Below are 113,246 nucleotides of genomic sequence, written 5' to 3' on the forward strand. Positions count from 1 at the left end.
ACTGCACCTGCATGCCTTCGCTGGTCTGCCGGGCGATTTCCGAAGACTGGTCGGCAGTGCCACGGGCTTCGGTGATGCTTTGCTTGATCTGTGCGATGGTCGGTTGCAGCTTGTCGAGAAAGCGGTTGAACCAGTTCACCAGCTCGCCCAGCTCATCCTTTTTGCTGTAGTTCAGGCGCTGGGTCAGATCGCCTTCGCCGCTGGCGATGTTCTTCAGCATTTCGGCGACGCTGTTGATCGGGCGCGTAACGCCGGAAGCGGTGAGCCAGATCAGCAGCAGGCCGACCAAACCGGCCAACACGGCGACCAGGAGTGCGGTAATCACGCCGGTTTCCTGGGCGTCGTCGAGCACCGCTTGCAGTTTCACCGAGTCGGCCAGCAGCACGTGTTTCGGCAGGTCAATGACCACGCCCCAGGCGCGCGAATTGCCTATCGGGTCAACCGGATACACCGCGCGGATGAGGTCACCCTGTTCGAGGATCTTCGGCGTGCCGGCAGTCAGCAGTTGCAGCACGTCCTTACTGTCGACGCCCGGCGTGTCGCCGATCTTCTTGCCGACCTTGCTCGCATCGGCGCTGTCCGCCGCGAGCACGCCGCTGCCGGAAACGATGAGCATGTGCCCGGCGTTGTTGAACAGGTTGCGCTGCGACTCGACGGCGGCGGCTTGCAGAGCGTCGAGGGCAATGTCGATACCGACCACGCCGAGGGCTTTGCCGTCGACCATCAACGGTACGGAAATGGTCGTCATGAGCATTTCCTTGGTCCCGACGGTGTCGGCATACGGGTCGAGCAGGCAGGTGCGCTTGTTGTCGCGGGGACAGGTGTACCAGCTGTTATAGGGCGTGCCGCTGACGCTGAGGGTGGTCTTGGTCAGGTCTTCTTCGACCATGATCGTGTTCAGCGCAGCACCGCCGGCGCGGCTCCAGTAGGTGGCGAAGCGCCCGGCTTCGTTGGACTGGCGCGCGGCGTCATCGACGAATTCGCTGTCCTTGCCATCCAGACCGTTGGGTTCGAAAGCCAGCCAGATGCCCAGCACCTTGTCGTTGCGCTCGAACGCGGTTTTCAGGCTCTGGTTCAACTCTTCCCGCAGGGCACCAGCGTCGAGTGAACGCTTGGCAGCCATGACGCGCAGGTCCTTGATCTGGTCGGCCAGCGCAGTGATCACCAGCAGGCTTTCGCCGAAGGTTTTCTGCACGCGCACCGCTTGTTCGGCGGCTTTGGCCTGCAGCAGATTCTGCACGCTGGCGGTGAGCAACTGGTTGCTGGAAGTACTGACCAGTTCGTCGTTCTGATTGGTCTGGTACATGTTCATGCCGACGATCAGCGCAACCACACCGAGCAGGCACAGGCCGCTGAGCAGGACGATTTTCAGGCGAATGGAGAGTGAGTCGAACATCGGGCGTCTCGTAAATGGAAAAGGAAAAGTGACTGTCGGGTAAATGAACTACCCGGTTCGCCAAATCCATTCAGCGCCATGTCTGCTCATCGGCGAGCAACGAAATGGCATGAGGCGGCTGCCGACGAACGGTCAGCGCTAAACGTTTGCGCAGGAGATTGTGCCGAAAACAAGAATAATTACAGGGATGTTTCAGTGTGCAGCGGGGAGGTTTTCCGGGCGCGACCAGATCCACAGATTGCCCAGCGCCATGCCGGCGATCGCCAGATAGATCGGCCAGCCATGGTCGAGCAGCACCAGCATCAGCGTTGCGCACAGCAGCATGCTCAGCGTCGCGCTGACCTTGGCCTTGCGCGCGATGATCTTGCCGTTGCGCCAGTTGCTCAGGATCGGCCCGAACAGGCGATGGTTTTCCAGCCAGGCACTCAAGCGCGGCGAACTGCGCGTCGCCGCCCACGCAGCGAGCAGGATGAACTCGGTGGTCGGCAGACCCGGCACGACAATCGCGACCAGCCCGATGCCGAGGCTGACATAGGCGAGCAGGCCGAACAGCAGGCGGACGAGTTTTGAGGGGGAAGGTGCGGGCATGGGCTCAGCGGTGGCTTCTGAAGCGGAACGGAGATCTTACAGACTTACGCAGCACCCTGTAGGAGTGAGCCTGCTCGCGATAGCGGTGCATCAGTCGACATTGATGTTGAATGAAAGGACGCCATCGCGAGCAGGCTCACTCCTACAAGGAAGTTGTGGTGTGTCAGGCAGGTTCGGCTTGTGGGGCGTAAGCCTGCTCCAGCAGCACGGTAAAGCGATTGAATGCATCGAGCGCGCCTTGCTCGGCTTCGGCTTCTTCTTCAGCCGTAAATTGCAGTGCATCGAGGGTGCGCACAAAGCTCTTCCAGCCTTCGGCACGGCCGCCTTCTGGCTCGCCGAGATGACGCGCGCCAAAGCTTTCGCTCAGCTCCAGCGCCACCGCGCGTTTGATCAGAAACGCTGCACCGAGCTTGGAGCCTTCAGAGACAAACAGCCAGCCCAGCGCGCGCGCCTTGCTCGGTTTGTTCACAGCACCGGCCACCGGTGCCGGGATTTCGGTGTCGAGGTCAGCCAGGTCTGCCCTGGCAGCTTCGGCGCGGCAACGGGCCGGCAGGTCAGGAATGATCGCGGTCAGTTCGGCATCGTTGTACAGCGCGACCAGTTCCGACTGGAACAGGTACTGCGCGACGACAAAACGGGCGAAGCTGGCGCGCGTCTCGAACGGTGCATGGGCTTTCACCAACGCATCGAGCTTGCTGTGCGGCTCATGGGTGATCTGGTTCAGGCGTTGTGAACGCAGGGCTTTTTCCGAGGCAGTCATGGGGTGTCCTTGATAAATGAGGCGCTTGATAACAAGACGTACGGGCGGGCGCCGAAGCGTAAAAAAACCTCACTGCGCGGCGATAAAACGCGCAGTGAGGTCGGCCGGATCAGATGTCCCAGATCAGGTTGATCGCGAAGTTGCGGCCCGGCTGGGTCAGGCGATCAAGGTTGGCCGGTTGCGTTACCGAGGCTTCGCCGACGCTGTCGTAACCACGCACGTCATCCCACAGCCAGTATTTTTTGTCGGTCAGGTTGTAGAGGCCGCCGCTGACGGTGACGTCGTCGCTGACCTTGTAATAGCCGGCCAGATCGAGAATGCCGAAGCCCGGCGTCTTGAACTGACTGCTGACGCCGTCCGGCGACTTGAAGTTGCTGTCGTCGACGCGGTCCTTTTTCTTCACTACGGTCCAGCTCAGCAGGCCACCGTAATGGTCCTGGTCGTAACCGAGGCCGAACACGCCGGTCAGCGGGTTGACGCTGTTGATCGGCTCGCCGGTATCGTTGTTGCGACCGTAGGCGTAGGCGATCGAGCCCTGGGTGTACAGGCCTTGGGGCGCACCGAACGCATCCAAATTCAAGCGGCCTTTGACTTCCGCACCCTTGATGGTGGCGCGCTTGATGTTGTTGCTCTGGAAGGTCAGTTGATCGTCGCCCGGCTTGACCGCGTCTTCGTTGATGAAATCGCGGTACTTGTTATAGAACACCGCCACGTCGAACGAGCCGTGCTCGAAATTGCCGCGCAGGCCGGTTTCGAAGCTTTTGCTTTTCTCCGGTTCGAGATCGGAATTCGGTGCGACGGTGTACCCGGTGGTGTTGTTCTCGAAGCGCCCGTACAGCGACTTGGCGGTCGGGGTGCGGAAGCCTTCAGCGTACTGGCCGTACCAGGTGTAGTTTTCCGTCAGGGCATAGGTCAGGCCGAATTTCGGCGAGACTTTGTGCCAGGTCTTGTTCTTGTCGCTGACGGTGCCTTGGCCGTCGGCGGCCACGGTGTTGAGGAATTCCTGAGTGATGTGCGGCTTGAGCTGGGTGTAGTCGTAGCGCAGGCCCGGCAGGAAGGTCCAGTCGTTCCAGCTGATCTGGTCCTGGGCGAACAGGCTGTAGGTGTTGATGGTCGGGTCTGGGAAATCGCTGGCCTTGGCCAGCACGTCCGCGGCACTGGTCGCGCCAATCGCCGTGCAACCACGGCCGACGGCCAGACAGGTGCCGTCGCCGCTGCGCGAGCCGGTGACTTTCTGCTGCTTGATCGTGGTGCCGTAGGTCAGCACATGATCAGTGGCGCCAATGGCGAAGGCCTTGTCCAGTTGCGCATCGAAGACCCACTGTTTTTCTTCGTAGATCGTGTCGCGGGTGCGCAGCACTTTGCGGGTGATCGGGTAGTAATACTCTGTGGTGCTCTGGTCAGTCTTGGCGATCTGGTAATTGAGGCTCCACTTCACATTGTCGACCAGGAGGCTGTCGAGGGCGAACGTGTGCTCGAGGCCAAAGCGCTCTCGGCTGATGGTGTCGTTGCCGGTGCGCCACTGGTACATGCCGCCGGGCAGCACGCTGTCGGGGATGGTCGGCGCACCATTGAAGTACGGGCCGCCGTAAGCGCTTTTCTGATCGGTGTCACGGTCGTCCTTGTACTTTTCGTAGGTCAGGCCCAAACGCGAGTCGTCGTTGTAGTTCCAGCCGAGCTTGGCCAAAACGTTGCTCGCGCGCACGTCTTCCGGGTTGGCGGCGGTGCGCTCAAGGCCGGTGCCGTTGTTGCCGCCATAGGATTCGGTTTCGTGGCCGTCGCGCTGGCTGTAATGCAGCAAGCCGTCGAACTCGCCGGAGCGCCCGGCGACGGTGGCGGATTTCAGCCAGCTGTCGTCGGCCGAGCTGTAACCGGTTTTCAGGCGCGCGCCGAGGTCTTTGCCGGGCTTGATGATGTCGTCGGCATCCAGCGTGTAATAGCTGACCGCGCCGCCGATGGCGTTGCTGCCGTAGAGCACCGAGGCCGGGCCGCGCAGGATCTCCACGCGTTTGACGATTTCCGGGTCAACGTAGTTGCGCTGGCTCTTGGCGTACGGGCCGTTGAAGAAACCGTTGGGGATTTCCACGCCATCGACCTGAGTGAGGATGCGGTCGCCGTCGATACCACGGATGTTGTAGCCGCTGATGCCGCCGCGCTGGCCGGCGCCGCCAACGGAAACGCCCGGCTCATAGCGCACCAGTTCCTTGATGGTGTTGACGTTGTGGCGGTCTAGGTCTTCGCGGGTCTGCACGGTGACGGTGGCCGGCACGCTGTTGACCGACTGTTCCTGGCGGGTGGCGCTGATGGTTACCTGATCCAGGTTCAGCGTGCCGCTGCTGTTGCGCTTTTCGAGCACGACGTTGTTGTTGCTCAGTTTGCGAAAGCTCAGGTTGGTCCCCACCAACAGACGCTCAAGGGCTTGCTCCGGTGGCAGCGAACCGCGCACACCCGGCGATGCAACGCCCTGGCCCAGTTCCGCCGGCAGGCCGATCTGCCAACCAGTCACAGCAGTAAAAGCGTTCAACGCTGAAACCAAAGGCTGCTGGCCGATGGCAAACGCGTAATCGCCCATGCTGCGCGCCGGCTGCTCGGGCGCAGCCAGCAGCGGCGCGGTGCCGGCCATGAGGATGGCCGCGGTCAGCAGCGACAGTACGCGGGAAGGGGAAGCGGTCTGGCGGGTAAGGCGTGAGGACATCGATAGCGCTCCGTGTCGCACGAATCTTTATAGGTGCTGATTGGCATCGCTTGATGCGAATCAATTGCATTGGCTATAACGAGACGTACCGACGCGAGCTATCGAGTAAAAATAATTCTCATTCAGTTCAGGATGACCAACGCGGGGAATTCTTGCAGCCGCGCCGAAGTGATGTGCGCGAGCGAACGGACCACGTCGAGCGGCTGATCGAGGCGGTAATTGCCGGTCACGGCGACGTCGGCCAACTGCTCGTTGGTGTTGATGATCCAGCCCGGATAATAGCGGCGCAGTTCGGCCAGCACCTGATTCAGCGGGCAGTTCTCGAACACCAGGCGCCCCTGCACCCAGGCCAGATCGGTATTGGCGTCGAGTCTGGCCGGGCGATCAAAACCGTTGGGGCCAATGCGGATGCTTTCGCCGGCGCTCAGGCGTACCCGTGCATCGTTGTGGGTGGCGCGCAGGTCGACATCGCCACGCTGCACGTTGACCTGCGCAACCCCGTCGAGATAACGCACGGCAAACGCGGTGTCGCGCACGCTGGCGCTGACCGGGCCAGCATCGATTTCCAGCGCCTGACCGCGACCGCTGGCAACCTCGAAAAACGCCTCGCCCTGAAACAGCCGGGCCACACGCTGCTGATCGTTGATCGTGCTGGAAAACGCCGAATTGGTGTTGAGCAGGACTTTCGAGCCGTCCTCCAGTTGCAGGCGCTGGCGTTCGCCTACCACGGTCAGGTGATCGGCCTGCAGGCGCATCGGCAGGTTGCTGAAACTGAACAGACCGAGGATCAGCACCGCCGCCGTGGCCAGCGGTTTCCAGTGCGGGCGCAAGCGTTGCAGGAAGCTGACTTTCGCCGGTTTCGCCGCCAGGGCTTGTGCGCACAACGCCACTTGCGGACCGTCCCAGATCGCCTGGGCCTTGGCGAACGCATCGGCATTCAACGGATCGGCCGCCAGCCAGGCGTGGAACTGCCGGGCCTGCTCATCGTCCGGGCTGCCGAGCACGATGAGCCAGTCCAGTGCCTGGTCCATTGCGTTGGCAGCGTCCTGCGCCGAATCCGGCGAAGGCGAGCGGTGGGTGTCCGTCACGGTGTTTCCTCAGGGCTTCTGGCGAGAAGCAGTTTCTAGCTTCAAGCTGCAAGCTGCAAGCCGGATGCCTTTCTGCTTTTTGTTTTTACTTGTAGCTTGCAGCTCAAAGCTTGCCGCTGCTGTTATGTCGTTCGGCGACGCCGATGCAGATCGACATGATCAGCTTCAGTTCTTTTTGCACGGTGCTGAGGGAGACGTTCAGTTGGTCGGCGATTTCCTGGTAGCTGTTCCCGTGCAAACGGCTGAGGATGAAAATCTGCTGCTGGCGCGGGCTGAGTTGACCGAGGCTCACGTCCAGGCGCTCCAGCATCTGTTCGGCGTGGGCAGCGTCTTCGGCGCTGCTGGCGGGGGCGGCGACGCTGTGCACGATGTCCGGTGGCACATCATCGATCATGGTTCGCGCCTGGATCTTGCGCGCACGCAGATGATCCAGCGCCAGATTGCGCGCGGTCTGAAACACAAACGGTTCGAGGTGATCGATGGCCCGCTCGCTCAAGGCGCGAGTGACCCGCAGGTAGGTTTCCTGCAGCAGGTCTTCAGCGGTGCTGTGATTGTTGACCATGCGCTCCAGCGTGCGCAGCAGGGACGTGCGCTGGGCAAGGAAGACATGATTGAAGCGCGATTGACTCACGGGGGGACCTGATCCATTTCAAGCGAATGATAATGCTTATCATCTGGCTGAATGGTCAAGCGATGATTTCAAATTGAAATCGGCAACCCCTGTGGGAGCGAGCTTGCTCGCGAAGACGGAGTGTCAGGCGCTTGAATGTCGACTGAAGAACCGCTTTCGCGAGCAAGCTCGCTCTTACAGGGTTTGGGGCCAGCCGCAATTATTCGGCGTTACACAACGCCAGGCAGTTATCCAGCATGCGGTTGGAGAAGCCCCATTCGTTGTCGTACCAGGCCAGCACTTTCAGCAATTTGCCGCTGGATTTGGTGTGGTTGGCGTCAAAGATTGACGACAGCGGATTATGGTTGAAGTCACTGGAAACCAGCGGCAGCGTGTTGTAACCCAGAATCTTCGAGTGCTGGCTCGCGGCTTTGAGCAGGGCGTTGACTTCGTCGGCGCTGGCTTCTTTCTTCAGCTGCACGGTCAGGTCCACCAGCGACACGTTGATCACCGGCACACGCACGGCCATGCCGGTCAGTTTGCCGGCGAGTTCCGGCAGCACCAGGCCTACCGCTTCCGCGGCGCCGGTCTTGCTCGGGATCATGTTCTGCGTGGCCGAACGCGCGCGGTACGGGTCGGTGTGATAGACGTCAGTAAGGTTCTGATCGTTGGTGTAGGCGTGAATAGTGGTCATCAGACCGCTTTCGATGCCCAGCTCGCGGTGCAGCACCTGCGCAACCGGCGCCAGGCAGTTGGTGGTGCACGATGCGTTGGAAATGATCTGGTGCGACTGGCGCAGAATGTCGTGGTTGACGCCGTAGACCACGGTGGCGTCGGCGCCTTTGGCCGGGGCCGAGATAATCACTTTGCGTGCGCCGGCGCTAATATGCGCGGCGGCTTTGGCGCGGTCGGTAAACAGACCGGTGCATTCGAACACCACATCAATCTTTTCCGCCGCCCAGGGCAGTTCGGCCGGGTTGCGAATGGCGCTGACCGCAATGCGGTCGCCATTGACCGTCAGGCTCTCGTTATCGTGCGCCACTTCAGCGTCGAAGGTGCCGTGAACGGTGTCGTATTTGAGCAGATGGGCATTGATCGAACTGTCGCCCAGATCGTTGATGGCGACGATCTGCAGATCCTGTCGATAGCCTTGGGTATACAGTGCGCGCAGGACATTACGGCCGATGCGGCCAAAACCATTGATTGCGATTCGAAGAGTCATTGAACAGCGCCGCCGTCGTTTTGTTGTTGGAATTACAAGATTATTCGCATAAAAATAGAAAACAAGCCTTTTTAGTGGCAATATTTTGTTTTATCTACAACGAGTGACCTGAATCAACTGGTCCGAATGGTCAAAAAAGCCGTCTGTCATTCCACCGACATCGGCGTTTGATCAGCATAGACAATCAGGTCGCCATATCCGTTAGCCTGGAGTTCTACACATGCATCCCCGCGTTCTTGAGGTCACCGAACGGCTTATCGCCCGCAGCCGCGCCACGCGTCAGGCTTACCTTGCATTGATTCGCGGCGCCGCCACCGACGGGCCGATGCGCGGCAAGCTGCAATGCGCCAACTTCGCCCATGGCGTAGCCGGTTGCGGCAGCGAAGACAAGCACAGCCTGCGGATGATGAACTCGGCGAACATCGCCATTGTGTCTTCGTATAACGACATGCTCTCGGCGCACCAGCCGTACGAAGTGTTCCCCCAGCAAATCAAAAATGCCCTGCGCGAAATCGGCTCGGTCGGCCAGTTCGCCGGTGGCACCCCGGCGATGTGCGACGGCGTGACCCAAGGCGAGCCGGGCATGGAACTGAGCCTGCCGAGCCGCGAAGTGATCGCCATGTCCACCGCGGTGGCGCTGTCGCACAACATGTTCGACGGAGCGCTGATGCTTGGCATCTGCGACAAGATCGTGCCGGGGCTGATGATGGGCTCGCTGCGCTTCGGTCATCTGCCGACCATTTTCGTACCGGGCGGGCCGATGGTCTCGGGGATTTCCAACAAGGAAAAAGCCGACGTGCGGCAGAAGTACGCCGAAGGCAAGGCGACCCGCGAAGAGCTGCTGGAATCGGAGATGAAGTCCTATCACAGCCCGGGCACCTGCACGTTTTACGGCACCGCCAACACCAACCAGTTGCTGATGGAAGTCATGGGCCTGCACTTGCCGGGCGCGTCTTTCGTCAACCCGAACACGCCGCTGCGTGACGCGCTGACCCGCGAAGCCGCGCACCAGGTCACGCGCCTGACCAAGCAGAACGGCAACTTCATGCCGATCGGTGAAATCGTCGACGAGAAGGCGCTGGTCAACTCGATCGTTGCCCTGCACGCCACCGGCGGCTCGACCAACCACACTTTGCACATGCCGGCGATCGCCATGGCCGCGGGCATTCAGTTGACCTGGCAGGACATGGCCGACCTCTCCGAAGTCGTCCCGACCCTCAGCCACGTCTACCCCAACGGCAAAGCCGACATCAACCACTTCCAGGCGGCGGGCGGCATGTCGTTCCTGATCCGCGAACTGCTTGGCGCCGGCCTGCTGCACGAAGACGTCAACACCGTGCTCGGCCACGGCCTGAGCCAATACACCAAAGAGCCGTTCCTCGATAACGGCGAGTTGGTCTGGCGCGAAGGCCCGGTCGACAGCCTCGACGAAAACATCCTGCGCCCGGTGTCCCGTGCCTTTTCGGCCGAGGGCGGTCTGCGTGTGATGGAAGGCAACCTCGGTCGCGGCGTAATGAAAGTTTCGGCGGTGGCGCTGGAAAACCAGATCGTCGAAGCGCCGGCGATGGTCTTCCAGGATCAGCAGGATCTGGCCGACGCGTTCAAGGCCGGTCTGCTGGAGAAGGATTTTGTTGCGGTGATGCGCTTCCAGGGCCCGCGCTCCAACGGCATGCCGGAGTTGCACAAGATGACGCCGTTCCTCGGCGTGCTGCAGGATCGCGGCTTCAAAGTGGCACTGGTGACCGACGGGCGCATGTCCGGCGCGTCGGGGAAAATCCCGGCGGCGATTCACGTCAGCCCCGAAGCTTATGTCGGTGGCGCTTTGGCGCGGGTGCAAGAGGGCGATATCATCCGCGTCGATGGCGTCAGAGGCACCTTGGAACTGAAGGTCGACGCCAACGAATTTGCCGCGCGCGAACCCGCCAAAGGCCTGTTGGGCAACAACATCGGCAGCGGTCGCGAACTGTTCGGCTTCATGCGCATGGCCTTCAGCTCGGCGGAGCAGGGCGCCAGCGCCTTCACTTCTGCCCTGGAGACGCTTAATTGAAACTGGCTTTGGTCGGTGACATCGGAGGCACCAACGCACGTTTCGCGTTGTGGCAAAACCAGCAACTGCAATCGGTTCAGGTGCTGGCCACGGCCGACTTCGCCAGCCCGGAAGAGGCAATCAGCCTGTATCTGAGCGGGCTCGGTCTGGCGCCGGGGGCGATCGGCTCGGTGTGCCTGTCGGTGGCAGGCCCGGTCAGCGGCGACGAATTCAAGTTCACCAACAATCACTGGCGCCTGAGTCGCAGCGCGTTCTGCAAGACCTTGCAGGTCGAGCAGTTATTGCTGACCAACGATTTCTCGGCGATGGCGCTGGGCATGACCCGCTTGCAGCCGGGCGAATTCCGGGTGATCTGCGAGGGCACGCCGGAACCGTTGCGTCCGGCGGTGGTGATCGGCCCGGGCACCGGGCTGGGCGTCGGCACCTTGCTGGACCTCGGCGAAGGCCGGTTCGCGGCATTGCCGGGCGAGGGCGGTCACGTCGACCTGCCGCTGAGCAGCCCGCGCGAAACCCAACTGTGGCAGCACATCTACAACGAGATCGGCCATGTCAGCGCCGAGACCGCATTGAGCGGCGGCGGCTTGCCGCGACTGTACCGGGCAATCTGCGCAGTCGATGGACATGAACCGACCCTCGACACGCCGGAAGCGATTACTGCGGCCGGTCTGGCGGGTGACCCGATTGCCCTCGAAGTGCTTGAGCAGTTCTGCTGCTGGCTCGGCCGCGTGGCCGGCAACAACGTGCTGACCACTGGCGCGCGCGGTGGGGTGTATATCGTCGGCGGGGTGATTCCACGTTTCGCCGATTTCTTCGCCAACAGCGGCTTCGCCCGCAGCTTCGCCGACAAGGGCTGCATGAGCGATTACTTCAAAGGCATCCCGGTGTGGCTGGTGACGGCGCCGTATTCGGGCCTGGTCGGCGCCGGCGTGGCCTTGGATCAAGCCCTCCCGACCTGAAATGCAATTCCCCTGTGGGAGCGAGCCTGCTCGCGAAAGCGGTGTATCAGTCAACAAATGTGTTGAAGGGAAAACCGATTCGCGAGCAGGCTCGCTCCCACAGTGGGTTTTGTGGTGTTTGTAAAATCAGCGCTTAAGGCATAATCCGCCCCAATTCCAACAACAAGGATGCCTTCGAAGTGAGCTCAGTCAACAAGTCGATATTGTTGGTCGATGACGATCAGGAGATACGCGAGTTGCTGGAAACCTACCTGACCCGCGCCGGGTTTCAGGTACGCGCCACCGCGGACGGGGCCAGTTTCCGTCAGGCGCTCAACGAGGCGCCGAGCGATCTGGTGATTCTCGACGTCATGCTGCCTGACGAAGACGGCTTCAGCCTGTGTCGTTGGGTGCGTCAGCATCCGCGTCAGGCGCAGGTGCCGATCATCATGCTGACCGCCAGTTCCGACGAAGCCGACCGCGTGATCGGGCTGGAACTCGGCGCTGACGATTACCTCGGCAAACCGTTCAGCCCGCGCGAACTGCAAGCGCGCATCAAGGCCCTGCTGCGCCGCGCGCAATTTGCCCACGAACGCAGCGGCAGTGAAGTGCTGGCTTTTGATGAATGGCGGCTGGACATGGTCAGTCATCGGCTTTTTCACGCCGACGGCGAAGAGGTGATTCTCTCCGGCGCCGATTTTGCCCTGCTGAAACTGTTCCTCGACCACCCGCAGGAAATCCTCGACCGCGACACCATTGGCAATGCCACCCGTGGCCGCGACCTGATGCCGCTCGACCGGATTGTCGACATGGCCGTCAGCCGTTTGCGCCAGCGTCTGCGTGACACCGAAAAACCGCCGCGACTGATCCGCACCGTGCGCGGCAGCGGCTATCAACTGGCAGCCAACGTGGTTGCCGGCAATGCTCACTGAGTCGCTGCGCAGATTCGCCGCGAAAGTCCCGGTGCCACGCTCGTTGCTCGGGCGCATGTTGCTGCTGACCCTGCTTGCGGTGCTGTTTGCGCAAACCCTGTCGAGCGTGATCTGGGTCTCGCAGCTGCGCGCGACGCAGCTCGAAGGGCTGGTCACCAGCGCGCGTAGCCTGGCCCATTCGATGACCGCCAGCGTCAGCTATTTTCGCTCGCTGCCGGTGGCCTACCGGCCGCTGGTGCTCGACCAGTTGCGCAGCATGGGCGGTACACGTTTTGTCGTGACTTTGAATGATAAACCGCTGGGCATGGACGTGCTGCCGGTCACCCCGCGCAAAGCAGCGGTGATGCAAGCGGTGGATGAAGTGCTGCGCCAGACCCTGGGGCATGACACGGATATTTCGGTGACCTTCGTCAGCCCCGAGGACCTGCGGATTTTCAACGCCGGGTTGAAGCTCGATGAGCTGCCGCGCTCGTGGGCGCATTACGCGTTGACGCTGGAGCCTGTCAATCCGCCGGTGCTGGTCACGCAGATTCAAATGGCCCCGGGCGAATGGCTGTACATCGCCTCGCTGCTGCCCGAGCCCTACACCAGTCTCGAAGAACAAGGCCTGCCGTCGCAGCAGGTGTGGTTCATCGTTCTTACCAGCGGTTTTCTGCTGTTGTTCATCGGCCTGTTGGTGCACTGGCAGAGCCGCCCGCTCAAGCGTCTGGCGCGCTCGGCGCGGGATTTGTCGCTGGGCGCCGACGTCGAGCCGGTCGCCGAGGGCGGCGGCAGTGAAGTGGTGGAAGTGGGCCGCGCATTCAACACCATGCGGGAACGCATCAGCCGTTACCTGACCGAGCGCAGCCAGTTGTTCAGCGCGATTTCCCATGACCTGCGCACGCCGATCACCCGTTTGCGCTTGCGCGTCGAACTGCTCGAAGACGAACAGCTGCAAGCCAAGTTCGGGCGTGATCTGGACGAGCTGGAGCTGTTGGTCAAAGGCGCGTTGCAATGCGTGAAAGATACTGATATCCACGAGAACATCGAACCGGTGGATCTCAACCATGTGCTCGATTGCCTGGTCGAGCCGTATCTGGCACCGAACGGCAACGGCCGCGTGACTCAGCAGGGCCGTGCGCTGACGGCGTATCCGGGCAAGCCATTGGCGTTAAAACGCTGCATCGGCAACCTGATCGACAACGCGTTGAAGTATGGGCAGAACGCGCATCTGCACATCGATGACGATGACAGCGCGTTTGTCTTGCATGTTGATGATGAAGGCCCGGGTGTGCCGGAGCAGCGCTTGGAGCAGGTGTTTGAGCCGCACTTTCGGTTGGCGGGGCAGCAGCAGGGGTATGGGCTTGGGTTGGGCATCGCGCGCAATATTGCCCACAGCCATGGTGGGGAAGTGACGTTGCAGAATCTGCGTGAGGGTGGGTTGCGGGTGACGTTGCAGTTGCCTCGGTCTGTGGATTAACCGCGAAAAGCCCCTCACCCTAGCCCTCTCCCAGAGGGAGAGGGGACTGACCGAGTTGTCTCGCGTTACGCATCGATCTGAAACACCGTGTCGATTATGGATTCGGCTCAGGACTTTCAGGTCGGCGAGACTCTTCAGCATCCTGCGGTCGGCCCCCTCTCCCTCCGGGAGAGGGCTGGGGTGAGGGTGCTTTTGCTGTTTTTTGTCACGGATCGGTGACAAACCCCGTCCCCTTCGTTACAAGCCCACCCCGGCCCGTTGTTTAGACTGCCCGCAGTCCTAACAACAAAAAAGGGTCACTCCATGGACACCTTTCACCAAGGCTTCAGCAGTTGGCTGAACGCGCCTGCCCATCAGCAATGGCTCGCCGCCGAAGGCCTGCGCCTGCTGGATTTCGCCAAGGCAGCGCGACTCCCCGAAGGTTTCGGCAACCTCGACGAACGCGGCCAATTACCGGCCAATGCGCAAGCCGAAACCATGAACACCGCACGCATGACCCACAGCTTTGCCATGGCCCACATTCAGGGCTTGCCGGGGTTTGCCGACCTGATCGACCACGGCATTACCGCGCTGCGCGGGCCGTTGCGTGATGCGTTGCACGGCGGCTGGTTCGCGGTCGCCGAACACCGCGACGACAACACCGGCAAGAATGCCTACCTGCATGCCTTTGTCGCGTTGGCCGCCAGTTCCGCCGTGGTTGCACAACGCCCCGGCGCTCAGGCTTTGCTGGATGACGCGATCGACATCATCGACACGTATTTCTGGAGCGAAGAAGAGGGCGCCATGCGCGAATTCTTCAACCGCGACTGGAGCGAAGAAGAAGCCTATCGCGGCGCCAACAGCAACATGCACGCGACCGAAGCGTTCCTCGCACTTGCCGATGTCACTGAGGATCCGCGCTGGCTGGTGCGCGCCCAGCGCATTGTCGAGCGAGTGATTCACGGCCATGCTGCGGCCAACGACTACATGGTCATCGAACACTTCGATCGCGACTGGCAGCCGCTGCGCGAGTACAACCACGACAATCCCGCCGACGGCTTCCGCCCTTACGGCACCACGCCGGGCCACGGTTTCGAGTGGGCGCGGCTGTTGCTGCACCTCGAAGCGGCGCGGGTCCAGGCCGGCATGCTGACGCCGGGGTGGCTCGCCACTGATGCGCAAAAACTCTTCGACAACAACTGCCGCCACGGCTGGAACGTCGACAGTGCGCCGGGCATCGTTTACACCCTCGATTGGCACAACAAAGCGGTGGTTCGCCATCGTTTGCATTGGACCCACGCCGAAGCCAGCGCCGCCGCGAGTGCCTTGCTCAAGCGCACTGGCGAGGCGCAATACGAGGCCTGGTACCGACTGTTCTGGGAATTCTGCGAACTGCATTTCATCGACCGCTGCAATGGCAGTTGGCATCACGAACTCAATCCGCAAAACCAGCCAAGTACCGATATCTGGCCGGGCAAACCCGATCTGTATCACGCCTGGCAGGCTGTCTTGATCCCGCGATTGCCGCTGGCACCGAGCATGGCCACGGCTTTGGCGCAGTCATCCTGCGGCAGTCCTGTGTAACCATGTCGTGACATTTACGCGTCCCTTCGTTACCTGCGAAGGGAAACGCTCTGTTTAAACTCCGTGCAGCGCAAGCACCAGACTTGCAATGCATAACAACAAGAAAGGTACATCTCGAATGAATGCGATTTCTCGCCTCGCTACTGTCATTTCTGTCGCCTCCCTGTTCCCGCTCGCAATCCTGCCGCTCAGTGTTTCCGCTGCCGAATCCAAAGGTTCGGTCGAAGTCGTGCACTGGTGGACTTCCGGTGGCGAAAAAGCCGCTGTCGATGTGCTTAAGGCTCAAGTCGAAAAAGACGGTTTCACCTGGAAGGACGGCGCTGTCGCCGGTGGTGGCGGTGCGACTGCCATGACCGTGCTGAAAAGCCGTGCCGTTGCCGGCAACCCGCCGGGTGTTGCGCAGATCAAAGGCCCGGATATCCAGGAATGGGCGTCGACCGGCCTGCTCGATACCGACGTGCTGAAAGACGTCGCCAAGTCGGAAAAGTGGGACAGCCTGCTCGACAAGAAAGTCTCCGACACCGTCAAGTACGAAGGTGATTACGTGGCGGTTCCGGTGAACATTCACCGTGTCAACTGGCTGTGGATCAACCCGGAAGTGTTCAAGAAAGCCGGGATCACCAAGAACCCGACCACCCTCGAAGAGTTCTACGTCGCTGGCGACAAGCTCAAAGCCGCAGGCTTCATTCCGCTCGCCCACGGCGGTCAGCCTTGGCAGGACAGCACCGTGTTCGAAGCCGTGGTGCTTTCGGTCATGGGCGTGGATGGCTACAAGAAAGCCCTGGTCGACCTCGACAACAAAGCGCTGACCGGCCCGGAAATGGTCAAGGCGCTGACCGAGCTGAAGAAAGTCGCGACTTACATGGACGCTGACGGCAAAGGTCAGGACTGGAACCTCGAAGCGGCCAAGGTCATCAACGGCAAGGCCGGCATGCAGATCATGGGTGACTGGGCCAAGTCCGAATGGACCGCGGCCAAGAAAGTCGCCGGCAAGGACTACGAGTGCGTAGCGTTCCCAGGCACCGACAAGGCATTCACCTACAACATCGACTCGCTGGCCGTGTTCAAGCAGAAGGACGCGGGTACTGCGGCCGGTCAGCAGGACATCGCCAAAGTCGTGCTGGGTGAAAACTTCCAGAAAGTCTTCAGCATCAACAAAGGCTCGATCCCGGTACGCAACGACATGTTGAACAACATGGACAAGCTCGGCTTCGACTCCTGCGCACAGACCGCTGCCAAGGACTTCCTCGCGGACGCCAAGTCCGGCGGCCTGCAACCAAGCATGGCACACAACATGGCAACCACGCTGGCGGTGCAGGGTGCGTTCTTTGACGTAGTCACCAACTACATCAACGACCCGAAAGCCGACCCGGCCGATGCGGCGAAGAAACTCGGCGCGGCGGTTCAGTCAGCCAAATAGGCGCCTTAGTGGCGAGCTGCAAGCTACGAGCTTCAAGCTGCAAGTTAAAAGCTTGCGCGATGTTGGTCTTGCAGCTTGCAGCTTGCAGCTAGTAGCTGTTCTTCTCTTTCTTTTGTGGATTTGCTCATGAGTTCTGTTGCTGTGTTCAGCAAGGCCTCGCCGTTCGATGCATTGCAGCGCTGGCTACCGAAACTGGTGCTGGCGCCGAGCATGTTCATCGTGCTGGTGGGCTTCTATGGCTACATCCTGTGGACGTTCATCCTGTCGTTCACTACGTCGACTTTCCTGCCCAACTACAAGTGGGCTGGTCTGGCGCAATACGCACGGTTGTTCGACAACGACCGCTGGTGGGTCGCGAGCAAGAACCTCGCGGTGTTCGGCGGCATGTTCATCGGCATCACCCTGGTGATCGGTGTGTTGCTAGCGGTGTTCCTCGACCAGCGCATCCGTCGCGAAGGCTTTATCCGCACCATTTACCTGTACCCGATGGCGCTCTCGATGATCGTGACCGGTACCGCGTGGAAATGGCTGCTCAACCCGGGCATGGGCCTGGACAAATTGTTGCGTGACTGGGGCTGGGAAGGCTTCCGTCTCGACTGGCTGATCGACCCGGATCGCGTGGTCTACTGCCTGGTGATCGCCGCTGTGTGGCAAGCCTCGGGCTTTATCATGGCAATGTTCCTCGCCGGCCTGCGTGGCGTCGATCAATCGATCATTCGTGCCGCGCAGATCGACGGCGCGAGCATGCCGCGCATCTACTGGAAAGTCGTACTGCCGAGCCTGCGTCCGGTGTTCTTCAGTGCGGTGATGATTCTGGCGCACATCGCGATCAAGAGTTTCGACCTCGTCGCGGCGATGACGGCCGGTGGCCCGGGTTATTCCTCCGACCTGCCAGCGATGTTCATGTATTCGTTCACCTTCAGTCGCGGCCAGATGGGCATGGGCTCGGCCAGTGCGATTCTGATGCTCGGTGCGATCCTCGCGATCATCGTGCCTTACCTGTATTCCGAGCTGAGGACCAAGCGCAATGACTAGTCTCGCTGCCAAACCTGCGATCAGCTTCAGTCGTATCGCCATTTACGCGGTGCTGATTTTCGCGGTGATTCTGTATCTGGTGCCGCTGGTGGTCATGTTGCTGACCAGCTTCAAAACGCCCGAAGACATCAGCACCGGCAACCTGCTGAGCTGGCCGACCGTGGTCAGCGGCATCGGCTGGGTCAAGGCCTGGGCCACGGTGGATGGTTATTTCTGGAACTCGATCAAGATCACCGTGCCGGCCGTGATCATCTCGACCGCCATCGGTGCGTTGAACGGTTACGTACTGTCGATGTGGCGCTTCCGTGGTTCGCAGCTGTTCTTCGGGCTGCTGCTGTTCGGCTGCTTCCTGCCGTTCCAGACCGTGCTGCTGCCGGCCTCGTTCACCCTCGGCAAGATGGGCCTGGCGAGCACCACCACCGGCCTGGTGTTCGTGCACGTGGTTTACGGCCTGGCGTTCACCACGCTGTTCTTCCGTAACTACTACGTGAGCATTCCGGATGCGCTGGTGAAAGCCGCACGCCTCGATGGCGCGGGTTTCTTCACGATTTTCCGCCGCATCATTCTGCCGATGTCGACGCCGATCATCATGGTCTGCCTGATCTGGCAGTTCACCCAGATCTGGAATGACTTCCTGTTCGGTGTGGTGTTCTCCAGCGGTGATTCGCAACCGATTACGGTAGCGCTGAACAACCTGGTCAACACCAGCACCGGCGCCAAGGAATACAACGTTGATATGGCAGCGGCGATGATCGCCGGCCTGCCGACCCTGCTGGTCTATGTGGTCGCAGGCAAGTATTTCGTGCGCGGGCTGACGGCCGGCGCAGTCAAGGGGTAATCATGGCAACGCTCGAACTTCGCAACGTCAACAAGACCTACGGTGCCGGCCTGCCGGACACCCTGAAAAACATCGAACTGTCGATCAAGGACGGCGAATTCCTGATCCTCGTCGGCCCGTCGGGCTGCGGTAAATCGACCTTGATGAATTGCATCGCTGGCCTGGAAACCATCACCGGCGGCGCGATCATGATCGGCGATCAGGACGTCAGCGGCATGAGCCCCAAGGATCGCGACATCGCCATGGTGTTCCAGTCCTATGCGCTGTACCCGACCATGAGCGTGCGCGAGAACATCGAGTTCGGCCTGAAGATCCGCAAGATGCCGCAGGCAGCGATCGACGAAGAAGTCGCGCGCGTGGCCAAGCTGTTGCAGATCGAACACTTGCTCAATCGCAAGCCGGGCCAGCTCTCCGGCGGGCAGCAACAGCGCGTGGCGATGGGCCGTGCGCTGGCACGTCGGCCTAAGATTTACCTGTTCGACGAACCGCTGTCCAACCTCGACGCCAAGCTGCGCGTCGAGATGCGCACCGAAATGAAACTGATGCACCAGCGTCTGAAAACCACCACCGTTTACGTGACCCACGACCAGATCGAAGCGATGACCCTGGGCGACAAAGTCGCGGTGATGAAAGACGGAATCATTCAGCAGTTCGGCACCCCTAAGGATATCTACAACGACCCGGCCAACCTGTTCGTCGCAAGCTTCATCGGTTCGCCGCCGATGAACTTCATTCCGCTGCGTTTGCAGCGCAAGGACGGCCGTTTGCTGGCGCTGCTCGACAGCGGCCAGGCGCGTTGCGAATTGCCGATGAGCATGCAGGACGCCGGACTTGAAGACCGCGAAGTGATCCTCGGCCTGCGCCCGGAGCAGATCTGTCTGGCGAACGGCGAGGGCAATGGCCTGCCGAGCATTCGTGCTGAAGTGCAAGTCACCGAACCGACCGGTCCGGACACTCTGGTGTTCGTCAATTTGAATGACACCAAAGTCTGCTGCCGACTGGCGCCAGACGTGGCACCGCAGGTGGGCGAGAGCCTGACGCTGCAATTCGATCCGTCGAAAGTGTTGTTGTTCGACGCCAAAACCGGCGAGCGTCTGGGCGTTGCGGGCCAGGTGCAGACAGAAACCCGGTCGGCGAACGTGGCGCAATTCAAAGGCCGCTGAAGTACAAGGCTGGAATGCAGTCCTGTGGGAGCTGGTTCCACAAAAAAGGAGCACGCGGCGAATGGCCTGTCATTCGTCGCACTTTATGTAAACCGCGTTAGATAAAAACAGTTAATAACAATAAAGACGAGGATGTAGGGATGAAAATGAAACACGTCAATGCCCGGTTGATCTGCCAGGTTTCAGCGGCGGCTGCACTGGTGCTGGCCGGTAACGCGATGGCGGCGGATGCGTTCAGCTCCGACTCCAAATGGATGACCGGTGACTGGGGCGGAGAGCGCACCAAGCTGATCGAGCAGGGTATCGACATCAAGGCTGACTACGTTGGCGAGATGGGCGCCAACCTGCACGGCGGCTATGACGACGACAAGACTGGCCGCTACAGCGACCAGTTCGGCCTCGGCGTGGCGCTCGACCTGCAGAAACTGTGGGGCTGGGACAACACCCAGGCGAAAATCCAGCTGACCAACCGTAACGGCTACAACATCTCCAACGACCGCGTTGGCGATCCGCGTGCCGGCACCCTCAGCTCCTCGCAAGAAGTCTACGGTCGTGGGCACATGGTGCGTCTGACCCAGTTGTGGATTCAGCACCAGTTCTTCGACAACAAACTCGACGTCAAGGCCGGTTACTTCGGTGAAGGCGAAGACTTCAACACCTTCCCGTGCGACTTCCAGAACCTCGCGTTCTGCGGTTCGCAAGTGGGTAACTGGGCGACCAACATCTGGTACAACTGGCCGGTCAGCCAGGCCGCGATTCGTGTGAAGTACAACATCAACGACGAGCTCTACGCGCAAATCGGTGCGTACAACCAGAACCCGTCGCAGCTGGAACACGGCAACGGTTTCAAACTCAGCGGCAGCGGCACCAAGGGTACTGTTCTGCCGGTCGAACTGGTCTGGTCGCCGAAGGTCAACAGCCTGCCGGGCGAATACCGCGTCGGTTACTACAAGAGCACGGCTGATGCCGACGACGTTCGTGAAGACGTCAACGGTTTCGACGCAGCCACCACGGGCGACGCCTACAAGTCGCACAACAGCAAAAGCGGTTACTGGTTCGTCGCGCAACAGCAACTCACCAGCCACAACGGTGACGCCACTCGCGGTCTGAACATCGCGGCCAACGCGACCTTCCACGACAAAGACACCAACTTCATCGACAACTATCAGTCGGTGATGTTTGTCTACAAAGGTCCGTTCGATGCCCGTCCGAAAGATGACATCGGTATTGGCGCAGCGCGTATCCACGTCAACAAGGACGTCAAGCGCAACGCTGAGCTGCTGAACGCCTCCAACGGTGTATCCGACTACGACAACGCCGCGTTCTCGCCGATTCGTGAAACCGAATACAACTACGAGCTTAACTACGGCTTCCACGTCACCAACTGGCTGACTGTGCGTCCTAACCTGCAATACATCACTCATCCGGGCGGTGTGGATGAAGTGGACAACGCTTTGGTCGCTGGCCTGAAAATTCAGTCAACGTTCTAACGCGTCTGCGATAAGCTCCTCTCTATGTGCGCATATTTGCGGACAGCGAGGGGGCGTTCTCAATTGTTTTACCCGCCGCGTTGTCGCCTTAAGGCGAGCCAGGCAAGGCGCAGGCCGATGGGAATGGTTGTTCCCTTTCCAAGGCCTGCAACGCAGCCTGGCTCGCTTTAAGGCACAACCCGAAGGGCCGGGCCTGCTGTTGTGCAGGGCTGCGTTGCTCGAAGCTTATTTGGAATGACCAAATACGCTTCTCGCGCCTTGCCCTGCACAACAGCAGACCCGGCGCGGTGGGAAAAACAATTGAGAACGCCCCCTAGGCTGTCCGCTTTTTTTTGGAGGGTCTGCGCAGCCCATGAAAGTTGAATTCGGAACCGTGGCCAATGCATGAGCATCCGCTACAACGCTTCTTCAAATCCCTGCGCGAGCGACCGGTGTTCGCCTGGGAACGCTATCAGCTGCGCGATGTGCTGGTGATCGATCATCCGTTGTGTCAGGCGGTGTTCAGTCGGCAGGGCGCGCAATTGCTGCACTTTCAGCCGCGAGGGCAAAAACCGTGGTTGTGGTGCGCGGCGAAGTGGCCGCATGTCGGCGCGATCCGCGGTGGCGTGCCGGTGTGCTGGCCGTGGTACGGCCGCCATCCCAGCGAAAATGCGTGGCCGTCGCATGGCTGGGCGCGACTGCTCGACTGGAAACTGCTCGACAGCAGCAGTACCGAGGATGGCGTGCGTCTGCACTGGCAATTGCAGCTGTGCGACTGGCAGGTCGACCTGCACGCGCATCTGGGCGAGCGCATGGAGTTGCGCCTGAGCACCGAGCACCAGGACGACATGCCGTGCCAGTTGAGCCAGGCTTTGCACGCTTACTGGCGTATTGGCGATGTCGGTGAGATAGCGCTGTCTGGGCTCGAAGGCGCGCAGGGTTATGACCAGTTGAATCGTCAGGTTTGCCAGCAGGAAGGCGAATTGCGCGTGGACGGCGGCTGTCAGCGAGTGTTCCAGCATGACGGCGAATTGCAGCTCAAGGATCACGCCTGGCAGCGCGAGTTGTGCATCGATACCGGCGACAGCGGCGACACCGTTGTGTGGCATCCGGGCGCGCGGCCGTTGCTCGGGGTGAGCTGGGATGAGATCTCCGAGTTCGTTTGCGTAGAAGCGGCGGCGGGCGGGACCGACAGTTTGCATCTGGCGCCGGGCGAGAAGGCGCATTTGAGTTTGCAGGCGTGGGCGGCGGCTTGAGTGTGTCAGTTGGAGCGCTGGCCCTCACCCTAGCCCTCTCCCAGGGGGAGAGGGGACCGAATGGGGGATGCTGAAGAATTACGCCGACGTGAAAGTGCAGTGCTGAATCCATAATCGACTGGATCATTCAGGTCGATGTACGACTCAAGACACCTCGGTCGGCCCCCTCTCCCTCTGGGAGAGGGCTGGGGTGAGGGTTGGCTTTTTGCTTTTGATGCCTCAGTTGAACTCATCTCCAACCGGGTACCGGCTGGCATTCAAGCTCTCTTTGATCTTGCGCAGATGCGGCTGGAAATCCACTCCGCGGCGCAAGGTCATCCCGGTCGCCAGTACATCCAGCACGGTCAATTGAATGATCCGCGAGGTCATCGGCATATAGATGTCGGTGTCTTCCGGCAGCGGAATGTTAAGGCTCAACGTACTGGCCTTGGCCAGCGGCGAATTCTCCGCGGTCAGGCCCAATACCGAAGCACCGTTCTCGCGGGCGATACGTGCGACTTCCACCAGCTCACGGGTGCGCCCGGTGTAGGAGATGATCACGAACAGTTCGCCGGTGTGCGCCACCGAAGCGATCATCCGCTGCATCAGCACATCGGCATGCGCGGTCACCGCCAGGTTGAAACGGAAGAACTTGTGCTGCGCATCCAGTGCCACCGGGGCTGAGGCGCCGAGGCCGAAGAAGTGAATCTGCCGGGCCTGGATCAACAGGTCGACGGCGCGGCTGATCAGGTTCGGGTCGAGTGCCTGACACGCGCTGTCCAGCGAGGCGATGGCGCTGCCGAAAATCTTCTGCGTATAGGCTTCGGGATTGTCGTCGGCCTCGACCGCGCGGCTGACATACGCCGCGCCGCTGGCGAGGCTCTGCGCCAGTTGCAGCTTGAGTTCGGGGTAGCCGCTGACACCGAACGAGCGGCAGAAACGGTTGACCGTCGGCTCGCTCACCGATGCTGCCTGGGCGAGGGCGGCGATGCTGAAGCGGGTGGCCTGCTGCGGGTTGAGCAGAATCACCTCGGCGACCTTACGTTCGGCCTTGTTCAGCTCTTCAAGGCGACTCTGGATCTGTTCCAGTAAATTTCGCACGCGGTCCATATGGAATTCCTGATTCACCGACGCAAAGGTGCGTCGGGCTATGCAAATTGGGCCTTTGATATGGCCCGTAACGGTGGCCTATCCTACTGATGCGTCCGAGGGTCCACCACTCGGAATCTGTATTTTGCGAAAATGTTGTGGTTATTACTACATTTTCCCTTGAGTGATGCCTTGAAAAAAGGTATTTGTAGCTTAACTTGATAAAAGAACAAACATCATGCCTTCGATTACGGTTGAACCGTGCACCTTTGCCTTGTTCGGCGCCCTTGGCGATCTCGCCCTGCGCAAGCTGTTTCCTGCCCTTTATCACCTCGATGGCGCTGACCTGTTGCACGAGGACACGCGCATCATCGCGCTGGCCCGTGAAGCCGGTAGCGAGCAGCAACACATGGCGTTCATCGCCGCCGAACTGCGCCGCTACGTCGGCAAAGAGCTGAACGAAACCGTGGCCGAGCGCTTTCTCGCGCGCCTGACCTACCTGCATGTCGACTTCCTCAAGGCTGACGATTATGTCGCGCTGGCAGAAATGGCCGGCAGCAGCCAACGCATGATCGCCTACTTCGCCACGCCGGCGGCCGTGTACGGCGCGATCTGCGAGAATCTGGAAAAAGTCGGTCTGGCCGAGAACACCCGCGTGGTGCTGGAAAAACCGATCGGCTCTGACCTCGAGTCGTCGCGCAAGGTCAATGACGCCGTGGCGCAGTTCTTCCCGGAAGACCGCACCTACCGCATCGACCACTACCTGGGCAAAGAGACCGTTCAGAACCTGATCGCTCTGCGTTTCGCCAACAGCCTGTTCGAAACCCAGTGGAACCAGAATTACATCTCCCACGTGGAAATCACCGTGGCCGAGAAGGTCGGTATCGAAGGCCGTTGGGGCTACTTCGACAAGGCCGGCCAGTTGCGCGACATGATCCAGAATCACCTGTTGCAGCTGCTCTGCCTGATCGCCATGGACCCGCCGGCCGACCTGTCCGCCGACAGCATCCGTGACGAGAAAGTGAAAGTGCTCAAGGCGCTGGCGCCGATCAGTCCCGAAGGCCTGACTACGCAAGTAGTGCGCGGCCAGTACATTGCCGGCCACAGCGAAGGAAAATCCGTTCCGGGTTACCTCGAAGAACCCAATTCCAACACCCAGAGCGATACCGAAACCTTCGTCGCCTTGCGTGCCGACATCCGCAACTGGCGCTGGGCCGGCGTGCCGTTCTATTTGCGTACCGGCAAGCGCATGCCGCAGAAGCTGTCGCAGATCGTCATCCACTTCAAGGAACCGTCGCACTACATTTTCGCCCCGGAGCAGCGCCTGCAGATCAGCAACAAACTGATCATCCGCCTGCAGCCGGACGAAGGCATTTCCTTGCGCGTGATGACCAAAGAGCAGGGCTTGGACAAAGGCATGCAACTGCGCAGCGGGCCGCTGCAACTGAATTTCTCCGACACCTGGCGTAGCGCGCGGATCCCCGACGCCTACGAGCGGTTGTTGCTGGAAGTGATGAACGGCAATCAGAACCTGTTTGTCCGTAAAGATGAAATCGAAGCCGCGTGGAAGTGGTGTGACCAGCTGATCGCCGGGTGGAAAAAATCCGGTGACGCGCCCAAGCCGTACGCGGCCGGGTCGTGGGGGCCGATGAGCTCCATCGCACTGATCACGCGGGACGGGAGGTCGTGGTATGGCGATATCTGATGTGCAACTGCCCGCGGGCGTAAATGCCCACCCATTCAACAGCCCGGTGTTGTTGGCCGAAGGTCTGGCGCTGAACGTGGCCGCGCAATTGCGCGAAGCCATCGGCGTGCGCGGCAACGCCGTGCTGGTGGTGTCCGGCGGTCGTAGCCCGGTGGCGTTTTTCCAGCACCTGGCGAAAGCGGATCTGGACTGGTCGAAAGTCGTCGTGACCCTTGCCGACGAGCGCTGGGTGCCGGTCGAACACGCCGACAGCAATGCCGGACTGCTCAAGCAATACCTGCTTAAGGGCCCGGCAGCCAAGGCGCAATTCCTCAGCCTCTACAGCGCGGCAGCCAATCTTGAACAGGCCGCCGAGCAGGCTGACCGTTTGCTCGCCGAGCTGCCGCCGATCGACGTGCTGGTGCTGGGCATGGGCGACGACGGCCACACCGCATCGCTGTTCCCCGACAGTCCCAATCTGACTGAAGCCTTGCAGGCCGACGGCACGCGCCGCTGCTGGCCGATGCTGGCGCCGAGTGTGCCGCGTCAACGCCTGACCATGAGCCGGGCGCTGCTGGCCTCGGCCAGACACAAGATCCTGTCGATTTCCGGTCAATCGAAACTGACCACCCTGAATGCCGCGCTGGCATCCGATGACGTCGCGGCCATGCCGGTGCGCGCATTTCTGCAACCCACGTTAGAGATTTACTGGTGCCCATGAGCCAAGGAACAGCCGCTATGACAATTGCATCCCCCACCGTTTCCATGGCGGACAAAGTTGCCCTGATCGACAGCCTCTGCGCCAAGGCGCGGATCCTGCCGGTGATCACCATCGTCCGCGAACAGGACGTGCTGCCGCTGGCCGACGCCTTGGCTGCCGGTGGCCTGACCGCGCTGGAAGTGACCCTGCGTTCGCAATTCGGCCTCAAGGCCATCCAGATCCTGCGCGAACAGCGTCCGGAACTGATGACCGGTGCCGGCACCGTGCTCGATCGCAACATGCTCGCGGCGGCGGAAGCGGCCGGTTCGCAATTCATCGTCACCCCAGGCATCACCCGTGACCTGCTTGAAGCCAGCGTCGACAGCCCGATTCCGCTGTTGCCGGGCATCAGCAACGCGTCCGGCATCATGGAAGGCTACGGCCTGGGTTATCGCCGCTTCAAGCTGTTCCCGGCTGAAGTCAGCGGCGGCGTGGCGGCGATCAAGGCACTTGGCGGCCCGTTCGGCGAAGTGAAATTCTGCCCGACCGGCGGCGTCGGCCCGGCCAACATCAAGAGCTACATGGCGCTGAAAAACGTCATGTGCGTCGGCGGGAGCTGGATGCTTGATCCTGAATGGATCAAGAACGGCGACTGGGCGCGTATTCAGGAGTGCACCGCCGAAGCCCTGGCGCTGCTGGACTGATCCCGCCGGATTCAATTGTTACCTGACACTTCGTTGTGTGTTCTACGGCTTTACGGTGCGCTTGGTCGGTGCACCGTTTTTTTTGCCTGAAAAAAAGCGCCAGGAAATCACGCGATACACAGTTACCGCACGGCCGTTTTTGTGTGGCGCTAATCTGCGTTCATCTTACGGAAGAGAGAACGCCTCATGGACGCCCATCAGACTGTAGCTTTATCAATTGAATCTCTGCCCCCGCAACAGTTGCCCGTCGCGCATAGCTTTAAACAGCGCCAAACCTCGCCAGGCGTACGCAACATCAGCCGAGGCCTCGAAGGCCCGCCGCTGCTGTTGCGGCTGGCATTGGTCGATGCGATGACCAGTGAGCCGATCGTCGGCGCGCGGGTGCGGATCGAGCAGTACATCGGTGCCGAGACGTTGTGCGGTAGTCAGTCGACCGACAGTCAGGGCATCGTTCGTTTCACCAGCCTTTACCCGGATCGGCACAGCGCCTTCGCTTGTCTCGCTCTGAGTGTCGCCCTCGCCAGCGACGACCAACAACCGCAGCTCTATCAGGAAGCCTGGGCAGGTAGCGTGCATCTGCCGGGCGTCTGCAATTGTGCAGTTGTAGATGACGATGCGGCGCGGCTGGCGGTGCGCCCGATCACAGACCATGGCCTGGATGACGGCTACTACGCCAGCCTGACAATCGGCATCGACACCTTTGCCTTGTCAACGCAAATCGGCGTGGCGGGCTACGACAAGCAGCCCATCTCGCCGTTCTAGCGCAGCTCTTGCAGCGCACGTACCAGCCGCTGCATGTCGGCAGCGGTGGTGGTCAACCCCGGTGTGACGCGGATGCTCGGCCCGCTGGCGGCGCCATGACGGACCACGGTGAACAGGTTGTATTCGTTGAGCAGCCGCTCGGCCATCGCCTGTTGATCGTCGTGCCGGGTGAAACGCAGCGAAGTGATCCCGCAATACAGACGCGGATCGTCCGGGGTCATCACTTCGATGCCCGGCAACTGCCGTACCGCGCCTACCCAGAGGTTGCGCAGGTACTTGAGGCGTGCACCCTTGGCGGCGGCGCCACCGAGCGCAGCGTGTTCCTCGAACACCAGCGGCAAAGTCATCAGCGCCGGAATGTTCGGAGTGCTGTACGAGGTGCGTGCACGCACGTCATTGGCTGGGAAATGCATTTCGCCCATGTCCGGATCGATGTCGGCCAGACGTTGCGGTGCGATGTAGAGGAAGCCGAGCGTCAGCGGGGCGCCAATCCATTTGTGCAGGTTGTAGCCGGCGAACGCGATGCCGAGGGCGTCGAGATCGAAATCGATCTGGCCGAGGGCGTGGGCGCCGTCGAGGATGATGTCGACGCCATGTTCTTTCGCCAGCGCAGCGATGTCCGCTACCGGCATGACCAGACCGGTGCGGTGGCTGACGTGAGTCAGGGCCATCAGTTTCAGTTTTGGCTGGCGAGTGAACGCTTCGCGGTAGGTCTCCAGCAGGCTGCCAAAACTGGCCGGGTGCGCATGGGCGATCTCGATCACCTCGGCGCCGCGCTGCCCGGCCAGCCAGCGCATGGCGCCTTTGACCGTGTCGTATTCGAGATCGCTGATCAGCACCTGATCGCCAAGCTGTAAACGGTTGTAGTTGCGGATCAGCGATTGCAGGCCTTCGGTGGCGTTGCGGGTGAAGGCCAGGCTTTGCGCGCGCACGCCGATCAACTCGGCCAGCTGCGCGCGGATCTCGAGGTTGTCGTGCTGCTCGAAACGCTGGCGCACGTACACCGAGTTGCTGCTGTTGATCAGTTCGATATTGCGTTGGTATTCCTCGATCACCGTGCGCGACATGCGCCCGAAATAACCGTTCTCAAGGTTCACGGGGCCGGGCTGAACGTCGTAACGGTCGGCGAACGTTCGCCAGAAGTCTTCGTCACGGGCGCGGCGGGTGTTATCGGGCATGGTCGACGAGCTCTTGGAGAGGAGGGCGCTTCAATGGCGCGGTGCGGGTTTGCCATGTTTGGCGCGCAGCGGTTCGAGCAGATCGGAGAGGCCGTTATGGTCGATCTCGTGCATCAACGCGAGCAGGCCGCCGAGTTCGCCGTGGGGAAAACCCTGACGGGCGAACCAGTTCAGGTAAGGCCCCGGCAGGTCGGCGATGATCCGGCCCTTGTATTTGCCGAAAGGCATTTCGCGGGTAATCAGCAATTCGATTTTTTCGGGATTCATCGTTCTTCGTCTGGCTTCAAAGCTAACGGGGAAAATACAGGCATTCTGCATGCAGGCCAAATGACAGATCATGCAAAAAACCAGCATGCAGATGGTTCAATGTTTTATAAGCTACTGAAATTAAACGATTTATTCTCTAAAGCGAAGCTGGCACGCACACTGCAATATTCCTTGCATCTTCAACCAACCGCAAGGAATTGGAAAATGACTGACGTAAACAAAGAGGCCATTTCTGTACTCAACGACCTGATTGAAACCTGCAAGGACGGTCAGGAAGGGTTCAAGACTTGCGCCGAAGACATCAAGCACCCAGAACTGAAAACCCTGTTCGTACAACGCTCCGCCGACTGCGCTACCGCCGCTGCCGAGCTGCAGGCACAAGTGCGTTCGCTGGGCGGTGATCCGGAAACTTCCACCAGCGTCAGCGGTGACCTGCACCGTCGCTGGGTTGACGTCAAAGCCATGTTCACCGGCAAGGACGAAGAGGCTGTGCTGAACGAAGCAGAGCGCGGTGAAGACCATGCACTGAAGGCTTATCGTGAAGCGCTCGAGAAGATCAACAAGCACAACCTGGTGGGCATCAAGGATCTGGTTGAGCGTCAGTACCACGGCGTACAACGCAACCATGACCAGGTGAAAGCCCTGCGTAACCAGGCTCGCGCTAACTCGTAAGGGTTAGTTGGGCTGATAAAAAACGCCAGCGTGTCTGGCGTTTTTTTGTGTCTGGCCGAAAAAGCCCCTCACCCTAACCCTCTCCCAGAGGGAGAGGGGACTGACCGAGGTGGATGTTAGAGATCCGCCGGTTTTGGTGATCTGAGGTGAACTCAAGTTCTGAAACCATGAAGATCAGCTCCCTTTCCCCCTCGCCCCCCTGGGGGAGAAGGCTGGGGTGAGGGGGAAGCAATCTACCTGACACACCACCATCCATCAGCCAATACTGATCGCCGGCAAAGTCGGCAACGTCACCGTCTGTTGTTTGCGTGGCGCGAGAATCTCCGCCTCGCCATCCACCACCAGTTCATCACGCTGATTGAACACGCGGGTAGCGATGCGTACGCGAAACTTCGGCAGTTTCTCGAGAATTTCCAGGCGCACGGTCAAGGTGTCGCCAATCTTCACCGGCTTCTGAAAGCTCATCTGCTGGCCGATATAAATGGTCCCCGGTCCTGGAAGCTCGCACGCTACCGCCGCGCTGATCAGCGCGCCGCTGAACATGCCGTGGGCGATACGCTCCTTGAACATGCTCGCCGCGGCAAACTCGGCGTCCAGATGCACCGGGTTGTGATCCCCCGACATCGCGGCGAACAGTTGGATGTCGCGCTCTTCGACGGTCTTGCTGTAGCTGGCGGTCTGGCCGACTTCGAGGGCTTCGTAAGGGATGTTGGTAACCTGGGTCATCGTTGTCGATTCCTGTGGCGGACTCAGTCAATCCGCAAAAATTATTCGCTGCGATGCGGGCGCGGATGGCTCAGGGCCTGATCGATCCAGGCCAGCACATCGGCGATCACTTCGCCGCGGTTGGTTTCGTTGAACAATTCGTGCCGGGCCTGCGCGTAGATCTTCAGTTGCAGGTGCTGGCTGCCGGCCGCGCGCAAGGCGTTGGCCAGATCTGTCAGACGCTTGCCTTCACTCACCGGATCACATTCGCCGCCGATGACCAGCAGCGGCAGGCCCGGATCGATCTGCGCGAGATTGGACGCTTTGCTGATCTGCTGCAAGCCGCCGAGCAGGTCGATCCATAATTGATTGGTGCAGCGAAAGCCGCACAGCGGGTCGCTGATATAGCGGTCGACTTCGGCCGGGTCACGGCTGAGCCAGTCGAATGGCGTGCGCGCCGGTTTGAATTTGTTATTGAATGCGCCGAACGACAGCCACTCGATCAATGCGCTGCGGCCCTTGCCGCCCTGACGCAGTTTCTCCAGGCGGGCGATCTGCCGCGCGGCGCGGTACAGCGCGACCGGTTGAAAATTCGAGCCGCTGAGAATCGCTCCGTGCAGGCTGGCGCTGTGGTGCAGCAGATAGCCCTGGGCGAGGTAGCTGCCCATGCTGTGCCCGAGCAGAATGATCGGCACGCCGGGGTGTTGCTGGCCGATGTGTTGGTTGAGACTGGCCAGATCGCCGAGCACTTTGCACCAACCGTCAGCATCGGCGTAATGGCCGAGTGTGCCCTGACTGGCGGTTCTGCCATGGCCACGCAAATCCGGTGCGTATACGCCATAACCTTTGTCGCAAAAGGTTTCGGCGATCCGTGCGTAGCGGCCGCTGTGTTCCGCCATGCCATGGGCCACGAAAATCAGCGCTTTCAACGGCCCCGCGGGCAGCCATTGATTGACGAAAAGCCGGCTGCGGTCACTCGCGTCCAGCCAGAAGGTGTCATGGATCATGGCGCTTCCTTTGCTCAGAGTCCGCACATTGTATAGCGCGTCTGATCAGCCCACGCCACGGCAGGAAGATTCACACGATCAATGACGGCTTTGCTCATATTTGCCTGAATGGCCATAGCTGCTAGTGTCCGTGAAGCTCCGCTTTGCAGAAATGACAGAAGCGGCTCCCGGATCGGCTCAGGTAAAGAGGACAACAACAATGCAACCTGATTTCTGGAACGACAAGCGCCCGGCCGGCGTACCGCTGGACATCGACATGACTGAGTTCAAGTCGGTGATCGAAGTGTTCGAGCGTTCCTGCAAGAAATTCGCTGATCGCCCGGCGTTCAGCAACATGGGCATCACGCTGACCTACGCCGAGCTTGAACGCCAGAGCGCCGCGTTCGCCGGCTACCTGCAGGCGCATACCGATCTGGTTCCGGGGGATCGCATCGCCGTACAGATGCCCAACGTCCTGCATTATCCGATTGCCGTGTTCGGTGCATTGCGCGCCGGTCTGATCGTGGTCAATACCAACCCGCTGTATACCGCGCGGGAGATGCGTCATCAGTTCAAGGATTCCGGCGCCCGTGCGCTGGTGTACCTGAACGTGTTCGGGCAGAAAGTCCAGGAAGTGCTGCCCGACACCGACATTCAATACCTGATCGAAGCGAAGATGGGCGACCTGATGCCCACCGCCAAGGGCTGGCTGGTCAACACCGTGGTCAGCAAAGTGAAGAAAATGGTCCCGGCCTATTCGCTGCCGCAGGCGATCTCTTTCAAAAGCGCATTGCGCATGGGCCGCGGCCTGGGAATCAAACCGCTCAAGGTTACCCTCGACGACATCGCCGTGCTGCAATACACCGGCGGCACCACTGGCCTGGCCAAGGGCGCGATGCTGACCCATGGCAATCTCGTCGCCAACATGCAGCAAGTGCGCGCCTGCCTCGCCCAACTCGGTCCGGACGGCCAGCCGCTGTTGCGTGAGGGCCAGGAAGTGATGGTGGCGCCGCTGCCGCTGTACCACATCTATGCGTTCACCGCGAACTGCATGTGCATGATGGTTTCCGGTAACCACAACGTCCTGATCACCAACCCGCGGGATATTGCCGGCTTCATCAAGGAGCTGAAAAACTGGCGCTTCTCGGCGTTGCTGGGTTTGAACACCTTGTTTGTGGCGCTGATGGAACACCCGGATTTCAGGACGCTGGATTTCTCCAGCCTGAAACTGACCAACTCCGGCGGTACCGCGCTGGTCAAGGCCACGGCCGAGCGCTGGGAACAGGTCACCGGTTGCCGCATCACCGAAGGTTACGGCCTCACCGAAACCTCGCCGGTGGCCTGCACCAATCCCTACGGCGACCAGTCACGCCTGGGCACGGTCGGCCTGCCGGTGCCCGGTACGCTGTTGAAAGTGATCAGTGACGACGGCGCCGAGCAGCCGTTGGGCGAGCGCGGCGAGCTGTGCATCAAGGGCCCGCAAATCATGAAGGGCTACTGGAACAAGCCCGAAGCCACCGCCGAAGTGCTGGATGCCGAAGGCTGGTTCAAGTCCGGCGACATTGCCGTGATCGACCCCGATGGTTTTGTGCGTATCGTCGATCGCAAGAAAGACATGATCATTGTCTCCGGCTTCAACGTGTATCCAAACGAAATCGAAGACGTGGTCATGGCTCACCCGAAAGTCGCCAACTGCGCGGTGATCGGCGTGCCGGACGAGCGCTCGGGTGAGGCGGTGAAGCTGTTTGTGGTGGCGCGCGAAAGTGGCGTCAGCCTCGAAGAGCTGAAGGCCTACTGCAAAGAGAATTTCACCGCCTACAAGGTGCCGAAACACATCGTCTTGCGTGAGTCATTGCCGATGACGCCTGTCGGCAAGATTCTGCGGCGGGAGTTGCGGGATATCGCATAGGCCTGAACCGCAGCGCTGCTGACATTCGCGAGCAGGCTCTCTCCCACAGAAATAGTTGTTTTCTGTGGGAGCGAGCCTGCTCGCGAATCTTTCATGCCCATGAAAACCGGGGCTTTTGCGAGGTTCTAGGATTTTTGCTCTAAAATGACTGCTAGATAGTCTTGAGTCACCAATATGACTGTAGGGGCCGCTTTTGGCTCTAGTCGACCCTCGGCAAAGCTGCTACTCTCGGCGCGCTTTGTGACTTCTCGGCCTGTGTAAAAGCCAGATTCACCAATACAAAACACACACCAATAATAATCGCATCAAATGCGGTGAAGAATTCGCGTTGCTGAGGAGTGGGCTTCCATGATCGAAGACTTTTGGAAGGATAAATACCCGGCTGGAATCGCTGCCGACATCAATCCGGACGAGTATCCGAACATTCAGGCAGTGTTGAAGCAATCCTGCCAGCGCTTCGCCAACAAACCGGCTTTCAGCAACCTCGGCAAGACAATCACCTACGGTGAATTGTACGAATTGTCCGGGGCGTTTGCCGCGTATCTGCAACAGCATACCGATTTGCAGCCCGGCGATCGAATCGCCGTGCAACTGCCCAACGTGCTGCAATACCCGGTCGCCGTCTTCGGGGCGATTCGCGCCGGGCTGATCGTGGTCAACACCAACCCGCTGTACACCGCGCGGGAAATGGAACATCAATTCAACGACTCCGGCGCAAAAGCGCTGGTGTGCCTGGCGAACATGGCGCACCTGGCTGAAGCCGTGGTGCCGAAAACCGGCGTCAAGCACGTCATCGTCACCGAAGTCGCCGACCTGTTGCCGCCGCTCAAGCGCCTGCTGATCAACAGCGTCATCAAGTACGTGAAGAAGATGGTGCCGGCCTATCACCTGCCCAAAGCCGTCAAGTTCAACGACGTGCTGAGCAAGGGCCACGGTCAGCCCGTGGCCGAAGCCAATCCGCACAGTGGCGATGTGGCGGTGCTGCAATACACCGGCGGCACCACCGGCGTGGCCAAGGGCGCGATGCTGACCCATCGCAACCTGGTCGCCAACATGCTGCAGTGCAAGGCGCTGATGGGTTCCAACCTCAATGAAGGTTGCGAGATCCTGATCACGCCGCTGCCGCTGTACCACATCTATGCGTTCACCTTTCATTGCATGGCGATGATGCTGATCGGTAACCACAACATCCTGATCAGCAACCCGCGCGACCTGCCGGCGATGGTCAAGGAACTGTCGAAGTGGAAGTTCAGCGGCTTTGTCGGCCTCAACACCTTGTTCGTGGCGCTGTGCAACAACGAAGCGTTCCGCAAGCTGGATTTCTCCGCGCTGAAAGTCACCCTGTCCGGTGGCATGGCCCTGCAACTGGCCGCTGCCGAACGCTGGAAAGCGGTGACCGGCTGCGCCATCTGCGAAGGTTACGGCATGACCGAAACCAGCCCGGTGGCCACGGTCAACCCGATCCAGCATATCCAGATCGGCACCATCGGCATTCCCGTGCCATCGACCCTGTGCAAAGTCATCGACGATGCCGGTGTCGAGCAGCCGCTGGGTGAAATCGGCGAACTGTGCGTCAAGGGCCCGCAAGTGATGAAGGGTTACTGGCAGCGTCAGGAAGCCACCGATGAAATGCTCGACAGCGATGGCTGGCTGAAGACCGGCGATATCGCGCTGATCCAGCCGGACGGCTACATGCGCATCGTCGATCGCAAGAAAGACATGATTCTGGTCTCCGGTTTCAACGTCTATCCGAACGAGCTGGAAGACGTGCTGGCAACCTTGCCGGGCGTGCTGCAATGCGCGGCCATCGGCGTGCCGGACGACAAGTCGGGTGAAGCGATCAAGATTTTCATCGTCGCCAAGCCGGGCGTGACCCTGACCAAAGAGCAGGTCATGGACCACATGCGCGCCAACGTCACCGGCTACAAGGTGCCGCGCTCGGTGGAGTTCCGCGATGCGCTGCCGACCACCAACGTCGGCAAGATCCTGCGCCGCGAATTGCGTGATGAAGAGCTGAAGAAGATCAAGGCCAAGTCTGCCGCTTAAACACGAAGCCCCGCAGATGCGGGGCTTTTTGTTGGTGCTTGGTACGGCTCGGATCTCGCGGTGAGACTGCCCCTCATCGGAACGCCGCCCGCCCAGCCCTCTCCTGAGGGAGAGGGAGCCGAGCGGGTGCTTTTCAGAACCTGAGTTCGACTCGATATTTCAGGTCGGCGTACCTCGCCCTGACACCTCGGTCAGTCCCCTCTCCCTCTGGGAGAGGGTTAGGGTGAGGGCTACTGACGAAACGGCGCAAAATTCACATTGGTCCCCGCCGGCCGCATGTCCTGCAGGTACGAATCCTTGTCCGCACTCAGCTCCAGGCTCAACGCCGCCTTGCGCTTGCCTTCGTTGCGAATCACCAGCCCTTCGAGTTTTTCGCGCAGAAATACCGTCGGCACTTTCAGGTGCAGCAGTTCATCGGTCGCCGGGGTGTGCATCAGCAGGTGAATCCACTCGTACTGACCGATCGCCAGGCGCGACACCGGCAGGTCGAACCACCAGATGTTGCGGTTGCGGTTCAGTTCAGCGAAGTGGCAGTTGTTGGTGCCAAGCACGGCGCCGCCCAGTTCCTTGTTGCGACGGGCGATGGCCTGCGTTTTATCGAGTTTCATAACATTCCTGCGGATCGGTGTCTGGCGCCCAGCGCCCATGGGTGAGCATTCTCAAGGCAATGCCGGCAAACATAAAGCGCAACCTGCGCGCCGCGACGAAATGAGCGGCAAATAAATGAAACTTGCAGCGAAGCGCTCCAGTCAATCGTTACGTACCGACTTTCTTCCCTTTATGCATCACGGAGAAACACCATGAGTAGCACAGGCGATAAAGTAAAAGGCATGGCCAACGAAGCCGTCGGCAACATCAAGCAAGGTGTCGGCAAAGCTACTGACAACGACAGGCTGCATGCGGAAGGCAAGATTCAGGAGAAAAAAGGCGAAGCCCAACAAGCGGTTGGCAACGCCAAGGACGCGGTGAAAAAGGGCGTCGACAAGGCGTAATCCAGCCTTGAACGAATCACACGAGCGGCCATCCAAGGATGGCCGTTTTTGTGTCAAAAACCTGCGGATGCCGACGAAGATCGCCAAACAGGCTAACGTGATGTAAAAAACGGCCCCTGAGTCGCCACGACTTCAACCTGTACTGCGGCGAAAGGAGACGCGGATGATTTTTCCGGACATGAAAGGTCTGCCCCTGCACCGGGTGATGGTGCGCACGGTCACTGAATTCGTCGACGACGAAATGTCGACCTATGCCTCGGCACTGGCCTACCAGATGCTGTTCTCGTTGTTCCCGTTCATTCTGTTCCTGATCGCGCTGATCGGTTTCCTGCACTTGCCGGATTTCTTTTCCTGGCTGCGCCTGCAATCGGAACTGGTCCTGCCGCCACAGGCGCTGGAGCAGGTCAATCCGGTGATCGACCAGTTGCAGCAATCCAAGGGCGGCCTGCTTTCGATCGGTATTGTCATCGCCCTGTATACGGCGTCGGCCGGCGTGCGCCTGATGATGAGCGCGATGAACGCAGCGTATGACGTGGTCGAGGGCCGGCCGATCTGGAAGCGCTTTCCGCTGTCGATTGTCTACACCGTGGGCATTGCCGGCATGTTGCTGGTCGCAGCTGCGCTGATGGTGCTTGGGCCGCAGGTGATGGGCTGGATCGCCGCGCAAGTGGGGCTGGAGGACTTCATCGTGACCGTGTGGACGATCGCGCGCTGGCCGGTGATCGTGATTCTGATGATGATCGCCGTGGCGTTGATCTACTACGTCATGCCCGACGTCAAACAGGAATTCCGCTTCATTACCCCAGGTTCGGTGCTGGCCGTGGTGGTGTGGATCCTGGCGTCGTTGGGGTTCGCCTTCTACGTGAAAACCTTCGCCAACTACAACGCGATGTATGGCAGCATCGGGGCGATCATCGTGCTATTGCTGTACTTCTACATTTCCGCAGCGGTGCTGCTGCTCGGCGCGGAAATGAACGCGGTGATCGAACACATGTCCAGCGAAGGCAAGGACAAGGGCGAGAAAGCCCCCGACGAGCCCGACGAACATCCCAAACAACATGTCTCGGGCCTGGGTCGCGATCACTCGCTCAAGCCGGACACTGACGAAGTCTGATCATGATCCGTGAAATCCTCAAAATGGGCGACGAGCGTCTGCTGCGCATCGCCCCGCCGGTTCCGCCGGAAATGTTCAACAGCGCCGAGCTGTGGCAACTGATCGACGACATGTTCCAGACCATGGAAAGCGTCGGCGGCGTCGGCCTGGCCGCGCCCCAGATCGGCGTCGATCTGCAACTGGTGATTTTTGGTTTCGAGCACAGCGAGCGCTATCCGGACGCTGAAGCGGTGCCGCAGACGATCCTGATCAACCCGCTGATCACACCGTTGAATCCATATACGGAAGAGGGCTTCGAGGGTTGCCTCTCGGTACCGGGTTTGCGTGGGGCGGTGGATCGCTATCAGCAGATTCGCTATGAAGGCTTCGACCCAAAGGGCGAGCCGATTGTGCGTGTGGCCTCAGGCTTTCATGCACGGGTGGTGCAGCATGAATGCGACCATCTGATCGGCCGGCTGTACCCGTCGCGCATTACCGATTTCAGCAAGTTCGGTTTTACCGAAGTGATGTTTCCGGATCTTGATCCCAACGCTGACGACTGATCCAGCTCCTGCATTATCCCCTGTGGGAGCGAGCCTGCTCGCGAAGACGGTGCATCGGCCCACACATTCGGGACTGATAAAACGCCTTCGCGAGCAGGCTCGCTCCCACAATTGGTTTCAATGTGAGGTCGAAGAATTGAGCCCCATCGCAATCATCGGCTTGCTCCGCGCATACCGGCTCAAGCGTTCCGCCATCGCTTGTGGCAGCGCCGGGTCGAAACTGAACCCGCGCCGCTCATAGAATCCACGCAAATCCGGATGACAGAACAGCCACACCGGCTCGCTCACCGCTTGAGTGGCCGTCGTGATCAGCTGTGCGGCTATTCCCTGTTCGCGGCACTGCGGGTCAACCAGCAAGCCGGTCAACCAATGCCCACCCGCCACCGGGCGCAAGCACAACGCCGCGACGATGTCCCCGCGCCGAGCCACCCACAACTGCGCATCGCGCACGGCTTTCATCGAGGACTGGTGGCTGCGGTAGAACTTGTTCATCAACGGCCAGAGCGACGCGTCGAGCAAGGTGTAATGGGTATCGGGCATGGGCAGGGCTGTGCTGGACAAAGCGGCGATTATAAGAGAACGCGCGCCAATCGATAGCCCGGCGTGGGAGCCATCGCGAGCAGGCTCACTCCTATATTTGATCGTGTGAGTTGGCGGTACATCCCGGCATTCCTCGATTCAAATCCTGCGCTGAACCGATTCTTGTGCAAAAAATGCCAGATACTGGCTGACTAGTGGCCTTGCGCTGCGCCCGGCGCTGGCTATGCTCCTTGTAACTAACCATGTCGACCGTCATGTCAAAACCCGACTGACAGGCATCGTTGGCCCGTGATTCATGCTGCCAGAGTGCGCAACCCAAGGCACCGACACTGAACCAACAAGGAGCGTCGCCTAAATGGAAGTTCTTCAATGCGTTAGGGCTGGCCCGCATGCGGGCTATCAAGAGAAGGATGTCTTGATTAGAACGTCTCTGCATGGACGCTCCGATTGATCATCATTTATCACCTGACAACTTCCTCCCGTGGAGGAAGGCGTGTGCCTGTTCCACGGAACGTAGTGGTGGATCTTGAAAGACCAGAACTTTCATCAAATCGAAAGACCGCGCGGAAGGTGATACAACCATGTTCAACCTACATCACAAGGCTGACCTGCAGGAAATCGAGCGCTTCAGTTGCGCGCTGACCGAGACCAACGCCAAGTTGGCCGCGATCAGCCGCTCGATGGCCATGATTGAGTTCAGCCCTGACGGCATCGTCCTCGATGCCAATGACAACTTCTGCAAGACCATGGGCTACAGCGTCGATGAAGTACGCGGCAAACACCATCGGATCTTTTGTGAAGAGAGCTATTACCGCAGCGAGGACTACGTCAGATTGTGGCGCGACCTGGCCCGCGGCGAGCCGTTGAGCGGGACGTTTCTGCGCTTGGACAAGAGCGGCCGGGAGATCTGGCTGGAAGCCAGTTACATGCCGGTGTTCGGCCCCGACAAAGAAGTCAGAAGCGTGATCAAAGTTGCTGCAGATATCACCGCGCGCATCAACAAGGAACATGAAGAAGAATCGATGCTGGCGGCAATCAGCCGTTCGATGGCGGTGATTGAGTTCACTCCCGAAGGCAATGTCATCGCCGCCAACGATAACTTTCTGCAGACCATGCAGTATTCGCTCAACGAAATCGTCGGCCAGCATCACAGCCTGTTCTGTCACCGCAGCGAGTCCGAGTCGGCGCAATACAAGGCGTTCTGGGCGTCGCTCAATCGCGGCGAATATCACTCGCACCGCTTCGAACGCAAGAACAAGTCCGGGCACATGGTTTATCTGGAAGCCTCGTACAACCCGTTGTTCGATGCCAAGGGCCGCTTGTACAAAGTGGTCAAGTTCGCCAGCGACATCACCCGCCAGATGACTACGCTGCAGAGCGCCGCCGAATCGGCCCACAGCACCTCGGTACAAAACGACGCCTGCGCGCAAAAAGGCTCACAGGTGGTGCAGCAGACGGTGCAGATCATTCAGGACATTTCCCGTGACCTCAACGCAGCCGCGGTGAGTATCGATGCGGTGAGCAAACAGTCGGACATCATCGGCACCATCGTCCAGACCATTCGCGGCATCGCCGACCAGACCAACCTGCTGGCGCTCAATGCTGCCATCGAGGCCGCGCGCGCCGGCGAGCATGGCCGCGGGTTTGCGGTGGTTGCGGACGAAGTGCGCAGCCTCGCGGCGCGGACCAGCCAAGCCACCCTGGAAATTGTCGACGTGGTACGCCGCAACCACGACCTGTCACTGAGCGCAGTGTCGAGCATGCAATCGAGCCTGAGCCGCACCGGGCTGGGTGTGGAACTGGCGAACGAGGCGGGGGAGGTGATCCTGGAGATCCAGCAGGGTTCGCGGCATGTGGTGGATGCGATCAGTCAGTTCAATGAGACGTTGCAATTGAACTGACCCGTTTTCAACATCACCAATGACCCATGTGGGAGCGAGCCTGCTCGCGAAAGCGGCGTGTCAGCCAAGCATAAAGCGACTGATACAAAGCCTTCGCGAGCAGGCTCGCTCCCACATTTGATTCAAGGTGATCTTAAAAAGTCAAAGCGCAGCAAGAAACTTGTTCGCCGCGTTGCCCATCTCCTTCAGGATGCTGTCGCGCAGGCGCCGTTCAGCGATGGGCTATGTTTTCCAGCGCCAGATTACGCGTGCGCGGTCCAAAGCCTCCGATGGTCAACATCACGATCAACATGCTGCTGACAATAAACGCCAGCACGCCGGGCGTACCGAAGTTGTCGAGAAACAAGCCGATCAACAAGCTGCTGAACACCGTCGACAAACGACTGAACGAATAGCAAAAGCCGACCGCGCGGGCGCGGATGTTGGTCGGGAACAGTTCGCTCTGGTAGGAGTGATAACTGAAGCTCAGCCAGGCGTTGCAGAAGGTGATCATCACCCCACAGAAAATCAGCCCGACGGCACTGGTCTGCAGGGCGAACAGGGTGCCGAAGGTCATCGCGCCGAGGGCCGAGCCGACGATCTGCCATTTGTTCTCGAAGCGGTTGGCGAACTTGACGAACAACAACGGCCCGAGCGGGTAGGCGAGGGTGATGATGAAGGCGTACATCAGACTGTGGGTGACGCTCACGCCTTGACCTGAAAGCAGCGCCGGCAACCAGTTGCCGAAACCGAAGAAGCCGATCGCCTGAAAGATGTGGAAGACAATCAGCATCAGTGCGCGACGCCGGTAGGGCGGTTGCCAGATATCGGCGAAGCGGCCCTTGCCTTCGACATCGACGGGCACCGGTTCCGGCGCATCCAGCGCTTTGCCGTAATCCTTGGCGCAGCGCGCTTCGAGATGGTCGAGGATCCGGTTGGCCTCATCAAAGCGACCATGCTGCGCCAGCCAGCGCGGCGATTCCGGCAGACGCTTGCGCAGCCACCAGATAAACAGCGCAAACACCGCGCTGGCCAGCACCACCCAACGCCAACCGGAAATGCCGAACGGCGCTTGCGGCACCAGCCACCACGACATCAAAGCCACCGCCGGCACCGAGAGGAACTGCACGAAAAACGCAAAGGCAAACGCCGAGCTGCGCATGCGTTTGGGCACCAGTTCCGACAAGTAGGCGTCGATGGTCACCAGTTCGATGCCCAGGCCAATGCCCACCAGAAAGCGCATGCCGATAATGCCCAGCGCCGAGGTCTGGATGCCCATCAACACCGTCGCCACCGTGTACCAGATCAGCGCGAAGGTGAAGATCGCCCGGCGGCCGAACCTGTCTGCCAATGGGCTGAGCAGGCTGGCGCCGAGGAACAGGCCAAGGAACGTCGCCGAGGCGAATGCCGCCTGATCGGAAAAACCGAACACGCCCTGATTGCCGGTGGCAAACAGGCCGTCACGGATCAGGCCGGGGCTGATGTAGGCGGTCTGGAACAGATCGTAGAGTTCGAAGAAACCCCCGATCGACAACAGCGCCACCAGCCGCCAGATCGTCGCCACGGCGGGGAGGCGATCGATGCGGGCGGAAATCTCGGCGGCGCGTACCGGGTCGATGCCGTCGCTGGGCGCGGCGGCGAAGGCGTGAGCAGTCATGGGCAGATCCATTTTTTATTTGATGGAAAAGCTTAGCCTGCTATCGGAGTTCACGGATTGTGAATATCGGCGTTTAACAACGCACCACAACACTTTTCTCGCAATATTCGCTTACCAATTAACGATTTATGCTGCAGCGGCCGGATCCGGCAGTGCCGAGGCGGGCAAACCGAACACCCGGTCGAACAGCCAGTTGAAGGCAAACGTGTAGCACGGGATGAAAATGATCAGCGCCAGATCCAAAAGAAACGCCTGCACCAGGCTGATGTTCATCCACCAGGCGATCAGCGGAATCAGAAATACGATCAACGTCAGTTGAAAACCAACCGCATGGGCAATGCGCCGTTTGACCGTGCGGGTACGGGAGATCTGGCGGCTTTCCCAGCGTTCGAACAGCGAGGTGTAGATGAAATTCCAGGTTACAGCGATCGTGGTAATGATCACCGCCAACGGCCCGGTACTGCCCGGCGAGGTGCCGGACAGCAGCGCCAGACCGAGGGCGGAAAAGGTCATGCCGATGACTTCGTAAAGCGACACGTAGACCAGTTTGCGTTTGACGCCTTGCATGGGGATTTGCCTCTTTGTTGCCGAATTACAGCCAGCGGGGCTGGCGAAGGCGATGAAAGATAGCTTCAATAGAGCTGACAGAAAAAGTCAGCTCTTTTCAGTTTTGTTGATAGGTGTGCGGTTTGAATTTCAACAGCGACAGCATCGAATTGTTCCTTGCGGTGATCGAGCGCGGCTCGTTTTCCTCCGCTGCGCGTGCATTGGGCAAAGTCCCTTCGGCGGTGAGCATGGGCATTGGCAATCTTGAAGCCGAGCTTGGCTATCTGCTGTTCGATCGCAGTCATCGTGAACCGCAACCGACCGCCATGGCCCTGTCTCTGGTGCCGCACGCACGGCTGATCGCCGAGCAGCTCAAGCAGTTGCGAGTGCACGCCTTGGAATTGTCTCTGGGGCTGGAGAGCAAGTTGTCGATTGGCGTGGTCGCCGACATTGCCCGGCGTCGTTTGCTCGCGGCGATCAAGGTAATTGCCGAGCGCTATCCGCTGCTCGACATCGAAGTGCTGACGGCGCCGCAGGATGATGTGCTGGCGATGCTGCACAGCGGTCGAGTCGGTCTGTGCCTGGCGTTCGCCGGGTTGCGCATGAACGTGCTGGAGCGTTTCCAGTTTGTCGGCAATGAACGGATGATCGCCACGCTGGCGGCGGACAGCCCGATGTTGCAGGGCCAGGATGTGTTTCTCGAGGACCTGGTGCAGGTGCGGCAGATCATCGTCGCCAGCCGTGACCTGCCGATCAGCGAAACGCGCCCGCTGGTGGCGCAATCCTACTGGCGCACCGACAGCCTGGAAGCGGCGATGGATATGGTCGAGGCAGGTTTGGGCTGGGGTAATTTCCCGCTGTCGGTGGTGCAGCCACGACTGGACTCAGGGCGCTTGAAACGGCTGAATTTCCGCAACATCGAAAACGGTTTGGTGATGCCGGTGCATGCGGTATGGCTCAAGAGCCAGCCCTTGCAGAAGGGCGCCCAGGCCTTGGTTGACTTGCTCAGTCATTGAATCTGATAGAGATCCCCTGGGGGGGCGAGCCCGCTCGCGAAGCGGTGTATCAGTCGGCGTTTGCTTGTCTGGCACACCGCTATCGCGAGCAGGCTCGCTCCCACAGGTAAGGGGTCAGGTGCTCTCGCGAATCTTAAGCTCGAAACCCATGTCCTCCACCGGCCGCGGCACCTTGTTACCCGCCATCAGCGTCAGCATCTGTTCCGCCGCGCGTCGGCCGATCGCTTCGCGCGGGGTATTGATGCTGCTCAGGCGCGGCACCATGTGCTCGGACATCGGCAAGTCGTTGAAACCGAGAATCGCCACCTGCTCGGGGATCTTGATGCCATTGCGCAGCGCTTCGAGCAAGGCGCCCTGGGCGAGGTCATCGTTGCCAAAGAAAATCGCATCGACATCCGGATGCGCCGCCAGCAATTGCAGAAACAACTCGCCGCCCAGGCCCACCGATGAAGAGCGCGGCGTCAGCACTTCCAGATCCGGGTCGTAGCGGCCGGCCTTCTGCAACGCTCGGCGAAAGCCCTCACCGCGCAGCAGGGTGCGCTGATCGAGTTGTGCGCCGATGTAGGCCAGGCGTTTGCGTCCGCGAGACAGTAGATGTTCGGCGGCGGTTTCACCGGCGCTCAGTTGCGAGAAACCCACGCAATTGAGCCCGGCGCTGCTGTCGAGCTCCATCATGTACACGCAGGGAATATTGCTGGCCTCGATCATCCGCCGTGAACTCTCGGTGCGATCGAACCCGGTCAGCAGAAAGCCGCGCGGCTGATAGGCCATGTAATTGCGCAGCAGGTTTTCTTCTTCATCACGCGAATAGTGAAAGTTGCCGATCAGCACTTCGAAGCCCTTGGGCGTCAGCACCCGATGAATGGCTTCCAGCGTGTCGATGAACAACAGGTTGGACAACGATGGCACCAGCACGACAACCGAATGGCTCTGCGCCGAGGCCAGGGCGCGGGCGGCCGGGTTGACCACATAGTTGAGTTCGAGCGCGGCTTTCTGCACTTTTTCCACCAGTTCGGTGGCCACGGTGCTGACGCCGCGCAGGGCACGGGAGGCGGTAATCGGGCTGACGCCGGCCAGGCGGGCAACTTCATTAAGGGTGGGACGGCCGGTGGTGCGGGTATTTTTATCGTTCTTGGGGGAGGTCATCGGGCGGCTTGCCAAACAAAAATCAAGGCACTAAGGTAGCGCTGTCCTGATGCAGCTGCAAATGCGTGAGCGAGGTCCTGCCTGATCTTGGCTCTTTGGCGTTGGGAACGAACCTGCTGCAACCCAAAAAAACGACAAGAAGGCGTCGGCAACTTCTGCCTGTGCACTAGAGTCATAGCTAGCAAAGGTAGCGCTGTCTGCGCGCTGAGGTGTTATATGAGTCATCCCATCACCGCCCTGGTCATCATGGGCGTTGCCGGTTGCGGCAAGACGTGCGTCAGCGAGGCCCTGTGCCATTTGAGCGGCGCCACTGCCATTGAAGGCGATACTTTTCATCCGGCCGCGAACATCGAAAAGATGAGCGCGGGGATCCCCCTGAACGACGACGACCGTGCCGGCTGGCTCGACAGCCTGTGCGATGAACTGCGTCGCGTCGATGCGTCGGGCAAACGCCCGGTGCTGACCTGCTCGGCCCTTAAACATATCTATCGCGAACGCCTGCGCAGCGCCTTGCCGGGCCTGGGCTTCGTGTTCCTGGAACTGACCCCTGAAGTTGCCGCCGAACGTGTCTCGCACCGTCCGGGCCATTTCATGCCGGCCACGTTGATCGAAAGCCAGTTCGCCACCCTCGAATCGCCCAAGGGCGAGCCGCTGACTCTGGCGCTTAACGCCTCGGTGCACAGCGTTGAAGAGCTGGCACTGCAGGCTCATGTCTGGTGGCAGGCCCACGGTCTGAAACAGGCGGTATGAGTATGTTGAAAAAGACAGCGCTGTCCTTCCGACTTCTGTTCAACCCGCTTTAATAACAACAACAATCCAGGAGACACCCCCAATGTTCGGCATGTCCCACGAGACGTTCCTGCTGCTTGATGCAGTGGTCACGGTAATCGGTCTGATTATCCTGATCACCAAATTCAAGATTCACCCCTTCATCGCCCTGACCATCGCCGCCGCGTTCCTCGGCCTGACGTCGGGCATGCCGATCGGCACCATCATCAAAGCGTTCCAGGACGGCTTCGGTGGCGTGCTCGGTTTCGTCGGCATCATTCTGGCGCTGGGCACCATGCTCGGCAAAATGATGGCCGAATCGGGCGGGGCGGATCAGATTGCCCAGACCCTGATTCGTGCGTTCGGCAAGGACAAGGTCCAGTGGGCGATGATGTTCGCCGCGTTTCTGGTCGGCATTCCGCTGTTCTTCGAAATCGGCTTCGTACTGCTGATTCCACTGGTATTCATCGTGGCGCGCCGCACCGGTGTGTCGATCATCAAGATCGGTATCCCGCTGCTCGCCGGTTTGTCTGCGGTACACGGTCTGGTGCCGCCGCACCCCGGCCCGCTGCTGGCCATCGGCGTGTTCGGCGCTGACATCGGCAAGACCATTCTCTACGGTCTGATCGTTGCGCTGCCGACCGCGATCATCGCTGGTCCGATCTTCGGTACGTTCATCGCCAAGCACATTCCGGGTCACCCGAATCAGGAACTGGTCGATCAACTGGCCCGCGAAAACGATTCGACCGATCTGCCAAGCTTCGGCATCACCCTGGTCACCGTGCTGTTGCCGGTGTTCCTGATGCTGCTGAAAACCTTCGCTGACGTGGCGCTACCGGACGGCAACTTCTTCCGCACCTGGATGGACATGATCGGTCACCCGATCTCGGCACTGCTGCTGGCATTGCTGCTGTCGTTGTACACCTTTGGCTACAAGCAGGGCATCGGTTCCAATCAGATGCTCAAGTGGCTGGATGCGAGCCTGGCGCCAACCGCCGCGATCATTCTGATCATCGGTGCTGGCGGCGGCTTCAAGCAGATGCTGGTGACCAGCGGTGTGGGCGACGTGATCGGTCACATGGCGGTCAGCGCACAGATCTCGCCGATCCTGCTGGCGTGGCTGGTGGCGGCGGTGATTCGTATCGCCACCGGTTCGGCGACTGTGGCGACCATCACCGGTGCCGGCATTGTCGTGCCGGTAGTGGGCATGATTCCGGGCGTCAACCGTGAGCTGCTGGTACTCGCGACCGGTGCCGGTTCGTTGATCCTGTCGCACGTCAACGACGCCGGTTTCTGGCTGGTCAAGCAGTACTTCAACATGACCGTGGCCGAGACGTTCAAGACCTGGACCGCGATGGAAACCATTCTGTCGGTGGTCGGCCTGGGCTTTATCCTGCTGTTGTCGCTGTTCGTTTAAACAGCTTCTCGCAGGCACAAAAAAACCGCAGCGATGCGGTTTTTTTGTGGGTGGAGATATCACGTCTGAGCGCAAAACCCTGTGGGAGCGAGCTTGCTCGCGAAAGCGGTGGTTCAGTCAGTATTGATGTGGCTGACACGACGCCTTCGCGAGCAAGCTCGCTCCCACAGGGATTAATGTTAGCCGCCAGTTTTTGCGACTAAGCCATCCGCGCGGAACATCCCGCGAATCCCGCGCACGGCCTGGCGGATGCGGTCCTGGTTTTCGATCAGCGCGAAGCGCACGTGATCATCGCCATACTCGCCAAACCCCACTCCCGGCGAGACGCAGACCTTGGCCTCGGCGAGCAGTTTCTTGGCGAACTCCAGGGAACCCAGGTGCGCATACGCCTCGGGAATCTTCGCCCAGACGTACATTGACGCCTTCGGATTTTCGACCATCCAGCCCAGCTCATGCAGGCCTTTGACCAGTACGTTGCGGCGTTGGCGATACTGCTCGGCGATGTCGCGAACGCACTGTTGATCACCTTCCAGCGCAGCAATCGCGGCGACTTGCAGCGGGGTGAACGTGCCGTAGTCGTGGTAGCTCTTGATCCGTGCCAGAGCGTTGACCAGTTCCGGGTTGCCGACCATGAAACCGATGCGCCAGCCAGCCATGTTGTAGCTCTTGGACAGGGTGAAGAACTCCACCGCAATGTCCTTGGCGCCCGGCACCTGCATGATCGACGGGGCTTTCCAGCCGTCATAGACGATGTCGGCATAAGCCAGATCGTGGATCACCAGCACGTCGTACTGTTTGGCGAGGGCGATCACCCGTTCGAAGAAATCCAGCTCCACGCACTGCGCGGTCGGGTTCGACGGGAAGCCAAGGATCATCATTTTCGGCTTGGGAATCGAGCCGCGAATCGCCCGTTCCAGTTCGTCGAAGAAATCGACGCCCGGCACCAGCGGCACCGAACGCACCTGGGCACCGGCAATCACCGCGCCGTAAATGTGAATCGGGTAGCTCGGGTTCGGCACCAGCACGGTGTCGCCCTGATCAAGGGTCGCCAGCATCAAATGCGCCAGGCCTTCCTTGGAACCGATGGTGACGATGGCTTCGCTTTCCGGGTCGATATCGACTTCGTAGCGTTGCTTGTACCAGTTGGAAATCGCCCGGCGCAGGCGCGGAATGCCCTTGGAGGTCGAGTAACCGTGGGTGTCTTCGCGTTGGGCGACTTGCACAAGTTTTTCGACAATGTGCGGCGGCGTGGCGCCGTCGGGGTTGCCCATGCTCAAGTCGATGATGTCTTCGCCACGACGCCTGGCGGCCATCTTCAGCTCGGCGGTGATGTTGAAAACGTAAGGGGGGAGTCGATCGATGCGCGCAAAGCGGCGCGGCGAACCTTGTTCGGCCATTGTTGCCTCGGATAACGTAAGCGCCCGGAACCGTCCGAGCGACGCTGGTCACGGCGGTGACCTGTGGCGGACGATAAGGGTGCTGATGGCATACTGTCCAGCCTGTTTGTAAACATTTTTTCCGAAGGAAATCGGTCAATGGAATTCACCAGCGGCTTCTTGCTTAGCCTTTCTCTGTGCCTGGACATCGGCGTGGCCAACATCGCGATGATTACCCTGGCCATGCAGCGCGGGTATTTTCAGGGCTTTGCGCTGGGCCTCGGCACCTGCGTCGGCGATTTGGTTTATGCGGTGCTGGCGCTGGCCGGAATGACGGTTCTGCTGCAATACGAAACCGTGCGCTGGGTGCTGTGGATCGGTGGTTCGGCGCTGCTGATTTATTTTGCCGGGAAGATGATTTACTCGGCGATTCACCATGAAGCGCAGTTGGCGGCCACGGCAGAAGTGGGGCAGAACTCCCATCGCAAGGAATTTTTCCGGGGGATTTTTCTCGCCATGTCGTCGCCGAGTGCGATTCTCTGGTTTGCGGCGGTTGGCGGCACATTGATCGCCCGATCCGGCGGCAGTGGCGCGATTAGCTCGGCACTGTTTCTCGGCGGTTTCCTCTGCGCCGGGCTGCTGTGGTCGGCAGGTCTGTGCTTCGCCGCCAGCCACGGTGGCAAGCTGCTGGGGGACAAGCTGTTGCGCTACTCTTACCTGGCATCGGCGGCGATCTTCTGTTATTTCGCGGTCTACGTGATCCTTTCCGGTTATAACGAGTTTGTCGGTTCGGGCGCCGCCGAGCAGTTGCACACGCTGTAAACGAGCGAAACGGCTCGGGTTTTCTATACTCCCAGCCGAACCCACTTTTGTGTACCAAGGAGTCGCGCCATGGATGAGCAAACACACGTAGAAGTGGCAGAACCTCGCTTCGAACATGGGCCTTTTCTGCTGATTGCGGGATTCGGTGGACGATTCACGCAGGAGTCCACGGAAGACATTCCGGCGTTGTGGGAAAAACTCATCCCGCACTTGGGCAAAATCCCCGCGCAGGTGGGTGAAGTGACCTACGGCGTCTGCTGCAATGGGGACGGCGAGGGCGGTTTTGAGTACATCGCTGGTGTGCAGATCGACAAGCTTGATGATCTGCCGGAAAAATATCGCTGGGTTGAAATCCAGCCGCAGAAATATGCCGTGTTCGAGCACAAGGGATCACTGACGCGACTCCCCGACACCTTCCAGTACATCTGGAAAACCTGGCTGCCGCAGTCCGGCTACGAAGCGGCGGACGCCCCGGAATTCGAACGCTACAGCGCAGATTTCAATCCGAAACTGCTCACGGGCAAGCTGGAAATCTGGTTGCCGCTCAAACCCTGAGAGCTACCAATCGAGGCGGATCATGTCCGCCCCGGTTGATCTGCTTTATGCTTGGCAGCCTCAATTTCAATGATTTCCGAGTTGCCATGAACACCGTCATCCGTAACGTCACCGCCGCCGATCTGGACCGCTGCTACGCCATCGAAACCGTTGCCTACGAAGGCGACGAAGCCGCGACCCGCGAAAAGATCGCCACGCGCATTGCCACCTGGCCGGATGGTTTTATCGTCGCCGAGGTGGATGGCGAGGTGGCCGGTTTCGTCAATTCCGGCGCGGCGTTCGATGTGCAGATGTCCGACGAAGCGTTCAAGGAACTGATCGGCCACGACCCGAAAGGGCCGAACGTGGTGATCATGTCGGTGGTCGTGCACCCGGATTATCAGGGGCAGGGGCTGGCCAAGCGTTTGCTGGCCGAGTTCATCGAACGCATGCGCGGGATGGATAAAGCGACGATTCACCTGATGTGCAAGGAGCAACACATCCCGCTGTATGCCGGGTTTGGTTTTGCCTATATCAAACCCTCGGAATCCGACCACGGCGGCATGGCGTGGCACGAGATGACCCTGACCCTCTGATTCAACCCCGATCAAAACCTGTAGGAGTGAGCCTGCTCGCGATAGTGGAGTGTCAGACAACATCGATTTAACAAACACACCGCCATCGCGAGCAGGCTCACTCCTACAAAGGACCATGGTGTGTCAGTAGAGGGTTGTTGGCCAGAGTTCACGGATTCGGAATTTCACATATTCAGAAAAACAGCCCCATGCGCCGCTCGTACCCGATCCGGCCCTTGTACGCCTCGCCGCTGTCGACATAGCCATGTTTGACATACAGCGCGATGGCCGCTTCGTTGTCGGCATCCACCGACAGCTCCAGCCCTTTGACTTCCGGCCAGGCTTCACGCGCGACGGCGGGCAACGCTTGCAGACATGCCTTGCCGTAGCCCTTGCCTTGCGCGCGACGATCGACCTGCAACGCGTGCAATGTGGCGCTGTGTTCATTGGCCCAGTCGGGTAGCACCGGCGGACGCTTGAGCAGCAGAAACGCCACCGGCACCTCGTCCGCCAGCAGGGCGAAACCTTTTACGCCGGGGCCGGGTTTCGACAGCAGCGTGTGCAACGCACCGTGAATGTCGCCGGAGAACTTGATCTGTTCGGCATGGATTTCAATCGCCTCGACTTGCTGACGCTGCAAGGCGTTCAGGCTGTCGTACGGCACGAGTCTGGCTAACACGGGAATTTCCTTTTTCCTACAAAGAGTGAGCCTCGGATTCTAGCGATATTGGCGTCGTGAAATATTTTTGTTTGGCCTGTCGATCTGCGAAAAGCACAAACGACTAAGGGTGTCTTCCCACAGAAACCACGGAGAACACCATGAACGCACACAGCGAAATCCAGACCCTGATCAACACTTACCGCGAAGCGGTGATGACCAAGGACGTCGAAAAAGTCATGGCCCTGTACGCCGACGACATCGTCTCGTTCGATGCGATCAAGGCTTTGCAATTCAAAGGCAAAGTGGCGTACCGCGCGCATTGGGTCGAGTGCATGGAAATGTGCCCCGGCCCGCACGTTTTCGAGTTTCACGAAATCGCCATTGAAAGCGCCGACAACATTGCCTTCGCCCACTGGGTCGCCAACTGCGGCGGGACCAATGAAAAAGGCGAAATCCAGAGCTGCTGGATGCGCGTCACCGCGTGTTATCGGCAGGTCGACGGGGCGTGGAAAATCGTCCATGAGCATTGGTCGGCGCCGTTCGATCCGATGAGCGGCGCGACCCTGTTCGATGTGCAGCCCTGATCTTCAGCCATAGTTGAACCGTTCGAATCAGGAGAATGCCATGAAGTATTTATGCCTGGTCTACAGCGACGAGCGCCTGCTGCATTCGTCGCCCGACAGCCCCGAAGACGCCGAATGCTGGGCCTACGCCGAGTCGATCCAGGGCAGCGGGCGGATGGTTGCCGCCGAAGCGCTGGAGTCGGTGCAGACCGCCACCACGGTCAGAATGCGCAACGGCAAACTGTCGATCACCGATGGCCCGTTTGCCGAAACCAAGGAGCAACTGGCCGGGTTCTACCTGATCGACGCCAAGGATCTCAACGAAGCGCTGCAGGTCGCCGGCAACATTCCGGCTGCGCGGGTCGGCAGCGTTGAGGTACGACCGGTGCGGCAGTTGAATGTCTGAGGTGCGGGCGCGGGTCGAGCAGGTTTATCGCCAGGATTCGCGGCGAATTCTGGCGACGCTGATCCGCCTGCTTGGCGATTTCGACCTCGCCGAAGAAGCCTTGCACGAGGCGTTCTTCGTCGCGGTCGAGCGCTGGCAGCGCGACGGCGTGCCGGACAATCCGCGCACCTGGCTGGTCTCGACCGGGCGCTTCAAGGCGATTGATGTGTTGCGGCGGCGCGCACGGTTCAAAGCTTCGCAACCATTGCTGCTGGCGCAACTGGAAGAACTCGAACAGGCCGACTGGAGTGGCGAGGACGTGGAGGACGATCGCCTGCGGCTGATCTTCACCTGCTGCCACCCGGCGCTGGCGGCGGACGCGCAAGTGCCGCTGACGTTGCGCGAAGTCTGCGACCTGACCACCGAAGAAATCGCCCGCGCCTTCCTTTCCGCACCGGCGGCGATCGCCCAGCGCATCGTGCGCGCGAAAGCCAAGATTCGTGACGCGAAAATTCCCTATCAAGTGCCGACTCTGAAGGAATTGCCCGAACGCCTCGACAGCGTGTTGCGGGTGATTTATCTGGTGTTCAACGAAGGTTATTCGGCGTCGATCGGCCTTGAGCTGACCCGCGAAGATCTCACGCGCGAGGCCATTCGCCTCGGGCGCCTGTTGATGGAGTTGCTGCCGGAGCCGGAAGTAATGGGTTTGCTGGCGCTGATGCTGCTACACGAATCGCGGCGACCGGCGCGCACTTCGTCGAGCGGCGAGCTGGTACTGCTGGACGATCAGGATCGCGCCTTGTGGGACGCCGGGTTGATCACCGAAGGCTGTGCGCTGGTCGAGCGCGCGCTGAGCACTCGGCGGTTCGGCCCATATTGTTTGCAGGCGGCGATTGCCGCAGTACACGCCGAGGCGCCGAACGCAGCGCAAACCGATTGGGTGCAGATCGTCGGGCTGTATGACGTGCTGCTGCGGGCGCTGCCGTCGCCGGTGATCGAGCTCAATCGCGCGGTGGCGGTGGCCAAGCGCGATGGGGCGGGGGTGGGGTTGAGTCTGATTGAAGGGATTTTGCAGCGTGGCGAATTGCAGGATTACCACCTGGCGCATTCGGCACGGGCGGAGTTTTGTCGGCAGTTGGGGCGTGTGGCGGAGGCGCGCGAGGCGTATCAGCGGGCGTTGGCGTTGACCCGGCAGGAGCCAGAGCGGCGGTTTATTGAAGGGCGGCTTCTGGCGCTGGGAATGCCCTCACCCTAACCCTCTCCCAGAGGGAGAGGGGACTGATTGGGGGATATTGGTGAAATTTGCCGACCTGAGTGATTTGCTGTGAATCGGTAATCGACTCGTTGTTGCAGGTCGATGCATGACGCAAGACACCTCGGTCAGCGCCCTCTCCCTCCGGGAGAGGGCTGGGCGGGCGGCGTTCCGATGAGGGGCTTTTATTCAAGCCAAGCACTATTCCAGCATCTTCCCCAACAACCAGCTCCCCGCCGGCCCCGGTGGATACAGGCGTGACCACAGCGCATCGACAAACACCGGTTTCGGCCAGCCGCGCACGTTCAGTTCCACCAGCAAGTCATTGCCATAGCGCTGCGCCAGCCAGCGCGGCAGCGGTGCCCAGCCAAAACCTTTTTCGGCCATTTCCAGCAGCATCAGATAGCTCGGCGCCGACCACACACGGCCTTTGCCACGGCTGTCATACGGATTGACGATGGTTGCCAGGCGCAACTCGCGATGCTCCTCAAGCAGTTGCTGATCCACCTGTTCAAGCTTCGCCAGCACATGCTGGCGGTTGACGAATAGCGCAATCTCGGTGCGTTCGGCCACGGTCGAGGTCACCAGATCTGGCGGGTAGGCTTCCTGCATTTCGGCGAAGGCCAGATGCGCGCGGCCGCGCTGGACCAGTTCGATCAAGTCCTCGCACTCGGCGATTAGGCATTCCAGCTGCAGATCCGGGTAGCGCTGTTCGAACTCCACCAGCGCTGCCTCGAAACGATACGACTGATAGGTGTCGGAAATCGCCACCGTCAGCTTCGGCTCGACGCCTTGCGACAATTGCCGTGCGGTCATCTCCAGGCGATTGCTCGCCGCCAGAATCGCCTCGGCCCGTTGCAGCAGGACATGCCCGGCCGGGGTCAGGGTCGGCTTGCGGCTGCTGCGGTCGAACAGCACCACATCCAGATCGATCTCCAGGCTCGCCACCGCCGCGCTGATAGTCGACTGACTGCGCCCCAGTTTGCGCGCCGCCGCGGAAAACGAACCCTGCGTCGCCGCCTGCACGAACGCCAACAGCACTTCCTGCGAAATCATCAACTATCGCCTTGATCGATGGTTATTGGTTATGAAGTATCGGTTCGACGGTTGATCATGGCAACCATCTTCACTCAAGGAGTCACGCCATGACTGCCAACAAATCCATCACTGAACGTATTTTCCAGGCTATCGGTTTCGAGCTGCTGGCGATCCTGATCTGCACGCCGTTGCTGGCGTGGCTGTTGCAAAAACCGCTGCTCGACATGGGCGCGGTGACGGTGCTGATCGCGCTGCTGGCGCTGGGCTGGAACGTGGTGTTCAACCGGTTCTTTGATCGCGTGTTGGTACGTCTGAACATTGCCCATAACGCCTGGGTGCGGGTGGTGCATGCGCTGCTGTTCGAAGGCGGCTTGATCGTGATGGGCGTGCCGCTGATCGCCTGGTGGCTGTCGGTCAGCCTCTGGCAGGCGTTTTTACTCGACATCGGCGTGCTGCTGTTTTTCCTGCCGTACACCTACGTGTATCACTGGGGTTACGACGTGCTGCGGGAGCGCTTCGTATCGCGCAACGTCTGTCAGGGGTAAACGCAAAATCGCAGCCGACCAAGGCTGCGATTGCTGCGTTTCAAATCAGAGAAACATGCCGCCGGACGCCTCGACACGCTGGCCGTTGATCCACCGACCACCGTCGGACAGCAACAACGCCAGCGCGCCGCCAATATCGTCCGGTTGCCCGGCGCGACCGAGCGCCGTGTTGCTGGCGACCATCGCATTCAACGCCGAATTGTCGCGCACGGCACCGCCACCAAAATCAGTCTCGATGGCGCCCGGTGCAAGAATGTTCACGCCGATCTGCCGTGCCCCCAACTCCTTGGCTTGATAACGCGTCAGCACTTCCATCGCGCCTTTCATCGCTGCATAAGCGCCGTAACCGGGCAGGCTGAAGCGGGTCAGGCCGCTGGAAACATTGACGATGCGCCCGCCGTCGTTGATCAACGGCAGCAACTGTTGAGTCAGGAAAAACGGCCCCTTCAACTGCACATTCATCAGCAGATCGAACTGATCCGGCGTGGTATCGGCGAACAAGGCATGCACGCCAATCCCGGCATTGTTGACCAGAAAATCGAAGCGCTGACGGTCGAAGGTTTGCCGCAAGGCCTGCTCAACCCGCGCGCCGAATTCGGCAAAGCTGTCACTGCGGCCAACGTCCAGTTGCAGCATGACGGCTTTGGCGCCGAGCGCTTGCAGTTCGCTGACCAGCGCCTGTGCCTCGTCAGCGCGGCTGTGGTAGGTGCCAATGATGTCGATGTTTTGCGCGGCGAGGTGCAGCGCGGCGTTTTTGCCCAGGCCACGGCTGGCGCCGGTGATCAATGCGATTTTACGGTTCATGGGGCTTGCTCCGATTGCGTTGAGTGGGGATGGATCAAAGTTTATTTATCCGCCTCAAGCTGATAAACAGAGTGAAAACGGAATCACTGATCGGATCAGCCGAACAATCCCGGGGCGCCAAAATGAACAAGCTGGAACTGCTGCGCACCTTCGTGCGGGTCAGCGAACTGTCGAGTTTCACCCTCGCCGGCGAAAGCCTGGGCCTGCCGCGCTCGACCGTGTCCGAGCATGTGCAGGCGCTGGAAGCCCTGCTTGGCACGCGCTTGTTGCAGCGCACCACGCGCAAGGTGCAAGCGACTCAGGACGGGATGGTCCTGTACGAGCGCAGCAAGGATCTGCTGTCGCACATGGACGAGATCGAAGGCTTGTTCCGCCAGGACGAGGCCTCGCTGACCGGGCGCATCCGCGTCGACATGCCGAACATTCTCGCCCGGCGCCTGGTCATGCCGCGTCTGCCGCAGTTCATGGCTCGGCACCCGAACCTGCAGCTGGAAATCAGCAGCACCGACCGCCGTGTCGACCTGCTCAGCGAAGGTTTCGATTGCGTGCTGCGCGTCGGCGCGCAACCGGATCAATCGGTGGTGGCGCGGCACCTCGGCGACTTCTCGATGATCAACTGCGCCAGCCCCGCGTACCTCGAACGCTACGGCGTGCCACAAACCCTGGAAGACCTCGCGCAGCATCGGCTGGTGCATTACGTCGGGGTGCTCGGGTCGCGTTCGGAGGGTTTTGTCTACGAGGAGGGCGGCGAGGTGCGACGCTTGGCGATGGCCGGCAGCATCACGGTCAACAGCACCGATGCCTATGAGGCGGCCTGCCTCGGTGGTTTCGGCCTGACTCAAGTACCGCGCACCGGCATGCAGCCGCATCTGGAAAACGGCGAACTGGTCACCGTGCTGCCGCAATACACCGCACCGGCGATGGCGATTTCGCTGCTGTATGCGCGGCAACGGCATCTGCCGCTGCGGGTGCGGGTGTTCATGGATTGGCTGGGGGGTGTGGTTCAGTCGACGCTCTGACTGACACCACTCATCAAACTGTGGGAGCTAGCCTGCTAGCGATTGCGGTGTGTCAGTCACCATTGATATGAACTGACAGATTGCAATCGCTAGCAGGCTAGCTCCCACAGGGATTCTCATTTGCTCAGAAAATCTGGGTGAACAGCCAGTACAGGCTGCCCGACAGCAAAATCGCCGCCGGCAAGGTCAGCACCCACGCCATTAGCAAATTGCGGATGGTCTTCATCTGCAATCCACCGCCATTGGCGACCATGGTCCCGGCCACGCCGGACGACAGCACATGGGTGGTCGAGACCGGCAAACCGAACATGTCCGCCGCGCCGATAGTCAGCATCGCCACGGTTTCCGCCGAGGCACCTTGCGCATAAGTCAGGTGAGTCTTGCCGATCTTCTCGCCGACGGTCACCACGATGCGTTTCCAGCCGACCATGGTGCCGAGCCCCAGCGCGATGGCCACGGCAATCTTCACCCACAGCGGAATAAACCGTGTCGCGTTGTCGATCTGCTGTTTGAACAATTGCAGTTTGCTGCTGGTGTCAGCGTCGAAGTTGCCGACCTTGTTCTTGTCCATCAGGCGAATGCTTTCGCTGGCCAGGTACATGTCGTTGCGCACGTTGCCCATGGCTTCGGCCGGCACCTTGGCCAGCGAACCGTAGCCTCTGACTTGCTCGCCGATGTGCCCGGTCAGCGCGGCGAGGGCGGGAATCAGTTGTGGTGTGGCTTCCTTGCTGCGCACGTAATCGGAAAGGACCGGACGCGGATCGGCCGGTGCCGGCAGCGGTGCGCTTTTCACCAGCGCCTGCTGGGTGACTTGCGCCACCGCGGCGAACTGCAGCGATTGTTCTTCCGGCATGGTGCGGTTCAAAGCGTAGGCCATCGGCAACGTGCCAACCAGAATCAGCATGATCAGGCCCATACCTTTTTGCCCATCGTTGGAGCCGTGGGCGAAGGACACGCCGGTGCAGGTGGCGATCAGCAAACCGCGGATCCACAGCGGCGGCGGGGTGTTGCCTTCCGGTGCCTTGTACAGCGAGCGATTCTTGACGAAGGCGCGCAGTGCCAGCAGCAACAGCGCCGCGCAACCGAAACCCACCAGCGGCGACAGCAGCAAGGCATAACCGATCTTGGTTGCCTGCGCCCAGTCGACACCGCTGGTGCCGTCGCGGCCATGCATCAGCGCATTGGCCACACCGACGCCGATGATCGAGCCGATCAACGTGTGCGAAGACGACGCCGGCAAGCCCAGCCACCAGGTGCCGAGGTTCCACAGAATGGCAGCGATCAGTAACGCGAAAATCATCGCGAACCCGGCAGACGAACCGACCTGCAGAATCAACTCCACCGGCAGCAACGCGATGATGCCGAACGCTACCGCACCGCTGGAAAGCAGCACGCCGAGAAAGTTGAAAAAGCCCGACCAGACCACCGCCACATTCGGCGGCAGCGAGTGGGTGTAGATCACCGTCGCCACCGCGTTGGCCGTGTCATGGAAGCCGTTGACGAACTCGAAGCCCAGCGCAATCAGCAGCGCCACGCCAAGCAGCAGAAACGGCGTCCAGGTGGTCACCACCGTGCCGAGCTCGTGCATGTCGTGCATCAAGCTGTAAGCGGTGAAGAGCATGCCCATCGCCAGCACGGCGAAAAAGATCACGTAGGTGAACGGCCCGGGTTTCTTGTCCAGCGCGGGCCGGCCGCTAGCGGCAGAGGCGGGGCTGGCGGTCAGGGAGGGAGTAGCCATGAGCGGACAATCCTGAGCGAGGGAAGGAATGTCGCCCATGATCGTTGCAGAATGTTACAGAGAGACTGCGGCAGATCAGTGTTTGAGAGTTTAAGACCCACCACGGATCCGAAGACATATGAAAATCCCCTGTGGGAGCGAGCCTGCTCGCTCCCACAGGGGCTGTGTTGTGTGCGGGGGTACCTTAATAATCTCCACGCTTGCGAAACGCCCAGCGCCCGGCGATTACGGTGAACGTCGCCACCAGCGCGACCAGTACCCAGAACCCGTGCGGATCCTGTGATAACGGCACACCGCCGACATTCATGCCGAAGAAACCGGCGATGATGTTGATCGGCAGCGCCAGCACTGTCACCACGGTGAGGGTGAACAGCGTGCGGTTGCTCTGTTCGTTGAGGTTGGCGGCGATCTCTTCCTGGAGCAGTTTGATTCGCTCACCGAGGGCGGTGAGGTCGTTGATGATCAGCGCGAACTCCTCGGTGGACTTGCGCAGTTCCTTCACGTCCTCCTTCTGCAACCACGGCGGCGGACGGTTGAGCAGGCGCAGCAGCGAACCCGGTTCCAGCGCCAGCAAGCGTTGCAGGCGCACCAGCACGCGGCGGTTGGCGCCAAGTTCGGCGCGGTTGGTCGACAGCCGCGAGGAAAGCAATTCGTCCTCGATCTGATCGACGCTCAGGCTGGTCTTGCGCACGATCTGCGTCAGCACCTCGCCCTGATCGCGCAGCAGATGCACGAGCAATTCCGAGGGCGAGCGAAAGCGCTCGCCGGCCTTCACCGACGAGCGCAATTTGTCCACCGAGTGCAGCGGTTGCAGGCGTGCGCTGACGATCAGTTTGCTGCGCACGCAGACCCACAGCGTCGAGACGTCCGAGGAAACCATGCTGCTGAGGTTGAACACCACGTCGTTGACCACCGCCAGCAATGCCGAGTCGACATGCTCGATGCGCGTCGAGCGCGAGCCCTCGTGCAGCGCTTCGAAAAATTCTTCCGGCAATTGCAGATGACTTTTCATCCAGCGCTCACAGGCGGCGTGGGCCAGATTCAAGTGCAGCCAGAGGAATTCGCCGCTGTCGCTGTCGTCCTGCAAACAGCGCAACGCCGTCGCTGAATCGACTTCGCGACCGCGTTCGCCGGGTAGAAAACGGAAGCCGTAAAGCAAGCCGAACAGGTCTGGATCGCGATGGCTGATATCGAGGCTGTGGTTCATGGCGGCTCGCTGCGAGGAGGGCGGCTGATGCGGGTTTTACAGGTTCACCTGAGCGGCATCATCGCAATGTCACATGACCGTTATGTGACAGTAAAGCGGCGTCAAATCAATGCCTTACCGGCGGTCGGAAGGTTCTCAAGAAGCGCTCTGGCGCGCCGATCTCAGCTGAGTTAGGTTGCGCGCCATTGGCTTTGAGCCAAGGTTCGCCGACAGGGAGGTCCGGCCATTTTTCACGCTCGTTCCGGGCGTGCTCCACCCCTGTCGTGAGTATCTTCGATGCTGCAAAAATCCCTGAGAGCGCAAATGCTCGCCCTGTTGAGCGGCAGTCTGCTGGCGATGCTGTTGATCGCGCTGGCTTGCTTCCATTTCCTGTCCAATGGCGTACAGAGTTACAGCCAGTTGCTCGCCGGACCGTTGCACACCTCGCAACTGATCGACGAAGCCAACCTGCAATTCAAGGTGCAGGTGCAGGAATGGAAAAACGTTTTGCTGCGTGGCAAGCAGCCGGCGGATCTGGCCAAGTACTGGGGCCAGTTCGAAGACCGTCAGCGCGACGTGCAGAAAATCCTCGGTGAACTGGCCAGCCAGAACGGCATCGAGCCGAGCCTGAAAACCCGCATTGAACGCCTGCGTGACGAACACCGCCAACTCGGCGCGGCCTACCAGAAGGGCCGCGATGCCTACGTCGCCGCCGGCGGTGATCCAGCGGCGGGCGATGCGGCAGTCAAAGGCGTGGACCGCGCGACCAGCGATCAGATGAGCGAACTGGTGGCAGAACTGCGCCAGCAGGGCAGCGAGCAGTCGGCGCTGATCAGTGCCGACGCCGATCGCACGGTCTGGATCGGCTTGTTGGTGATGCTGGCGTCGGGGCTGTTGATCGGCCTGCTGAGCCTGTGGCTGGTCAACCGCAACCTGGTCGAGCCGATCCGTAAACTCATCGATTATGTGAGCCAATTGAGTCGCGGCCAACTCGCCGAACGGGTGACCAACGAGCGGCAGGACGAGCTGGGCAATCTCGCCACCGCGGCGAACACCTTGCGCGATTTCCTCGCCGACACCTTCACCCGTTTGCAGCGCAGTGCCAGCGATCTGGACAGCGCCAGCGGCGAGTTGAACGCCATCGCCACAACCATGGCCGGCGGCACCAACGAGCAATTCAACCGCACCGATCAAGTGGCCACGGCGATGAACGAAATGTCCGCCACCGCCCAGGAAGTCGCACGCCACGCCGCCGACGCCGCTCGCGCTGCCGACGATGCCGATCAGTCTGCGCAGCAGGGCGAGAAGGTCATGCAGACCACCATCCATTCGATCACCCAGATGCGCGGCGAAATCGCCAACACCGCCACCGTGATCCGCCGTCTCGAAGCCGACAGCGGGCGTATCGGCAAAGTGCTGGAAGTGATTCGCGGCATCGCCGAACAGACCAACCTGCTCGCGCTCAACGCCGCCATCGAAGCGGCACGCGCCGGCGAGGCCGGGCGTGGATTTGCCGTGGTCGCCGACGAAGTGCGCAACCTCGCGCAGCGCACGGCGGAGTCGATTATCGAGATCAACCAGATCATTCAGAGTGTGCAGACCGGCGCGGTGGACGCTGCGCATGCTATCGATAATGGCCAGGCGCGCAGCGATGAAAGCGTCGAGCAAGTGACTCAGGCTGGCGCGATGCTCGAACGCATCACTCATGCAGTGGAAGCGATTCGCGACATGAACCGGCAGATCGCTACTGCGGCTGAGGAGCAGACTTCGGTGGCCGAAGACATCTCGCGCAACCTCACCGAGATCACCGCGATTGCCAGCACCAACCTCGACAATGTGCAGCGCACCGAGAGTGCCAGCCAGAATCTGCATGGTCTGTCGGGGCAGTTGAATGAAGTGACGGCGCGGTTGAGTGCCTGATTTGTTGGGTGACCGGTTTGTCAGTGCGTTCGGCGTGATGGCTTGGCCCTCACCCTAGCCCTCTCCCAAAGGGAGAGGGGACTGACCGCGGTATGTGTTGGAGATACCTCGACCTGAAATGACGAGGTGAACTCAGGCTCTGAACGGATCACCGATTATCAGAGATCTCAAGGTGAACTCAGGCTCTGAACGGATCAACGATTATCAGAGATCTCGAGGCGAACTCAGGCTTTGAATGGCCCCCGATCTGCTCCCTTTCCCCCTCGCCCCCCTTGGGGGAGAGGGCTGGGGTGAGGGGGAGTCGATCTCCCAGACAACCCAAACCTCACGCCAGCCACCCAGCCACAAAAAAGCCGCACGATCGTTAAATCGTGCGGCTCTTTACCAGCGCTCTATCAAGTATCTTGCTTGTCGCTCAACACTTTGCCGGTAGTTGCATCAAAGTCCACATCGAACTCTTTGCCGTCAGCCGTCTTGAGTTCAACTTCATACTCATAACCGTTGAAGTGGTTATCCAGGTCGGTGTCAGTTATGGTCGCACCCGGATGCAGTTTCAGCGCGTCGGCGTTCATTGATTCCAGCGACTTGATCTTGCCATCTTTCACCAGTTGCGGGATCTGGTCGATGCGTACGTCAGCCTGAGCCAAGCCAGCAGTCAGAGTCAGGGCAGCGGCAGTAAACAGGGCAGTCAAAGTTTTCATCGGTTCATTCCTTGGTTGTGCGTTGAAGTGGTTGATCTGTGTAAGTGGGTTCAGATTAACCAGCGCAACTTAACTCACCCTTAAATCTCTGCCTCGCGATAAACCTGCTCGTTGTAGGAGCGAGCCTGCTCGCGAAGCAGGCGACTCGATAACAACTCAGAAACCGTTCTTCTTCAACACCTCATCAACACTACCAGCCGCCGGGCGCTTGTAAAACTTCAACAGTTCACTGGCGCGGTTGGTAAAGATGCCATCGACACCGGCCGCCATGACTTTCTCGTAATCCACCGGCTCATCGACGGTGTAGACATGCACCAGCATGCCCTGATCATGGGTGTACTGATTCATCCAGGGCTGCACCAGATCCGAATAGCTCTGGTCACCGCCATGGGTCAGCTTGGCCGACGGACCCGTGCCGATAGCGCCCTGGGCCTTGGCGAAGTCGACCCACTGCTTGAATTCAGCTTCGGACTTCGGTTCCTGTTTACCATAGTAAACGTTCTTGTCCTTCTCGCCGGAGGCGGCAAAGGTCACGTTCGATTTCGGCTCGATGCTGCCTTCGCCGACCCACAACAGCAGGATCTTCGGCACTTGCGGCATTTCCTTTTCCAGCAATTGCAGGCTGTTCTTGTCGAACGTCTGCAGGATCACCTTGCCTTTGCCCTGGCCGACACCGAGCGCGCTTTTCGCCAGTTTCGAACCGGCCGGGCTCAGCCAGCCGCGGTCCTGCAGTTTTTCCTTGAGATCATGTTCGATGCCGGGAAACAACTGCGGCTCTTTGGTTTCGATGTACAGGCCCGGCTTGTGCTGCGGATTGGCGCGGGCGATGTCGATGATTTCATCGAGGGTCAGAATCTTCAGCCCGGTGTAGGACGGGCGCGCGCGATCCGGGTACTTGGTGTTGAACCAGCTACCGGCGTCGAGGGTTTTCAGTTCGGCCATGGTGAACGCGGTGGCCGGGCTGTCCTTGCGCTCAGGAAATTTGCTCGCAACGTCAGTGGTGCGCTGCAGATTGTCATCGTGCAGGGCGAACAACACACCGTCCTTGCTGCGCTGCAAATCCAGTTCCAGGTAATCGGCGCCCAGGTCGCGGGCCAGTCGATAAGCGGCGACGGTGGATTCCGGCGCATCGAACGACGCGCCACGGTGAGCGATTACCGCCGGGTGCGGGATGCCATGGGTAGCGGCGATGGCCTCAGGGTCGCTGTGGCTGGCGGCCTGCGCCTGACCGAGGCCGAGCAGCAGAGTCATGACCAAAGCGCTTTTGGTAAAAGTGGCGGGCATGTTCGAGTTCCTTTCGCAGGCAATTTCAAAGAGCACTGTTTTAACAACAGAAGCGCTCGGGTGCCAGCGCGGGACCGACATAAACGTATTAAAAGCGAATTTTCCTGCGTGTTTGTGGCGCCGTTTGCAGTACGCTAGCCCCCGGCAGACACTCCGACAGAGGGTGCGCCGCTCAGTAGCCCTGCGTGTAAACCATCGATCATCATTCGCGAGGTTTACCATGCGCATCACCTCCCAACTCATCTGCCAGGCCGCAGACGACCTCAAAGGCTTCGTCGGCCTCAACCGCAAGACCGGTCAATACATCGTCAGATTCAGCGAAGATTCCTTCGGCATGGACGTCGCCGATGACGGCATCATCCCTGCCAGGGAATTCGTCTGGGCCCCCGCGACCGAACAGACCATGACCCTTAAACGCGAGTTGATCCAGTTGCTGCGGGATCAACACATCGACGAGCGGATCAACATCACCGAACCGCTGCGCGTTTACATGAGCAAGGTGGAAGTGCCGGAGATCGTGGCGGTGCGCAGTCTGGTGCGGGGCTGAATCCTTGTAGTGAACCGGTCGCCGCCATCGCCAGCAGGCTGGCTCCCACAATGGATTCATGGCGTGCACAAAAACCTGTGGGGACCAGCATGGATTTGAGGTATTCACAGAAACTTGTGGGGACCAGCAGGGAATCGAGGTATTCACAAATCCCTGTGGGAGCCAGCCTGCTGGCGATGGCGGCAACCCACTTCGCTGTCAGGCGGTGACCTCAATCCCACCGCGCTCCCGAGCCAAGCCGCCTTACCCCGGCGCCCGCTCATTGGCAAACATGCTCACCGCCTCCACCGCTTCACTGGCGCCATCGCGAATCTGCAGGATCACCGTGCCCGCCTGATTGGCCAGCTCGACCCCTTCCGCCGCTCGGCCACGGGTGCCTTCCATGCTCTTGATGGCCTGGCGGGTTTCGCTCTGGATCAGGCCGATCATGTTGGAGATTTCTGCGGTCGAGCCGCTGGTGCGGCCGGCCAACAGTCGCACTTCGTCGGCAACCACGGCAAAACCACGGCCCTGTTCACCGGCGCGAGCGGCTTCGATGGCGGCGTTGAGCGCGAGCAGATTGGTCTGGTCGGCGATCGCGCGGATGGTGTTGACGATGGCGGTGATCTGTTCGGAGCGTTCGCCCAGTTGCGCAATCAACGTTGACGACTGGGCGATGTCTTCGGCGATTTCGCGCATTTCGCTGGCGGCTTGCTGGATCACCTGCGTGCCTTGCTCGGCGACTTTACGGGTCGCCACCGAGATGTGATAAGCCGCGCTGGCGCTGCGTGCGTCCTGCTCATGCTGGACGACTCGGGCGGTGACGTCGGAGGCGAACTTGACCACTTTGCACAAGCGTCCGGCAGCATCGTAGACCGGGTTGTAGTTGGCTTCGAGCCAAACGATCTGCCCGTGTTTATCGACGCGTTCGAACTGCCCATGAAAAAGCTCGCCCTGATTCAAGCGGCGCCAGAAATCCTGATACGCACCGCTGTTGACCAACTCCGAGGTGCAGAACAAACGGTGATGTTTACCCTTCAACTCGGCGAGCGTGTAACCCATGCGCGTCAGAAAATTCTGGTTGGCGGTGAGGACATTGCCCTCCAGGTCGAACTCGATCACGGCCATGGCGCGGTCAATGGCTTGAAGCTTGGCGTTGGCTTCGCTTTCCTGTTGCACCTTGGCGGTCACGTCCATGGCGTACTTGACCACTTTCACCACACGTCCCGCAGCATCCTTGATCGGGTTGTAACTGGCTTCGAGCCAGATCGGCTGGCCCTGGCTGTTGATCCGCTCAAACGTGCCGGACTGAAACTGGCCATTTTTCAGGCGTGACCACAGTTCAGTGTATTGCGCGCTGCGGCCGAATTCCGGCGTGCAGAAACGCTTATGCGGCTGGCCGACGGCTTGCTCGGCGGTGTAGCCCATGGTTTTGAGAAAATTGTCGTTGGCGCGCATCACCACGCCCTCCAGATCAAACTCGATCACCGCCATTGAGCGATTGATCGCATCGAGCAGGCCGGATTGTTCAGTGAGGGTGCGCTGAAGGTCGTCAATAATGGATTTTTGGCGATTGAAGAACATGCTCGCAGTACTCTGGAAATTGGGAAGATCGAGGATTCAGTCCCTATTACCGCGCCGGCAGACCGAATGCGCGGTGCGGCATTCGGCGGTGACTGCTCAATGCCAGCGTTCCTTAGCTGGCAGAGTGCTAGTTATACAAAAAATCGCAAACTTGTACAAGAAGGTGCGTTTTTATAATTTTGTATAAGTTTTGTGGGGGGTAGACCGAGCGGTCAGCAATTTGCCGGATGGCGTCTTGAATGGCTACAAGCCTTGCGGGACGGGATTATAAGCATGTTGTCGGCATGATCCGGAGCTTTGTAGGTATTCTTATACAACGTGCGAAGCGGTTTGCACCGATACTCAGGCGCACTTAACCGGAACAATCTGCGCAAGATTGTTCCTGAAATACGTTGCAGGATTATTCAGGCGGCCAACCGTTCGTCGGTCGCGCTGGTTCGGCAGGAGGTTCAGACCTGATAGCGCGCCAGAAACATCTCCAGCGCCGATTCGGCCACGGTCTGCTGCGTCGCGGCATCCAGCGCGGCGCGGCCCATTGAAATCTGTGGCCAGAAACCAAAGGCCTTCAGCAGTCCCTGGACCTGATGCGCAGCAAATTCCGGGTCGACCGCTTTCAAGCGACCGTCGGCCTGCGCCGCGCGAATCCATACGGTCAGCGCTTCTTCGCGCTCGCCCATGCGCTCGATCATGTTCTGCGCGCGCTCGGGCGAGTGAATGGTTGCCGCGATCGCCACACGTGCCAGCGTCAGAAAGTTTTCATCGGCCATCATTTGCACTTTGGCCTGGAGCAGCGGCCACAGCTGCTCGCGCAACGGTACATCGCGGCGGTAGGCGACTGAGTGCTCGGCACTGATGCGCGCCCACAGTTGATTGAGGATTTCCGCGAACAACTCTTCCTTACTGGGGAAGTGGTTGTACACCGTGCGCTTCGACACGCCAGCGCTCGCGGCGATCTTGTCCATGCTGGTGATCTCGAATCCATTGGCACGGAATTCGGCAATCGCCGCCTGAATAATGGCTGCACGTTTACGCTCGGTGAGGCGCTGGGGAGCTGTCATAAGGTCGCTTAGGCAAAAAAGAGGAAATTACACTTGGCAGTTTACTTGGCGGCAGCTTTGATGCAACCTAGAAACTACACCCGTCAGTGTAATGTTGCGTTAATCCTCGCCGCTTACAAAACCGACAGTTCGGCCTCTGCGTGCAGCTTGGCCATCAACCGTCCCAACGTTGGAAAGCCGTGTAATGCGCGGTGTTCCGGAGTCATTCAGTCATGGCCAATCCAGTTTCGCTCACGGATAACACTTCCAAGCCTGAAGCCTCGCGCCAGGATCAAGGACTGTTCCGCAATCACGCACCAGTGCAGCGTGAAGGCCTGCGCAAAATGCTGCGAATCATGTGGAACATGATCTTTCACAAACCGCGCACTACCCGGCCCAGCGCCGCGATCCCTGTGCAGCCGCTGACCCGTGAAGATCTGTTGGCCGCACCGAATCACAGCGTTTATCGCCTCGGCCACTCGACCTTGCTGCTGAAAATGCGCGACAAATTCTGGATTACCGACCCGGTGTTCGCCGAGCGCGCATCCCCCGTGCAGTGGGCAGGCCCGAAACGTTTTCACCAGCCACCGATCAGCATCGACCAGTTGCCGCCGATCGAAGCGGTGATACTTTCCCACAACCATTACGACCACCTCGATTACGCCGCCGTGCTGAGACTGGCGGCGAAAACCAACCTGTTCCTCACGCCGCTGGGTGTCGGCGACACCCTGATCAAATGGGGCATCGAGGCCAGCAAAGTCCGCCAGTACGACTGGTGGCAGGGCGCGGAAATCGCCGGCATTCGCTTTATCGCCACACCCTCGCAGCACTTCTCCGGTCGTGGACTGTTCGACGGCAACAGCACGCTGTGGGCATCCTGGGTAATGATCGACGGCGACACCCGCATCTTCTTCAGCGGTGACAGCGGCTACTTCGACGGCTTCAAACGCATCGGCGAACAATACGGCCCGTTCGACCTGACCCTGATGGAAACCGGCGCCTACAACGTCGAATGGCCACACGTGCACATGCAGCCAGAAGAAACCCTGCAAGCACACATCGACCTAAAGGGCCGCTGGCTCTTCCCGATCCACAACGGCACCTTCGACCTGGCGATGCACGCCTGGCACGAACCCTTCGACCGCATCCTCGCCCTGGCCTGGGAACGCAGCGTCCCCATCACCACCCCGCAGATGGGCGAAGCGTTCAACATCGCTCAACCGCAACGCGGCAGTGCGTGGTGGATGGCGGTTGAAGAGGAGGGTGAGGTGGTGGCGCAGAATGCCTGACGGGTTCGCCTCAAGCGAATACCACTTCAATCCGGCCCTCTTTGCGTGATCGGGGGGCCGATTTGACTACGATCTGCACATCTCGTCCGAGACGAGACAGGCACTCCATCATTTTTGCCTCACTGATTCCGCGAAATTTGCCGCGCAACATTTCGGAAAGCTTGGGTTGTGAAAGTCCCAGAATTTCCGAGGCCTGAATTTGCGTGAGATGACGCGCCTTAATGATTGCGCCAATTTTTGCTGCGAGCTGCGACTTGACCTGCATTTCACTGGCATTGGGTAAGTCCAGATCTTGATAGACGTTTCCACTGCCTACTTCAATTTCAATCTCCATAGCTTTTTGATCCTTTCGCATGATCCTGGGCTGCTCGAAGTCTGTTTCTGATCAGATCAATGTCTGACTGGGCGGTTTTGATCCCGCTTTTCGACTTTTTCTGAAAGCAGTGCAAAACGTAAATTGCACAGCCGAAACGAACCGTATAAACGGCTCCGTAGGTGTTGGTATCGAAGTCTTCTATTAACTCCAGGACACCCGCTCCTCCAAACCCTTTCAATGGTTTTGCATCTGGATACTTCAAGCCACATTGAGCCAGATCCAATGCGTGACCAAAAACGTCTTGTACCTCCGTGGGCATCTGCTTGAGATCTTTCCTGCTACTGCAGACCCACAAGAGTGGCTTCCTTGCACTCATGCGAAAATATACCTATTTGGGGATAAAGTTCAACTTGCCCTTTCAATCAGCCATCGCAAAATCCCCACGCACCGCGGATTCTGGCTTCACCTCATTCAAACTCGCACTACGCCCCGGCCTGAATCCCGGAAAAAACACCAACCCCAGCGCTTCAAATCGATAAGCCAGCGCCAGCCGCGCTGCGTCCGCCACCTCTTGCTGCGCCTCGAACCGTTGAATGTCTTCAACCGGCACCTGCGCCTCGCGCGATAGTTGTTCCACGCTCCAGCCCAGCATCGCTCGGGCCTGGACGCAGTGCGTCGGGGTGAACTGGAAAAGGGCAATGCGTTCGAGAATGTGGTTCATCGCAAGAGAGGCCATGGTGTGCTCCGGGCTCAAAAGTGCTGATTGAAAATGTACTGTGTTTTTGTACAGTTGTTTTTGGCCAGGATCAAACGCATTTTTAGATTTGCCCTACTTCGCCGCCTCCAACCAGACGGACGGTGCCTGACCGAGCACGCGCCGGAACATCGTCGAGAACGCTGCCGGGCTTTCGTAACCGAAGTCCAGCGCAATGCGCGTGACCGCCTCGCCCTCGGCCAGCCGCGCCAGCGCCAGCACCACGCAGGCCTGCTGCCGCCACTGGCGAAAGCTGAGCCCGGTCTGCTGCCGAAACAATCTGTTAAAGGTGCGTAAGCTTATGTGTATCTGCTCGGCCCAATACTGCGGTGATTGGTGTGCGTTGGGCTTGTTCAGAAAGGTCTGACACAGACTGAAGAGCTTTCCTTCGGCTGGCATAGGGATATGTAAGGGAAGCACCTCGCTGCGTGTCAGCTCATGCAACAACAAGTCAAACAGTGCACCGTCACGTCCCGCCTGGTCGTAAATCAGCGGCGCTGCCACCGCCTCCATCAACAAATGACGCATCAACGGCGACACACTGATCACCTGGCAGCGCGAGCCCAGATCCACCGTACCGGGCTCGATATATAAACTGCGCGTGCTGACCCCGAGCATCAACACCTCGTGCGCCACCCCCGGTGGAATCCAAACCGCCCGCTGCGGCGGTACCACCCAATTGCCGTCATGGCTGCGCACCTGCATCACGCCAGTCGCGCCGTACAACAACTGCGCGCGCCGATGTGTATGAAAGGGCAGAAGTTGACCGTGGGAATAATCCGTACCGAGCGCCACCACTTTGCGCGGTGTGTCATCCAGTTGGCTGATCGGAACATTGCGCATGTGCGACTTCCGGTGGTTGGCGTAAACGCAAACATTATTGGCTGACATGCTGAAGCGGCCCAAGCGGCGAAACTCTATCGTCGAGCACTTTCCCACCACGGACGCCTCGACATGTTCTATCTACTGTTAACCTTTTTCGGCTGCCTGACCGGCATCAGCGCCGTGCTGTTCGGCTTCGGCGGCGGCTTCGTCATTGTACCGCTGCTGTATCGCCTGCTCACCGCCAGCCACGGCGCCGACGACCCAATCAGCCAATCGGCCATGCACATCGCCGTCGCCACCTCGACCTGCGTGATGATTGTCAACGCCCTGATCGCCACCGAAAAACATCGTCGCGCCGGCAATCTCATCCGCCATTATCTTTGGCCGTTGGGTGGGTTTATCGCAGTGGGTGCGGTCGTAGGTGCAATTGCGGCGGTGTGGGTCAGCGGCGAAGTGATTCGCTATGCATTCATCGCCTATCTCGGCGTGACCATTATTGACTGCCTGCTCAGACGCGGATTTCTTCTCCACACCGAAGGTGTCATCCCACGCCGACTCAGCCGTACAGAAACTTCAACCGGCGGCGTAGGCATCGGCGCCATCGCGACCTTTCTCGGTGTAGGAGGAAGCGTCATGACCGTGCCGCTGTTGCGCCGCTGCGGGCTGAGCATGTCGCAAGCGACCTCCACGGCCAATCCGCTAAGCGTGCCGGTGGCAGTGGCCGGGACGTTGACGTACATGGCGCTGGCCGGATTCAGCGAGACGGATCTGGGCGCTTGGTTTGTCGGGTATTTGGATTTGCTGGCTTTTGCAGCGCTGACGATTGGTTCGTTGTTGGGGATCAGGTTGGCCACACCGTGGATCGGGCGGATTCCGGATCGGGTGCATGCGTGGGTTTATATTGGATTGCTGATTATCGTGCTGCTGTTTATCTCGGTGAAATGAACCATTGCCAGACTACAGCGCGAGAAACCAAAATCGCTAACTGAACGCTATCTCCAGCAACGACCAGAGAACCAGGATGTTGATCTTTAATTGCACTGAAGCCGCCAGCAAGTTTTTCAGCCGTGTTCACAAAGGCAAAAAGGTCACGCCGGTGGACAACAAACCGCCGTCACCGACCATCGAAGATGACGAAGCCTCCAGTTCCGTAGAACAGTGGCTAGTCCATGCGATCACTGTGCAACGCAAGCATGTCTTGTTGGTTATCCATGTGAAAACCCGTTACTGCATGGTCTTCGCCAATGCGCAAAAGGCTGACACAGAAGGTTTCGTTGCCTGGTTTGCTGATCGTTGGCGTGAAGGATTGATCCGCGATGCGATCAATCATGGCCTTATGGATTGGGTCGATGCCGGCATCATGCCGCAGCGTATGGATCAAGTATGTCGCGACTATAAGTTTTATCGGCGCAGTCATCGCAGTGCACAAAAACATATTGATGAAATTGCCTGGTATTTCCAGGGCAATGCAGCCGAGTGGGGTTGTCTGCCACAGAGTGAGCGTGAAGAGATTGGTTTTGATGCCGCGATGAATGACACGCCCAGAAGCAGCAAAGGTCAGAAAGATACCTACTGGCCGAATGTTGAAATGGTCGCTCACTGGTTGCGTGAATATTGCGCTGTTGATGAAGCGGGTATCGAAAGTGCTTTGAAGCGACGCCTAGAGGCATGGCGAGAAATCAGGGCTTTTCATTAAGCGCCCATGTGCAGCCGAAATGTACGGTTGCACTCGATTCTCCAGCTTGGCCTCGCCATAATCCGCCCCGACTTTCTCCGAGCCAGCGTGCAAACTTCAGGCGCGGCCTCCGCCTCTTTCAAGGAACGATCAATGCTCAAGGGACTGATGCGCCTAGCGCCGTGCGCTGCTGTGCTGTTCTCACTGATTTCCACTGCCCATGCCGAAGATGGCCCGCGTGTCTTTACCGGTACGTTGGGCAAATCACCGATCGTGGTTGAGCTCAACACTGCACAACACGACGAAGTGACCGGTCGTTATTTCTATGAGAAGTACCACCGTGACCTGGCGCTCAGCGGCTCGCTGCAGGACAACACGCTAAGCCTCGTCGAAGGCAACAACCGTTACAGTGAAGACAAACCGCTTCCAACGTTGACGTTGAAATCCACCGCCAATGGTTGGCAGGGCGAATGGCGAAATCCCAAGGGCAAGAAGTTTCCGGTGCAACTGACCGAAGCCAAACTTCCTGCGCCATCCGCCACAACGCTGCCCTTTATTGCCACGTTGCCAAAGGACGATCCCTACGAGTATTTGCGCTTACAGGGGCTCAAGCTCAAGCCGGAAAAGAAAGAAAACTTCATGGGCTACGACCTGCAATGGTGGACAGAGCCTGAGTCGAAGATCTCGCTGTTCAGCGTCGAGTCTGGTTACCCGAAAGAAGAGCAGCAGCGCATCAACAACCACTTGCTCGGACGACTCTGGACTGAAGTCATCGACTATCACCGCTGCATGATGGATGGCGGGGAATACGCCGAGTTCGATCAAGGTGCTGCTCCGCAGTTTCTCTCAGCCGACGTGGTCAGTCTGGACATCTCCATCGGCTACAGCTGCGGCGGCGCTCACCCGGACTTCGGCAGTTCGCCGATCAACCTGAATGCGCACACCGGTGAATTGTTGAAGCTAAAAGACGTGCTGTGGATTGGTGAGCCCGATAGCGCAGCCACCGAATACGATCAACTGAAAGTCATGGCGCCGTGGCTGGTCAAACAGTTCACCACGCTGTACCCCGACGAAATGAAAAAGCCCGCCGAAGACGATGGCGACTGCGACTATACCGATGAAAGTGTTTGGGGTTACTCCAACTGGCACTTCACGCCGAAGGGGATTTACCTCGGCGCTTACTTCGCCCGTTACCAGCGCAACTGCGATAACCCCGATTGGCCAGTGCTGCCGTACTCGCTGGTCAACCAACACCGTGGCGAAGCCAAACTGCAACTACCCAAAGGCTAACCGTCACTCCAGACCCGGCGCTTCACGAATGATGAAGTGATCCAGGTTCTCGATATTGGCATTGAAGACCTCGAAAGGCTTTTCGGGGTTCTTCTTGCCAGGCACCTGCTTCAACTCCGGCGTCACCCCATAGAAGAAACAGAACAACGCCTTGTCGCTGTCCACCGCGTGCTTGATCTCTTCCAGAAACGCCTTGCGCTTGCGGTAGTTGTCGATCAGCTTCTTGTTCAGGTAAACGCTGACCGGGTACGGCTTCTTCTTACTGCCCTCGGGCTTCTTGAACCAGACCTTGTCTTCGAAATCGATACGAAAACTGGCGCTGTGGAAGTCCTCGATCTTCTTGATCCGCCCCCAGTAAATCAGCCCCTTGTTGTCCGTCAGATACTCAATCTTCTTGAAGAACGAACTGTACGGCGCCGAATGCTCGCCAATCTTCAACGGCATCCGCTTGAGCAACTCCTTGTCAGCGAAGTTGGAAACAAAACACTCCACCGGATGCGCAAACACACTGGTCTTGTCCGGCGCCGACTCACGCCCCGCTGACTCCTTGCCAATATCCGTTGGCACCCGCACCGGATCATCCCGCAACACATCCACCGCCCCCGCTGGCGCGACAGGCTTGCGCACATACTCACGCCGGGTCAGCAACAACTCCGATGGGAAATGCTCCTCACGCCCGTCATCCACCTCGCCATCCGCCGTCTCAACACCCGACGCCGACGCCTTCAAACTCGCATACGGACAACCCGTCACATGCTGCGTCGTGGGCAGATTCTTGAAGTGCGGCGTGCGCACGTAATTCACATTCTTGGCATTGAACGTACCCAACTCATTGGAAGCCTCGAACGCCGCACGACAGGCATCGTTGGGGCACTGGAAGTGTTCCTTCGCCGAGTCAAACGCCACCGTCTCATCGAAATTGAGATCGCGAACGTCATAGATCGACAACTTGTCCTCGAGGCTGAGGCAGTAGGCGAGATCGAATTTCATGGTGGGGCTCGGATCCTTGAGTGGGGGCGGTATTAATAGCGGCGCACGATTGATTACGCACCGAATTATTCACCAGTTGTAGGATTTTTCGCTAATCATGTAGGGTTTTTCTTGCGATTTGGTAGGCTTAATCTTCTGTTAAGAGGATCAACGGATGCCAGCTGTCATCGCCGAAAATGATTTGTCGAAGTGGTCTGATGAGACCGGGGTTCGGTACCACTTTCCGAAACAGTACAAAGCAAAGCTGTCGGAAGGAATGGAAGTGCTCTATTACAAGGGAAAGCTGAAGGATAAGGCGTTCTCCGATCGCCGTTTGAGCTCAGATCCTCATTATTTTGGTGTTGCGCGAGTGGCCAAAATTTATGCGGACGCCGACAGCACAGAGGGCCATCTATTTGCGGATATTGAGGGGTTCATACCTTTTGAAGCTGCGGTCCCGATCAAGGCTGATGGGGAGTACTTCGAATCCATTCCTGTGAGCTTAATAAATAACTACTGGCGTAGAGCCGTTCGGGAAATCGATCAAGCCGTGTTCGATAGGATATTTTCCGAAGCAGTTCTGAGCGCGCCGCGGAACGTCTGGGGTGGCCCAGAAAACAGTTTGCAAACGTTTGAAACCAGGGTAATTGGTACCGAAGGGAAAAAAGTCGAGTATTACGGAATAAGGTATGAGCGCAACCCTAGGCTGAGGGAGGAAGCAATAAAAATTCACGGGCTTCGATGTAATGCGTGCGGATTTGATTTCGAAAAGGCGTATGGCGAGCATGCGAAAGGCTTTATACATGTCCATCATGTGAAACCAATCTCTGAATATGACCAAGATCAGGTGGTTGACCCTAGGACTGACATGATCACCCTATGTGCAAACTGTCATGCAGTTGTGCATAAAAAACCGCAGCAATTGCTGAGTCTCGGAGAACTGAAAGCCATCCTCAGTGGGCGTTGGGTTTTTGACGTTAATTAAAGGCAGGTCGTTATGGATCGAGAAGACTGATACCGCCTCGTCCTTCAATAATATGTCATGAGGCTTTACGTTCGACATCTGTGCTCCCGAAGAAGCCACAGTTGAAGATCGGCTTCGCCGAATGGAATATAAAAAACTCGATTCAATCTCAATAAAAAGCCCCGATCAAATCGGGGCTTTTTGCTTTCTCGACTCGCCGACTCAAACCGCAATCGTCAAATCATGCCAAGCGAGACTGTTAGTCCCAGCTCAGAGCACCACCAGTTTGGTACTCAATCACTCGCGTCTCAAAGAAATTCTTCTCTTTCTTCAAGTCCATAATCTCGCTCATCCAAGGGAACGGGTTAGTCGTCCCTGGGTATTCCTCTTTCAAACCGATCTGCGACAAACGACGGTTCGCGATGAACTTCAGATAGTCCTCCATCATCGCCGCATTCATCCCCAACACCCCACGAGGCATGGTGTCACGCGCGTATTCAATCTCCAGCTGCGTACCCTGCAGAATCATCTGGGTCGCTTCTTCCTTCATTTCGGCATCCCACAAATGTGGGTTTTCGATTTTGATCTGGTTGATCACGTCGATGCCGAAGTTCAGGTGCATGGATTCGTCGCGCAGGATGTATTGGAACTGCTCGGCGACGCCGGTCATTTTGTTGCGGCGGCCCATGGAGAGGATCTGGGTGAAGCCGCAGTAGAAGAAGATGCCTTCCAGAACGCAGTAGTAAGCGATCAGGTTGCGCAGCAACTCTTTGTCGGTGTCCGGGGTGCCGGTTTCGAACTTCGGATCGGAGATCGAACGGGTGTACTTCAGGCCCCAGGCGGCTTTTTTCGCGACTGATGGGATCTCGTGGTACATGTTGAAGATTTCGCCTTCATCCATGGCCAGCGATTCGATGCAGTACTGGTAGGCGTGGGTGTGGATCGCCTCTTCGAACGCCTGGCGCAGGATGTACTGGCGGCACTCCGGGTTGGTGATCAGGCGGTACACGGCCAGCACCAGGTTGTTGGCAACCAGGGAGTCGGCGGTGGAGAAGAAGCCGAGGTTGCGCATCACGATGCGGCGCTCGTCGTCGGTCAGGCCTTCCGGGTTTTTCCAGAGGGCGATGTCGGCGGTCATGTTGACTTCTTGCGGCATCCAGTGGTTTGCGCAACCGTCCAGATACTTCTGCCAGGCCCAGTCGTACTTGAATGGCACGAGCTGGTTGAGGTCGGCGCGGCAGTTGATCATGCGCTTTTCGTCGACGGCGACACGGGCAGCGGCGCCTTCGAGTTCGGCGAGGCCTTCGGCGACGTCGAGGGAGTTCAGTGCAGCCTTGGCGCGGGCCACGGCGGCCGAGTCGTCGGCGGTCACGGCGCGGGCTTCGAGGGCGGCGGCACCGCCGGCGTTGTCGAGGCGGTCCATGTTGGCTTCGGAAGCGTGGCCGGCGTTGGCGCCTTTTACCGCTACTTCACTGTCTTCTTTGTCGAATTCGTCCCAGCTCAGCATGACGTGTCGTCTCCTGCGTGAGGGCCTGTGCCCGTGTGAAACCTGATGGGTTGGTTTTTCACACGGTCATACAGACCGCGTTGGATGTCGTTTTTTGCAGCGATGCACGCAGGCAAATAAACAGAAATTTTGACGGGTTCCGAGAGCCTCTGATGGGCGCAGCCTGTGTCGAGCACGGTTGCGGGGCTTCAGAATGGCGCTTGTTCCCTGTAAGGGAATATTGCTGACCCGTATGGGGCGGCATTATAGGGAAAAAAACACGGCTGTGCTGAGGCGAATCCGCACAGGAAGCGGTCGAGGAGGGTGGTTTTTCGATGAGAGTGAGGGTTTACAGGGCTTTGCCGGGGGAAGATTTTTTTTCGTAAAAATCGCGGCGTTGTGGATTTGTTCAAAAAACGAACAAAAAAACGCGATTTTCACTACATCTAGTGTTTTGCAAGCGTTTTTGCCGACTCCAGACACAACTGAGCCCGACCGAAGTCGGGCTGGAATCGGGCCTCAATCCTGCGCTGAGCGGTCCAATTCGGTGCAGTCTGGTTCAGTTAGTGCAGCCGTTGCCCATAACGCTGTAACGCAAGATGTGGCGTTGACCTTTGGAGTCGTCGTACTCCATTTTTGCCGGCACGACTTCACAGACATTGGGCACGTCGCTTATCGATACCACTTTGGCGATGTCCAGATGTGTGGAGTAAGTGTATTCCTCAACAACCGGTTGTTGCTGCGCAACATCGGTCGGGGCCTGGTCGGCCATGGCGGTTGCACACAGGCTGCTGAGGACTAGAACCATTAAAGCTTTCATCTGCTATTTACCTTTTTGAGGTCGAGTGGGGTCACGCAACCTTTGTGGGGTTGCGTGTGTAACTTCGGTTTTTTGATATCTACTGCGAGAGCTGGATTAACGGCCTTCGTGGGGGCTGTAACGTTGTTAATCGTGTTTGCCGTGTTGGCGGAGTGAATTTTAAGGAGACGGGGCGAGGGTAAACAGAGCGGGTTTTGATAAACACTTTTGGCAGATTTGGTAACAATCGGCGGGGTGGGTTTGTCTGGCACACCGAGTTGTTTGCATCGCTTGCAGGCAAGCTCCCACACGGATTGCGCGTGGCCGAAAGGGTATTTCAAGTCAGCCACGGTGGATGTCTGGATGTTTTGTAGGGGCTTGTTACTACCATCGTCGAATGGTTCTATGGGGCCCACCCGGCTACAACAGGGTCATACAAAAACAACTATTACACCGAGGTAGGAAAGATGAGTGCGGCTTCTCTGTATCCCGTTCGTCCCGAGGTTCTGGCTAATACGCTGACTGACGAGGCGACCTACAAAGCCATGTACCAGCAGTCGGTCGTCAACCCTGACGGCTTCTGGCGCGAGCAAGCTCAGCGTCTTGACTGGATCAAGCCTTTCACCACGGTGAAACAGACCTCGTTCGACGATCACCATGTCGACATCAAGTGGTTTGCCGACGGCACCCTGAACGTTTCCTACAACTGCCTCGACCGGCATCTGGCCGAGCGCGGTGATCAGGTCGCAATCATCTGGGAAGGCGACGATCCTTCCGAAAGCCGCAACATCACCTACCGCGAGCTGCACGAGCAAGTGTGCAAACTGGCCAACGCCCTGCGCGGTCAGGACGTACACCGTGGCGACGTGGTGACCATTTACATGCCGATGATTCCCGAAGCCGTGGTCGCCATGCTGGCCTGCACCCGGATCGGCGCGATTCACTCGGTGGTGTTCGGTGGTTTCTCGCCGGAAGCGCTGGCCGGTCGCATCATCGATTGCCGTTCGAAAGTGGTGATCACCGCCGATGAAGGCATTCGTGCCGGCAAGAAGATTTCCCTCAAGGCCAACGTCGACGACGCCCTGACCAACCCGGAAACCAGCAGCATCCAGAAAGTCATCGTCTGCAAGCGCACCGGTGGCGACATCAAGTGGAACCAGCATCGTGACATCTGGTACGAAGACCTGATGAAGGTCGCGGGCACCGTGTGTGCGCCGAAAGAGATGGGCGCCGAAGAAGCGTTGTTCATCCTTTATACCTCCGGCTCGACCGGCAAGCCGAAGGGCGTGCAACACACCACCGGTGGTTATCTGCTGTACGCGGCGATGACCCACGAGCGCGTGTTCGACTACCGCCCGGGCGAAATCTACTGGTGCACCGCTGACGTTGGCTGGGTCACCGGCCACAGCTACATCGTCTACGGCCCGCTGGCCAATGGCGCGACCACGCTGCTGTTCGAAGGCGTGCCGAACTACCCGGACATTACTCGGGTGGCGAAGATCGTCGACAAGCACAAGGTCAACATCCTCTACACCGCACCGACCGCGATTCGCGCGATGATGGCTTCCGGTCAGGCGGCGGTTGAAGGCGCCGATGGCAGCAGCCTGCGTCTGCTCGGTTCGGTCGGTGAGCCGATCAACCCGGAAGCGTGGGACTGGTACTACAAGAATGTCGGCAAGTCGCGTTGCCCGATCGTCGACACCTGGTGGCAGACCGAAACCGGCGGCAACATGATGAGCCCGCTGCCGGGCGCGCATGCGCTGAAGCCGGGTTCAGCGGCGCGGCCGTTCTTCGGAGTGGTGCCGGCGCTGGTGGATAACCTCGGTAACATCATCGAGGGCGAAGCCGAAGGCAATCTGGTGATCCTCGATTCGTGGCCGGGTCAGGCGCGCACGCTGTACGGCGATCACGATCGTTTCGTCGATACCTACTTCAAGACCTTCCGTGGCATGTACTTCACCGGTGACGGCGCGCGTCGCGATGCCGATGGTTACTACTGGATCACCGGGCGCGTCGACGACGTGCTCAACGTGTCCGGCCACCGTATGGGCACGGCCGAGATCGAAAGCGCGATGGTGGCGCATCCGAAAGTCGCCGAGGCGGCGGTCGTGGGTGTGCCGCACGACATCAAGGGCCAGGGCATTTATGTCTATGTGACCTTGAAAAACGGCGAGGAGCCGACCGAGCAATTGCGTCTTGAACTGAAGAACTGGGTGCGCAAGGAGATCGGGCCGATCGCTTCGCCGGACGTGATCCAGTGGGCGCCGGGGCTGCCGAAGACCCGTTCGGGCAAGATCATGCGGCGGATTCTGCGCAAGATTGCCACGGCGGAATACGATGGCTTGGGCGATATCTCGACCTTGGCCGATCCGGGTGTGGTGCAGCATTTGATTGATACGCACAAGACCATGAATGTTGCTTAAGTAGCAGGTCTGGAGAGAAGAAAGCCCCGTCCGGTCTATGCCGGGCGGGGCTTTTTTATGTCTGGAGGTTTTAGGGTGGCTGGGCTGGCTTCATCGCGCGCAGGCTCACTCCTACAAGGGATCGGGTTTCTTCAGTTGGAATGCAGCCAATTGTAGGAGTGAGCCTGCTCGCGATAGCAATCTGTCAGACGCCGCAGTAGTCACCTGTAGGAAACCGCAACACCCCAACCAATAATTATCGATCTGCACCGTCAGACCTTTCCCGCTGTTACCCGCCACAGCCCAATGTGTAACCGCCCGCGCCAAACCGGGGCGAAGGGAAACGCTACGCCCCGTATTAGAGCCTCAAAACCACCGCTGAAAAATAAGACACAACGCTGCGCTTGCCGGATTAGAAGGGTTTGCGAATAATAGGCCCGCAATTTGCAGCATAGATCGGTTCACTGTCTTTCGCTCTTGCATGAAATTGCAAGGCTGTCAATGCGCTCAAGTCGGTTTCTCTGTGCATCTGTAATTAGTTGTCGCATTGAAGAAATATCGACTCGGGGCCTGTCGTTAGAATGCCGATCACTCGCTCATCGTGGCTGACGTTGAAATCTTCGTCGGTTTCAATAGGAAATTTCCTACTGATGCAGCAACCGATTTCCTGATTCACCCATTCGCATATTGGGCTGTTGCTCACTCTGCCGTTTTTGCCCTTTACCGATGGAGTCCCAAGATGAAGAAACTTGTGCTGCTTGGCGCCCTGGCACTGTCCGTGCTGTCGCTGAATGCCGTCGCTGACGAAAAGCCTGTGAAGATCGGCATCGAAGCGGCTTACCCGCCATTCGCCTCGAAAGCACCGGACGGCAGCATCGTCGGTTTCGACTACGACATCGGTAACGCGCTGTGCGAAGAAATGAAGGTCAAGTGTGTGTGGGTCGAGCAAGAATTCGACGGTCTGATCCCGGCGCTGAAAGTGCGCAAGATCGACGCGATCCTGTCGTCCATGTCGATCACTGAAGACCGCAAGAAGTCGGTCGACTTCACCAACAAGTACTACAACACCCCGGCGCGTCTGGTGATGAAGGCCGGTACTCAGGTCAGCGAAGGTCTGGCTGAGCTGAAAGGCAAGAACATCGGCGTGCAGCGCGGTTCGATCCACGAGCGTTTCGCCCGTGAAGTACTGGCGCCACTGGGTGCCGAGATCAAGCCGTACGGTTCGCAGAACGAGATCTACCTCGACGTGGCTGCCGGTCGCCTCGACGGCACCGTGGCTGACGCGACCCTGCTCGATGACGGCTTCCTGAAAACCGACGCCGGCAAAGGCTTCGCGTTTGTTGGCCCGGCGTTCACCGACGTCAAATACTTCGGCGACGGCGTGGGTATCGCAGTACGCAAGGGCGATGCCCTGAAAGACAAGATCAACAGCGCCATCGCGGCCATCCGCGAGAACGGCAAATACAAGCAAATCCAGGACAAGTACTTCGCCTTCGATATCTACGGCAAGTAAGACATCTCTGCGACAAGTCCGAAATGGCGCAAGCAACAGAATCTCTGCGGTTTGCGCCATTTTTTCATCCCAACTTTCGAGGACCTGAATCATGTTGAAAGGCTACGGGGCTGTCATCCTCGATGGCGCATGGCTGACGCTTCAGCTCGCCTTGTCGTCCATGGCTCTGGCCATCGTTCTCGGGCTGATCGGTGTCGCGCTGCGCCTGTCGCCGGTGCGCTGGCTCGCCTGGCTGGGCGATCTGTATTCCACGGTGATCCGCGGCATTCCCGATCTGGTGCTGATCCTGCTGATTTTTTACGGCGGTCAAGACTTGCTCAACCGCGTCGCGCCGATGCTCGGTTATGACGATTACATCGACCTGAACCCGCTGGCGGCCGGTATCGGCACCCTCGGTTTCATCTTCGGTGCGTACCTGTCGGAAACCTTCCGCGGTGCGTTCATGGCGATACCCAAAGGTCAGGCCGAAGCCGGCATGGCGTACGGCATGAGCAGTTTTCAGGTGTTTTTCCGGGTGATGGTGCCGCAGATGATTCGTCTGGCCATCCCGGGTTTCACCAACAACTGGCTGGTACTGACCAAGGCCACCGCGCTGATTTCCGTGGTCGGTCTGCAAGACATGATGTTCAAGGCCAAGCAGGCGGCGGATGCCACGCGTGAGCCTTTCACCTTCTTCCTCGCAGTGGCGGCGATGTACCTGGTAATCACCAGTGTCTCGTTGCTGGCATTGCGTCACCTTGAGAAGCGCTACTCGGTAGGCGTAAGGGCGGCTGATCTATGATCTTCGACTACAACGTCATTTGGGAGGCGCTGCCGCTGTACTTCGGCGGCCTGCTGACCACCCTTAAATTGCTCGCGCTGTCGTTGTTTTTCGGCTTGCTGGCGGCCCTGCCGCTGGGGCTGATGCGCGTCTCGAAGAACCCGATCGTCAACGGCGCCGCGTGGCTGTACACCTACGTGATCCGTGGCACGCCGATGCTGGTGCAACTGTTCCTGATCTATTACGGTCTGGCGCAGTTCGAAGCGGTACGCGAAAGCTTCCTGTGGCCGTGGCTGTCCAGCGCAACGTTCTGTGCGTGCCTGGCGTTCGCGGTCAACACCAGCGCTTACACCGCCGAGATCATCGCCGGCAGCCTCAAGGCCACCCCGAACGGTGAGATCGAAGCGGCGAAGGCCATGGGCATGTCGCGCTTCAAACTGTACAAACGCATCCTGCTGCCATCGGCCCTGCGCCGGGCGCTGCCGCAGTACAGCAATGAAGTGATCATGATGCTGCAGACCACCAGTCTGGCGTCGATCGTGACCCTGATCGACATCACTGGCGCGGCGCGTACCGTCAACGCGCAGTTCTATCTGCCGTTCGAGGCGTACATCACCGCTGGCGTGTTCTACCTGTGCCTGACCTTCATTCTGGTCAAGCTGTTCAAACTGGCCGAGCGTCGCTGGTTGAGCTACCTCGCGCCGCGGAAGCACTGATATGGAACGCATCGACCACGTGTTGCCGTGGAGCCACCTGGGCAGCGAGCGCAAGGTTTCGGTGTTTCGCTTCGGCCAAGGCGAACGCAAGGCCTACATTCAGGCCAGCCTGCACGCCGATGAACTGCCGGGCATGCGCACCGCCTGGGAGCTGAAAAAGCGCCTCGGCGAACTCGAAGCCCAAGGCTTGCTCAACGGCGTGATCGAGCTGGTGCCGGTCGCTAATCCGCTGGGGCTCGGGCAGTTGCTGCAAGGCAATCATCAGGGCCGTTTCGAGGCTGGCAGCGGCAAGAATTTCAACCGTGATTTCGTTGAGCTGAGCGCGCCGGTCGCCGCCGCGCTGGCAGACAAACTCGGGGACGATCCACACGCCAATGTGCGGCTGATCCGTCAGGCGATGGCCGATCATTTGGCCGCGCTGCCTGAAGCGAGCAACCAGTTGCAAGGCATGCAGCGCGTATTGCTCAGCCATGCCTGCACTGCCGATGTGGTGCTCGATCTGCATTGCGACGCCGAAGCCGCGCTGCACATGTATGCGTTGCCGCAGCATTGGCCGCAGTGGCGCTCGCTCGCCGCGCACCTGAATGTGAAGGTCGGCCTGCTCGCGGAAGACTCCGGCGGCAGCTCCTTCGACGAAGCCTGTTCGCTGCCGTGGCTGCGCCTGTCGAGGCAGTTCCCGGACGCGCAGATTCCGCTGGCGTGCCTGGCCACGACCATCGAACTGGGCGGTCAGGCCGACACCGGTCGCGCGGATGCCGAGGCCTACGCTGAAGGCATTCTGGCCTTCCTTGCCGAGCAAGGCCTGATCACCGGCGAGTGGCCGAATCCGGCGTTTGAGCCGTGCGAAGGCATGCCGTTTGAAGGCACCGAATTGTTGTTCGCGCCGCACCCCGGTGTGGTGAGTTTTTCCCGCAAGCCCGGCGAATGGGTCGAGGCGGGCGAGGAGATTTTTGAAGTGATCGACCCTGTGGCCGATCGGGTCAGCACGGTATGTGCTGGTACCTCCGGGGTGCTGTTTGCCATTGAACGGCTGCGTTATGCCCAACCCGGTTTCTGGCTGGCCAAGGTGGCGGGGCGCGAAGCGCTGCGTCACGGGCGCTTGCTCAACGACTGACTGACTGTTTTTGTGAGAACCGACCGCATGTACAAACTTGAAGTCCAAGACCTGCATAAACGCTATGGCAGTCACGAAGTGCTCAAGGGCGTGTCCCTGAAAGCGGCCGCCGGCGATGTGATCAGCATCATCGGCTCCAGTGGCTCCGGCAAAAGTACTTTTCTGCGTTGCATCAACCTGCTCGAGCAGCCGCACGCGGGCAAGATTCTGCTCAACAACGAAGAGCTGAAACTGGTCGCCAACAAGGACGGTGCGCTGAAAGCTGCTGATCCGAAGCAGCTGCAACGCATGCGTTCGCGCCTGTCGATGGTGTTCCAGCATTTCAACCTGTGGTCGCACATGACCGCGATTGAAAACATCATGGAAGCGCCAGTGCACGTGCTTGGCGTACCAAAGTACGAAGCTCGCGAGAAAGCCGAGTATTACCTGAACAAGGTCGGCGTGGCCCATCGTAAGGATGCGTTCCCTGGGCACATGTCCGGCGGCGAGCAACAGCGTGTGGCCATCGCCCGTGCACTGGCGATGGAGCCGGAAGTGATGCTGTTCGACGAGCCGACCTCGGCCCTCGACCCGGAATTGGTCGGCGACGTGCTGAAAGTCATGCAGGCGCTGGCGCAGGAAGGTCGGACCATGGTCGTGGTGACCCACGAAATGGGTTTCGCCCGTGAAGTGTCGAACCAGTTGGTGTTTCTGCACAAAGGCGTCGTCGAAGAAAGCGGCAACCCGCGCGAAGTGCTGGTCAATCCGCAGTCGGAGCGTTTGCAGCAGTTCCTGTCCGGTAGCCTGAAATAAAACAGGGCTGCCGTTGTGCACTTCAATAGTGCATGCTTCGCGATTAAAAGGCTGGCTCAGATCCCTTGTGGGAGCGAGCCTGCTCGCGAAAGCGGTGGTACAGATAGTAATCATGTTGACTGATAAACCGCCTTCGCGAGCAGGCTCGCTCCCACATTTGATCTTCACCGGTTTCAGGATGTGTGTTCATTTACGGGCTAGCATTGGCCCATGCCTTCATCACCGTTGTTCGTTTCGGATTGCCCGCCCATGACTGCCCATCGAATTGGTTTCCTGATTTGGCCCAGCACTAAAGCGTTGACGCTGGCGCTGGCGGAGGAAGCCTTGCGTGTCGCTCAGCGTGTGCACCCGGACGTGGTCTACGAGTTGTCGTTTCTGCAGGCCGAAGCGCCCGCCGAAGGTGCCTGGCAATTGCCCGGCGAAGCGTGGGCCGGCAAGCTCGAAAACTTTCAGAAACTGTTTCTGCTCGCAGACGAACCACCGACTACGCTGGCGCCGGCATTGAGCAGTGCGCTCAAGCAACTGGTGCGTGCCGGTTGCGTGATCGGCGGTCTGTCGGCCGGTGTCTACCCGTTGGCCCAGCTCGGTCTGCTCGACGGTTACCGCGCGGCCGTGCACTGGCGCTGGCAGGACGACTTCGCCGAACGCTTTCCGAAAGTCATCGCCACCAGTCACCTGTTCGATTGGGACCGCGATCGCCTGACCGCCTGCGGTGGCATGTCGGTACTCGACCTGCTGCTGGCGGTGCTGGCGCGTGATCACGGTGCGGAACTGGCCGGTGCGGTGTCCGAAGAACTGGTAGTCGAGCGCATCCGCGAAGGCGGCGAACGCCAGCGTATTCCGTTGCAGAACCGCCTCGGCTCAAGTCATCCGAAGCTCACCCAGGCGGTGTTGCTGATGGAAGCCAACATCGAAGAACCGCTGACCACCGACGAAATCGCCCAGCACGTGTGCGTATCGCGTCGGCAACTGGAGCGAATCTTCAAGCAATACCTCAACCGTGTGCCGAGCCAGTACTACCTGGAGCTGCGCCTGAACAAGGCCCGGCAGATGTTGATGCAGACCAGCAAGTCGATCATCCAGATCGGACTGTCCTGTGGCTTCTCTTCGGGGCCGCACTTCTCCAGTGCCTACCGCAATTTCTTCGGTGCCACGCCGCGGGAAGATCGCAACCAGCGGCGCAGCAGCAGCCCGTTCGAATTGTCGTCAGTGCCGCCCGAGAGGGGCTGAAGGCGGCTCAGCGATTGCCGGTTGGTGGTAGCTCCTCTCCATCGGAAAAGTCCGAATCCGCAAAGTCGTCAAATTCGTGCATGAGGGGGGTGTCCGGTAGTCGCGCGCCGATATTGTGCTCCCCCAGCGCCATGTTGTAGCTGTCCAGGCGCTGCTGACTTTCCGGGGTCAACGGATTTGCACTGAAATCGTACTCGGTCATCATGAGGTCGGGGCGGGAAGGAAATCCTGCAGGCAATCGCTTGATCCTGTTGTTCGACAGGTCTGCCTTTCTCAACCGAGTGAGCGTGAACAAACCCGCAGGCGACCTGGTCAGGCCGGTGCTGCGCAGGTTCAGCATTTGAAGTTCGGGAAAATGCATCATGTCGGGGACTGTCCAGAGTCGGTTGTTATGACTGAGGTCCAAAGAGCCGAGGTTTTTCAGGGCTGCGAACGTCTCTGCGGTTTGCGGCGTAATGATGAGTTCGCAGCCTGACAGATTCAGGCTCGAAAGTGATTCAAGGCGAAAGATTGCCGGCGGAACGCGGCGTATCGGGTAATTGCGCATATCCAGCACCCTGAGCCGGGGAAACAACCCCAACACAGCGTCCGCTGGGGGGGGAGTGTCTGCCGTGCTGGTCAGTCGCAACTGGTCGATGTAGTCGAAGCGCCCGTTCATGAGCGGCAGTTCGCCGGTGAAGGACAAGTCGCAAACGAAGTTGCCGTCCAGGGCGTTGACCGGGTAGTGGCGCAAGCGTTTTTCCAGATTGTCCTTGAAGCGTCGGCGCTGCGTGATTTGCCCGCGCGGTGGCTCACTTTCCGGTACACCGTGGGTAACCGGATCTTCGGGCGCCGCATTTACCCAGGTTTCAAGGGTGTTAAGCAGCGTGCTGAGCTCGGTTTGCCGACGCAGCAGCTCGGTGCGTCCGTCTGTCAAAGCCCCGGGCAGGCTGTAAATCAGGTTGTTGGCATCGAAACCGCTCAATCGCGGATACAGCGTTTGGGCCAGATCAATATCGGCCTGTTCGACCCAGACGCCAAAATTGTCGCCTTTCACCAGATAGCATGCCTTGATCTGTTCGCGCGAAGTCGCCGACAGCGGATTCGAGCCCACATCCACACCACGGTTGGCATACGCCGCCAGTGGTTCGGGTAATGCGATGATGTTGTTGTCGCTCAGCAGCGCCGTTTGCAGGTGCGGGAGTTGGTCCAGCCCGGCTGGCACACGATCTATCCCTGTGCGGATGAGGTCGATGAATGTCAGATTCCTGAGCGCCGAGGCATCGGGTGTCTGGCCCAGTGGATTATCGAAAAGATCCAGAGACGTCAGGCGGCTCAGTGTCGACAAGGTGGATTGCCCAGCCGCATCGAGGGTGATGTTGCACCGGCTCATCATCAGCGTTTCAAGCGACGGCATGCGTTCCAGGGCTTGCGGGATTCGGCCCAGTGCAAAACCAGGCAATTCCAGGCCTTCCAGCCCGGTGAAGCAGTCGAGAAAGCCATCGGGAACAGTCAAGTGTGGATTGCCTTGAATTTCCAGGTGGGTTATCTGGCTCAAGTCCGCAGTCAGCTCCGGCAGCTCACCAACAAACGCGGTCTTGGCTTTGAAAATCTCCACGCGTAGATCAGGCACATCGATGCGACTGCCGCGCCAGAGTCCTTCGAGTTTTTCCTTGAACTGTGACCGCGCATCAAGCTGTGCGGCTCGCTGCTCGGCATTCCACAGTTGACCTGTCGTCGGATCGTGACTCGGCACGCGCTCTTGCCACGCAGCGAGGTCGCTGAGCAGTCGAGTCATTTCGGCTTCCCAACTCATCAGTTGCGCCTTACCTGCCTGCAACGTACCGGGAAGGCGATAAATCATGTCACTGGCCATGTAGTCGTTCAGGTGCGGGAACACTCTGAGTGCCATCGCTACATCGTTCGCGTCGGGCATGATTCCGAAGTTGCGATTATGTTGGGCATAGTAGGTCTTGATGCGCTCACGCGCCGCCCCAGACAGCGGATTGCCGACCAGACGCACGCCGTCTGCACGATGGGGATCAAGGCTGAAGAACGCATCCGGCAACTGAGTGATGCGGTTGTCGTTGAGGTGCACCGTCTGCAGAGCCGGGTGCTCTACCATGCCGTCAGGCACGGCCGTCAGACCGCTATTGAGCAGAAAGACATCCTGCAATGCTGGCAAGGTCTGTAGATCGGGGGCCACGGTCAACGGGTTGTTACTCAGATCCAGACGCGTAAGCGAGCGCAGAGACCTGAGCACATCGGCTCCCGCTGACGTGCTGGTTATGCCGCAGCTGTTCAGGCGTAGCTTTTTGAGGTTGCGCAGGTTACCGACGAAGGCGGGTATTTCGTTGAGCGCGAAATCCTTCATTTGCAAGGTCTGGAGTTCGGGAAACAACGTCACGAACGTCCCGATGCCATCGATCGCTGCGTTGCCGGTCAGCTTCAGGCTGGAGACATGACTGAAGTCGACGGTCAGGCGAGGCAACTGGCCAACGAACTGCAGGTCTGCGGTAAAGGACGGGCTGCGCTGGCCGGGCTCGCTGGATGTCTGCCGCCAGAATGTTTCCAGGTCTTGCTTGAACGCCGATCGTGCCGAGCGCTGTCGCGCGCGCTCAATTTCGGTAAACACACGGCCTGTGACCGGGTTTGTGGACGGGGTTTCCATTACCCAGCGGTCGAGATCGAGCTGCATCTGCGCCAGCTCCGCTTGCCAGCGCAGCAGCTGTGCGCGACCGGCGGCGAGGTCGCCCGGCAGATCGTAGAGCAGGTCGCTGGCCTCTTGCTGGTCCAGCTCCGGGAACAATTGCTGCGCCAGGCTTAAGTCCTGATCGTCAGCCCTTACGTCAAAGTCCTGATGATGAGTGCGGTAGTAGGTTTTGATTTTTTCCCGTGTCGCGGTCGAGAGCGGGTTGTCGGAAAAATACATAACGTCAGTGCGTTCTCCAGGCAGGTCGAATATCGCGTCGGGCAGGTGCGTCAGGCGATTGCCGGTCAATACCGCGGTTCGCAGTTCAGGGTGGCTGGCCAGTCCTTGCGGAACAACGGTGAGGTCGCTGTAGGACAGGTCGATGAAAGTGAGCGCAGGAAACAGGTTCAGATCGGGGAAAGTCCCCAGTGGATTGCCACTCAGATTCAGCGTCTGCAGAGTATTGAGTGAAACCAGTGCTGCCTGATATTCGGGTGTCATGACCAAGCCGCAACTTTTCAGCGTCAGGTCGGTCAATCGGGGCAAATTCCGCCCGGGAAGGGAGCCGGTAGTCAGATCAAAGCCATTGAGGCTGAGCGAGACCAGATTCGGGAAGGAATCCACAAAGGGCAAGCTTGCCGAAATATTGGCATTGCCGATCAACTTCAGTCGCAAGACATGCTCGAAGTTGGCGCTGAGTACCGGCATGTCACCGCTGAACTCTGCCGTCGCTTCAAATGTTCCATTGCGGGTGAATTGATCCCGGCTACGCCAGAAGCGCTCGAGTTGTTGCGCGAAGGCGCGCCGGGCATTGAGTTCACGTGTCTGCTCGGCGTGGGGCAGGCGTTCACCGGTAACGGGGTGAGACGTGGCCGCTTGATTGATCCATTGGCTGAGCTCCAGGTTCAACTGTTTGGCCTCGGTTTCCCAGAGGTTCAATTGCGCGCGACCTTCAGCCAGGGTTCCGGGCAAGCGGTACAGCAGGGCAGTGGCCTGCTCCTCGTCCAGAGCCGGGAACAATCCGATGGTGCGCTGCAGGTCCGCACGCTCCGGGCGAATGCCGAAATGCCTGCCGGTAGAGTCATGGAAGCGTTTCACGCGTTCGCGTGCGGCAGGCGTCAGCGGGTTGTCAGTAAAGGTGAAACCATCACTCAGCGAGGGCGGCAAGCTGAAGAACGCTTCCGGTACGGCGGTCATGCGATTGCCATCGAACTGGCCGGAAACAAGTCGCGGATGATTGAGCAGGTCGTCCGGCAGGCTGTAAATGCCGGTGTTGGACAAATTGACGTAACGCAGCGAAGGCATCGTGTGCAGATCGGGCGATAAACCCAAGGCGTTGCCCTGCAGATCGAGAATCGTCAGCTGTGGCATGGACGCCAACACCGATTGCGTGGTGGTCGTCAGGCTGAGTCCGCATTTGCGCATTCGCAGCTCGCGCAGCGATGGCATGGAAGTCAATACCTGTGGCAGCGCCGGCAATTTCAGGTTTCGCGCATCGAGCATCTGCAGGTGGGGAAAAAGCTGAAGAAAGCCTTCCAGAGAGCCCGACGTGGCGCTGCCATCCAGGGTCAGTGCGGTGATATGGCTGAGGTCGGCCGACAGCGTCGGCAAGTCGCCGATGATCGGATGTACAAGCCGCAGGGCGTGACCGGTGGCCATGCCGTATTGATTGATAGCGGTCGGGTATTCGCGGCGCCAGCCCTTGAGGATTTCTTCTCTGAGCAAACGGCGGTTCTGGATTTCGGCGCGCTTTTGCAGCGGGGTCAGCGCAGCGTCGGTATCGGGATGTCTGGCAGGCGGGTCGTTGGCCCAGACGTGCAGATCGTTTTGCAATTGCAGGTAATCGTTTTGCAGTCGCTGAATCTCCACGTGGGGGCCGGATGGACTGGCACGCAGGTTTTCCGTCAGAACGCGGACTTGCTGTTCGGTCATCCTCGGATAAAGCGCGCGGATATCCTGCTCGTGAGAGCGCGCAGGATTGTTCAGGCTTTCAACGCGATCAATCCGAGGATAACCGTCGGTGCCCAACAGCCTTAACGTGTCCAGAACGGGCGGCTGAATGGGCGTTTCGTGCAATACCGCTCGCAACTCTTCGCGCTCCAGCGTGCGTTCGCGGACGGCGGCCTTCAGCGTCTGGCCCTGGCCGATGCCGATGTTGAGGCTGGCACGCTCACTGTCGGGCAGGGCGTACAGCAAACTGGAGTAGAAATCGCTGTGCGAGTGCAACTCCTGGCCGCGATCATCGAAGGCTTGATAGCGATGATCATCGCTCCTTACCAGGACCTTTTTTTCGGCGGCATCTTCGCGGCCAATGCTATCGACGACCGGCCCTTCGTAGCGCCCGTCGCGGATTTCGATCTGCACATCGCCGCTCCAGCCCGGCAGCAATTTGAGGCTGTGCAGCGCCAGCGAGTCGGAGTCGGGATTATCCACTGAGCCAAGTTCAAGCCCTTCATAGGCGCGGGTCACGCGCACTTCCTGGCTGGCCAGTTGCATCAACTCCTGCTGGCGCGGTGGCAGCTGTCCATCATTGATCAGCAGCAATTCGTTGCCAGTGGCAGTTTCGAGCAGTTCACGGGTGACGCTCGCAGGCAAGTCGGGGGCGTGAGCCTTGAGCTGTTGCGCCAGCGGGTCGTCGATCTGCTGCAACGCTTGATAGCGGGATTCGAACAGCGCGCTTCGCTTGGTTTTAGCCAGGTCGACCAGTTGTTTGCGCAGGGTCTGGGTACGGATGTCCAACGGTGGCTTGGCGGTAAAGGGTTCGGCAAGCAGCGCCTTGATTTGCCCTTCGTCGAGAAGGGAAAGCAAGGTCTTGAGCAGGTCGCCACCGATCAACCGGTCCTGGCGCAGCTCGGTCAGGGGCAGGCTTGCGTCTGCGCTGGACTGCCAGAGCAGCTCACCGCGTCGATCGAGCAGACGCAGGCGCTGGTTGCTCGGCCAGCGGCCATATTCGCTGAGCAACTGCAGTTGCGTGGCTTGATCGGCGCGCAGAAATTCTTCAGCGACGTCGCTGTCAAGCTGATCTATAAAACTCTGCAATTGTTGATCGATCTTGAAGCGCTGCAGGCTGTCGGCGAGCAGCGGCGGGACCTTTTCCTGGTTGACATGCATCTTGCGCACGGCATCTTCGCCGGTGCCGCTGACCTGAAGAATGCTTTCGCGCTCGGCCGGGGTAAATGTCTCGACGGCAGGGCCGATGCGTCGCAGTGTGGTTTCGCCGTCCCATTCCATTGGTTGTTCGAGCTCGGTGTGCCAGGCGCCATCGCCGTTGTGGCGCACCACCGGTTGGTAAGCATCGGGGCGGGTCGGGTGCTCGATGCGGTACTGCCCGGGCACCTCATGTTCTTTCACGGAAAAATGCCCGTCGTTAAGTGGCAACAGTTGTTTGTCCCGATGCGAATGCAGGCCCAGTTCGCTCGGTTGTGAACCCGCTTCGGGCTGGGCAGGGTGTTTGTAGCGCTCCAGATCAGGCTCCCAGTAACGGGTTTTGCCGTTGGCCAGTTTTACCGGTTTGAAGCGGTCGATGAACGCCACGACTTCCCTTGGCAAGACGTTGCGAAATTCGGCCGAGGCGATTGAACCACCCACGGCGAACATGCCCAATTGAATCATCGACTCTACGGTGCCCATCAGATGCTCGAAGGCTTCGGTGGCGCGACCCTGGCCCCATTCGACGATGCCTTCGAAGGCTTCGTCGAGCATCTGGTAAGCCATATACGCCATCATTGCTTCGCCCAGCACCGGTACGAACGGCGCGACGATCAGCGCGGCGGTCTGTGCAATGGTGGAAATGATGTTGACCACCGAATCCCAGAATGCCCAGCGGGCGCGCTGATCGACCCAAGCGGTGGGCACGGCGATAACGCGGGCATCAAAGAAGACCTTGTTCAGTTTCGCCTGATGCAGGTGCTGCCACAGCTCGTCATGAAACGGGACCAGAGCGGTTTGCAGGTCAGGTCGCTCCACCGGTGTCTCGCGCCAGGCGGGCAGGGCATTGCCGGGCTCATGCGGATGCCACTTGATTTCGCTCAGGCGACTGTTGAGCGTACTGAAGAAAAAGCCGCGTTGTTCGTGATTGACGAATCGGCTGAAGAATTGCTGGTAATCCTTCGAGCGCAACTGGCGGGTCAGCTCAACGACCATTTCCAGCGATGAGGCGTACTCTTTGAACGGGTGCTCGGGGTCATCCGGCACATAAGCCACCACGCCGGCCATGTTGCGGCTCAGATATAAATCCGGGGCGAAGACGACGATGCCGGTGAGGGGGGCGCACAACATCGTCACGTCATGACACAGCACGGGCGCGCTGTTGATATGGATTCCCTTCATGCCATCAAGCAGGGCATCGACCAGGCGCACGTTGGTCTCTGAAACGTCGCGGTTCATCCGCGCCCATTGCAACGCGGCTTTCATCGCGGTCTTTTCGCTGATATCGAGCTTGCGCCGCAAAACCGTCGCGACCATCGGATCGGAGTAGCCGAGATTGTCTTCCAGACTGGCTTTGTACTTCGCGCCGATGTCCAGCCGGCGGCACAGTTGGGTGAAGGCTGAAATGCCAAGTTTGGCTTTGATAGCGGGCAGGGTTTCGAACTGGCCGGTCGCCGACGGCGCCGTGGTGAACGTCGACTCGGTTTCGAAGGCGTTATCGTAGGTTTCCTTGTCTTCGAAGTTATGCAGCGCCGCGTCCAGCAGCGAAACAGTCCATACCCGTGCGCCCGTGCGGATCGGAAACAACGGGGTCGTCGCGGGAATGTACAAGCGGACGAAGGTATTTCTGACATCCAGATCCAGATCGAAGCAGTTTTTCAGCTCGGCCTTGAGCAATGGCTCGGCGAAGGTGGCGGCGTCCTGCAAGTGCTCCAGGCTTTTATCGACCTCGCTTTGCGCCGCGATACGTGCGGCGCCGAGGCTTTTCATGACGGCGTGCTGTTCAGAGGGTGCGGGCTTGAGTGTTTCCGGCAGCTGCGCTGCACTTTTTTTCAACGCCTCGCGCCGGGTGGCAGAGGCGTTGCCCAGCCATCCAGGAATTGCGTTTTTCAGCGGTTGATAATGTTCGTCGGGATGTTGCGCGTTGTGGTTGCCGGGCGGGGTTGCCGGTGGGTGTCCTTCAGATTGGTGCATGGCCATTCCTTGGCGTCGAAAACAACCCTTAGCAAATCAGCTACAAACGCTCTCCGTGCGGTACATATTTATATCTCTGGGGCGAGGCTGACTTGGTATTCTGCGCGGCCTGCCGCAAATCGGCCGCGCCCGGTAAACTGCGCCTTTGCGACGCTATATGTCGCATTGCCGTAAACCCGGGAAAATCCGGGGTTTGCGCTATAAGAAGTTGTCGCTTGGCGGCAAGGCCGGGCACAAAACTGTCCTTACAATCCCCCCAATCGCTCGCCAGTTTCCGGCGAGTGTTCCTTTTCAGGAGACTCCGATGTCCGTTGAGCACGCTGCGGTACAACGCGCCGATTTCGACCAGGTAATGGTTCCCAACTACGCGCCTGCCGCTTTCATTCCGGTGCGTGGCGCCGGTTCCCGGGTCTGGGATCAGGCCGGCCGCGAGCTGATCGACTTCGCCGGCGGGATTGCCGTCAACGTATTGGGCCACGCGCACCCGGCGCTGGTCGGTGCCTTGACCGAGCAGGCCAACAAGCTGTGGCATGTGTCCAACGTGTTCACCAACGAGCCGGCGCTGCGCCTGGCGCACAAGCTGATCGACGCGACATTCGCCGAGCGCGCATTCTTCTGCAACTCCGGCGCTGAAGCCAACGAAGCCGCGTTCAAGCTGGCCCGTCGCGTCGCGTTCGACCGGTTCGGCAGCGAGAAGTACGAAATCATCGCCGCGCTGAACAGCTTCCACGGCCGTACCCTGTTCACCGTCAACGTCGGTGGCCAGTCGAAATACTCCGACGGTTTCGGCCCGAAAATCACCGGTATCACCCATGTCCCTTACAACGACCTGGCGGCACTGAAAGCTGCCGTGTCCGACAAGACCTGTGCGGTCGTGCTCGAACCGATTCAGGGCGAGGGCGGCGTGCTGCCGGCCGAACTGGCTTACCTGCAAGGTGCCCGTCAATTGTGCGACGCGCACAACGCGCTGCTGGTGTTCGACGAAGTGCAGACCGGCATGGGCCGCAGCGGCAAACTGTTCGCCTACCAGCATTACGGCGTGACCCCGGACATCCTCACCAGCGCCAAGAGCCTGGGCGGCGGTTTCCCGATCGCGGCGATGCTGACCACCGAAGCGCTGGCCAAGCATCTGGTCGTCGGCACTCACGGCACCACTTATGGCGGTAACCCGCTGGCCTGTGCGGTGGCGGAAGCGGTGATCGATGTGGTCAACACGCCAGAAGTGTTGAACGGTGTGAACGCCAAGCATGACAAGTTCAAGTCGCGTCTGGAACAGATCGGTGCGAAATACGGCCTGTTCACCCAGGTTCGTGGCCTCGGTCTGCTGATCGGCTGCGTGCTCAACGAGTCCTGGAAAGGCAAGGCCAAGGACATCTTCAACGCCGCTGAAAAAGAAGGCCTGATGATCCTCCAGGCCGGCCCGGACGTGATCCGCTTCGCCCCGAGCCTGGTGGTCGAAGACGCCGATATCGATGCCGGCCTGGACCGCTTCGAACGCGCCGCCGTTGCACTGACGCAAGCCTGATGGACCCGTCGATGCCTGGAGTTTTTCAGGCTTCGATCAAAATTTTGATACCGGGCACGTTCAACTCCAGGAGTGAGCCTGCTCGCGATAGCGGTCTATCAGACACATTGATGTCGACTAGTACACCGCCATCACGAGCAGGCTCACTCCTACAAGGTCCGGTGTTCTTTCTGTGATTTTTTTGAAGAGAAAAGGAGTGACACCATGCTGGTGATGCGCCCCGCGCAAATGGCTGATCTGGGCGAGGTACAGCGTCTGGCTGCGGACAGCCCGATTGGTGTCACTTCCTTGCCGGATGACGTGGAACGTCTGAGCGACAAGATCGCCGCGAGCGAAGCGTCGTTTGCCGCCGAAGTGAGCTTCAACGGTGAGGAAAGCTATTTCTTCGTTCTCGAAGATTCCGCCACCGGCAAGCTGGTCGGTTGCTCGGCCATTGTCGCCTCGGCCGGTTATTCGGAGCCGTTCTACAGCTTCCGCAACGAGACCTTCGTGCACGCCTCGCGCGAGCTGAAGATCCACAACAAGATCCACGTGCTCTCACAGTGCCACGACCTGACCGGCAACAGTCTGCTGACCAGTTTCTACGTGCAGCGCGAGCTGGTCGGATCGCCTTGGGCCGAGCTCAATTCCCGTGGCCGTCTGCTGTTCGTCGCCAGCCACCCGGAGCGGTTCGCCGATTCGGTGGTGACGGAGATCGTCGGTTACAGCGATGAAAACGGTGATTCGCCGTTCTGGGATGCGATCGGGCGCAACTTCTTCGACCTCAACTACGCCGAAGCCGAACGCCTGTGCGGGCTGAAAAGCCGCACGTTCCTCGCCGAGCTGATGCCGCATTACCCGATCTACGTGCCGTTGCTGCCGGACTCCGCGCAAGAAGCGATGGGCCAGGTGCACCCGCGGGCGCAGATCACCTTCGACATCCTGATGCGCGAAGGCTTCGAGACCGATCACTACATCGACATTTTCGACGGTGGCCCGACCCTGCATGCGCGGGTTTCCGGAATCCGCTCGATCGCGCAGAGCCGCGTGGTGCCGGTGAAGCTCGGCGAGCCGGTCAAAGGTGCCGGGCGCCAGTATCTGGTCGCCAACGCGCAGTTGCAGGATTACCGCGCGGTGTTGCTCGAGCTGGATTACGCGCCGGGCAAACCGGTGACTCTGGATCTGGAAGCGGCCGAAGCCTTGGGCGTCGGTGAAGGTGCCAGCGTGCGCCTGGTGGCGGTTTAACGCCTTAGCGAGTTTCACGGGTGGCGCAAGCGGCCCGTTTGAGGAGATAGCATGATTGTTCGTCCCGTACGCAGCAGCGATTTACCCGCGCTGATCGATCTGGCCCGCAGCACCGGCACCGGCCTCACCACCTTGCCGGCCAACGAAGAACGTCTGGCCCACCGGGTCGGCTGGGCCGAGAAGACCTTTCGCGGCGAAGCTGGCCGTGGCGATGCGGACTACCTGTTCGTGCTTGAAGACGACAACGGCCGCGTGGTGGGGATTTCCGCCATCGCTGGCGCGGTCGGTCTGCGCGAGCCCTGGTACAACTTCCGTGTCGGCCTGACCGTCAGCGCCTCGCAGGAATTGAACATCTACCGCGAAATTCCGACGCTGTTCCTGGCCAACGACCTGACCGGCAATTCCGAGTTGTGCTCGCTGTTCCTGCACGCCGATTACCGCAGCGGTCTGAACGGCCGCATGCTGTCCAAGGCGCGCATGTTGTTCATCGCCGAGTTCCCGGAGCTGTTCGGCAACAAGATCATCGCCGAGATGCGCGGTGTATCCGATGACGCCGGGCGCTCGCCGTTCTGGGAAAGCCTGGGCCGGCACTTCTTCAAGATGGAATTCAGCCAGGCTGATTACCTGACCGGTGTCGGCAACAAGGCGTTCATTGCCGAACTGATGCCGAAATTCCCGCTGTACACCTGCTTCCTTTCGCCGGATGCGCGCAACGTGATCGGCCAGGTCCACCCGGACACCGAGCCGGCGCTGGCGATGCTCAAGGGTGAAGGTTTCAGCTATCAGGGTTACGTCGATATCTTCGACGCCGGCCCGGCGATTGAATGCGAAACCGGCAAGATCCGCGCAGTGCGCGACAGTGAAGCGTTGGTGCTGGCCGTCGGCACGCCGGGCGACGACGCGACGCCGTTCATCATCCATAACCGCAAACGCGAAGACTGCCGCATTACCGCGGCGCCTGCGCGTCTGGCCGCCGGCACGCTGGTGGTCGATCCGCAGACCGCCAAACGTCTTCAACTCAGCGCCGGCGATCAGGTTCGCGCCGTGGCGTTGTCCGCTGCACGGGAGTCGAAACAATGAATTCGCTATACATCGCAGGTGAGTGGCTGGCCGGTCAGGGCGAAGCCTTTCAATCGCTGAACCCGGTGACCCAGCAAGTGCTGTGGTCGGGCGAGGGCGCCACCACGGCTCAGGTCGAGTCCGCCGTGCAGGCCGCACGCCAGGCGTTCCCCGGCTGGGCGCGGCGTTCGCTGGACGAACGCATCAGCGTGCTCGAAGCGTTTGCCGCCGCGCTGAAAAACCATGCCGACGAACTGGCCCGCACTATAGGCGAGGAAACCGGCAAGCCATTGTGGGAAGCCGCGACCGAAGTCACCAGCATGGTCAACAAGATTGCCATCTCGGTGCAGAGCTACCGCGAGCGCACCGGCGAGAAGAGCGGCCCGCTGGGCGACGCCACCGCCGTATTGCGCCACAAGCCGCACGGCGTGGTCGCGGTGTTCGGCCCTTACAACTTCCCCGGTCACCTGCCCAACGGCCATATCGTGCCGGCGTTGCTGGCCGGTAACAGCGTGCTGTTCAAGCCCAGCGAACTGACCCCGAAAGTCGCTGAGCTGACGGTCAAGTGCTGGATCGAAGCCGGCCTGCCAGCGGGCGTGCTGAACCTGCTGCAAGGCGCGCGCGAAACCGGCATCGCGCTGGCGGCGAATCCGGGGATCGATGGTCTGTTCTTCACCGGTTCGAGCCGCACCGGCAATCATCTGCATCAGCAGTTCGCTGGTCGCCCGGACAAGATCCTGGCGCTGGAAATGGGCGGCAACAATCCGCTGGTGGTCGACGAGGTTGCCGATCTCGATGCTGCGGTTTACACGATCATTCAGTCGGCGTTCATCTCCGCCGGCCAGCGTTGCACCTGCGCGCGCCGTTTGCTGGTGCCGCAAGGGGCGTGGGGCGACAGCCTGCTAAAGCGTCTGGTGGACGTCAGCGCGACCATCGAAGTCGGTGCGTTCGATCAGCAACCGGCGCCGTTCATGGGCTCGGTGGTTTCCCTTGGCGCGGCAAAAGCGCTCATGGATGCGCAGGAGCATCTACTGGCCAACGGCGCAGTGTCGCTGCTCGAAATGACTCAGCCGCAAGCGCAGTCGGCATTGTTGACGCCAGGCATTGTCGACGTAACCGCAGTCGCCGAGCGCCCGGACGAAGAACTGTTCGGTCCGTTGCTGCAAGTCATTCGTTACGTCGATTTCGAAGCCGCCATCGTCGAGGCCAACAACACCGCCTACGGTCTGGCTGCCGGCCTGTTGTCGGATTCCGAAGCGCGTTATCAGCAGTTCTGGCTGGAAAGCCGCGCCGGCATCGTCAACTGGAACAAGCAACTGACCGGTGCCGCGAGCAGCGCGCCGTTTGGCGGTGTCGGGGCGTCGGGCAACCATCGCGCTAGCGCCTATTACGCCGCGGATTACTGCGCGTACCCGGTGGCATCGCTGGAAACCCCGAGCCTGGTGTTGCCTGCCTCGCTGACGCCCGGCGTGAAAATGGCGTGATGCCCATTCGCGAGCAGGCTCGCTCCCACAGGGAAGTGCATTCCAATGTGGGAGCGAGCCTGCTCGCGAAGGCCACGCATCGGTCGCACTGAACAGTTACTGAAGCCTATAACAACAGATTCACGTGGAGCCTCGCTGATGAAATCCTACGAAGTCAATTTTGACGGTCTAGTGGGGCCGACCCATAACTACGGTGGTCTGTCCTACGGCAACGTTGCCTCCCAGAGCAACAGCCAGCAATCGTCGAGCCCGAAAGAAGCGGCGCTGCAAGGCCTGGCGAAAATGAAAGCGCTAATGGAAATGGGCTTTCAACAGGGCGTACTGGCGCCGCAGGAGCGTCCGGACGTGGCCGCGTTGCGCCGTCTGGGTTTCAGCGGCACCGACGCGCAGGTCATCGAGCGCGCCGCCAAAGAAGCCATGCCGCTGCTGGTCGCCAGTTGCTCGGCGTCGAGCATGTGGGTAGCCAACGCCGCCACGGTCAGTCCGAGCGCCGACACTGCTGACGGTCGCGTGCATTTCACCGCCGCCAACCTCAACTGCAAATACCACCGCAGCATCGAACATCCGACCACCAGTCGCGTGCTCGGCGCGATGTTCGCCAATCAGCAGCACTTCGCCCATCACGCGGCATTGCCGGCGGTGGCGCAATTCGGTGACGAAGGCGCGGCCAACCACACGCGTTTCTGCCGTGAATATGGCGAGGCGGGCGTCGAGTTCTTCGTGTTCGGGCGCAGTGCGTTCGACAACCGTTACCCGGCGCCGCAAAAGTACCCGGCGCGGCAGACCCTCGAAGCTTCGCAAGCCGTGGCGCGTCTGCACGGTCTGCGCGAAGACGGTGTGGTTTACGCGCAGCAGAACCCCAACGTGATCGATCAGGGCGTGTTCCACAACGACGTGATCGCCGTGGGCAACGGCGAAGTGTTGTTCTATCACGAGGACGCGTTCCTTGAGACCGAACAAATGCTCGCTGAGCTGGAGAGCAAACTGGCCAAGGTCGGTGGCAAGTTCCAGTCCGTGTGTGTACCGCGTTCGGCGGTCACCGTGGATGACGCGGTGCGATCGTACCTGTTCAACAGCCAGTTGCTGTCACGCCCAGACGGCTCGATGCTGCTGATCGTGCCGCAGGAGTGTCAGGCCAACGAACGCGTCTGGGCGTATCTGCAAAGCCTGACCAGCTCTGGCGGTCTGATTCGCGAAGTGAAAGTCTTCGACCTCAAGCAGAGCATGCAGAACGGCGGCGGCCCGGCGTGCCTGCGCTTGCGCGTGGCGCTCAACGAAACGGAACTGGCGGCGGTCAACCCAGGGGTTATCATGACGCCACCGTTGTACGGTTCGTTGACCGCATGGGTTGAAAAGCACTACCGCGACCGCCTCAGCGAAAGCGATCTGGCGGACCCGCAGTTGTTGCTTGAATGCCGGACGGCACTGGATGAACTGACGCAAATCCTTAAACTGGGCGCGGTTTATCCCTTCCAGATCAATTGATCGCCGGCGCGTTGCCAGAATGCAGCGCGCGGCGTGTCACCCCAAGAGAGTAAAAACATGAGCGATTCCCTGCAGCTGATCCTTGAAGACACCGACGGCACGCAACTGCAAACCTCGTGCACCCGCGTCGCGGTCATGTGGCAAGGCAAAGAGCTGTGGATCCAGCAGGACGGCCGCGGCCAGTTACTGATCGGCGTCGACGTCGAAGAAGGTGACGAAGAGTACGCCAACCTGCTGTTGCGCCCATTGGCGACTAATCTGGTAAGTCTGCAACTGGAAATGGAACCGGCTGACCTCGGCGCTGACGAGGATCACGTACACGGCCCGGATTGCAACCACGACCACTAAGGAAACCGCTCTATGCTCGCCCTCGGCAAACTGCTTGAACTGACCCTCGCCGGCCGTGAACCGGCGGAGAAGACTCAACTGACTGTCGAAGGCGTGCGCATGCGCTGGTTGAGCGAAGGGGCGCTGGAAGTCCGGCCCACGGAAGCGCGCGATAATGGCCTGGACTTGCTGCTGTCGGCGGGTATCCACGGCAACGAAACCGCACCGATCGAGTTGCTCGACCGGCTGCTGCACGACATCGCACGCGGCGATCTGAAGCCGCGTGCACGCATTCTGTTTCTGTTCGGTAACCCCGAGGCGATGCGCAAAGGCGAGCGCTTCATCGAGCAGGACGTCAATCGGCTGTTCAACGGCCGGCACGAACAAAGCAGTGGCAGCGAAGCGCTGCGTGCCTGTGAGCTGGAGCGTCTGGCGGCGACTTTCTTCAGCAAAACCGAGCGCCAGCGTTTGCACTACGACTTGCACACGGCGATTCGTGGCTCGAAGATCGAGCAGTTCGCCCTCTATCCATGGAAAGAAGGGCGCCAGCATTCGCGTCTTGAACTGGCGCGCCTTCGTGCGGCCGGTATGGAAGCCGTGTTGCTGCAGAACAAACCGTCGATCGTCTTCAGTTCCTATACTTACGACAAACTCGATGCCGAGGCTTTCACCCTGGAACTGGGCAAGGCGCGACCGTTCGGGCAGAACGACGGGGTCAACGTGTCGCTGCTGGAAACTCGCTTGAAGCAGATCATCGAAGGCAGCGAGCCGGAGATGGCCCAAGCGGGGCTGGACGGCTTGCAGCTGTTCAGCGTCGCCCGGGAAATCATCAAGCACAGCGATGCGTTCCGCCTGAACCTGCCGGCGGATATCGAGAACTTTTCCGAGTTGGACATGGGTTATGTGCTGGCCGAGGATCTGGCCAATACCCGTTGGGTCATTGAAGAGCCGGGCGCGCGGATCATCTTCCCCAACCCGAAGGTCAAAAACGGCCTGCGTGCCGGGATCCTGATCGTCCCGACCACCGACGAAAACCTCGCCTGATTTTCCGGCCAACACACACTACTGTGGATTAATCTGAGTGGGGTTTGGATTCCCCACTCAGCCTGCTGGAATCAGACCGCTACCGCATGCGGCTCGGTACGACGCAACGCGCGAACTTTACGCAGCGTATCGGCACACGTCCGCGCCGCTTCCTGGCCTTTGTGCACAAAGTGCTCAAAGAAGAATTTCTGATGCTCTTCGCCAGAATGGAAGTGATGCGGCGTCAGCGACACCGAGAACACCGGCACTTCGGTTTCCAGTTGTACCTGCATCAGGCCGCTGACCACTGACTGGGCGACGAACTCATGACGGTAGATGCCGCCGTCCACGACGAGGGCTGCTGCGACGATGCCGGCGTAACGACCGGTCTTGGCCAGCAGTTTGGCGTGCAGAGGCATTTCAAAAGCGCCGCCGACTTCAAAGAAGTCGATGTCCGATTCCTGATAACCCTGCGCAAGCATTTCGGCGACGAAGCCTTTGCGGCTCTGGTCGACGATTTCCTTGTGCCAGCAAGCCTGGATGAACGCGACGCGCTCGCCGTGCGGGTGTTTGCTTTTGCTGTCGATAGCGGTGGGTTGCATGTTCTGACTCCTGTTTGTGTAAAAAACAGGGCGTTATGAATCGAAAGGGATGCCAGGGTACGCACGCGCACGACAACGCGCGGACGGCCCTGTGCTTTTGATCCCGTTCTCTCTTCATCCGGACTATGACCGTCGGCCCCGGAATCACACCGGGTCTGCTGACCTTGGCGCCGACCACCGCGATTGCCGTGTTCGTCGCCAAGCGCTCGCGGGCTATGCGCATTGCGCGCAATTACCGCCGGTGGGGAATTGCACCCCGCCCTGAGAACGTTTGTGCCGCCCGAACTCGGGCAGCGCGCAGTTTGTAACACATATTTTTCGGTCCTGCACAGAACCTGTGGGAGCGAGCTTGCTCGCGAAAGCGGCTTCACATTCAACGAATATGCTGACTGTTACTCCGCTTTCGCGAGGCTCGCTCACACATGGACCATGCTTTTTTCCTGAGGACCGTGATTTATCCTTCTTCAAGGCTTGATTAATCCGCGCCATGACCGCAGTAATCCCACTTCACAAAGGGATTCCCCCTGCTGACCAGAGGCCAGGTTCATGAGCGTTATCGATCTTCGCAGCGACACCGTCACCCAACCGACTCCCGCCATGCTCGACGCCATGCTGGCGGCGGACACCGGTGACGACGTGTACGGCGAAGACCCTACGGTCAACCGTCTGGAAGGCGAACTGGCCAGCCGCCTCGGTTTTGCAGCCGCGCTGTTCGTGCCGACCGGGACCATGAGTAATCTGCTCGGGTTGATGGCGCACTGTGAGCGCGGCGACGAATACATCGTCGGCCAGCAGGCGCACACCTACAAATACGAGGGTGGTGGTGCTGCCGTGCTCGGTTCGATCCAGCCGCAGCCGCTGGAAGTGCAGGCCGACGGTTCGCTCGATCTGGAGCAGGTCGCCGCAGCGATCAAACCGGACGACTTCCACTTTGCTCGCACGCGCTTGCTGGCGTTGGAAAACACCATGCAAGGCAAAGTGCTGCCACTGGAATATCTGGCCCGGGCCCGACGCTTCACTCAGCAGCATGGCCTGCAGTTGCACCTGGACGGGGCGCGGCTCTACAACGCAGCGGTCAAGCTCGGTGTCGATGCGCGGGAAATCACGCAGTATTTCGATTCGGTGTCGGTGTGCCTGTCCAAAGGCCTCGGTGCACCGGTCGGCTCGGTGCTGTGCGGTTCTGAACAACTGATCGGCAAGGCCCGGCGTTTGCGCAAAATGGTCGGCGGCGGCATGCGCCAGGCCGGCGTGCTGGCAGCGGCGGGGCTGTACGCACTGGATCACAACGTCGGGCGGCTGGCCGATGATCACGCCAACGCGCAACAGCTGGCCGAGGGTCTGCGTGAGGCCGGTTTCGTCGTCGAACCCGTGCAAACCAATATGGTTTATGTGCAAATGGGCGACAGGGCCGAGGCGCTCAAGGCCTTCGCGGCCGAGCGCGGGATCAAGCTCAGCGCGGCTGCACGTCTGCGCATGGTCACGCACATGGACGTCAGCCGTGCGCAAATCGAGCAAGTGATCGCGACATTCGTCGAGTTTTCACGCAAGTGACAGCGTTAGCCGTCCAATTGACCGTTTCTATCGTATAAACACGCTGTACCCCGCGCGCAGGGCCGATATAATGCGGCCCTTTGCCGTCGCTTCGTCTCTGACGTTTCGAACAGGCCTTTGGCCGCAGCCTCCGTGGAAGAACCTAATGAAAAGCGCAGAAATCCGTGAAGCCTTCCTTCGCTTCTTCGAAGAGCAAGGCCACACCCGTGTAGCCTCCAGCTCTTTGATTCCGGGCAACGACCCAACCCTGCTGTTCACCAACGCGGGGATGAACCAGTTCAAGGACTGCTTCCTGGGCCAGGAAAAACGTGCCTACACCCGTGCGACCAGCAGCCAGAAGTGCGTGCGCGCCGGTGGCAAGAACAGTGACCTGGAAAACGTCGGTTATACCGCCCGTCACCACACGTTCTTCGAAATGCTCGGTAACTTCAGCTTCGGCGATTATTTCAAGCACGACGCGATCACCTTCGCCTGGACCTTCCTGACCGGCGTGCTGAAGCTGCCGAAGGAAAAACTCTGGGTCACCGTCTACGCCACCGACGACGAAGCGTATGACATCTGGACGCAGAAAATCGGCGTGCCGGCCGAGCGCATGATCCGTATCGGCGACAACAAAGGCGCGCCGTACGCGTCCGACAACTTCTGGACCATGGGCGACACCGGCCCGTGCGGCCCGTGCACCGAGATTTTCTACGATCACGGCGAGCACATCTGGGGTGGCCCGCCGGGCTCGCCGGAAGAAGATGGCGATCGTTACATCGAAATCTGGAACAACGTGTTCATGCAGTTCAACCGCACCGCCGACGGCGTGTTGCATCCGTTGCCAGCGCCGTCGGTCGACACCGGCATGGGCCTGGAGCGGATCAGTGCGGTGATGCAGCACGTCAATTCCAACTACGACATCGACCTGTTCAAGAACCTGCTGAAGGCTTCGGCTGAAGCGATCGGTTGCGAAAACGGTGATCAGTCTTCGCTCAAAGTGGTGTCCGACCACATCCGTTCCTGCGGTTTCCTGATTGCCGACGGCGTGCTGCCGTCCAACGAAGGTCGTGGTTACGTGCTGCGCCGGATCATTCGTCGCGCCTGCCGTCACGGCAACAAGCTCGGCGCCACCGGCAGCTTCTTCTACAAGATCGTCGCGGCGCTGGTGGCCGAGATGGGCGAAGCGTTCCCGGAACTGAAAAAGCAGCAGAGCAACATCGAGCGTGTGCTCAAGGCCGAAGAAGAACAGTTCTCCAAAACACTGGAGCACGGCCTGAAGATTCTCGAGCAGGATCTGGCCGAGCTCAAAGGCACCGTGGTGCCGGGCGATGTGGTGTTCAAGCTTTACGATACCTACGGTTTCCCGATGGACCTGACCGCTGACATCGCCCGCGAACGCGGCCTGACCGTCGATGAAGTCGGCTTCGAGCGTGAAATGGAAGCCCAGCGTGTCCGCGCGCGCTCCGCCAGTTCGTTCGGTCTGGACTACAACACGCTGGTCAAGGTTGACGTTGCCACCGAGTTCACCGGTTACGCCGCCACCAGCGGTTCGGCAAAAATCGTGGCTATCTATAAGGATGGTCAGTCGGTCGACGTGCTGAGCGAAGGCGAAGAGGCAGTAATCGTGCTCAACCAGACGCCGTTCTACGCCGAATCCGGTGGCCAGATCGGCGACTGCGGTTTCATTCAGGCGGGCAACAGCCGTTTTGACGTGCGCGACACTACCAAGACCGGCGGTGCGTTCCTGCATCACGGTGTGCTGGCGTCCGGCAGTCTGACCATCGGCGCGCCGGTGGAAACTCACGTCGACGCCGAAGTGCGTCACGCCACCGCGTTGAACCACTCGGCCACCCACTTGCTGCACGCGGCATTGCGTCAGGTGCTGGGTGAGCACGTGCAGCAGAAAGGTTCGTTGGTCGACAGCCAGCGCCTGCGTTTCGACTTCAGCCACTTCGAGGCGATCAAGCCTGCGCAGATCAAGCAACTGGAAGACATCGTCAACGCCGAGATCCGCAAGAACTCTGCGGTTGAAACCGAAGAAACCGACATCGATACCGCGAAGAACAAGGGCGCCATGGCGCTGTTCGGCGAGAAGTACGGTGACAGCGTGCGCGTGCTGAGCATGGGCGGCGACTTCTCCGTCGAACTGTGCGGCGGTATCCACGCCAACCGTACCGGCGACATCGGCCTGCTGAAAATCATCAGCGAAGGCGGCGTGGCCTCGGGCGTGCGTCGTATCGAAGCCGTCACCGGTGCCGCGGCGCTGACGTACCTCAACGCTGCCGAAGAACAACTCAAGGAAGCGGCCAGCCTCGTCAAGGGCAGCCGTGACAATCTGATCGACAAGCTGTCGGCTGTGCTCGAGCGCAACCGCCTGCTGGAGAAGCAACTCGAGCAGTTGCAGGCCAAGGCGGCCAGTGCGGCGGGCGACGATCTGTCGGCCTCGGCAGTGGACGTCAAGGGCGTGAAGGTTCTGGCCGCACGTCTGGACGGTCAGGACGGCAAGGCGCTGCTGGCGCTGGTCGATCAGCTGAAAAACAAACTCGGCCGCGCAGTGATCCTGCTCGGCGGTGTCCATGAGGAAAAGGTCGTACTGGTTGCAGGCGTAACCAAGGACCTGACTGGCCAACTCAAAGCCGGTGATTTGATGAAGCAGGCTGCTGCGGCGGTGGGCGGGAAGGGCGGTGGTCGTCCGGACATGGCGCAGGGCGGCGGTGTTGATGCCGGCGCACTGGATGGCGCACTGGCGCTGACCGTTCCATTCGTCGAGCAGGGTCTATAAGACAGCCCGCCGGGCGCGCGATCCAATGGCGCACCCGGGGGCTGATCGAGTAATTATTGGGCGCCCTTCATGGGCAGAGGCGGCTTTGAAATGGCTTTGATCGTACAGAAATTTGGAGGCACCTCGGTCGGCACTGTCGAGAGAATCGAGCAGGTCGCCGACAAGGTTAAGAAATTCCGTGATGCCGGCGATGACCTGGTGGTCGTGCTGTCGGCAATGAGCGGCGAAACCAACCGTCTGATCGATCTGGCCAAGCAAATCAGTGGCGAGACGCAACCGGTTCCGCGCGAACTGGACGTGATCGTTTCCACCGGTGAGCAGGTGACGATTGCCCTGTTGGCCATGGCGCTGATCAAGCGCGGTGTGCCAGCGGTGTCGTACACCGGTAATCAGGTGCGGATCCTGACAGACAGTGCGCACAATAAAGCGCGTATCTTGCAGATTGATGACCAGAAGATTCGTGGCGACCTGAAAGCCGGTCGCGTGGTTGTGGTCGCCGGTTTCCAGGGCGTCGACGAGCACGGCAACATCACCACCCTCGGTCGTGGCGGTTCCGATACCACTGGCGTGGCCCTTGCAGCTGCGCTGAAGGCTGACGAGTGCCAGATCTACACCGACGTTGATGGCGTTTACACCACCGATCCGCGTGTTGTTCCGGTCGCCCAGCGTCTGGACAAGATCACCTTCGAAGAGATGCTGGAAATGGCCAGCCTCGGTTCCAAGGTGTTGCAGATCCGTGCGGTCGAATTCGCCGGCAAGTACAACGTTCCGCTGCGCGTACTGCACAGCTTCAAGGAGGGTCCGGGCACCCTCATTACTATTGATGAAGAGGAAACCATGGAACAGCCGATCATTTCCGGCATCGCTTTCAACCGCGATGAAGCCAAGCTGACCATCCGTGGCGTGCCAGACACCCCGGGCGTGGCGTTCAAGATTCTCGGTCCGATCAGTGCCGCGAACATCGAAGTCGACATGATCGTGCAGAACGTTGCGCACGATAACACCACCGACTTCACCTTCACCGTGCACCGCAACGACTACCAGGCCGCACAGACCGTGCTGGAAAACACCGCTCGCGAGATCGGTGCCCGTGAAGTGGTTGGCGACACCAGGATTGCCAAGGTCTCGATCGTCGGCGTCGGCATGCGTTCCCACGCAGGCGTTGCCAGCCGCATGTTCGAATCGCTGGCCAAGGAAAGCATCAACATCCAGATGATCTCGACGTCGGAAATCAAGGTTTCCGTGGTGATCGAAGAGAAGTACCTGGAACTGGCCGTGCGCGCCCTGCACACGGCTTTCGAACTGGATGCTCCGGCCCGTCAGGGCGAGTAATTCCGTTTCTTGAGGGGCGCGGTCTGAACGCGCCCTTTATTTTTGAATGGCGCGAGCCCTGAACTGTTCTTTTGCTCGCGCTGGTCAATACTCAGGCATGTAGGGCTACGATCGCTCCGGTTGTAGGTCGGGTGCCTTTTTTTTGCAGACTGTTGTCCCTGAAAGAATTGCGTGAGGAGAAAGGTATGCTGATTCTGACTCGTCGGTGCGCAGAAAGCCTGATTATCGGTGATGGCGAAATCACCGTGACCGTGCTCGGCGTTAAAGGAAACCAGGTGCGCATCGGCGTCAACGCGCCGAAAGAGGTTGCCGTCCACCGTGAGGAAATTTACCTGCGTATAAAGAAAGAGAAGGACGAAGAACCAAGCCATTAATTTTTATCGATTTTTATGTTTGCAAACGGGGAAAAGGTTGGTTAAGATACGCCCCGTGTTGCGGAGAGCTGGCCGAGTGGCCGAAGGCGCTCCCCTGCTAAGGGAGTACACCTCACAAGGGTGTCGGGGGTTCGAATCCCCCGTTCTCCGCCATTATTTGCTTAGTACGTTGTAATCTGGCTTTTTCGGTAAGTGTTTGAATTTACTAGAAAAAGTGGTTGGAATAGAGATTAGACGGGCTATAATGCGGCGCAACAAATGCACTCGTAGCTCAGCTGGATAGAGTACTCGGCTACGAACCGAGCGGTCACAGGTTCGAATCCTGTCGAGTGCACCATTTAAGAGTTAATTGCAGCGATGCAGATAACTCGGCTTCAACCAGATGTGAGCTGGTCTAAAAACACAAATGCACTCGTAGCTCAGCTGGATAGAGTACTCGGCTACGAACCGAGCGGTCACAGGTTCGAATCCTGTCGAGTGCACCATTTAAGAGTTAGTTGCAGTGATGCGGGTAACTTGGCTTCATCCAGTTGTGGTCTGGGCTAAAAACACAAATTGCACTCGTAGCTCAGCTGGATAGAGTACTCGGCTACGAACCGAGCGGTCACAGGTTCGAATCCTGTCGAGTGCACCATATACCAGAAAGCCCGCGTTTAACGCGGGCTTTTTGCTGTCCGGGATTTCGCTTTCGCCTTCACGCATCCTCTCTCGTCAAAATCGATCTGAGCACTGCGGCCTCGCTTGAGGTCGTAACTGTAGCGGGTGGTCGATGTTCTGATACTCATCTTGTCTGGCTTGCCCAGTGCGCTTTCGACGTCCTGCTGGCTCATGCCGGCGATGACGCGCCGATTAATGATCGCTTCGCGCCGCTGTCGGTTATCGATCAGATTTCCGCAGTTGTCTTCAGCATGACCAATCACGGCCGGTTCTCGACGCGTGGCCCTCAAATCGTTTATGCGTTCGTGGTTGTGTTCTGGCATTACGGCAACCGATCCGGGTGAGTAGGGGTGTACCTCTTGTGTCGAGCGCTGCTCACCCTGCGCGCAGCTCATTGAGGTGAATGTGACCCTGCCGTCGCTGTCCTCGCAACGATGAAGCGAAACAGGCGCTGCGCTGGATGGCAGGCAAAGCAGGCAGGCGGGTAGCAGAAAAGCATAGGATTTGAACCGCATTCGATGTCCTCCATGACGATCTGTCTTCAAGCTTAGTCGCCACATTTTCCACTGCCGGTGTGTTTTCTTTACAGAATGAGTCGTCGCAGTTGCAGGGTTCAGGACGGCGCTCAGAATTGTTTCGCAAGCGCTTGTTTCGACCGTGATTTTTTAACGTTTAAAACCGTCAAGCGGTGTATCATTGCGCCCGTCAGCCCCGCCGGGGCTTATGGAAAAATTCCATGGACTTACCCAGTAGTTACTCAGTACCCCGTTTCACCAATCATGAATTGACTGATTGATCCTTCCGGCGTGCCCCGCTGCTGGGAGTGGAGTTCGCCTATGTCTGAAATCGAAGTAAAGAAAACTCAAGAAAGCCTGCAGGATCGCCTGGCTCAGGTGGTCGAGCTGCTGCAGCGCCAGCGTGTCGTCGAGGACCTGACTCATCGTCAGGAAGGCCCGCATCACGACCGCGTCGAAAACCTGGTCCACCGGCAAAATCTCGTCGAGCTGCAACGCAAGCTCGATGATCTGCACTCCGCCGACGTTGCGTATATTCTCGAAGCCCTGCCGCTGGACGATCGTCTGACGCTCTGGCAATTGGTCAAGGCTGACCGCGACGGCGACATTCTGCTCGAAGTATCCGATTCCGTTCGTGAAACGCTGATCGCCGACATGGACGATCACGAGCTGCTCGCGGCTGCCAAGGACATGGACGCCGACGAACTCGCTGACCTGGCTTCCGAGCTGCCGCGAGACGTCGTTCATGAGCTGATGGAGAGCCTCGACAATCAGCAGCGTGAGCGCGTGCGTTCAGCCCTGTCCTATGACGAGGACCAGGTCGGTGCATTGATGGACTTCGAGATGGTGACCATCCGTGAGGATGTCAGTCTCGAAGTGGTTTTGCGTTATCTGCGTCGCCTGAAAGAGCTTCCGGGGCATACCGATAAGCTGTTCGTGGTTGATTACGACGGCGTGCTCAAAGGCGTTTTGCCGATCAAGCGTCTGCTGGTCAACGATCCGGAGAAACAGGTCGCCGAAGTCATGGCCAGCGATCCGGTTAGCTTTCACCCGGACGAAGACGCCTACGATGCTGCGCAGGCGTTCGAGCGTTACGACTTGATCTCGGCACCGGTGGTCGACAAGAACGGCAAGCTGATCGGTCGTCTGACCATCGACGAAATGGTCGACCTGATCCGTGAGGAGAGCGAAAGCGAAGTTCTTAACATGGCGGGTTTGCGCGAAGAGGAAGATATCTTCGCTTCCGTCTGGAAGTCGTTGCGCAACCGTTGGGCGTGGCTGGCCGTCAACCTGATCACGGCGTTTGTCGCATCGCGGGTGATCGGTTTGTTCGAAGGTTCGATCGAGAAGTTGGTCGCGCTGGCAGCGTTGATGCCGATTGTCGCCGGTATCGGCGGCAACTCCGGTAATCAGACGATCACCATGATCGTACGCGCTATGGCGCTTGATCAGGTCAGCACCGGCAATACCTCACGGCTGATGCGCAAGGAGCTCGCGGTAGGTCTGATCAATGGCCTGGTCTGGGGTGGGGTGATCGGTGTGGTTGCCTATCTGCTTTACGGCAGTTGGTCGCTAGGCGTGGTAATGACTGCCGCGATGACGCTGAACCTGCTGTTGGCTGCGCTGATGGGTGTATTGATTCCGATGACGCTGGCTAAGATGGGCCGGGATCCGGCGATGGGGGCCAGTGTGATGATCACTGCCATGACCGACAGCGGTGGTTTCTTCATCTTCCTGGGGCTGGCGACGATCTTCTTGCTCTAACTGATCGCGCTGAAACAACCCGCCAGTCTGGCGGGTTTTTTTTGCCTGTGAAAAGCAAATTTCGGGCAAAAAAAAGCCAGCTATCAAAGCTGGCTTGAGGTGTTCGTGTTACTCAGGACGCGTCTGCGGCCATTTCCGCATCGTGTGCAATCAGCGAAACCAGTGCGTTCTGCTGACGGTGCGACAACTGACGGAAGCGTTGTAACAGCTCGCGCTCGTGCAACGACAGCTCCGGGCTGTCCAGGCGCATGCTCAGCTCTTCGCCCAGTGCACCTTCCTGAATAAGACTCTGCTCAAGGCGCGCAATGATCTCGGAGTTCATGCTGCGATGATGATTGCGAGCCACCTCGGCAATGCGTTCACGCATTCCGTCTGGCAGACGTACGACGAACTTGTCAGCCGTACGGCTGGAATAAATTGCCTGTTTCAATGGGCGCATATATTTAACCGGTTAGTTCAGGGGAGCGGTTCTCGGGATTGGCCGCAGGATGTGTGGTAGGACAAGCATCCGCGCCAAATGGTTCAACCTGAATTGTTAAGAGGCCCGCATCATGCCTCAAAATTGCCAGATCATTGGCGTCAATTCTGTGACAAATATTGAGCCGGGTAAAGGCGTAATGCCAGCACCAATCATCAGAAATGCGGACTGGTTGGAAATCTTTGCCTTTGTCCCGCGCTCTGCCTGGGTGTCATCGGCTTCCGCGGATGCTCTAAGGTGCCGTAAGGTGCATGCTAAGCAGCTGCGCATCCTTGTTACCTACCTTTACAGGATAGTGGCAAATTGCCGATTTACTAGTGGCGGGCATCCGCAGAGGGCGTTTAAGGGATGGATGGCAAGCTTATTTATTTGATGGGCCCGTCCGGTTCAGGCAAAGACAGCCTTATCGAGGCTGCTCGCCAACCATTGCGTGCGTTGAATTGCGAAGTCATGCGCCGGGTGATTACCCGGTCCGCCGAATCGGTGGGGGAAGATGCTATCGGAGTGACGCCCGATGAGTTCGACCAGCGTGAGCGCGCTGGTGATTTTGCCTTGGCTTGGCACGCCAATGGCCTGTCCTATGGCATTCCCGCTGAGATGGATCAACGCCTGAGCTCCGGTCGACACGTTTTGGTTAATGGTTCGCGAGCTAACTTGCGCCAGGCGATGATGCGTTACCCAGGGCTTATTGCAGTCTTGTTGACGGTTCGGGACGATGTGTTACGAGAGCGTCTGCTCAAGCGTGGTCGTGAGACGCTTGAGCAGATCGATCAGAGGCTGGGTCGTAATGCGCAGTTCAAGGATAGGAGGTCGAGCGATGGGCCTTTGCGCCTCATCGACAACTCCGGCAACCTGGGGGATGCCGTGAATCAACTTTTGGCTTTGATTGCGCTTAGCGTAAAACCGGATCAAATTTGATTTTGCGTCCGGCAGCCAATGCCAATACAAACAACACCGCAAAAACGCCGCAGCCAACCAGCGGCAGGCTGATCTTGGTGTCCTCGAACAGCGAAAAATGCATAGCGCCGCTCAACAGGGCGAGGATCAGTAATCCCGCAGCTGACTTGGACATCATTTGTACTCCTGAAGATGTTTCAAAAAACCAGACGTTCGGAGGTTACCGCCGGAAGTGTCTGCTCGGAATCGCTGACGGCTTGTGGCGCGCCCTGATTGCTTAACACCGCGAGTTGAGGCGCCTTTTGTACCTGTAAGTAATGCGGTACGCGTTGAGCCACGGATTCGGGTGCTTTGTGCTCGGGGATAAACTGAGAACCGACCAAAACCGCCAAAGCAATTGCATTTGCAAGCAAAAGGGTGCTGTTCATGGGGTTGGGCTCCGAATGTTCTTTATAGAACAGACAAAGCACTCGCCGTGCCAACAGTCTATCCGCTGTTAAATCGTTTAAAAACAAGCATTTGAAGGATTTTCAGCGATGGCGCTGATTGCAATCTGCAATGGTGGTGTTTTGAGAGTCGTGCAAAATGCCGGTAACTCTTCCGGCAAACGGGTGGGCAGGGGCCTACACTTAAAAAGCCGTGGGATGACATGACAAATCAGGGTTCGGCCGTTAACATGCACGCCGTCCGTCACGCAGCGCCTGCTGCGGCTTACCTGTGTCTCAGTAGCTCAATTGGATAGAGCATCCCCCTCCTAAGGGGAAGGTTGGCAGTTCGAACCTGCCCTGGGACACCATCCGACATCGACTTCCCCTTTAGATAGCTCCTCATCCCGAATGGGTGGGTGGTGGCTGCCTGTTACAGGCACCGCCGGGCTGGCCTTTGCTTCGCTTCTATCTTCTATATAGGAGAGGAGTGAAGCGAGAATTCGTCAAAAGCGAAATTAACGGTTGACGGCAGATTTCAGGTGTCTATAATTCGCCCCACTTCCGGCGCAGTCGAAACGGAAAACTCCTTGAGATTCAACGAGTTAAGTAGGTTTCGGCAGCAAGCGGCTTCAGTTCATCGAAGTCCGAAAGGAAGTTGAAAAAGAGGTGTTGACAGCAGCGTGTAACGCTGTAGAATTCGCCTCCCGCTGACGAGAGATCGGAAGCGCAAGTGGTTGAAGTTGTTG

At 59.4% G+C, this 113,246-nt stretch carries 99 protein-coding genes, 5 tRNA genes, 4 pseudogenes and 1 riboswitch (1 of these 109 only partly in view); of the genes and pseudogenes, 66 read left to right on the plus strand and 42 right to left on the minus strand.

Annotated elements, in window-relative coordinates:
- The 8 genes and pseudogenes from V6F91_RS27500 to gap all read right to left on the minus strand — a co-directional run.
- Window positions 1-13 carry the beginning of a methyl-accepting chemotaxis protein gene (locus V6F91_RS27500; RefSeq protein WP_394508231.1) on the minus strand. 743 nt of this gene lie to the left of the window's left edge, so the window shows 13 of its 756 coding nt (coding positions 1-13); its start codon is at window positions 11-13; its stop codon lies off the left edge, out of view.
- Window positions 14-163: 150 nt separating this feature from the next.
- Window positions 164-1,396, minus strand: a pseudogene (locus tag V6F91_RS27505) (cache domain-containing protein); the annotation flags it as partial.
- Window positions 1,397-1,588: 192 nt separating this feature from the next.
- Complete coding sequence (locus V6F91_RS17570; RefSeq protein ID WP_332766566.1) at window positions 1,589-1,984, minus strand: YbaN family protein; 396 nt, start codon at window positions 1,982-1,984, stop codon at window positions 1,589-1,591.
- A 163-nt stretch (window positions 1,985-2,147) separates the two neighbouring features.
- Entirely contained in the window at window positions 2,148-2,744 is a 597-nt protein-coding gene (locus tag V6F91_RS17575) for a biliverdin-producing heme oxygenase (protein ID WP_332766568.1), read from the minus strand.
- A 109-nt stretch (window positions 2,745-2,853) separates the two neighbouring features.
- Entirely contained in the window at window positions 2,854-5,439 is a 2,586-nt protein-coding gene (locus tag V6F91_RS17580) for a TonB-dependent receptor (RefSeq protein ID WP_332766570.1), read from the minus strand.
- A 122-nt stretch (window positions 5,440-5,561) separates the two neighbouring features.
- Window positions 5,562-6,527, minus strand: coding sequence for a FecR family protein (locus V6F91_RS17585; RefSeq protein WP_332766572.1), 966 nt, complete (start codon window positions 6,525-6,527; stop codon window positions 5,562-5,564).
- A gap of 103 nt (window positions 6,528-6,630) precedes the next feature.
- Window positions 6,631-7,158, minus strand: a complete 528-nt coding sequence (locus V6F91_RS17590) for a sigma-70 family RNA polymerase sigma factor (RefSeq protein WP_332766574.1) — start codon at window positions 7,156-7,158, stop codon at window positions 6,631-6,633.
- A 199-nt stretch (window positions 7,159-7,357) separates the two neighbouring features.
- Window positions 7,358-8,359 carry a type I glyceraldehyde-3-phosphate dehydrogenase gene (gene gap, locus V6F91_RS17595; RefSeq protein WP_203419217.1) on the minus strand — a complete coding sequence of 334 codons (1,002 nt, stop codon included), beginning with the start codon at window positions 8,357-8,359 and terminating at the stop codon, window positions 7,358-7,360.
- A 220-nt stretch (window positions 8,360-8,579) separates the two neighbouring features.
- Here gap and edd point away from each other — a divergent pair, with 220 nt between their 5' ends.
- The 11 genes from edd to V6F91_RS17650 all read left to right on the plus strand — a co-directional run bounded on the left by edd (window position 8,580) and on the right by V6F91_RS17650 (window position 22,476).
- Entirely contained in the window at window positions 8,580-10,406 is a 1,827-nt protein-coding gene (gene edd / locus V6F91_RS17600) for a phosphogluconate dehydratase (RefSeq protein WP_332766577.1), read from the plus strand.
- Complete coding sequence (locus V6F91_RS17605) at window positions 10,403-11,362, plus strand: glucokinase (protein WP_332766579.1); 960 nt, start codon at window positions 10,403-10,405, stop codon at window positions 11,360-11,362. Before edd ends, V6F91_RS17605 begins: the two co-directional genes overlap by 4 nt.
- Window positions 11,363-11,541: 179 nt before the next feature.
- Entirely contained in the window at window positions 11,542-12,273 is a 732-nt protein-coding gene (locus V6F91_RS17610; RefSeq protein WP_332766581.1) for a response regulator transcription factor, read from the plus strand.
- Window positions 12,263-13,732 (plus strand): ATP-binding protein, encoded by a 1,470-nt coding sequence (locus tag V6F91_RS17615; protein WP_332766583.1) that lies wholly within the window; start codon window positions 12,263-12,265, stop codon window positions 13,730-13,732. The genes V6F91_RS17610 and V6F91_RS17615 overlap by 11 nt, the downstream gene beginning before the upstream one ends.
- A 303-nt stretch (window positions 13,733-14,035) precedes the next feature.
- On the plus strand, window positions 14,036-15,295 hold the full coding sequence (locus V6F91_RS17620) for an AGE family epimerase/isomerase (RefSeq protein WP_332766585.1): 1,260 nt from the start codon (window positions 14,036-14,038) through the stop codon (window positions 15,293-15,295).
- Between the two features lie 118 nt (window positions 15,296-15,413).
- A complete protein-coding gene (locus V6F91_RS17625) occupies window positions 15,414-16,715 on the plus strand; it encodes an ABC transporter substrate-binding protein (RefSeq protein ID WP_332766587.1) in 1,302 nt (433 codons plus the stop codon).
- Window positions 16,716-16,841: 126 nt separating this feature from the next.
- Entirely contained in the window at window positions 16,842-17,750 is a 909-nt protein-coding gene (locus V6F91_RS17630; RefSeq protein ID WP_042607263.1) for a carbohydrate ABC transporter permease, read from the plus strand.
- A complete protein-coding gene (locus V6F91_RS17635) occupies window positions 17,743-18,588 on the plus strand; it encodes a carbohydrate ABC transporter permease (protein WP_090285550.1) in 846 nt (281 codons plus the stop codon). Before V6F91_RS17630 ends, V6F91_RS17635 begins: the two co-directional genes overlap by 8 nt.
- A gap of 2 nt (window positions 18,589-18,590) precedes the next feature.
- Entirely contained in the window at window positions 18,591-19,751 is a 1,161-nt protein-coding gene (locus V6F91_RS17640; RefSeq protein WP_332766592.1) for a sn-glycerol-3-phosphate ABC transporter ATP-binding protein UgpC, read from the plus strand.
- Between the two features lie 140 nt (window positions 19,752-19,891).
- Window positions 19,892-21,241: a carbohydrate porin gene (locus V6F91_RS17645; RefSeq protein WP_208940065.1), complete on the plus strand. Its 1,350-nt coding sequence runs from the start codon at window positions 19,892-19,894 to the stop codon at window positions 21,239-21,241.
- A 380-nt stretch (window positions 21,242-21,621) separates the two neighbouring features.
- Window positions 21,622-22,476, plus strand: coding sequence for a D-hexose-6-phosphate mutarotase (locus V6F91_RS17650; protein WP_332766594.1), 855 nt, complete (start codon window positions 21,622-21,624; stop codon window positions 22,474-22,476).
- Window positions 22,477-22,695: 219 nt separating this feature from the next.
- On the opposite strand, the gene V6F91_RS17655 is transcribed toward V6F91_RS17650, so the two are convergent.
- Complete coding sequence (locus V6F91_RS17655) at window positions 22,696-23,556, minus strand: MurR/RpiR family transcriptional regulator (protein ID WP_169842436.1); 861 nt, start codon at window positions 23,554-23,556, stop codon at window positions 22,696-22,698.
- 226 nt (window positions 23,557-23,782) lie between these two features.
- On the opposite strand from V6F91_RS17655, the gene zwf reads away from it, so the two are divergent.
- The 4 genes from zwf to V6F91_RS17675 all read left to right on the plus strand — a co-directional run bounded on the left by zwf (window position 23,783) and on the right by V6F91_RS17675 (window position 27,394).
- The gene (gene zwf, locus V6F91_RS17660) at window positions 23,783-25,249 is read left to right on the plus strand and encodes a glucose-6-phosphate dehydrogenase (protein ID WP_332766596.1); all 1,467 of its coding nucleotides are present in this window, start codon (window positions 23,783-23,785) and stop codon (window positions 25,247-25,249) included.
- Window positions 25,236-25,949: a 6-phosphogluconolactonase gene (gene pgl / locus V6F91_RS17665; RefSeq protein WP_332766598.1), complete on the plus strand. Its 714-nt coding sequence runs from the start codon at window positions 25,236-25,238 to the stop codon at window positions 25,947-25,949. Before zwf ends, pgl begins: the two co-directional genes overlap by 14 nt.
- 17 nt (window positions 25,950-25,966) lie before the next feature.
- Window positions 25,967-26,632, plus strand: a complete 666-nt coding sequence (locus tag V6F91_RS17670) for a bifunctional 4-hydroxy-2-oxoglutarate aldolase/2-dehydro-3-deoxy-phosphogluconate aldolase (RefSeq protein WP_332766600.1) — start codon at window positions 25,967-25,969, stop codon at window positions 26,630-26,632.
- Between the two features lie 186 nt (window positions 26,633-26,818).
- Window positions 26,819-27,394, plus strand: a complete 576-nt coding sequence (locus tag V6F91_RS17675) for a hypothetical protein (protein ID WP_332766602.1) — start codon at window positions 26,819-26,821, stop codon at window positions 27,392-27,394.
- Here V6F91_RS17675 and V6F91_RS17680 read toward each other — a convergent pair.
- Together V6F91_RS17680 and V6F91_RS17685 are read right to left on the minus strand one after the other, a co-directional pair.
- Window positions 27,391-28,572, minus strand: coding sequence for an aminotransferase class V-fold PLP-dependent enzyme (locus V6F91_RS17680; RefSeq protein WP_332766604.1), 1,182 nt, complete (start codon window positions 28,570-28,572; stop codon window positions 27,391-27,393). The genes V6F91_RS17675 and V6F91_RS17680 overlap by 4 nt on opposite strands.
- Before the next feature lie 30 nt (window positions 28,573-28,602).
- Complete coding sequence (locus V6F91_RS17685) at window positions 28,603-28,839, minus strand: DUF3820 family protein (RefSeq protein ID WP_208940070.1); 237 nt, start codon at window positions 28,837-28,839, stop codon at window positions 28,603-28,605.
- Window positions 28,840-29,043: 204 nt separating this feature from the next.
- Between V6F91_RS17685 and V6F91_RS17690 the strand changes: the two genes are divergently transcribed.
- Complete coding sequence (locus tag V6F91_RS17690) at window positions 29,044-29,511, plus strand: PA2169 family four-helix-bundle protein (RefSeq protein ID WP_332766606.1); 468 nt, start codon at window positions 29,044-29,046, stop codon at window positions 29,509-29,511.
- Window positions 29,512-29,766: 255 nt separating this feature from the next.
- Here the strand turns inward: V6F91_RS17690 and V6F91_RS17695 are convergent, their stop codons facing one another.
- Both V6F91_RS17695 and V6F91_RS17700 read right to left on the minus strand, forming a co-directional pair.
- Complete coding sequence (locus tag V6F91_RS17695; RefSeq protein ID WP_003227420.1) at window positions 29,767-30,237, minus strand: MaoC family dehydratase; 471 nt, start codon at window positions 30,235-30,237, stop codon at window positions 29,767-29,769.
- 41 nt (window positions 30,238-30,278) lie between these two features.
- Complete coding sequence (locus V6F91_RS17700) at window positions 30,279-31,223, minus strand: alpha/beta hydrolase (RefSeq protein ID WP_332766607.1); 945 nt, start codon at window positions 31,221-31,223, stop codon at window positions 30,279-30,281.
- Between the two features lie 199 nt (window positions 31,224-31,422).
- Here V6F91_RS17700 and fadD2 point away from each other — a divergent pair, with 199 nt between their 5' ends.
- Together fadD2 and fadD1 are read left to right on the plus strand one after the other, a co-directional pair.
- Window positions 31,423-33,111 carry a long-chain-fatty-acid--CoA ligase FadD2 gene (fadD2, locus tag V6F91_RS17705; protein ID WP_332766608.1) on the plus strand — a complete coding sequence of 563 codons (1,689 nt, stop codon included), beginning with the start codon at window positions 31,423-31,425 and terminating at the stop codon, window positions 33,109-33,111.
- 348 nt (window positions 33,112-33,459) lie between these two features.
- Complete coding sequence (fadD1, locus tag V6F91_RS17710; RefSeq protein WP_090285522.1) at window positions 33,460-35,157, plus strand: long-chain-fatty-acid--CoA ligase FadD1; 1,698 nt, start codon at window positions 33,460-33,462, stop codon at window positions 35,155-35,157.
- A 230-nt stretch (window positions 35,158-35,387) separates the two neighbouring features.
- Here fadD1 and V6F91_RS17715 read toward each other — a convergent pair whose 3' ends face one another.
- Window positions 35,388-35,765: a hypothetical protein gene (locus V6F91_RS17715; RefSeq protein WP_007917843.1), complete on the minus strand. Its 378-nt coding sequence runs from the start codon at window positions 35,763-35,765 to the stop codon at window positions 35,388-35,390.
- Between the two features lie 192 nt (window positions 35,766-35,957).
- On the opposite strand from V6F91_RS17715, the gene V6F91_RS17720 reads away from it, so the two are divergent.
- From V6F91_RS17720 to def, 3 genes are all read left to right on the plus strand, one after another.
- Window positions 35,958-36,149, plus strand: a complete 192-nt coding sequence (locus tag V6F91_RS17720) for a CsbD family protein (RefSeq protein ID WP_208940076.1) — start codon at window positions 35,958-35,960, stop codon at window positions 36,147-36,149.
- Window positions 36,150-36,312: 163 nt separating this feature from the next.
- The gene (locus V6F91_RS17725; RefSeq protein WP_258448234.1) at window positions 36,313-37,263 is read left to right on the plus strand and encodes a YihY/virulence factor BrkB family protein; all 951 of its coding nucleotides are present in this window, start codon (window positions 36,313-36,315) and stop codon (window positions 37,261-37,263) included.
- Between the two features lie 2 nt (window positions 37,264-37,265).
- Window positions 37,266-37,805, plus strand: coding sequence for a peptide deformylase (gene def / locus V6F91_RS17730; protein WP_090285516.1), 540 nt, complete (start codon window positions 37,266-37,268; stop codon window positions 37,803-37,805).
- 117 nt (window positions 37,806-37,922) lie between these two features.
- Here the strand turns inward: def and V6F91_RS17735 are convergent, their stop codons facing one another.
- The gene (locus tag V6F91_RS17735) at window positions 37,923-38,345 is read right to left on the minus strand and encodes a GNAT family N-acetyltransferase (protein ID WP_332766613.1); all 423 of its coding nucleotides are present in this window, start codon (window positions 38,343-38,345) and stop codon (window positions 37,923-37,925) included.
- Window positions 38,346-38,926: 581 nt separating this feature from the next.
- On the opposite strand from V6F91_RS17735, the pseudogene V6F91_RS27510 reads away from it, so the two are divergent.
- A pseudogene (locus tag V6F91_RS27510) lies at window positions 38,927-39,697 on the plus strand (PAS domain-containing protein); the annotation flags it as partial.
- A 117-nt stretch (window positions 39,698-39,814) separates the two neighbouring features.
- Window positions 39,815-40,246: pseudogene (locus V6F91_RS27515) on the plus strand (methyl-accepting chemotaxis protein); the annotation flags it as partial.
- Window positions 40,247-40,457: 211 nt separating this feature from the next.
- On the opposite strand, the gene V6F91_RS17745 reads toward V6F91_RS27515, so the two are convergent.
- Both V6F91_RS17745 and V6F91_RS17750 read right to left on the minus strand, forming a co-directional pair.
- Complete coding sequence (locus tag V6F91_RS17745) at window positions 40,458-41,882, minus strand: MFS transporter (RefSeq protein WP_332766617.1); 1,425 nt, start codon at window positions 41,880-41,882, stop codon at window positions 40,458-40,460.
- Between the two features lie 126 nt (window positions 41,883-42,008).
- A complete protein-coding gene (locus V6F91_RS17750; RefSeq protein ID WP_332766619.1) occupies window positions 42,009-42,449 on the minus strand; it encodes a PACE efflux transporter in 441 nt (146 codons plus the stop codon).
- Between the two features lie 122 nt (window positions 42,450-42,571).
- Here V6F91_RS17750 and V6F91_RS17755 point away from each other — a divergent pair, with 122 nt between their 5' ends.
- The gene (locus tag V6F91_RS17755) at window positions 42,572-43,444 is read left to right on the plus strand and encodes a LysR family transcriptional regulator (RefSeq protein ID WP_332766621.1); all 873 of its coding nucleotides are present in this window, start codon (window positions 42,572-42,574) and stop codon (window positions 43,442-43,444) included.
- Window positions 43,445-43,558: 114 nt separating this feature from the next.
- On the opposite strand, the gene V6F91_RS17760 is transcribed toward V6F91_RS17755, so the two are convergent.
- A complete protein-coding gene (locus V6F91_RS17760) occupies window positions 43,559-44,590 on the minus strand; it encodes a LacI family DNA-binding transcriptional regulator (protein WP_258448240.1) in 1,032 nt (343 codons plus the stop codon).
- A 216-nt stretch (window positions 44,591-44,806) separates the two neighbouring features.
- Here V6F91_RS17760 and V6F91_RS17765 point away from each other — a divergent pair, with 216 nt between their 5' ends.
- Window positions 44,807-45,340: a gluconokinase gene (locus V6F91_RS17765; RefSeq protein ID WP_093099113.1), complete on the plus strand. Its 534-nt coding sequence runs from the start codon at window positions 44,807-44,809 to the stop codon at window positions 45,338-45,340.
- 82 nt (window positions 45,341-45,422) lie between these two features.
- On the plus strand, window positions 45,423-46,775 hold the full coding sequence (locus tag V6F91_RS17770; protein WP_093099116.1) for a GntP family permease: 1,353 nt from the start codon (window positions 45,423-45,425) through the stop codon (window positions 46,773-46,775).
- A gap of 179 nt (window positions 46,776-46,954) precedes the next feature.
- On the opposite strand, the gene alaC is transcribed toward V6F91_RS17770, so the two are convergent.
- Window positions 46,955-48,172, minus strand: a complete 1,218-nt coding sequence (gene alaC / locus V6F91_RS17775) for an alanine transaminase (RefSeq protein ID WP_093099119.1) — start codon at window positions 48,170-48,172, stop codon at window positions 46,955-46,957.
- Window positions 48,173-48,310: 138 nt separating this feature from the next.
- On the opposite strand from alaC, the gene V6F91_RS17780 reads away from it, so the two are divergent.
- The 3 genes from V6F91_RS17780 (at window position 48,311) to V6F91_RS17790 (ending at window position 50,103) form a co-directional block, all read left to right on the plus strand.
- Window positions 48,311-48,973, plus strand: coding sequence for a LysE family translocator (locus V6F91_RS17780; RefSeq protein WP_332766627.1), 663 nt, complete (start codon window positions 48,311-48,313; stop codon window positions 48,971-48,973).
- A gap of 69 nt (window positions 48,974-49,042) precedes the next feature.
- On the plus strand, window positions 49,043-49,528 hold the full coding sequence (locus tag V6F91_RS17785) for a GyrI-like domain-containing protein (RefSeq protein ID WP_332766629.1): 486 nt from the start codon (window positions 49,043-49,045) through the stop codon (window positions 49,526-49,528).
- A gap of 86 nt (window positions 49,529-49,614) precedes the next feature.
- Window positions 49,615-50,103 (plus strand): GNAT family N-acetyltransferase, encoded by a 489-nt coding sequence (locus V6F91_RS17790; protein WP_332766631.1) that lies wholly within the window; start codon window positions 49,615-49,617, stop codon window positions 50,101-50,103.
- A 172-nt stretch (window positions 50,104-50,275) separates the two neighbouring features.
- On the opposite strand, the gene V6F91_RS17795 is transcribed toward V6F91_RS17790, so the two are convergent.
- Window positions 50,276-50,761, minus strand: coding sequence for a GNAT family N-acetyltransferase (locus V6F91_RS17795; RefSeq protein WP_332766633.1), 486 nt, complete (start codon window positions 50,759-50,761; stop codon window positions 50,276-50,278).
- A 140-nt stretch (window positions 50,762-50,901) separates the two neighbouring features.
- Here V6F91_RS17795 and V6F91_RS17800 point away from each other — a divergent pair, with 140 nt between their 5' ends.
- From V6F91_RS17800 to V6F91_RS17810, 3 genes are read left to right on the plus strand one after another with little or no spacing between them, the layout of a single operon-like run.
- Entirely contained in the window at window positions 50,902-51,327 is a 426-nt protein-coding gene (locus V6F91_RS17800) for a YybH family protein (RefSeq protein WP_332766634.1), read from the plus strand.
- 40 nt (window positions 51,328-51,367) lie between these two features.
- Window positions 51,368-51,712, plus strand: coding sequence for a YciI family protein (locus V6F91_RS17805; RefSeq protein ID WP_077574226.1), 345 nt, complete (start codon window positions 51,368-51,370; stop codon window positions 51,710-51,712).
- Entirely contained in the window at window positions 51,705-52,946 is a 1,242-nt protein-coding gene (locus V6F91_RS17810; protein WP_332766639.1) for an RNA polymerase sigma factor, read from the plus strand. Before V6F91_RS17805 ends, V6F91_RS17810 begins: the two co-directional genes overlap by 8 nt.
- Window positions 52,947-53,144: 198 nt before the next feature.
- Here the strand turns inward: V6F91_RS17810 and V6F91_RS17815 are convergent, their stop codons facing one another.
- Window positions 53,145-53,999, minus strand: a complete 855-nt coding sequence (locus V6F91_RS17815) for a LysR family transcriptional regulator (protein ID WP_332766641.1) — start codon at window positions 53,997-53,999, stop codon at window positions 53,145-53,147.
- Window positions 54,000-54,088: 89 nt separating this feature from the next.
- On the opposite strand from V6F91_RS17815, the gene V6F91_RS17820 reads away from it, so the two are divergent.
- Window positions 54,089-54,526, plus strand: coding sequence for a multidrug/biocide efflux PACE transporter (locus V6F91_RS17820; RefSeq protein WP_332766643.1), 438 nt, complete (start codon window positions 54,089-54,091; stop codon window positions 54,524-54,526).
- Window positions 54,527-54,571: 45 nt separating this feature from the next.
- Here V6F91_RS17820 and V6F91_RS17825 read toward each other — a convergent pair whose 3' ends face one another.
- A complete protein-coding gene (locus tag V6F91_RS17825) occupies window positions 54,572-55,330 on the minus strand; it encodes an SDR family NAD(P)-dependent oxidoreductase (protein WP_332766645.1) in 759 nt (252 codons plus the stop codon).
- A gap of 122 nt (window positions 55,331-55,452) precedes the next feature.
- On the opposite strand from V6F91_RS17825, the gene V6F91_RS17830 reads away from it, so the two are divergent.
- Window positions 55,453-56,349, plus strand: coding sequence for a LysR family transcriptional regulator (locus V6F91_RS17830; protein ID WP_332766647.1), 897 nt, complete (start codon window positions 55,453-55,455; stop codon window positions 56,347-56,349).
- 124 nt (window positions 56,350-56,473) lie between these two features.
- On the opposite strand, the gene V6F91_RS17835 is transcribed toward V6F91_RS17830, so the two are convergent.
- Together V6F91_RS17835 and V6F91_RS17840 are read right to left on the minus strand one after the other, a co-directional pair.
- Window positions 56,474-58,087: an inorganic phosphate transporter gene (locus tag V6F91_RS17835; RefSeq protein ID WP_332766649.1), complete on the minus strand. Its 1,614-nt coding sequence runs from the start codon at window positions 58,085-58,087 to the stop codon at window positions 56,474-56,476.
- Between the two features lie 184 nt (window positions 58,088-58,271).
- Window positions 58,272-59,294, minus strand: coding sequence for a transporter (locus tag V6F91_RS17840; protein WP_090285469.1), 1,023 nt, complete (start codon window positions 59,292-59,294; stop codon window positions 58,272-58,274).
- A 276-nt stretch (window positions 59,295-59,570) separates the two neighbouring features.
- Here V6F91_RS17840 and V6F91_RS17845 point away from each other — a divergent pair, with 276 nt between their 5' ends.
- Window positions 59,571-61,193: a methyl-accepting chemotaxis protein gene (locus tag V6F91_RS17845; RefSeq protein WP_332766653.1), complete on the plus strand. Its 1,623-nt coding sequence runs from the start codon at window positions 59,571-59,573 to the stop codon at window positions 61,191-61,193.
- A gap of 395 nt (window positions 61,194-61,588) precedes the next feature.
- On the opposite strand, the gene V6F91_RS17850 is transcribed toward V6F91_RS17845, so the two are convergent.
- Together V6F91_RS17850 and V6F91_RS17855 are read right to left on the minus strand one after the other, a co-directional pair.
- Window positions 61,589-61,894 (minus strand): PepSY domain-containing protein, encoded by a 306-nt coding sequence (locus V6F91_RS17850; RefSeq protein ID WP_332766655.1) that lies wholly within the window; start codon window positions 61,892-61,894, stop codon window positions 61,589-61,591.
- 156 nt (window positions 61,895-62,050) lie between these two features.
- Window positions 62,051-63,178, minus strand: coding sequence for a glycerophosphodiester phosphodiesterase (locus V6F91_RS17855; protein WP_332766657.1), 1,128 nt, complete (start codon window positions 63,176-63,178; stop codon window positions 62,051-62,053).
- 220 nt (window positions 63,179-63,398) lie between these two features.
- Here V6F91_RS17855 and V6F91_RS17860 point away from each other — a divergent pair, with 220 nt between their 5' ends.
- Window positions 63,399-63,725 (plus strand): DUF2025 family protein, encoded by a 327-nt coding sequence (locus tag V6F91_RS17860; RefSeq protein WP_332766659.1) that lies wholly within the window; start codon window positions 63,399-63,401, stop codon window positions 63,723-63,725.
- A 243-nt stretch (window positions 63,726-63,968) separates the two neighbouring features.
- On the opposite strand, the gene V6F91_RS27520 is transcribed toward V6F91_RS17860, so the two are convergent.
- The 3 genes and pseudogenes from V6F91_RS27520 to V6F91_RS17870 form a co-directional block, all read right to left on the minus strand.
- A complete protein-coding gene (locus tag V6F91_RS27520; protein WP_423815338.1) occupies window positions 63,969-64,550 on the minus strand; it encodes a methyl-accepting chemotaxis protein in 582 nt (193 codons plus the stop codon).
- Window positions 64,524-65,288, minus strand: a pseudogene (locus V6F91_RS27525) (PAS domain-containing protein); the annotation flags it as partial. The gene V6F91_RS27520 and the pseudogene V6F91_RS27525, both read right to left, overlap by 27 nt.
- 449 nt (window positions 65,289-65,737) lie before the next feature.
- On the minus strand, window positions 65,738-66,346 hold the full coding sequence (locus tag V6F91_RS17870; protein WP_332766663.1) for a TetR/AcrR family transcriptional regulator: 609 nt from the start codon (window positions 66,344-66,346) through the stop codon (window positions 65,738-65,740).
- Between the two features lie 212 nt (window positions 66,347-66,558).
- On the opposite strand from V6F91_RS17870, the gene V6F91_RS17875 reads away from it, so the two are divergent.
- Window positions 66,559-67,614: an MBL fold metallo-hydrolase gene (locus V6F91_RS17875; protein WP_332766665.1), complete on the plus strand. Its 1,056-nt coding sequence runs from the start codon at window positions 66,559-66,561 to the stop codon at window positions 67,612-67,614.
- Between the two features lie 10 nt (window positions 67,615-67,624).
- On the opposite strand, the gene V6F91_RS17880 is transcribed toward V6F91_RS17875, so the two are convergent.
- The 4 genes from V6F91_RS17880 to V6F91_RS17895 form a co-directional block, all read right to left on the minus strand.
- On the minus strand, window positions 67,625-67,948 hold the full coding sequence (locus tag V6F91_RS17880) for a helix-turn-helix transcriptional regulator (protein ID WP_332766667.1): 324 nt from the start codon (window positions 67,946-67,948) through the stop codon (window positions 67,625-67,627).
- Window positions 67,938-68,306 (minus strand): type II toxin-antitoxin system RelE/ParE family toxin, encoded by a 369-nt coding sequence (locus tag V6F91_RS17885; protein ID WP_332766669.1) that lies wholly within the window; start codon window positions 68,304-68,306, stop codon window positions 67,938-67,940. Before V6F91_RS17885 ends, V6F91_RS17880 begins: the two co-directional genes overlap by 11 nt.
- A gap of 42 nt (window positions 68,307-68,348) precedes the next feature.
- On the minus strand, window positions 68,349-68,666 hold the full coding sequence (locus V6F91_RS17890; protein WP_332766671.1) for an XRE family transcriptional regulator: 318 nt from the start codon (window positions 68,664-68,666) through the stop codon (window positions 68,349-68,351).
- 93 nt (window positions 68,667-68,759) lie between these two features.
- A complete protein-coding gene (locus tag V6F91_RS17895) occupies window positions 68,760-69,527 on the minus strand; it encodes a helix-turn-helix transcriptional regulator (protein ID WP_332766673.1) in 768 nt (255 codons plus the stop codon).
- 111 nt (window positions 69,528-69,638) lie between these two features.
- On the opposite strand from V6F91_RS17895, the gene V6F91_RS17900 reads away from it, so the two are divergent.
- From V6F91_RS17900 to V6F91_RS17910, 3 genes are all read left to right on the plus strand, one after another.
- Entirely contained in the window at window positions 69,639-70,454 is an 816-nt protein-coding gene (locus V6F91_RS17900; protein WP_332766675.1) for a sulfite exporter TauE/SafE family protein, read from the plus strand.
- Between the two features lie 76 nt (window positions 70,455-70,530).
- Window positions 70,531-71,205 carry a DUF6933 domain-containing protein gene (locus V6F91_RS17905; protein WP_332766677.1) on the plus strand — a complete coding sequence of 225 codons (675 nt, stop codon included), beginning with the start codon at window positions 70,531-70,533 and terminating at the stop codon, window positions 71,203-71,205.
- Between the two features lie 132 nt (window positions 71,206-71,337).
- Window positions 71,338-72,474 carry a hypothetical protein gene (locus V6F91_RS17910; protein WP_332766679.1) on the plus strand — a complete coding sequence of 379 codons (1,137 nt, stop codon included), beginning with the start codon at window positions 71,338-71,340 and terminating at the stop codon, window positions 72,472-72,474.
- Between the two features lie 3 nt (window positions 72,475-72,477).
- On the opposite strand, the gene V6F91_RS17915 is transcribed toward V6F91_RS17910, so the two are convergent.
- Window positions 72,478-73,464 carry a hypothetical protein gene (locus V6F91_RS17915; protein ID WP_332766681.1) on the minus strand — a complete coding sequence of 329 codons (987 nt, stop codon included), beginning with the start codon at window positions 73,462-73,464 and terminating at the stop codon, window positions 72,478-72,480.
- 154 nt (window positions 73,465-73,618) lie between these two features.
- Between V6F91_RS17915 and V6F91_RS17920 the strand changes: the two genes are divergently transcribed.
- A complete protein-coding gene (locus V6F91_RS17920) occupies window positions 73,619-74,428 on the plus strand; it encodes an HNH endonuclease (RefSeq protein WP_332766683.1) in 810 nt (269 codons plus the stop codon).
- 238 nt (window positions 74,429-74,666) lie between these two features.
- On the opposite strand, the gene V6F91_RS17925 is transcribed toward V6F91_RS17920, so the two are convergent.
- On the minus strand, window positions 74,667-75,914 hold the full coding sequence (locus tag V6F91_RS17925) for a ribonucleotide-diphosphate reductase subunit beta (protein ID WP_090285427.1): 1,248 nt from the start codon (window positions 75,912-75,914) through the stop codon (window positions 74,667-74,669).
- A gap of 538 nt (window positions 75,915-76,452) precedes the next feature.
- A complete protein-coding gene (locus V6F91_RS17930) occupies window positions 76,453-76,713 on the minus strand; it encodes a DUF2790 domain-containing protein (protein WP_332766685.1) in 261 nt (86 codons plus the stop codon).
- Between the two features lie 446 nt (window positions 76,714-77,159).
- Here V6F91_RS17930 and acs point away from each other — a divergent pair, with 446 nt between their 5' ends.
- The 7 genes from acs to argR all read left to right on the plus strand — a co-directional run bounded on the left by acs (window position 77,160) and on the right by argR (window position 85,219).
- On the plus strand, window positions 77,160-79,115 hold the full coding sequence (gene acs / locus V6F91_RS17935; RefSeq protein ID WP_090285423.1) for an acetate--CoA ligase: 1,956 nt from the start codon (window positions 77,160-77,162) through the stop codon (window positions 79,113-79,115).
- A 718-nt stretch (window positions 79,116-79,833) separates the two neighbouring features.
- Complete coding sequence (locus V6F91_RS17940; RefSeq protein ID WP_090285420.1) at window positions 79,834-80,607, plus strand: ABC transporter substrate-binding protein; 774 nt, start codon at window positions 79,834-79,836, stop codon at window positions 80,605-80,607.
- A gap of 91 nt (window positions 80,608-80,698) precedes the next feature.
- Entirely contained in the window at window positions 80,699-81,388 is a 690-nt protein-coding gene (locus V6F91_RS17945) for an ABC transporter permease (RefSeq protein ID WP_016773583.1), read from the plus strand.
- A complete protein-coding gene (locus tag V6F91_RS17950; RefSeq protein ID WP_101155916.1) occupies window positions 81,385-82,083 on the plus strand; it encodes an ABC transporter permease in 699 nt (232 codons plus the stop codon). Before V6F91_RS17945 ends, V6F91_RS17950 begins: the two co-directional genes overlap by 4 nt.
- A 1-nt stretch (window position 82,084) precedes the next feature.
- On the plus strand, window positions 82,085-83,197 hold the full coding sequence (locus V6F91_RS17955) for a succinylglutamate desuccinylase/aspartoacylase family protein (RefSeq protein ID WP_332766691.1): 1,113 nt from the start codon (window positions 82,085-82,087) through the stop codon (window positions 83,195-83,197).
- A gap of 27 nt (window positions 83,198-83,224) precedes the next feature.
- Complete coding sequence (locus V6F91_RS17960) at window positions 83,225-83,989, plus strand: ABC transporter ATP-binding protein (RefSeq protein WP_007912705.1); 765 nt, start codon at window positions 83,225-83,227, stop codon at window positions 83,987-83,989.
- A 249-nt stretch (window positions 83,990-84,238) separates the two neighbouring features.
- A complete protein-coding gene (gene argR, locus V6F91_RS17965; protein ID WP_208940117.1) occupies window positions 84,239-85,219 on the plus strand; it encodes a GlxA family transcriptional regulator in 981 nt (326 codons plus the stop codon).
- A 7-nt stretch (window positions 85,220-85,226) separates the two neighbouring features.
- Here argR and V6F91_RS17970 read toward each other — a convergent pair whose 3' ends face one another.
- Window positions 85,227-93,011 (minus strand): dermonecrotic toxin domain-containing protein, encoded by a 7,785-nt coding sequence (locus V6F91_RS17970; protein ID WP_332766694.1) that lies wholly within the window; start codon window positions 93,009-93,011, stop codon window positions 85,227-85,229.
- A gap of 304 nt (window positions 93,012-93,315) precedes the next feature.
- Between V6F91_RS17970 and V6F91_RS17975 the strand changes: the two genes are divergently transcribed.
- The 7 genes from V6F91_RS17975 to astE all read left to right on the plus strand — a co-directional run bounded on the left by V6F91_RS17975 (window position 93,316) and on the right by astE (window position 101,159).
- Window positions 93,316-94,536 carry an aspartate aminotransferase family protein gene (locus V6F91_RS17975; RefSeq protein ID WP_332766696.1) on the plus strand — a complete coding sequence of 407 codons (1,221 nt, stop codon included), beginning with the start codon at window positions 93,316-93,318 and terminating at the stop codon, window positions 94,534-94,536.
- 204 nt (window positions 94,537-94,740) lie between these two features.
- Window positions 94,741-95,760, plus strand: a complete 1,020-nt coding sequence (gene aruF / locus V6F91_RS17980) for an arginine/ornithine succinyltransferase subunit alpha (protein WP_090285407.1) — start codon at window positions 94,741-94,743, stop codon at window positions 95,758-95,760.
- A gap of 51 nt (window positions 95,761-95,811) precedes the next feature.
- Window positions 95,812-96,840, plus strand: a complete 1,029-nt coding sequence (astA, locus tag V6F91_RS17985; RefSeq protein ID WP_093099208.1) for an arginine N-succinyltransferase — start codon at window positions 95,812-95,814, stop codon at window positions 96,838-96,840.
- Complete coding sequence (astD, locus tag V6F91_RS17990; protein WP_332766699.1) at window positions 96,837-98,303, plus strand: succinylglutamate-semialdehyde dehydrogenase; 1,467 nt, start codon at window positions 96,837-96,839, stop codon at window positions 98,301-98,303. Before astA ends, astD begins: the two co-directional genes overlap by 4 nt.
- A gap of 138 nt (window positions 98,304-98,441) precedes the next feature.
- Window positions 98,442-99,788: an N-succinylarginine dihydrolase gene (gene astB, locus V6F91_RS17995; RefSeq protein WP_208940122.1), complete on the plus strand. Its 1,347-nt coding sequence runs from the start codon at window positions 98,442-98,444 to the stop codon at window positions 99,786-99,788.
- Window positions 99,789-99,845: 57 nt separating this feature from the next.
- Window positions 99,846-100,136, plus strand: a complete 291-nt coding sequence (locus V6F91_RS18000; protein WP_016773591.1) for a hypothetical protein — start codon at window positions 99,846-99,848, stop codon at window positions 100,134-100,136.
- Window positions 100,137-100,148: 12 nt separating this feature from the next.
- Complete coding sequence (astE, locus tag V6F91_RS18005; protein ID WP_332766704.1) at window positions 100,149-101,159, plus strand: succinylglutamate desuccinylase; 1,011 nt, start codon at window positions 100,149-100,151, stop codon at window positions 101,157-101,159.
- A 71-nt stretch (window positions 101,160-101,230) separates the two neighbouring features.
- Here astE and V6F91_RS18010 read toward each other — a convergent pair whose 3' ends face one another.
- Window positions 101,231-101,740 carry a 6,7-dimethyl-8-ribityllumazine synthase gene (locus V6F91_RS18010; RefSeq protein ID WP_208940124.1) on the minus strand — a complete coding sequence of 170 codons (510 nt, stop codon included), beginning with the start codon at window positions 101,738-101,740 and terminating at the stop codon, window positions 101,231-101,233.
- Window positions 101,741-101,841: 101 nt separating this feature from the next.
- Window positions 101,842-102,013: riboswitch (FMN riboswitch) on the minus strand.
- Window positions 102,014-102,286: 273 nt separating this feature from the next.
- Between V6F91_RS18010 and ltaE the strand changes: the two genes are divergently transcribed.
- The 8 genes from ltaE (at window position 102,287) to V6F91_RS18050 (ending at window position 108,395) form a co-directional block, all read left to right on the plus strand.
- Window positions 102,287-103,291 carry a low-specificity L-threonine aldolase gene (gene ltaE / locus V6F91_RS18015; RefSeq protein ID WP_332766706.1) on the plus strand — a complete coding sequence of 335 codons (1,005 nt, stop codon included), beginning with the start codon at window positions 102,287-102,289 and terminating at the stop codon, window positions 103,289-103,291.
- Window positions 103,292-103,436: 145 nt separating this feature from the next.
- Window positions 103,437-106,055, plus strand: coding sequence for an alanine--tRNA ligase (alaS, locus tag V6F91_RS18020; RefSeq protein WP_332766708.1), 2,619 nt, complete (start codon window positions 103,437-103,439; stop codon window positions 106,053-106,055).
- A gap of 90 nt (window positions 106,056-106,145) precedes the next feature.
- Window positions 106,146-107,387, plus strand: coding sequence for an aspartate kinase (locus tag V6F91_RS18025; protein WP_332766710.1), 1,242 nt, complete (start codon window positions 106,146-106,148; stop codon window positions 107,385-107,387).
- 185 nt (window positions 107,388-107,572) lie between these two features.
- Window positions 107,573-107,761, plus strand: a complete 189-nt coding sequence (csrA, locus tag V6F91_RS18030; RefSeq protein WP_002554426.1) for a carbon storage regulator CsrA — start codon at window positions 107,573-107,575, stop codon at window positions 107,759-107,761.
- Window positions 107,762-107,823: 62 nt separating this feature from the next.
- Window positions 107,824-107,914 (plus strand) — tRNA-Ser (locus tag V6F91_RS18035).
- 107 nt (window positions 107,915-108,021) lie between these two features.
- A tRNA-Arg gene (locus V6F91_RS18040) sits at window positions 108,022-108,098 on the plus strand.
- Window positions 108,099-108,169: 71 nt separating this feature from the next.
- Window positions 108,170-108,246: transfer RNA gene (locus V6F91_RS18045), tRNA-Arg, on the plus strand.
- Between the two features lie 72 nt (window positions 108,247-108,318).
- Window positions 108,319-108,395, plus strand: a tRNA-Arg gene (locus V6F91_RS18050).
- A gap of 19 nt (window positions 108,396-108,414) precedes the next feature.
- On the opposite strand, the gene V6F91_RS18055 is transcribed toward V6F91_RS18050, so the two are convergent.
- Window positions 108,415-108,933 carry a DUF4124 domain-containing protein gene (locus V6F91_RS18055; RefSeq protein WP_332766713.1) on the minus strand — a complete coding sequence of 173 codons (519 nt, stop codon included), beginning with the start codon at window positions 108,931-108,933 and terminating at the stop codon, window positions 108,415-108,417.
- A gap of 321 nt (window positions 108,934-109,254) precedes the next feature.
- On the opposite strand from V6F91_RS18055, the gene mgtE reads away from it, so the two are divergent.
- Window positions 109,255-110,697, plus strand: coding sequence for a magnesium transporter (gene mgtE, locus V6F91_RS18060; RefSeq protein ID WP_090285386.1), 1,443 nt, complete (start codon window positions 109,255-109,257; stop codon window positions 110,695-110,697).
- Window positions 110,698-110,809: 112 nt separating this feature from the next.
- Here the strand turns inward: mgtE and V6F91_RS18065 are convergent, their stop codons facing one another.
- The gene (locus V6F91_RS18065) at window positions 110,810-111,136 is read right to left on the minus strand and encodes an Arc family DNA-binding protein (RefSeq protein WP_003178899.1); all 327 of its coding nucleotides are present in this window, start codon (window positions 111,134-111,136) and stop codon (window positions 110,810-110,812) included.
- Between the two features lie 387 nt (window positions 111,137-111,523).
- On the opposite strand from V6F91_RS18065, the gene phnN reads away from it, so the two are divergent.
- Window positions 111,524-112,093, plus strand: a complete 570-nt coding sequence (gene phnN / locus V6F91_RS18070; protein WP_332766717.1) for a phosphonate metabolism protein/1,5-bisphosphokinase (PRPP-forming) PhnN — start codon at window positions 111,524-111,526, stop codon at window positions 112,091-112,093.
- Here phnN and V6F91_RS18075 read toward each other — a convergent pair.
- Window positions 112,068-112,247: a PA3371 family protein gene (locus V6F91_RS18075; RefSeq protein WP_332766719.1), complete on the minus strand. Its 180-nt coding sequence runs from the start codon at window positions 112,245-112,247 to the stop codon at window positions 112,068-112,070. The two genes, phnN and V6F91_RS18075, sit on opposite strands and share 26 nt — an antisense overlap.
- Before the next feature lie 22 nt (window positions 112,248-112,269).
- Window positions 112,270-112,500, minus strand: coding sequence for a hypothetical protein (locus V6F91_RS18080; protein WP_332766721.1), 231 nt, complete (start codon window positions 112,498-112,500; stop codon window positions 112,270-112,272).
- 291 nt (window positions 112,501-112,791) lie between these two features.
- On the opposite strand from V6F91_RS18080, the gene V6F91_RS18085 reads away from it, so the two are divergent.
- Window positions 112,792-112,868 (plus strand) — tRNA-Arg (locus tag V6F91_RS18085).
- Window positions 112,869-113,246 lie beyond the last annotated feature (378 nt).

The sequence above is a fragment of the Pseudomonas koreensis genome (assembly GCF_036668835.1).
GTDB lineage: Bacteria > Pseudomonadota > Gammaproteobacteria > Pseudomonadales > Pseudomonadaceae > Aquipseudomonas > Aquipseudomonas koreensis_I.

Bases quoted from the DNA above. Each gene is read 5' to 3' on its own strand.
- V6F91_RS17685 (WP_208940070.1), bottom strand. From the start codon at position 28,839: ATGAATCCCGAAAAAATCGAATTGCTGATTACCCGCGAAATGCCTTTC.
- V6F91_RS18025 (WP_332766710.1), top strand. From the start codon at position 106,146: ATGGCTTTGATCGTACAGAAATTTGGAGGCACCTCGGTCGGCACTGTC.
- V6F91_RS17955 (WP_332766691.1), top strand. From the start codon at position 82,085: ATGGAACGCATCGACCACGTGTTGCCGTGGAGCCACCTGGGCAGCGAG.
- V6F91_RS17695 (WP_003227420.1), bottom strand. From the start codon at position 30,237: ATGACCCAGGTTACCAACATCCCTTACGAAGCCCTCGAAGTCGGCCAG.
- zwf (WP_332766596.1), top strand. From the start codon at position 23,783: ATGCCTTCGATTACGGTTGAACCGTGCACCTTTGCCTTGTTCGGCGCC.
- V6F91_RS17785 (WP_332766629.1), top strand. From the start codon at position 49,043: ATGGATGAGCAAACACACGTAGAAGTGGCAGAACCTCGCTTCGAACAT.
- astA (WP_093099208.1), top strand. From the start codon at position 95,812: ATGATTGTTCGTCCCGTACGCAGCAGCGATTTACCCGCGCTGATCGAT.
- pgl (WP_332766598.1), top strand. From the start codon at position 25,236: ATGGCGATATCTGATGTGCAACTGCCCGCGGGCGTAAATGCCCACCCA.
- V6F91_RS17940 (WP_090285420.1), top strand. From the start codon at position 79,834: ATGAAGAAACTTGTGCTGCTTGGCGCCCTGGCACTGTCCGTGCTGTCG.
- V6F91_RS17855 (WP_332766657.1), bottom strand. From the start codon at position 63,178: ATGCCCGCCACTTTTACCAAAAGCGCTTTGGTCATGACTCTGCTGCTC.
- fadD1 (WP_090285522.1), top strand. From the start codon at position 33,460: ATGATCGAAGACTTTTGGAAGGATAAATACCCGGCTGGAATCGCTGCC.
- astB (WP_208940122.1), top strand. From the start codon at position 98,442: ATGAAATCCTACGAAGTCAATTTTGACGGTCTAGTGGGGCCGACCCAT.
- V6F91_RS17850 (WP_332766655.1), bottom strand. From the start codon at position 61,894: ATGAAAACTTTGACTGCCCTGTTTACTGCCGCTGCCCTGACTCTGACT.
- V6F91_RS17745 (WP_332766617.1), bottom strand. From the start codon at position 41,882: ATGACTGCTCACGCCTTCGCCGCCGCGCCCAGCGACGGCATCGACCCG.
- V6F91_RS17690 (WP_332766606.1), top strand. From the start codon at position 29,044: ATGACTGACGTAAACAAAGAGGCCATTTCTGTACTCAACGACCTGATT.
- V6F91_RS17910 (WP_332766679.1), top strand. From the start codon at position 71,338: ATGCTCAAGGGACTGATGCGCCTAGCGCCGTGCGCTGCTGTGCTGTTC.
- csrA (WP_002554426.1), top strand. From the start codon at position 107,573: ATGCTGATTCTGACTCGTCGGTGCGCAGAAAGCCTGATTATCGGTGAT.
- V6F91_RS17635 (WP_090285550.1), top strand. From the start codon at position 17,743: ATGACTAGTCTCGCTGCCAAACCTGCGATCAGCTTCAGTCGTATCGCC.
- V6F91_RS17720 (WP_208940076.1), top strand. From the start codon at position 35,958: ATGAGTAGCACAGGCGATAAAGTAAAAGGCATGGCCAACGAAGCCGTC.
- V6F91_RS17760 (WP_258448240.1), bottom strand. From the start codon at position 44,590: ATGACCTCCCCCAAGAACGATAAAAATACCCGCACCACCGGCCGTCCC.
- V6F91_RS17815 (WP_332766641.1), bottom strand. From the start codon at position 53,999: ATGATTTCGCAGGAAGTGCTGTTGGCGTTCGTGCAGGCGGCGACGCAG.
- V6F91_RS17820 (WP_332766643.1), top strand. From the start codon at position 54,089: ATGACTGCCAACAAATCCATCACTGAACGTATTTTCCAGGCTATCGGT.
- V6F91_RS17860 (WP_332766659.1), top strand. From the start codon at position 63,399: ATGCGCATCACCTCCCAACTCATCTGCCAGGCCGCAGACGACCTCAAA.
- V6F91_RS18000 (WP_016773591.1), top strand. From the start codon at position 99,846: ATGAGCGATTCCCTGCAGCTGATCCTTGAAGACACCGACGGCACGCAA.
- V6F91_RS17770 (WP_093099116.1), top strand. From the start codon at position 45,423: ATGTTCGGCATGTCCCACGAGACGTTCCTGCTGCTTGATGCAGTGGTC.
- V6F91_RS17790 (WP_332766631.1), top strand. From the start codon at position 49,615: ATGAACACCGTCATCCGTAACGTCACCGCCGCCGATCTGGACCGCTGC.
- fadD2 (WP_332766608.1), top strand. From the start codon at position 31,423: ATGCAACCTGATTTCTGGAACGACAAGCGCCCGGCCGGCGTACCGCTG.
- V6F91_RS17700 (WP_332766607.1), bottom strand. From the start codon at position 31,223: ATGATCCATGACACCTTCTGGCTGGACGCGAGTGACCGCAGCCGGCTT.
- V6F91_RS17970 (WP_332766694.1), bottom strand. From the start codon at position 93,011: ATGCACCAATCTGAAGGACACCCACCGGCAACCCCGCCCGGCAACCAC.
- V6F91_RS17680 (WP_332766604.1), bottom strand. From the start codon at position 28,572: ATGCCCGATAACACCCGCCGCGCCCGTGACGAAGACTTCTGGCGAACG.
- V6F91_RS17915 (WP_332766681.1), bottom strand. From the start codon at position 73,464: ATGAAATTCGATCTCGCCTACTGCCTCAGCCTCGAGGACAAGTTGTCG.
- V6F91_RS17675 (WP_332766602.1), top strand. From the start codon at position 26,819: ATGGACGCCCATCAGACTGTAGCTTTATCAATTGAATCTCTGCCCCCG.
- acs (WP_090285423.1), top strand. From the start codon at position 77,160: ATGAGTGCGGCTTCTCTGTATCCCGTTCGTCCCGAGGTTCTGGCTAAT.
- V6F91_RS17780 (WP_332766627.1), top strand. From the start codon at position 48,311: ATGGAATTCACCAGCGGCTTCTTGCTTAGCCTTTCTCTGTGCCTGGAC.
- V6F91_RS17835 (WP_332766649.1), bottom strand. From the start codon at position 58,087: ATGGCTACTCCCTCCCTGACCGCCAGCCCCGCCTCTGCCGCTAGCGGC.
- alaC (WP_093099119.1), bottom strand. From the start codon at position 48,172: ATGGCCGAACAAGGTTCGCCGCGCCGCTTTGCGCGCATCGATCGACTC.
- V6F91_RS17945 (WP_016773583.1), top strand. From the start codon at position 80,699: ATGTTGAAAGGCTACGGGGCTGTCATCCTCGATGGCGCATGGCTGACG.
- V6F91_RS17930 (WP_332766685.1), bottom strand. From the start codon at position 76,713: ATGAAAGCTTTAATGGTTCTAGTCCTCAGCAGCCTGTGTGCAACCGCC.
- argR (WP_208940117.1), top strand. From the start codon at position 84,239: ATGACTGCCCATCGAATTGGTTTCCTGATTTGGCCCAGCACTAAAGCG.
- V6F91_RS17620 (WP_332766585.1), top strand. From the start codon at position 14,036: ATGGACACCTTTCACCAAGGCTTCAGCAGTTGGCTGAACGCGCCTGCC.
- V6F91_RS18080 (WP_332766721.1), bottom strand. From the start codon at position 112,500: ATGAACAGCACCCTTTTGCTTGCAAATGCAATTGCTTTGGCGGTTTTG.
- V6F91_RS17570 (WP_332766566.1), bottom strand. From the start codon at position 1,984: ATGCCCGCACCTTCCCCCTCAAAACTCGTCCGCCTGCTGTTCGGCCTG.
- V6F91_RS17830 (WP_332766647.1), top strand. From the start codon at position 55,453: ATGAACAAGCTGGAACTGCTGCGCACCTTCGTGCGGGTCAGCGAACTG.
- V6F91_RS17800 (WP_332766634.1), top strand. From the start codon at position 50,902: ATGAACGCACACAGCGAAATCCAGACCCTGATCAACACTTACCGCGAA.
- V6F91_RS17960 (WP_007912705.1), top strand. From the start codon at position 83,225: ATGTACAAACTTGAAGTCCAAGACCTGCATAAACGCTATGGCAGTCAC.
- V6F91_RS18065 (WP_003178899.1), bottom strand. From the start codon at position 111,136: ATGCGCCCATTGAAACAGGCAATTTATTCCAGCCGTACGGCTGACAAG.
- ltaE (WP_332766706.1), top strand. From the start codon at position 102,287: ATGAGCGTTATCGATCTTCGCAGCGACACCGTCACCCAACCGACTCCC.
- gap (WP_203419217.1), bottom strand. From the start codon at position 8,359: ATGACTCTTCGAATCGCAATCAATGGTTTTGGCCGCATCGGCCGTAAT.
- V6F91_RS17575 (WP_332766568.1), bottom strand. From the start codon at position 2,744: ATGACTGCCTCGGAAAAAGCCCTGCGTTCACAACGCCTGAACCAGATC.
- alaS (WP_332766708.1), top strand. From the start codon at position 103,437: ATGAAAAGCGCAGAAATCCGTGAAGCCTTCCTTCGCTTCTTCGAAGAG.
- V6F91_RS17870 (WP_332766663.1), bottom strand. From the start codon at position 66,346: ATGACAGCTCCCCAGCGCCTCACCGAGCGTAAACGTGCAGCCATTATT.
- V6F91_RS17630 (WP_042607263.1), top strand. From the start codon at position 16,842: ATGAGTTCTGTTGCTGTGTTCAGCAAGGCCTCGCCGTTCGATGCATTG.
- V6F91_RS17615 (WP_332766583.1), top strand. From the start codon at position 12,263: ATGCTCACTGAGTCGCTGCGCAGATTCGCCGCGAAAGTCCCGGTGCCA.
- astD (WP_332766699.1), top strand. From the start codon at position 96,837: ATGAATTCGCTATACATCGCAGGTGAGTGGCTGGCCGGTCAGGGCGAA.
- V6F91_RS17905 (WP_332766677.1), top strand. From the start codon at position 70,531: ATGTTGATCTTTAATTGCACTGAAGCCGCCAGCAAGTTTTTCAGCCGT.
- V6F91_RS17900 (WP_332766675.1), top strand. From the start codon at position 69,639: ATGTTCTATCTACTGTTAACCTTTTTCGGCTGCCTGACCGGCATCAGC.
- V6F91_RS17885 (WP_332766669.1), bottom strand. From the start codon at position 68,306: ATGAGTGCAAGGAAGCCACTCTTGTGGGTCTGCAGTAGCAGGAAAGAT.
- V6F91_RS18075 (WP_332766719.1), bottom strand. From the start codon at position 112,247: ATGTCCAAGTCAGCTGCGGGATTACTGATCCTCGCCCTGTTGAGCGGC.
- edd (WP_332766577.1), top strand. From the start codon at position 8,580: ATGCATCCCCGCGTTCTTGAGGTCACCGAACGGCTTATCGCCCGCAGC.
- V6F91_RS17580 (WP_332766570.1), bottom strand. From the start codon at position 5,439: ATGTCCTCACGCCTTACCCGCCAGACCGCTTCCCCTTCCCGCGTACTG.
- V6F91_RS17920 (WP_332766683.1), top strand. From the start codon at position 73,619: ATGCCAGCTGTCATCGCCGAAAATGATTTGTCGAAGTGGTCTGATGAG.
- V6F91_RS17650 (WP_332766594.1), top strand. From the start codon at position 21,622: ATGCATGAGCATCCGCTACAACGCTTCTTCAAATCCCTGCGCGAGCGA.
- V6F91_RS17975 (WP_332766696.1), top strand. From the start codon at position 93,316: ATGTCCGTTGAGCACGCTGCGGTACAACGCGCCGATTTCGACCAGGTA.
- V6F91_RS17890 (WP_332766671.1), bottom strand. From the start codon at position 68,666: ATGGCCTCTCTTGCGATGAACCACATTCTCGAACGCATTGCCCTTTTC.
- V6F91_RS17725 (WP_258448234.1), top strand. From the start codon at position 36,313: ATGATTTTTCCGGACATGAAAGGTCTGCCCCTGCACCGGGTGATGGTG.
- V6F91_RS17875 (WP_332766665.1), top strand. From the start codon at position 66,559: ATGGCCAATCCAGTTTCGCTCACGGATAACACTTCCAAGCCTGAAGCC.
- V6F91_RS17925 (WP_090285427.1), bottom strand. From the start codon at position 75,914: ATGCTGAGCTGGGACGAATTCGACAAAGAAGACAGTGAAGTAGCGGTA.
- mgtE (WP_090285386.1), top strand. From the start codon at position 109,255: ATGTCTGAAATCGAAGTAAAGAAAACTCAAGAAAGCCTGCAGGATCGC.
- V6F91_RS17825 (WP_332766645.1), bottom strand. From the start codon at position 55,330: ATGAACCGTAAAATCGCATTGATCACCGGCGCCAGCCGTGGCCTGGGC.
- V6F91_RS17625 (WP_332766587.1), top strand. From the start codon at position 15,414: ATGAATGCGATTTCTCGCCTCGCTACTGTCATTTCTGTCGCCTCCCTG.
- V6F91_RS17950 (WP_101155916.1), top strand. From the start codon at position 81,385: ATGATCTTCGACTACAACGTCATTTGGGAGGCGCTGCCGCTGTACTTC.
- V6F91_RS17670 (WP_332766600.1), top strand. From the start codon at position 25,967: ATGACAATTGCATCCCCCACCGTTTCCATGGCGGACAAAGTTGCCCTG.
- phnN (WP_332766717.1), top strand. From the start codon at position 111,524: ATGGATGGCAAGCTTATTTATTTGATGGGCCCGTCCGGTTCAGGCAAA.
- V6F91_RS17810 (WP_332766639.1), top strand. From the start codon at position 51,705: ATGTCTGAGGTGCGGGCGCGGGTCGAGCAGGTTTATCGCCAGGATTCG.
- V6F91_RS17840 (WP_090285469.1), bottom strand. From the start codon at position 59,294: ATGAACCACAGCCTCGATATCAGCCATCGCGATCCAGACCTGTTCGGC.
- V6F91_RS17805 (WP_077574226.1), top strand. From the start codon at position 51,368: ATGAAGTATTTATGCCTGGTCTACAGCGACGAGCGCCTGCTGCATTCG.
- V6F91_RS17895 (WP_332766673.1), bottom strand. From the start codon at position 69,527: ATGCGCAATGTTCCGATCAGCCAACTGGATGACACACCGCGCAAAGTG.
- V6F91_RS17735 (WP_332766613.1), bottom strand. From the start codon at position 38,345: ATGCCCGATACCCATTACACCTTGCTCGACGCGTCGCTCTGGCCGTTG.
- V6F91_RS17640 (WP_332766592.1), top strand. From the start codon at position 18,591: ATGGCAACGCTCGAACTTCGCAACGTCAACAAGACCTACGGTGCCGGC.
- V6F91_RS17645 (WP_208940065.1), top strand. From the start codon at position 19,892: ATGAAAATGAAACACGTCAATGCCCGGTTGATCTGCCAGGTTTCAGCG.
- V6F91_RS17880 (WP_332766667.1), bottom strand. From the start codon at position 67,948: ATGGAGATTGAAATTGAAGTAGGCAGTGGAAACGTCTATCAAGATCTG.
- V6F91_RS17715 (WP_007917843.1), bottom strand. From the start codon at position 35,765: ATGAAACTCGATAAAACGCAGGCCATCGCCCGTCGCAACAAGGAACTG.
- V6F91_RS17845 (WP_332766653.1), top strand. From the start codon at position 59,571: ATGCTGCAAAAATCCCTGAGAGCGCAAATGCTCGCCCTGTTGAGCGGC.
- astE (WP_332766704.1), top strand. From the start codon at position 100,149: ATGCTCGCCCTCGGCAAACTGCTTGAACTGACCCTCGCCGGCCGTGAA.
- aruF (WP_090285407.1), top strand. From the start codon at position 94,741: ATGCTGGTGATGCGCCCCGCGCAAATGGCTGATCTGGGCGAGGTACAG.
- V6F91_RS17750 (WP_332766619.1), bottom strand. From the start codon at position 42,449: ATGCAAGGCGTCAAACGCAAACTGGTCTACGTGTCGCTTTACGAAGTC.
- V6F91_RS17765 (WP_093099113.1), top strand. From the start codon at position 44,807: ATGAGTCATCCCATCACCGCCCTGGTCATCATGGGCGTTGCCGGTTGC.
- V6F91_RS18010 (WP_208940124.1), bottom strand. From the start codon at position 101,740: ATGCAACCCACCGCTATCGACAGCAAAAGCAAACACCCGCACGGCGAG.
- def (WP_090285516.1), top strand. From the start codon at position 37,266: ATGATCCGTGAAATCCTCAAAATGGGCGACGAGCGTCTGCTGCGCATC.
- V6F91_RS18055 (WP_332766713.1), bottom strand. From the start codon at position 108,933: ATGCGGTTCAAATCCTATGCTTTTCTGCTACCCGCCTGCCTGCTTTGC.